This is a genomic window from Dyella thiooxydans (genome assembly GCF_001641285.1).
Classification (GTDB): domain Bacteria; phylum Pseudomonadota; class Gammaproteobacteria; order Xanthomonadales; family Rhodanobacteraceae; genus Dyella_A; species Dyella_A thiooxydans.
This window is the reverse complement of the sequence record NZ_CP014841.1, coordinates 675,179-788,546: the sequence shown is the minus strand read 5'-3', so window position 1 is coordinate 788,546 and position 113,368 is coordinate 675,179. Positions and strand designations below refer to the sequence as shown.

103 protein-coding genes and 7 tRNA genes (2 of these 110 cut by a window edge) are annotated in these 113,368 nt (G+C 66.4%); 71 read left to right on the top strand and 39 right to left on the bottom strand.

Going from position 1 to position 113,368, the window contains the following annotated elements; translation table 11 throughout:
• From ATSB10_RS03600 to ATSB10_RS03515, 18 genes are all read left to right on the top strand, one after another.
• Positions 1–1,181, top strand: partial view of an HlyD/EmrA/EmrK family protein gene (locus ATSB10_RS03600; RefSeq protein ID WP_063670550.1) — the 3' portion only. The gene continues 25 nt to the left of window position 1, outside the view; 1,181 of the gene's 1,206 nt are visible here — the last part of the coding sequence; its start codon lies beyond the left edge, outside the window; its stop codon occupies positions 1,179–1,181.
• A gap of 8 nt (positions 1,182–1,189) precedes the next feature.
• Positions 1,190–2,743, top strand: coding sequence for a DHA2 family efflux MFS transporter permease subunit (locus ATSB10_RS03595; protein WP_063670547.1), 1,554 nt, complete (start codon positions 1,190–1,192; stop codon positions 2,741–2,743).
• Between the two features lie 89 nt (positions 2,744–2,832).
• Complete coding sequence (gene phaR / locus ATSB10_RS03590) at positions 2,833–3,342, top strand: polyhydroxyalkanoate synthesis repressor PhaR (RefSeq protein WP_017461228.1); 510 nt, start codon at positions 2,833–2,835, stop codon at positions 3,340–3,342.
• Positions 3,343–3,442: 100 nt separating this feature from the next.
• Positions 3,443–4,189 (top strand): acetoacetyl-CoA reductase, encoded by a 747-nt coding sequence (gene phbB / locus ATSB10_RS03585; RefSeq protein ID WP_063670545.1) that lies wholly within the window; start codon positions 3,443–3,445, stop codon positions 4,187–4,189.
• 60 nt (positions 4,190–4,249) lie between these two features.
• Positions 4,250–5,629 carry an FAD-dependent oxidoreductase gene (locus ATSB10_RS03580; RefSeq protein WP_063670543.1) on the top strand — a complete coding sequence of 460 codons (1,380 nt, stop codon included), beginning with the start codon at positions 4,250–4,252 and terminating at the stop codon, positions 5,627–5,629.
• On the top strand, positions 5,622–6,059 hold the full coding sequence (locus ATSB10_RS03575) for a DUF3293 domain-containing protein (RefSeq protein WP_063670541.1): 438 nt from the start codon (positions 5,622–5,624) through the stop codon (positions 6,057–6,059). The genes ATSB10_RS03580 and ATSB10_RS03575 overlap by 8 nt, the downstream gene beginning before the upstream one ends.
• Before the next feature lie 42 nt (positions 6,060–6,101).
• Complete coding sequence (ccmA, locus tag ATSB10_RS03570) at positions 6,102–6,731, top strand: cytochrome c biogenesis heme-transporting ATPase CcmA (RefSeq protein WP_063670539.1); 630 nt, start codon at positions 6,102–6,104, stop codon at positions 6,729–6,731.
• Positions 6,728–7,414, top strand: a complete 687-nt coding sequence (ccmB, locus tag ATSB10_RS03565) for a heme exporter protein CcmB (protein WP_063670536.1) — start codon at positions 6,728–6,730, stop codon at positions 7,412–7,414. The genes ccmA and ccmB overlap by 4 nt, the downstream gene beginning before the upstream one ends.
• A gap of 4 nt (positions 7,415–7,418) precedes the next feature.
• On the top strand, positions 7,419–8,177 hold the full coding sequence (locus ATSB10_RS03560) for a heme ABC transporter permease (RefSeq protein WP_063670534.1): 759 nt from the start codon (positions 7,419–7,421) through the stop codon (positions 8,175–8,177).
• Positions 8,174–8,368, top strand: a complete 195-nt coding sequence (ccmD, locus tag ATSB10_RS03555) for a heme exporter protein CcmD (RefSeq protein ID WP_063670532.1) — start codon at positions 8,174–8,176, stop codon at positions 8,366–8,368. Before ATSB10_RS03560 ends, ccmD begins: the two co-directional genes overlap by 4 nt.
• Positions 8,369–8,386: 18 nt before the next feature.
• A complete protein-coding gene (gene ccmE / locus ATSB10_RS03550) occupies positions 8,387–8,863 on the top strand; it encodes a cytochrome c maturation protein CcmE (protein ID WP_063670530.1) in 477 nt (158 codons plus the stop codon).
• A gap of 34 nt (positions 8,864–8,897) precedes the next feature.
• Positions 8,898–10,898, top strand: a complete 2,001-nt coding sequence (locus tag ATSB10_RS03545) for a heme lyase CcmF/NrfE family subunit (RefSeq protein ID WP_063670528.1) — start codon at positions 8,898–8,900, stop codon at positions 10,896–10,898.
• Positions 10,895–11,437 carry a DsbE family thiol:disulfide interchange protein gene (locus ATSB10_RS03540; RefSeq protein WP_063670526.1) on the top strand — a complete coding sequence of 181 codons (543 nt, stop codon included), beginning with the start codon at positions 10,895–10,897 and terminating at the stop codon, positions 11,435–11,437. The genes ATSB10_RS03545 and ATSB10_RS03540 overlap by 4 nt, the downstream gene beginning before the upstream one ends.
• Positions 11,434–11,874, top strand: coding sequence for a cytochrome c-type biogenesis protein (locus ATSB10_RS03535; protein ID WP_205631088.1), 441 nt, complete (start codon positions 11,434–11,436; stop codon positions 11,872–11,874). The genes ATSB10_RS03540 and ATSB10_RS03535 overlap by 4 nt, the downstream gene beginning before the upstream one ends.
• On the top strand, positions 11,871–12,926 hold the full coding sequence (locus ATSB10_RS03530) for a tetratricopeptide repeat protein (protein ID WP_063670524.1): 1,056 nt from the start codon (positions 11,871–11,873) through the stop codon (positions 12,924–12,926). Before ATSB10_RS03535 ends, ATSB10_RS03530 begins: the two co-directional genes overlap by 4 nt.
• Complete coding sequence (metX, locus tag ATSB10_RS03525) at positions 12,923–14,044, top strand: homoserine O-acetyltransferase MetX (RefSeq protein ID WP_063670522.1); 1,122 nt, start codon at positions 12,923–12,925, stop codon at positions 14,042–14,044. Before ATSB10_RS03530 ends, metX begins: the two co-directional genes overlap by 4 nt.
• 70 nt (positions 14,045–14,114) lie before the next feature.
• A complete protein-coding gene (locus ATSB10_RS03520) occupies positions 14,115–14,696 on the top strand; it encodes a cysteine dioxygenase family protein (protein ID WP_063670520.1) in 582 nt (193 codons plus the stop codon).
• A 28-nt stretch (positions 14,697–14,724) separates the two neighbouring features.
• Positions 14,725–14,810, top strand: a tRNA-Leu gene (locus tag ATSB10_RS03515).
• 62 nt (positions 14,811–14,872) lie between these two features.
• On the opposite strand, the gene ATSB10_RS03510 is transcribed toward ATSB10_RS03515, so the two are convergent.
• Together ATSB10_RS03510 and ATSB10_RS03505 are read right to left on the bottom strand one after the other, a co-directional pair.
• Entirely contained in the window at positions 14,873–15,109 is a 237-nt protein-coding gene (locus tag ATSB10_RS03510) for a hypothetical protein (protein ID WP_063670518.1), read from the bottom strand.
• A 192-nt stretch (positions 15,110–15,301) separates the two neighbouring features.
• Entirely contained in the window at positions 15,302–17,245 is a 1,944-nt protein-coding gene (locus tag ATSB10_RS03505) for a formylglycine-generating enzyme family protein (RefSeq protein WP_063670516.1), read from the bottom strand.
• Positions 17,246–17,363: 118 nt separating this feature from the next.
• Between ATSB10_RS03505 and ATSB10_RS03500 the strand changes: the two genes are divergently transcribed.
• Positions 17,364–18,482 carry a ribonuclease D gene (locus ATSB10_RS03500; protein WP_063670514.1) on the top strand — a complete coding sequence of 373 codons (1,119 nt, stop codon included), beginning with the start codon at positions 17,364–17,366 and terminating at the stop codon, positions 18,480–18,482.
• Between the two features lie 17 nt (positions 18,483–18,499).
• On the opposite strand, the gene ATSB10_RS03495 is transcribed toward ATSB10_RS03500, so the two are convergent.
• Positions 18,500–20,122 (bottom strand): MASE1 domain-containing protein, encoded by a 1,623-nt coding sequence (locus tag ATSB10_RS03495; protein WP_169816699.1) that lies wholly within the window; start codon positions 20,120–20,122, stop codon positions 18,500–18,502.
• A 325-nt stretch (positions 20,123–20,447) separates the two neighbouring features.
• On the opposite strand from ATSB10_RS03495, the gene ATSB10_RS03490 reads away from it, so the two are divergent.
• The 11 genes from ATSB10_RS03490 (at position 20,448) to ATSB10_RS19210 (ending at position 28,284) form a co-directional block, all read left to right on the top strand.
• Positions 20,448–20,523, top strand: a tRNA-Ala gene (locus ATSB10_RS03490).
• Positions 20,524–20,688: 165 nt separating this feature from the next.
• Positions 20,689–21,906: a tyrosine-type recombinase/integrase gene (locus tag ATSB10_RS03485; RefSeq protein WP_063670510.1), complete on the top strand. Its 1,218-nt coding sequence runs from the start codon at positions 20,689–20,691 to the stop codon at positions 21,904–21,906.
• A gap of 155 nt (positions 21,907–22,061) precedes the next feature.
• Complete coding sequence (locus tag ATSB10_RS19225) at positions 22,062–22,712, top strand: hypothetical protein (protein ID WP_157469040.1); 651 nt, start codon at positions 22,062–22,064, stop codon at positions 22,710–22,712.
• Between the two features lie 123 nt (positions 22,713–22,835).
• Positions 22,836–23,102: a helix-turn-helix transcriptional regulator gene (locus ATSB10_RS03480; RefSeq protein WP_236886486.1), complete on the top strand. Its 267-nt coding sequence runs from the start codon at positions 22,836–22,838 to the stop codon at positions 23,100–23,102.
• Between the two features lie 29 nt (positions 23,103–23,131).
• Complete coding sequence (locus ATSB10_RS03475; RefSeq protein ID WP_169816698.1) at positions 23,132–24,301, top strand: DNA-primase RepB domain-containing protein; 1,170 nt, start codon at positions 23,132–23,134, stop codon at positions 24,299–24,301.
• 38 nt (positions 24,302–24,339) lie between these two features.
• Complete coding sequence (locus tag ATSB10_RS19220) at positions 24,340–24,558, top strand: hypothetical protein (RefSeq protein ID WP_157469037.1); 219 nt, start codon at positions 24,340–24,342, stop codon at positions 24,556–24,558.
• Positions 24,555–25,169, top strand: a complete 615-nt coding sequence (locus ATSB10_RS03470) for a hypothetical protein (RefSeq protein ID WP_063670507.1) — start codon at positions 24,555–24,557, stop codon at positions 25,167–25,169. The genes ATSB10_RS19220 and ATSB10_RS03470 overlap by 4 nt, the downstream gene beginning before the upstream one ends.
• A 127-nt stretch (positions 25,170–25,296) precedes the next feature.
• Positions 25,297–26,334, top strand: coding sequence for a hypothetical protein (locus tag ATSB10_RS19215; RefSeq protein WP_157469034.1), 1,038 nt, complete (start codon positions 25,297–25,299; stop codon positions 26,332–26,334).
• Between the two features lie 634 nt (positions 26,335–26,968).
• A complete protein-coding gene (locus tag ATSB10_RS03465) occupies positions 26,969–27,202 on the top strand; it encodes a hypothetical protein (protein WP_063670505.1) in 234 nt (77 codons plus the stop codon).
• 57 nt (positions 27,203–27,259) lie between these two features.
• Positions 27,260–27,565, top strand: a complete 306-nt coding sequence (locus ATSB10_RS03460; protein WP_063670503.1) for a hypothetical protein — start codon at positions 27,260–27,262, stop codon at positions 27,563–27,565.
• A 74-nt stretch (positions 27,566–27,639) separates the two neighbouring features.
• The gene (locus ATSB10_RS19210) at positions 27,640–28,284 is read left to right on the top strand and encodes a hypothetical protein (RefSeq protein ID WP_157469031.1); all 645 of its coding nucleotides are present in this window, start codon (positions 27,640–27,642) and stop codon (positions 28,282–28,284) included.
• A 265-nt stretch (positions 28,285–28,549) separates the two neighbouring features.
• Here ATSB10_RS19210 and ATSB10_RS03455 read toward each other — a convergent pair whose 3' ends face one another.
• Genes ATSB10_RS03455 through ATSB10_RS03440 form a run of 4 tightly spaced genes read right to left on the bottom strand, consistent with a single transcriptional unit; the run spans position 28,550 to position 31,357 of the window.
• Complete coding sequence (locus ATSB10_RS03455; protein WP_205631087.1) at positions 28,550–29,449, bottom strand: alpha/beta hydrolase; 900 nt, start codon at positions 29,447–29,449, stop codon at positions 28,550–28,552.
• The gene (locus tag ATSB10_RS03450; RefSeq protein WP_063670501.1) at positions 29,449–30,264 is read right to left on the bottom strand and encodes a sterol desaturase family protein; all 816 of its coding nucleotides are present in this window, start codon (positions 30,262–30,264) and stop codon (positions 29,449–29,451) included. Before ATSB10_RS03450 ends, ATSB10_RS03455 begins: the two co-directional genes overlap by 1 nt.
• A complete protein-coding gene (locus ATSB10_RS03445; RefSeq protein WP_063670498.1) occupies positions 30,264–30,710 on the bottom strand; it encodes an EF-hand domain-containing protein in 447 nt (148 codons plus the stop codon). Before ATSB10_RS03445 ends, ATSB10_RS03450 begins: the two co-directional genes overlap by 1 nt.
• Positions 30,711–30,736: 26 nt before the next feature.
• Entirely contained in the window at positions 30,737–31,357 is a 621-nt protein-coding gene (locus tag ATSB10_RS03440) for a hypothetical protein (protein WP_063670496.1), read from the bottom strand.
• A 197-nt stretch (positions 31,358–31,554) separates the two neighbouring features.
• Between ATSB10_RS03440 and ompR the strand changes: the two genes are divergently transcribed.
• The 3 genes from ompR to ATSB10_RS03425 are packed head-to-tail and all read left to right on the top strand — an operon-like array spanning position 31,555 to position 34,492.
• The gene (gene ompR, locus ATSB10_RS03435) at positions 31,555–32,271 is read left to right on the top strand and encodes an osmolarity response regulator transcription factor OmpR (protein ID WP_063670494.1); all 717 of its coding nucleotides are present in this window, start codon (positions 31,555–31,557) and stop codon (positions 32,269–32,271) included.
• Positions 32,268–33,569, top strand: coding sequence for an ATP-binding protein (locus ATSB10_RS03430; protein ID WP_063670492.1), 1,302 nt, complete (start codon positions 32,268–32,270; stop codon positions 33,567–33,569). Before ompR ends, ATSB10_RS03430 begins: the two co-directional genes overlap by 4 nt.
• Positions 33,566–34,492 (top strand): extracellular catalytic domain type 1 short-chain-length polyhydroxyalkanoate depolymerase, encoded by a 927-nt coding sequence (locus ATSB10_RS03425; protein ID WP_063670489.1) that lies wholly within the window; start codon positions 33,566–33,568, stop codon positions 34,490–34,492. Before ATSB10_RS03430 ends, ATSB10_RS03425 begins: the two co-directional genes overlap by 4 nt.
• 3 nt (positions 34,493–34,495) lie before the next feature.
• Here the strand turns inward: ATSB10_RS03425 and ATSB10_RS03420 are convergent, their stop codons facing one another.
• The gene (locus ATSB10_RS03420) at positions 34,496–36,691 is read right to left on the bottom strand and encodes an alpha-N-acetylglucosaminidase (RefSeq protein WP_063670487.1); all 2,196 of its coding nucleotides are present in this window, start codon (positions 36,689–36,691) and stop codon (positions 34,496–34,498) included.
• A gap of 381 nt (positions 36,692–37,072) precedes the next feature.
• Positions 37,073–37,149: transfer RNA gene (locus tag ATSB10_RS03415), tRNA-Arg, on the bottom strand.
• Between the two features lie 25 nt (positions 37,150–37,174).
• Between ATSB10_RS03415 and ATSB10_RS03410 the strand changes: the two genes are divergently transcribed.
• The 4 genes from ATSB10_RS03410 to ATSB10_RS03400 all read left to right on the top strand — a co-directional run bounded on the left by ATSB10_RS03410 (position 37,175) and on the right by ATSB10_RS03400 (position 42,174).
• The gene (locus ATSB10_RS03410; RefSeq protein ID WP_063670484.1) at positions 37,175–38,575 is read left to right on the top strand and encodes a tyrosine-type recombinase/integrase; all 1,401 of its coding nucleotides are present in this window, start codon (positions 37,175–37,177) and stop codon (positions 38,573–38,575) included.
• A gap of 70 nt (positions 38,576–38,645) precedes the next feature.
• The gene (locus ATSB10_RS18850) at positions 38,646–39,575 is read left to right on the top strand and encodes a DNA methyltransferase (RefSeq protein WP_083966060.1); all 930 of its coding nucleotides are present in this window, start codon (positions 38,646–38,648) and stop codon (positions 39,573–39,575) included.
• Positions 39,535–40,761: an IS256 family transposase gene (locus ATSB10_RS03405; RefSeq protein ID WP_063670059.1), complete on the top strand. Its 1,227-nt coding sequence runs from the start codon at positions 39,535–39,537 to the stop codon at positions 40,759–40,761. The genes ATSB10_RS18850 and ATSB10_RS03405 overlap by 41 nt, the downstream gene beginning before the upstream one ends.
• Positions 40,762–41,064: 303 nt before the next feature.
• Positions 41,065–42,174, top strand: coding sequence for an ATP-dependent nuclease (locus tag ATSB10_RS03400; protein WP_484488883.1), 1,110 nt, complete (start codon positions 41,065–41,067; stop codon positions 42,172–42,174).
• Positions 42,175–42,875: 701 nt separating this feature from the next.
• Here ATSB10_RS03400 and ATSB10_RS03395 read toward each other — a convergent pair.
• Complete coding sequence (locus ATSB10_RS03395; RefSeq protein ID WP_063670480.1) at positions 42,876–44,042, bottom strand: helix-turn-helix transcriptional regulator; 1,167 nt, start codon at positions 44,040–44,042, stop codon at positions 42,876–42,878.
• A gap of 128 nt (positions 44,043–44,170) precedes the next feature.
• On the opposite strand from ATSB10_RS03395, the gene ATSB10_RS03390 reads away from it, so the two are divergent.
• Positions 44,171–44,524 carry an outer membrane protein assembly factor BamE gene (locus ATSB10_RS03390; RefSeq protein WP_157469028.1) on the top strand — a complete coding sequence of 118 codons (354 nt, stop codon included), beginning with the start codon at positions 44,171–44,173 and terminating at the stop codon, positions 44,522–44,524.
• 27 nt (positions 44,525–44,551) lie between these two features.
• Positions 44,552–45,196 carry a hypothetical protein gene (locus ATSB10_RS19205; RefSeq protein ID WP_157469025.1) on the top strand — a complete coding sequence of 215 codons (645 nt, stop codon included), beginning with the start codon at positions 44,552–44,554 and terminating at the stop codon, positions 45,194–45,196.
• Between the two features lie 19 nt (positions 45,197–45,215).
• Here the strand turns inward: ATSB10_RS19205 and ATSB10_RS19200 are convergent, their stop codons facing one another.
• On the bottom strand, positions 45,216–46,058 hold the full coding sequence (locus tag ATSB10_RS19200; protein ID WP_157469022.1) for a hypothetical protein: 843 nt from the start codon (positions 46,056–46,058) through the stop codon (positions 45,216–45,218).
• Between the two features lie 565 nt (positions 46,059–46,623).
• Between ATSB10_RS19200 and ATSB10_RS03380 the strand changes: the two genes are divergently transcribed.
• The gene (locus ATSB10_RS03380; RefSeq protein WP_063670474.1) at positions 46,624–46,944 is read left to right on the top strand and encodes a hypothetical protein; all 321 of its coding nucleotides are present in this window, start codon (positions 46,624–46,626) and stop codon (positions 46,942–46,944) included.
• Positions 46,945–47,291: 347 nt separating this feature from the next.
• Here ATSB10_RS03380 and ATSB10_RS03375 read toward each other — a convergent pair whose 3' ends face one another.
• On the bottom strand, positions 47,292–48,161 hold the full coding sequence (locus ATSB10_RS03375) for a hypothetical protein (RefSeq protein WP_063670472.1): 870 nt from the start codon (positions 48,159–48,161) through the stop codon (positions 47,292–47,294).
• 202 nt (positions 48,162–48,363) lie between these two features.
• Here ATSB10_RS03375 and ATSB10_RS03370 point away from each other — a divergent pair, with 202 nt between their 5' ends.
• The gene (locus ATSB10_RS03370; protein ID WP_157469019.1) at positions 48,364–49,392 is read left to right on the top strand and encodes a hypothetical protein; all 1,029 of its coding nucleotides are present in this window, start codon (positions 48,364–48,366) and stop codon (positions 49,390–49,392) included.
• Between the two features lie 39 nt (positions 49,393–49,431).
• Here ATSB10_RS03370 and ATSB10_RS19195 read toward each other — a convergent pair whose 3' ends face one another.
• Together ATSB10_RS19195 and ATSB10_RS03355 are read right to left on the bottom strand one after the other, a co-directional pair.
• Positions 49,432–49,944 carry a hypothetical protein gene (locus ATSB10_RS19195; RefSeq protein WP_157469016.1) on the bottom strand — a complete coding sequence of 171 codons (513 nt, stop codon included), beginning with the start codon at positions 49,942–49,944 and terminating at the stop codon, positions 49,432–49,434.
• Positions 49,945–50,419: 475 nt separating this feature from the next.
• A complete protein-coding gene (locus ATSB10_RS03355; protein WP_063670464.1) occupies positions 50,420–51,358 on the bottom strand; it encodes an SOS response-associated peptidase family protein in 939 nt (312 codons plus the stop codon).
• A gap of 128 nt (positions 51,359–51,486) precedes the next feature.
• Here ATSB10_RS03355 and ATSB10_RS03350 point away from each other — a divergent pair, with 128 nt between their 5' ends.
• A complete protein-coding gene (locus tag ATSB10_RS03350; protein WP_157469013.1) occupies positions 51,487–52,332 on the top strand; it encodes a GIY-YIG nuclease family protein in 846 nt (281 codons plus the stop codon).
• A gap of 100 nt (positions 52,333–52,432) precedes the next feature.
• Here ATSB10_RS03350 and ATSB10_RS03345 read toward each other — a convergent pair whose 3' ends face one another.
• Positions 52,433–53,536, bottom strand: a complete 1,104-nt coding sequence (locus ATSB10_RS03345) for a hypothetical protein (protein ID WP_063670460.1) — start codon at positions 53,534–53,536, stop codon at positions 52,433–52,435.
• A gap of 476 nt (positions 53,537–54,012) precedes the next feature.
• On the opposite strand from ATSB10_RS03345, the gene amaB reads away from it, so the two are divergent.
• The 12 genes from amaB (at position 54,013) to ATSB10_RS03285 (ending at position 67,842) form a co-directional block, all read left to right on the top strand.
• Positions 54,013–55,548 (top strand): L-piperidine-6-carboxylate dehydrogenase, encoded by a 1,536-nt coding sequence (amaB, locus tag ATSB10_RS03340; RefSeq protein WP_063670458.1) that lies wholly within the window; start codon positions 54,013–54,015, stop codon positions 55,546–55,548.
• A gap of 95 nt (positions 55,549–55,643) precedes the next feature.
• Positions 55,644–55,940 (top strand): DUF4190 domain-containing protein, encoded by a 297-nt coding sequence (locus tag ATSB10_RS03335; RefSeq protein ID WP_063670456.1) that lies wholly within the window; start codon positions 55,644–55,646, stop codon positions 55,938–55,940.
• Positions 55,937–56,713, top strand: a complete 777-nt coding sequence (locus tag ATSB10_RS03330; RefSeq protein ID WP_063670453.1) for an SDR family NAD(P)-dependent oxidoreductase — start codon at positions 55,937–55,939, stop codon at positions 56,711–56,713. Before ATSB10_RS03335 ends, ATSB10_RS03330 begins: the two co-directional genes overlap by 4 nt.
• Before the next feature lie 5 nt (positions 56,714–56,718).
• Positions 56,719–57,486 carry a class I SAM-dependent methyltransferase gene (locus ATSB10_RS03325; RefSeq protein ID WP_063670451.1) on the top strand — a complete coding sequence of 256 codons (768 nt, stop codon included), beginning with the start codon at positions 56,719–56,721 and terminating at the stop codon, positions 57,484–57,486.
• 4 nt (positions 57,487–57,490) lie between these two features.
• On the top strand, positions 57,491–58,528 hold the full coding sequence (locus ATSB10_RS03320) for a quinone-dependent dihydroorotate dehydrogenase (protein WP_063670449.1): 1,038 nt from the start codon (positions 57,491–57,493) through the stop codon (positions 58,526–58,528).
• Positions 58,518–59,564 (top strand): UDP-N-acetylmuramate dehydrogenase, encoded by a 1,047-nt coding sequence (gene murB / locus ATSB10_RS03315; protein ID WP_236886485.1) that lies wholly within the window; start codon positions 58,518–58,520, stop codon positions 59,562–59,564. The genes ATSB10_RS03320 and murB overlap by 11 nt, the downstream gene beginning before the upstream one ends.
• 241 nt (positions 59,565–59,805) lie before the next feature.
• Entirely contained in the window at positions 59,806–59,898 is a 93-nt protein-coding gene (gene kdpF, locus ATSB10_RS03310) for a K(+)-transporting ATPase subunit F (RefSeq protein WP_063670447.1), read from the top strand.
• Positions 59,895–61,670 carry a potassium-transporting ATPase subunit KdpA gene (kdpA, locus tag ATSB10_RS03305; RefSeq protein WP_063670445.1) on the top strand — a complete coding sequence of 592 codons (1,776 nt, stop codon included), beginning with the start codon at positions 59,895–59,897 and terminating at the stop codon, positions 61,668–61,670. Before kdpF ends, kdpA begins: the two co-directional genes overlap by 4 nt.
• A 3-nt stretch (positions 61,671–61,673) precedes the next feature.
• Positions 61,674–63,746: a potassium-transporting ATPase subunit KdpB gene (kdpB, locus tag ATSB10_RS03300; protein ID WP_063670443.1), complete on the top strand. Its 2,073-nt coding sequence runs from the start codon at positions 61,674–61,676 to the stop codon at positions 63,744–63,746.
• A 26-nt stretch (positions 63,747–63,772) separates the two neighbouring features.
• On the top strand, positions 63,773–64,573 hold the full coding sequence (locus ATSB10_RS03295; protein ID WP_063670441.1) for a TorF family putative porin: 801 nt from the start codon (positions 63,773–63,775) through the stop codon (positions 64,571–64,573).
• A gap of 13 nt (positions 64,574–64,586) precedes the next feature.
• Positions 64,587–65,162, top strand: a complete 576-nt coding sequence (gene kdpC, locus ATSB10_RS03290) for a potassium-transporting ATPase subunit KdpC (protein ID WP_063670439.1) — start codon at positions 64,587–64,589, stop codon at positions 65,160–65,162.
• Positions 65,163–65,172: 10 nt separating this feature from the next.
• Entirely contained in the window at positions 65,173–67,842 is a 2,670-nt protein-coding gene (locus ATSB10_RS03285; RefSeq protein WP_063670437.1) for a sensor histidine kinase, read from the top strand.
• A 27-nt stretch (positions 67,843–67,869) separates the two neighbouring features.
• Here the strand turns inward: ATSB10_RS03285 and ATSB10_RS03280 are convergent, their stop codons facing one another.
• On the bottom strand, positions 67,870–69,120 hold the full coding sequence (locus ATSB10_RS03280; protein ID WP_063670435.1) for an MFS transporter: 1,251 nt from the start codon (positions 69,118–69,120) through the stop codon (positions 67,870–67,872).
• A gap of 119 nt (positions 69,121–69,239) precedes the next feature.
• On the opposite strand from ATSB10_RS03280, the gene ATSB10_RS03275 reads away from it, so the two are divergent.
• Both ATSB10_RS03275 and ppk1 read left to right on the top strand, forming a co-directional pair.
• Complete coding sequence (locus ATSB10_RS03275; RefSeq protein ID WP_063670433.1) at positions 69,240–70,085, top strand: AraC family transcriptional regulator; 846 nt, start codon at positions 69,240–69,242, stop codon at positions 70,083–70,085.
• Positions 70,086–70,101: 16 nt separating this feature from the next.
• Entirely contained in the window at positions 70,102–72,261 is a 2,160-nt protein-coding gene (gene ppk1 / locus ATSB10_RS03270) for a polyphosphate kinase 1 (RefSeq protein WP_063670431.1), read from the top strand.
• A gap of 7 nt (positions 72,262–72,268) precedes the next feature.
• Here the strand turns inward: ppk1 and ATSB10_RS03265 are convergent, their stop codons facing one another.
• On the bottom strand, positions 72,269–72,826 hold the full coding sequence (locus ATSB10_RS03265; RefSeq protein ID WP_063670429.1) for an NADPH-dependent FMN reductase: 558 nt from the start codon (positions 72,824–72,826) through the stop codon (positions 72,269–72,271).
• A gap of 304 nt (positions 72,827–73,130) precedes the next feature.
• Between ATSB10_RS03265 and ATSB10_RS03260 the strand changes: the two genes are divergently transcribed.
• The gene (locus tag ATSB10_RS03260; protein ID WP_236886484.1) at positions 73,131–74,810 is read left to right on the top strand and encodes a sensor domain-containing diguanylate cyclase; all 1,680 of its coding nucleotides are present in this window, start codon (positions 73,131–73,133) and stop codon (positions 74,808–74,810) included.
• A gap of 24 nt (positions 74,811–74,834) precedes the next feature.
• Here ATSB10_RS03260 and ATSB10_RS03255 read toward each other — a convergent pair whose 3' ends face one another.
• The 4 genes from ATSB10_RS03255 to ATSB10_RS03240 form a co-directional block, all read right to left on the bottom strand.
• Positions 74,835–77,102, bottom strand: coding sequence for a thiamine pyrophosphate-dependent enzyme (locus ATSB10_RS03255; protein WP_063670425.1), 2,268 nt, complete (start codon positions 77,100–77,102; stop codon positions 74,835–74,837).
• Between the two features lie 43 nt (positions 77,103–77,145).
• Positions 77,146–77,652 (bottom strand): nucleotidyltransferase family protein, encoded by a 507-nt coding sequence (locus tag ATSB10_RS03250; protein ID WP_063670423.1) that lies wholly within the window; start codon positions 77,650–77,652, stop codon positions 77,146–77,148.
• Positions 77,649–78,191, bottom strand: coding sequence for a GNAT family N-acetyltransferase (locus tag ATSB10_RS03245; RefSeq protein ID WP_063670421.1), 543 nt, complete (start codon positions 78,189–78,191; stop codon positions 77,649–77,651). Before ATSB10_RS03245 ends, ATSB10_RS03250 begins: the two co-directional genes overlap by 4 nt.
• A gap of 148 nt (positions 78,192–78,339) precedes the next feature.
• Positions 78,340–79,509 (bottom strand): acyl-CoA dehydrogenase family protein, encoded by a 1,170-nt coding sequence (locus ATSB10_RS03240; protein ID WP_063670419.1) that lies wholly within the window; start codon positions 79,507–79,509, stop codon positions 78,340–78,342.
• Positions 79,510–79,676: 167 nt separating this feature from the next.
• Here ATSB10_RS03240 and lexA point away from each other — a divergent pair, with 167 nt between their 5' ends.
• From lexA to ATSB10_RS03220, 4 genes are read left to right on the top strand one after another with little or no spacing between them, the layout of a single operon-like run.
• A complete protein-coding gene (lexA, locus tag ATSB10_RS03235; protein ID WP_236886483.1) occupies positions 79,677–80,291 on the top strand; it encodes a transcriptional repressor LexA in 615 nt (204 codons plus the stop codon).
• A gap of 3 nt (positions 80,292–80,294) precedes the next feature.
• On the top strand, positions 80,295–80,918 hold the full coding sequence (gene imuA, locus ATSB10_RS03230) for a translesion DNA synthesis-associated protein ImuA (RefSeq protein ID WP_063670414.1): 624 nt from the start codon (positions 80,295–80,297) through the stop codon (positions 80,916–80,918).
• 9 nt (positions 80,919–80,927) lie between these two features.
• The gene (locus ATSB10_RS03225; protein WP_063670412.1) at positions 80,928–82,358 is read left to right on the top strand and encodes a Y-family DNA polymerase; all 1,431 of its coding nucleotides are present in this window, start codon (positions 80,928–80,930) and stop codon (positions 82,356–82,358) included.
• Positions 82,355–85,573 carry an error-prone DNA polymerase gene (locus ATSB10_RS03220; RefSeq protein WP_236886482.1) on the top strand — a complete coding sequence of 1,073 codons (3,219 nt, stop codon included), beginning with the start codon at positions 82,355–82,357 and terminating at the stop codon, positions 85,571–85,573. Before ATSB10_RS03225 ends, ATSB10_RS03220 begins: the two co-directional genes overlap by 4 nt.
• 41 nt (positions 85,574–85,614) lie before the next feature.
• Here ATSB10_RS03220 and ATSB10_RS03215 read toward each other — a convergent pair.
• The 12 genes from ATSB10_RS03215 to ATSB10_RS03160 form a co-directional block, all read right to left on the bottom strand.
• Positions 85,615–85,698, bottom strand: a tRNA-Leu gene (locus ATSB10_RS03215).
• Positions 85,699–85,836: 138 nt separating this feature from the next.
• Positions 85,837–85,910, bottom strand: a tRNA-Cys gene (locus ATSB10_RS03210).
• Positions 85,911–85,957: 47 nt separating this feature from the next.
• Positions 85,958–86,033, bottom strand: a tRNA-Gly gene (locus ATSB10_RS03205).
• Positions 86,034–86,184: 151 nt separating this feature from the next.
• Positions 86,185–86,260 (bottom strand) — tRNA-Gly (locus ATSB10_RS03200).
• 51 nt (positions 86,261–86,311) lie between these two features.
• Entirely contained in the window at positions 86,312–86,953 is a 642-nt protein-coding gene (locus tag ATSB10_RS03195) for a CDP-alcohol phosphatidyltransferase family protein (protein WP_063670410.1), read from the bottom strand.
• Between the two features lie 76 nt (positions 86,954–87,029).
• On the bottom strand, positions 87,030–88,856 hold the full coding sequence (gene uvrC, locus ATSB10_RS03190) for an excinuclease ABC subunit UvrC (protein WP_063670408.1): 1,827 nt from the start codon (positions 88,854–88,856) through the stop codon (positions 87,030–87,032).
• Between the two features lie 54 nt (positions 88,857–88,910).
• Positions 88,911–89,381 carry a low molecular weight protein-tyrosine-phosphatase gene (locus ATSB10_RS03185; RefSeq protein ID WP_063670405.1) on the bottom strand — a complete coding sequence of 157 codons (471 nt, stop codon included), beginning with the start codon at positions 89,379–89,381 and terminating at the stop codon, positions 88,911–88,913.
• Complete coding sequence (kdsB, locus tag ATSB10_RS03180; protein WP_063674313.1) at positions 89,378–90,148, bottom strand: 3-deoxy-manno-octulosonate cytidylyltransferase; 771 nt, start codon at positions 90,146–90,148, stop codon at positions 89,378–89,380. Before kdsB ends, ATSB10_RS03185 begins: the two co-directional genes overlap by 4 nt.
• A 110-nt stretch (positions 90,149–90,258) precedes the next feature.
• Positions 90,259–91,575, bottom strand: a complete 1,317-nt coding sequence (aroA, locus tag ATSB10_RS03175) for a 3-phosphoshikimate 1-carboxyvinyltransferase (RefSeq protein WP_063670403.1) — start codon at positions 91,573–91,575, stop codon at positions 90,259–90,261.
• Entirely contained in the window at positions 91,572–92,660 is a 1,089-nt protein-coding gene (pheA, locus tag ATSB10_RS03170; RefSeq protein ID WP_063670401.1) for a prephenate dehydratase, read from the bottom strand. The genes aroA and pheA overlap by 4 nt, the downstream gene beginning before the upstream one ends.
• A gap of 78 nt (positions 92,661–92,738) precedes the next feature.
• Entirely contained in the window at positions 92,739–93,824 is a 1,086-nt protein-coding gene (gene serC / locus ATSB10_RS03165) for a 3-phosphoserine/phosphohydroxythreonine transaminase (RefSeq protein WP_063670400.1), read from the bottom strand.
• A 68-nt stretch (positions 93,825–93,892) separates the two neighbouring features.
• Positions 93,893–94,660, bottom strand: a complete 768-nt coding sequence (locus ATSB10_RS03160) for an FHA domain-containing protein (protein ID WP_063670399.1) — start codon at positions 94,658–94,660, stop codon at positions 93,893–93,895.
• Positions 94,661–94,771: 111 nt separating this feature from the next.
• On the opposite strand from ATSB10_RS03160, the gene ATSB10_RS03155 reads away from it, so the two are divergent.
• Both ATSB10_RS03155 and infA read left to right on the top strand, forming a co-directional pair.
• Complete coding sequence (locus ATSB10_RS03155) at positions 94,772–95,047, top strand: polyhydroxyalkanoic acid system family protein (RefSeq protein ID WP_063670398.1); 276 nt, start codon at positions 94,772–94,774, stop codon at positions 95,045–95,047.
• Between the two features lie 82 nt (positions 95,048–95,129).
• The gene (infA, locus tag ATSB10_RS03150) at positions 95,130–95,348 is read left to right on the top strand and encodes a translation initiation factor IF-1 (RefSeq protein WP_014402653.1); all 219 of its coding nucleotides are present in this window, start codon (positions 95,130–95,132) and stop codon (positions 95,346–95,348) included.
• A 115-nt stretch (positions 95,349–95,463) separates the two neighbouring features.
• Here infA and clpA read toward each other — a convergent pair whose 3' ends face one another.
• A complete protein-coding gene (gene clpA / locus ATSB10_RS03145; protein WP_063670397.1) occupies positions 95,464–97,734 on the bottom strand; it encodes an ATP-dependent Clp protease ATP-binding subunit ClpA in 2,271 nt (756 codons plus the stop codon).
• A 66-nt stretch (positions 97,735–97,800) separates the two neighbouring features.
• Positions 97,801–98,127, bottom strand: a complete 327-nt coding sequence (clpS, locus tag ATSB10_RS03140; protein WP_026107461.1) for an ATP-dependent Clp protease adapter ClpS — start codon at positions 98,125–98,127, stop codon at positions 97,801–97,803.
• Positions 98,128–98,249: 122 nt separating this feature from the next.
• On the opposite strand from clpS, the gene ATSB10_RS03135 reads away from it, so the two are divergent.
• From ATSB10_RS03135 to hflD, 3 genes are read left to right on the top strand one after another with little or no spacing between them, the layout of a single operon-like run.
• Complete coding sequence (locus ATSB10_RS03135; RefSeq protein ID WP_063670395.1) at positions 98,250–98,735, top strand: NUDIX hydrolase; 486 nt, start codon at positions 98,250–98,252, stop codon at positions 98,733–98,735.
• Positions 98,732–99,844, top strand: coding sequence for a tRNA 2-thiouridine(34) synthase MnmA (gene mnmA, locus ATSB10_RS03130; protein ID WP_063670393.1), 1,113 nt, complete (start codon positions 98,732–98,734; stop codon positions 99,842–99,844). The genes ATSB10_RS03135 and mnmA overlap by 4 nt, the downstream gene beginning before the upstream one ends.
• Positions 99,845–99,868: 24 nt before the next feature.
• Entirely contained in the window at positions 99,869–100,492 is a 624-nt protein-coding gene (hflD, locus tag ATSB10_RS03125) for a high frequency lysogenization protein HflD (protein ID WP_063670392.1), read from the top strand.
• A gap of 17 nt (positions 100,493–100,509) precedes the next feature.
• Here hflD and ATSB10_RS03120 read toward each other — a convergent pair whose 3' ends face one another.
• Together ATSB10_RS03120 and acnB are read right to left on the bottom strand one after the other, a co-directional pair.
• Positions 100,510–101,415, bottom strand: a complete 906-nt coding sequence (locus tag ATSB10_RS03120; RefSeq protein ID WP_063670391.1) for a LysR family transcriptional regulator — start codon at positions 101,413–101,415, stop codon at positions 100,510–100,512.
• Between the two features lie 116 nt (positions 101,416–101,531).
• Positions 101,532–104,123, bottom strand: coding sequence for a bifunctional aconitate hydratase 2/2-methylisocitrate dehydratase (acnB, locus tag ATSB10_RS03115; RefSeq protein ID WP_063670390.1), 2,592 nt, complete (start codon positions 104,121–104,123; stop codon positions 101,532–101,534).
• A 438-nt stretch (positions 104,124–104,561) separates the two neighbouring features.
• Between acnB and acnA the strand changes: the two genes are divergently transcribed.
• Complete coding sequence (gene acnA, locus ATSB10_RS03110) at positions 104,562–107,312, top strand: aconitate hydratase AcnA (protein ID WP_063670389.1); 2,751 nt, start codon at positions 104,562–104,564, stop codon at positions 107,310–107,312.
• 60 nt (positions 107,313–107,372) lie between these two features.
• Here the strand turns inward: acnA and ATSB10_RS03105 are convergent, their stop codons facing one another.
• A complete protein-coding gene (locus ATSB10_RS03105; protein ID WP_236886481.1) occupies positions 107,373–107,876 on the bottom strand; it encodes a hypothetical protein in 504 nt (167 codons plus the stop codon).
• Between the two features lie 66 nt (positions 107,877–107,942).
• Here ATSB10_RS03105 and ATSB10_RS03100 point away from each other — a divergent pair, with 66 nt between their 5' ends.
• On the top strand, positions 107,943–109,631 hold the full coding sequence (locus ATSB10_RS03100) for an AMP-binding protein (RefSeq protein ID WP_063670386.1): 1,689 nt from the start codon (positions 107,943–107,945) through the stop codon (positions 109,629–109,631).
• A 78-nt stretch (positions 109,632–109,709) separates the two neighbouring features.
• Here the strand turns inward: ATSB10_RS03100 and ATSB10_RS03095 are convergent, their stop codons facing one another.
• Positions 109,710–110,075, bottom strand: coding sequence for a PilZ domain-containing protein (locus tag ATSB10_RS03095; RefSeq protein WP_017463169.1), 366 nt, complete (start codon positions 110,073–110,075; stop codon positions 109,710–109,712).
• A gap of 734 nt (positions 110,076–110,809) precedes the next feature.
• Between ATSB10_RS03095 and ATSB10_RS03090 the strand changes: the two genes are divergently transcribed.
• The 3 genes in view from ATSB10_RS03090 to ATSB10_RS03080 are tightly spaced (at most 12 nt apart) and all read left to right on the top strand, a layout consistent with a single transcriptional unit that may run on beyond the window.
• Positions 110,810–111,733: a segregation and condensation protein A gene (locus ATSB10_RS03090; RefSeq protein ID WP_063670384.1), complete on the top strand. Its 924-nt coding sequence runs from the start codon at positions 110,810–110,812 to the stop codon at positions 111,731–111,733.
• Positions 111,726–112,730 (top strand): SMC-Scp complex subunit ScpB, encoded by a 1,005-nt coding sequence (scpB, locus tag ATSB10_RS03085; protein ID WP_236886480.1) that lies wholly within the window; start codon positions 111,726–111,728, stop codon positions 112,728–112,730. Before ATSB10_RS03090 ends, scpB begins: the two co-directional genes overlap by 8 nt.
• A 12-nt stretch (positions 112,731–112,742) precedes the next feature.
• A protein-coding gene (locus tag ATSB10_RS03080) for a pseudouridine synthase (RefSeq protein ID WP_063670382.1) crosses the window boundary here: on the top strand, positions 112,743–113,368 show its beginning. Its footprint extends 772 nt past the window's final position; the window shows 626 of its 1,398 coding nt (coding positions 1–626); its start codon is at positions 112,743–112,745; the stop codon falls past the right edge of the window.

The following is a 113,368-nucleotide window of genomic DNA, read 5'->3' as shown; positions in this document are numbered from 1 at the left end:
CCGACACTCCCAAGGAAGCCAACGAAAGCGGCATGGCCGCAAAGGACCCGGCCAAGCGTCGGCGGGCACTCGCCATCGTCGCAACCGTGTTCGTACTGGCTGCGCTGGGCTGGTTCCTGCTGTGGCTGCTGGTGCTGTCCAGGCGCGAAAAGACCGACAACGCCTATGTCGGCGGCAACCAGGTGGCGATCTCCGCCCAGGTGCCCGGCACGGTCGTGGCGATCATGGCCGACGATACGCAGAAGGTCGATGCCGGACAGGTGCTCGTGAAGTTGGACAGCACCGATGCCGACGTCCGCCTGCAGCAGGCCCGGGCCGCGCTGGCACAAGCCGTACGGGGCGTCCGCCAGCAGACCGAAAACGTCAGCGGCGCCGAAGCCCAGGTGGCAGCGAGAAAGCTCGAGCTGGAAAAGGCCCGGGCCGACCTCAAGCGCCGCCTGCCGCTGATCGCGGCCAGGGCCGAGTCCCCCGAAATCATCCAGCATCTGCGCGACGGCGTGGCGCAGGCGCAGGCCGCGCTCGATGCCGCCCAGGCCCAGGCCGCCGCCGCCCGCGCCGCCGTCGAGGGTACGGACGTGGCGCACAACCCCGCAGTCATGCAGGCGCGCGCCAATTTCCGTGCCGCCTGGATCGCCCGGCAGCGCAACGCGATCTATGCCCCCGTATCCGGCTACGTGGCTCAGCGCAGCGTCCAGCTGGGCAACAGTGTGCAGCCCGGGCAGCAGCTGATGACCGTCGTGCCGCTGCACAACCTGTGGATCGACGCCAACTTCAAGGAGGGCCAGCTGCGGCATATCCGCATCGGCCAGCCGGTGAAGATCGAAGCGGACATCTACGGCAGCAGCGTCGAATACCACGGCAAGGTCGAGGGCATCGGCGCGGGCACCGGCAGCGTGTTCTCGCTGCTGCCTGCCCAGAATGCGACCGGCAACTGGATCAAGGTCGTGCAGCGCGTGCCGGTGCGGATCAGCCTGGACAACGCCGAGCTGGACAAGCATCCGCTGCGCATCGGCCTTTCCACCGATGTGACCGTGGATATCAGCGACGATCACGGCAAGGTGCTGGCCCAGGCACCGGTATCCCAACCGATGGCAAGCACCGACGTGTACGACCGGATGGGCGCGCAGGCCGATGCCGAGGCCGACCGCATCATCCAGGCCAATCTCCCCGCCCACCGCTGAGTCGAGCCATGGCCGCCACGTCCGACGCCGCCGCGCCGCTGAAGCCGTTGCACGGCGGCGCACTGGTACTTCTCACCGCCGCCGTCGCGTTGAGCACCTTCATGGAGGTGCTGGACATGACCATCGTGAACGTCGCGGTACCGCACATCGCGGGCAGCCTCGGCGTGAGCCCCAGCGAAGGCACCTGGACGATCAGCTCGTACGCCCTGGCCAGCGCGATCATGCAGCCGCTGACCGGATGGCTCGCAAAACGCTTCGGCGAAGTCCGCACCTTCGTCGCCTCGGTACTGCTGTTCGTCGTGTTTTCGATGATGTGCGGTTTGGCGACTTCCATGCCGATGCTGGTGATCGCCCGCCTGATGCAGGGTGCCGGCTCCGGCCCGATGGTGGCGTTGTCGATGACACTGCTGTTGTCGAGCTATCCGAAGGAACGGCAGGGCATTGCGCTGGCGCTGTGGGCCATGACCGTGGTGGTGGCGCCCATCTTCGGACCGATCCTCGGCGGCTACCTCACTGACAACTTCTCCTGGCCGTGGATCTTCTACATCAACCTGCCGGTGGGTCTGGCGGCCGCGATAATCACCTGGGCGCTGCTGCACAAGCGGGAGACGAAGACCTTCAACATGCCGATCGACGTGATCGGCCTGGTGTTGCTGGTGGTCGGCGTCGGAGCGTTGCAGTTCATGCTCGACAACGGCAACGACCACGACTGGTTCTCCTCGCCGATGATCACCACGCTCGGCATCATCGCACTGGTCTGCCTCACCTTCCTGATCGTCTGGGAACTGCATGCCAAACACCCGGTGGTGGACCTGTCGCTGTTCCGCCAGCGCAATTTCACGGTCGGAGTCACCGGGCTGTCGCTCGGCATGATGGCCTTCTTCGGCATCAACGTGGTCTTCCCGCTATGGCTGCAGACCACGCTGGGCTATACCGCCACCTGGGCCGGACTGGCTACCGCGCCGGTCGGCATCCTGGCGTTCCTGGTCGCCCCGATCCTCGGGCGCAACCTGCATCGGCTGGATCTGCGTGCCGTGGTGACCTTCGCCTTCGTGATGTTCGCCACCACCTCGTACTGGTTCTCCACCTTCGACAGTGGGGCGTCGTTCTCCGCGCTGGTGCTACCGCGGTTCGTGATGGGCATCGCCATCCCCTGCTTCTTCATCCCGCTGAACCAGGTCTACCTGTCCGGGCTGCCCGCCTCCGAGATCGCCAGTGCCTCCGGACTGGCCAATTTCTGCCGCACGCTGGGCTCGAGCGTATCGACTGCGGTCAGCGTGACGCTTTGGCAGCACCGCGGGGAGTTCCATCACGCCACGCTGACCGAATCGATCACGCCCGACCATCCGGCCGCCACGCATTTCCTGGGGCAGCTCTCCCATGCCGGCTTCGCGCACAGGGAAGGGCTTGGACTGGTGGACCGTATCCTCACGCGCGAGGCGCTGACCCTGGCGGTGAATGACGTGTTCCTCGCCTGCGCGGTGTTGTTCGTGCTGCTGATCCCGGTGCTGTGGCTGGCCAGGCCGCCGTTCGGAAGCGCCGGCGGTGCCGTAGGCCATTGATCGGCCAGCCCATTAGCAGATTTCTGCTGCACTCCGAAGTGCAGCAAGGTGACTGGTGCGGCGCAATACCTTCTGCTAGCGTTCGCCGCATGGCACAAACAATCCGCATCATCAAGAAGTATCCGAACCGTCGGCTCTACGACACGGAGATCTCCAGCTACATCACGCTGGAAGAGATCCGTCAGCTGGTGCTGGACGGCGAAACCTTTGAAGTGCGCGACGCCAAGTCGGGTGAAGACCTCACCCGTTCGGTGCTGCTGCAGATCATCTCCGAGCACGAGGAGAAGGGGCAGCCCATGCTCTCTCCGCAGCTGCTGAGCCAGATCATCCGGTTCTACGGGGATTCGCTGCAGGGCTTCATGGGCCCTTATCTGGAGCGCAGCCTGCAGGTCTTCCTGGACCAGCAGCAGCAATTCCGCAACCAGCTCAACAACCTGATGGGCCAGACGCCCTGGTCGATGCTCAACGAGCTGACCGAGCGCAACATGGACGCCTGGAAGTCCATGCAGCGAGGCTTCCTCGACGCCGCCTCCCAGTCGCGCCCCGCCGCCAGTCCCGCTGGCACCAGCGGCACAGGCCGCGGCGGCAAGAAGTCCTGACCGATCCCATCCGGGGCAGCCTAAGGCTGCCCCGTTCGTTTTGAGCCTTTGACCGCTGCAGCACAGCACGTGCTGCCGTGCGGCAATATGAGTAGCGCGCATGAGCAAGCGATTGGCCGTCGTCACCGGCGGCATAGGCGGCCTCGGCACCGAGATCTGCCGCCACCTCGCCCGTGATGGGCGTCAAGTCATCGCCATCGACCTCCCGACCCGGCAGGAGCGAATCGAAGCCTTCCGCGAAGAGGTCGCGCCCTTCGATGGCGCGATCGACTTCGAACCTGCCGACGTCAGCGATTTCGACAGTTGCCGCGCCCTGGTCGAAGGCATCGAAGCTGCGCATGGCGCCGTTGACGTGCTGGTCAATGCCGCCGGCATCACCCGCGACACCAGTTTGCGCAAGATGACGCCGGAGCAATGGCACCAGCTGATGCGGGTGAACCTCGACGGCGTCTTCAATACCTGCCGCCAGGTCGTCGAGGGCATGTGCGAGCGCGGTTTCGGTCGCATCGTCAACCTCAGCTCGGTCAACGGCCAGACCGGGCAATTCGGCCAGACCAACTACTCCGCCGCCAAGGCCGGCGTGCACGGCTTCACCATGGCGCTTGCCCGTGAGACCGCGCGCAAGGGGGTGACGGTGAACACCGTCTCCCCCGGCTACTGCGATACACCGATGGTGGCCGCGGTGGCGCCTGCAGTGCGCGAGCAGATCATCGCCGGCATTCCTGTGGGCCGCCTCGGCTCGCCGGCCGACATCGCCCGCGCCGTGGCATTCCTGGCAGCGGACGACGCCGGCTACATCACCGGTGCCAACCTGCCGGTGAACGGCGGATACTTCATGAGCTTCTGACCGATGCATACGCGACCTCACGGTCGCGTATGCATCGATCCCGCACCACCGGAACCGGCCTTGCCCCTGCCAAACATCACCCTCGCCGGCGGCGGTCCGGTCGGCGCCCTGCTCGCGCACCTGCTCGCCCTGCGCGGCTTCACGGTGGACGTGTTCGAAAAGCGGCCGGATCCGCGCACCGCCGGCTACGAGGCCGGGCGCTCGATCAACCTGGCGCTGGCCGAACGTGGCCTGCATGCCTTGCGCACCGCCGGCCTGGCCGAACGCGTGCTGTCGCTGGCGGTGATGATGCGCGGCCGGATGGTGCATGCCGGTTCGGCGCCCCCGGTATTGCAGCGTTACGGCGTCGACGATCGCGAGGTGATCTGGTCGGTCTCGCGGGGTGAACTGAACAAGCTGATGCTCGACGCGGCCGAGATGGCCGGCGTGCGTTTCCACTTCGGGCACATGGTCGAGCGCATCGACTTCGACGCCCGACGGTTGTGCCTGCGCGACGTCGCGGGTGTGCAACGGGAACATCGCTTCGAGTTGATGCTGGGTGCCGATGGCGCCGGCTCGGCCGTGCGAGCGGCGATGCACCACGTGGATCCCCTCGGCGAACGGGTCGAGGCACTGGGCCACGCCTACAAGGAGCTGGAGATCCCCCCCCGCCCGGAGAACGGCGAGGCGCGCTTCGCCATCGAACCGCATGCCCTGCACATCTGGCCGCGCGGCGGTTACATGTGCATCGCGCTACCGAATCCGGAAGGCAGCTTCACGGTCACGTTGTTCCTGCCGGGCGTAGGCCCCTACCCCAGCTTCGCCACCCTGCCGGACGCGGAGCACGCGGCAGATTTCTTCGACACCCAGTTCCCGGACCTGCTGCCGTTGATGCCGCGCTTCGCGGAAGATTTCCAGGCGCATCCGGCGCCGAGCCTGTACACGCTCTATCTCGACCGCTGGCACCTGGACGGTCGCGCCGTGCTGCTGGGCGACGCCGCGCACGCCATGGTGCCGTTCCACGGCCAGGGCATGAACTGCGGGCTGGAGGACGCCGTGGAACTGGCCGCACTGCTGGCCGGGAGTCCGACCGACCCTGCAGGGGTGTTCGCCGAGTTCCAGCGCCGGCGCAAACCGAACGCCGATGCGATCGCTGCGATGGCGCTGGAGAACTACGTGGAGATGCGCGACTCGGTCGCCGACCCGCGTTACCTAGCCAAGCGGGCGCTCGGCCTGCGCCTGGCCGAAGCCGTGCCGTCGCACTTCATGGCGCGCTACCGCATGGTCACCTTCACCCGCCTGCCCTATGCCTTCGCGTACCAGCGTGGCAAGGCGCAGGATGCCCTGCTCGACGAATTGCTCGCCACGACCGGCGGCGACCCACAGGCGGTGGTGCTGGACGAAGCTGTCGCCCTGTTCCGCAACCGGCTGGAGCCACTACCCGACCTGCCGCATGGATGAGCGCCTGCTCGTTGCCTACCGGCGTACCGACTACAGGGTGCGCCTGCCGGGCGGCGGCACGACCAGCCTGCACGTCGATACCCCGGTGCCGGCCACGCTGCATGCACTGGTCGGCACCTCGCCCTGGGGCTTCATCACCGCGTGGCACCCCGGCTCGCGTCGCGCACCGCGAGACACCAACCGCCAGGCGCAACGGCGGCTGCTCGCCGAACTGCTCGCGGACCCAGCCACCCGGGCGATCCTCGCCGCCGTCGGCGTGGGCGCGGATGGCTGGCGCGAACCCAGCCTGTTCGCGATCGGCACACCACACGTCGTGCTGGAGCGGTTGGCCGCGGCGTTCGGCCAACGAGCGTTTCTCGCCGGCAGCGGGCAAGGTCTGGCGCGACTGGTCTGGACGCCGCAGCTGACCTGGGTCAACGGCGACAGCTGACCACATGGACAAGCCCCGCGGGCATTGCGGACAATCCCGAGGATGACCGTCGCACCCCCGCCCCTGCTCGCGGCCTCTGCCTTGAGCTTTTACCGCCAGGACGAACCCGTGTTCGGCCCGCTGCAGTTCGAGCTGCATCCCGGCCAGCTCGCGCTGGTGGAGGGGGACAACGGCAGCGGCAAGACCACGCTGCTGCGCGTGCTCGCCGGCCTGCTGCACGTGGACGAAGGCCATCTGAGCTGGCGCGGCGAGCCGCTGCGGCGCGATCACTGTGCCGCCGAAATCGTCTTTCTCGGCCACCAGCTCGGACTCAAGGGCGACCTCAGTCCGCGCGAGAACCTGCACATCGCCGCCGGTCTTCATGGCGCACGCGATGGCATGGATCCGGCCCGCGCGCTGCTCGACGTCGGACTGGCCGGCTACGAGGACGAGCCGGTGCGGCGGCTTTCCGCCGGGCAGAAGAAGCGGGCGGCGCTGGCACGCCTGCTGCTGGTGCCCGCCGCGCTGTGGCTGCTCGACGAGCCTTACGCCAATCTCGACCGCCACGGCATCGCGCTGGTCAACCGCCTGCTCGAGGGCCACGTCGCCGCGGGCGGTGCCGCGCTGGTCACCAGCCATGGCGCCGTAAGTTTCCACGGCGGCGAGCCTCAGCGCATCCGGATGCATGCATGAACCAGGCTCCGCTCGGACGCGCCTGCGCCGCCGTCCTCCGACGTGATCTCACCCTCGCCTGGCGCCGCCGTGGCGACATCGCCATGCCGGTGCTCTACGCGCTGATCGTCACCACCCTGTTCCCCTTCGCGCTGGGTCCGGAGAACGCACTGCTGCAGCGCATCGCCGGCGGCGCGGTGCTGGTCACCGTGCTGCTGGCGATGCTGCTGGCGCTGGACGGCATGTTCCGAAGCGACATCGAGGATGGTTCGCTGGAGCAACTGGTGCTGGCGCCGCAACCTCTTGCGCTGATGCTGGGCATGAAGATCCTCGCCCACTGGCTCACCACCGCGCTGCCGCTGATCGTGATCGCGCCGATGCTGGCCAGCATGCTGCAGTTGCCGGTGGCGGTCATGCCCGTACTGCTGCTGGCGCTGGCGCTGGCCACGCCGATGCTGAGCCTGCTCGGCGCGGTGCTCGTGGCGCTGACAGCCGGCACCCGACGCTCTGGTATGCTGCTCGCCCTGATGCTGTTGCCGCTGTGCGTTCCCGTGGTGATCTTCGCCGCCGGTGCGTTGGCCGCAGCCCAGCAGGGCCTGCCGTGGATTGCCCCGATCGCATGGCTGGGCGCCGCCCTGGCGCTGGCCCTGGTGCTGGCCCCACTGGCCTGCGCCGCCGCCCTCCGCATTGCCTTGGACGCCTGAACCCATGTCCAGCTGGATTCCGCTCTGGTTGCACAAGCTCGGCTCGCCGCCGACCTTCTACCGCTTCGCCGGCAAGCTGCGCCCCTGGATGCTCGCTCTTGCCATCGTGCTGGGGCTCGTCGCGCTCTACGGCGGCCTGGTGCTCGCCCCGCCGGATTACCAGCAGGGTGACGACTACCGCATCATCTTCGTGCACGTGCCCAGCGCCTGGATGGGGCTGTTCATCTACGGCGTGATGGCCGTATCGGCGTTCATCGCACTGGTCTGGCGGATCAAGCTGGCCGAGGTGGTGGCGATGGAGTCCGCCCCGATCGGCGCGGCGTTCACCCTGATCACCCTGACCACCGGCTCGCTGTGGGGCGAGCGCATGTGGGGCACGTGGTGGACCTGGGATGCACGGCTCACCTCCGAGCTGGTGCTGCTGTTCCTGTACCTGGGTGTGATCGGCCTGTACCACGCGTTCGAGGACCGTCGCCAGGGCGCGCGTGCCGCCGCCTTCCTCGCCCTGATCGGCATCATCAACGTGCCGATCGTGCATTTCTCGGTGAACTGGTGGAACACGCTTCACCAGGGCTCGACCATCCGCCTGTTCGGCCCTTCCACCATGAGCGGCTCGATGATCTGGCCGCTGCTGACCATGATGGTCGCGACCAAGTGCTACTACGTGTTCAGCCTTTGCTCGCGCGTGCGCGCCGACCTGCTGGCGCTGGAAAGCGGCAAGGACTGGGTCCGCCAGATCGCCGCGGGGGAAACCGCCCGATGAACCAGTTCCTCGCCATGGGCGGTTATGCCGTCTATGTGTGGCCGGCGTACGCGATCTTCCTCGTCGTGCTGCTTGCCGATGCACTGGCGCCGGTATTGCGCCGACGCCGCGTGCTGCGCGAACTGCGCGGCCGCCTCGCCCGCCAGAGCGCGCGCCAGCAGCGCCGCGCCGACACCGCCACCGACGCCTGATCGCCACGGAATCCCCGCATGAACCCCACCCGCAAGCGCCGGCTCATCATCGTCGTCATGGTCCTGATCGCCGCGGCGATCGCCGGCGGCCTGACCGTGTTCGCCCTGCAGCAGAACATGAACTACCTGTTCACTCCCAGCCAGGTGCAGGAAGGCCAGGCGCGCGACTACAAGACCTTCCGCCTCGGCGGCATGGTCAAGGAGGGCTCGATCCAGCGCTCCAGCGACTCGCTGAAAGTGACCTTCACGGTGGTCGACGCCGACGGCGCCATGCCGGTGGAATACACCGGCATCCTCCCCGACCTGTTCCGCGACAACCAGTCGGTGATCACCACCGGCCACATGGAAAACGGGCACTTCGTGGCGACCGAGGTCCTGGCCAAGCACGACGAGACCTACATGCCGAAGGAACTGAAGGACGCCATGGCCAAGGCGCACAAGGGTCGCAAAGTCGCCGAGACCGGCGACCAGCCACCTGCCGCAACCCAACCCTGAGCGACCCAACGCGCCCGCCACGACGGAACACGCCATGACTCCTGAACTCGGCCAGCTCGCCCTCGTCCTCGCCCTGCTGCTGGCGCTGGCGCAAAGCATCCTCCCGCTGATCGGCGCCTGGCGCGGCAATCGCGCCCTAATCGCTACCGCTCGACCGGCCGCGGCCGGGCAGGCCGCTTTCGTGATCGTCGCCTTCGCCCTGCTGGTCTGGGCGTTCCTGCGCTTCGACTTCTCGGTCGCCTACGTCGCGGACAACTCCAACCTGGCACTGCCCTGGTACTACCGCATCGCCGCGGTGTGGGGCGCACACGAAGGCTCGATGCTGCTGTGGGTGCTGATCCTCAACCTGTGGACGCTCGCCGTCGCCACCTTCAGCCGCAACCTGCCGGACGACTTCGTGGCGCGGGTGCTGGGCGTACTGGGGATGATCTCGGTGGGTTTCCTCGCCTTCATCCTGTTCACCTCCAACCCGTTCGCCCGCCTGCTGCCGATGCCGCCGGACGGCGGCGACCTGAACCCGGTGCTGCAGGATCCGGGCATGACCTTCCATCCGCCCGTGATCTACATGGGCTATGTCGGCTTCTCGGTGGCGTTCGCCTTCTCCATCGCCGCCCTGCTCGGCGGCGGCATGGAACAGGCGTGGGTGCGCTGGGCGCGCTCGTGGACCAACGTGGCATGGGCCTTCCTCACCGCGGGCATCGTTGCCGGCAGCTGGTGGGCCTACGCCGAGCTGGGCTGGGGCGGCTGGTGGTTCTGGGATCCGGTGGAGAACGCTAGTTTCATGCCCTGGCTGGTCGGCACCGCGCTGATCCACGCGCAGGCGGTCACCGAGAAGCGCGGCTCGCTGCGCGCCTGGACCATCCTGCTGTCGATCTTCGCCTTCTCGCTGTCGCTGCTCGGCACCTTCCTGGTGCGCTCGGGCGTGCTGACCTCGGTGCATGCCTTCGCCTCAGACCCGCGCCGCGGCCTGTTCATCCTGGGCTTCCTGGCAGTGGTCGTGGGCGGCTCGCTGCTGCTGTACGCGCTACGCGCGCCGAAGGTGGCCGGTGGCAAGTCGTTCGCGGTGGTCTCGCGCGAGACGGCGGTGCTGGTCGGCAACCTGATGTTCACCGTGGCCGCGGCGATGGTACTGCTGGGCACGCTGTTCCCGCTGATCGGCGACGCGTTCAACCTGGGCCGGATCTCGGTGGGTCCGCCCTACTTCGGCTTCCTGTTCCCGCTGCTGATGGCGCCGGTGGTGCTGCTGCTGCCGTTCGGACCGTTCCTGCGCTGGGGCCGCGGCGAACCGGGTGTGATCGGCTCGATCGCACTGCGCGCCGGCATCGCCGCGGTGGCCTGCGCGATCGTGGCGGCGTTCTTCGTCGACGGCCGTGCCCGCGCCCTGGTCGGCGTGGCGTCCGCCGTCTGGTGCGTGGTCGGCACCCTGCTCTACGTCTACAAGCGCTACCGCGAGGCACCGGCCGGCCGGCGCTATCCGGCCGAGATGGCCGGCATGCTGCTGGCGCACTTCGGCGTCGGCATCTTCCTGGCCGGCGTGCTGCTGTCCGAGTCGCTCAGCGTCACCCGCGACGTGCGCATGGCGCCGGGAGACACCCAGACCATCGGCAGCTACAGCTTCCGCTTCGACGGCGTGAAGCAGACCAGCGGCCCGAACTGGAAAGGCAGCCAGGGCGCGATCACCGTCTCGAAGGACGGCTCGGTGGTCGGCGTGATGCACCCGCAGAAGCGCACCTATACCCGCGAACAGGTGCAGACCGAGTCGGCGATCGATCCGGGCGTCACCCGAGACCTCTACGTGGCACTGGGCGAACCGATGAACCCGAACGACCTCGGTGGCGCATGGGCCATGCGCCTCTACGTCAAGCCGTTCATCCGCTGGCTGTGGACCGGCGGCCTGTTCATGATGCTCGGCGGTTTCGTCGCCGCGGCGGATCGCCGCTTCCGCGCCAGACGCGTGGCGGAGCGTGAACGCGTCGCTCCGACGGGGGCGACCGCCGGCGAGCGGCTGGCCACCGCGCGGGAGTCGCATGCATGAGCCGGTTGATCCCGTTCTTCGCCTTCCTGGCCCTGTGCGGCCTGTTCGGCTTCGGCATCTGGTGGAACAGCCACCACGACCAGACCGCGATCCCCTCCCCGTTGATCAACAAGCCGGCGCCGGAGTTCGCCCTGCCCGAGCTGTACGACCCGGCCAAGATGGTCACCAAGAAGGATCTGCTGGGCAAGCCCTACCTGCTCAACGTGTTCGCCAGCTGGTGCGTGGAGTGCGCGGTGGAACATCCGCTGCTCGAGGCCGAAGGACCGACCCTGGGCGTCGAACTGGTGGGCTACAACTACAAGGACCAGCCCGACGACGCCAAGGCCTGGCTGGCCCGCCACGGCAATCCGTACCAGGTGCTGATGGCCGACGTCAGCGGCCAGACCGCGATCGACTTCGGCGTCTACGCGGCCCCGGAGACCTTCCTCGTCGATGCCAAGGGCGTGATCCGCTACAAGCGCATCGGGCCGTTCACCCCCGAGGTGATCGAGAAGGAGCTCAAACCGGCGATTGCCGCGCTGGCCAAGGAGTCGCGATGAGGCGCCTGGTCGTACTGCTGGCCATCGGCCTGCTGTTGTTCGCCGGACTCGCCGGCGCGCAGGCGATCGAGCCGATGCCGTTCAAGGACCATGCGCAGGAGCTGCGCTTCCAGCACCTGACCGCGCAACTGCGTTGCCCGATGTGCCAGAACGAGACGCTGGCCGACTCCAACGCACCGATCGCCCGCGACCTGCGCCATGAGGTGTTCCGCTTGATGCAGGAGGGCCGCACCGACGACCAGATCAAGCAATACCTGGTCGCCCGCTATTCGGACTACGTGCTCTACGACCCGCCGGTGAATCCCACCACCTGGGTGCTGTGGTTCGGACCGCTGCTGATCCTGCTGGCCGGCGCCGTCGTCGTGGTGGTGACCATCCGCAAACGCTCTCGCTCCGGCGCGCCGCCGCCGACCATCGACCACGGGGACGACTGGTGAAGATCCTGTTCTACATCATCGCCGCGATCATGATCGCGGCGAGCCTGCTGTTGCTGCTGTGGCCGCTGATCAGGCACGGGCGCGCCCAGGGGCGTTCGCGCGGGGTCTTCGTCCTCGCACTCGGCATCGCCTTCGCGCTGCCTCTGGCTGCGGCCAGCCTTTACCTCACGGTGGGCACCCCGGTCGCGCTCGACGGCGTGGCGAAGCAGGCCCCACCCATGGACGTGAACCAGGCGCTGACCCAGCTGCGCGCCCACCTCAAGGAAGCGCCGGACGACAGCCAGGGCTGGATGCTGCTGGCGCAGACCACGGCGACGCTGGGCCAGAACGCCGAGGCGCGCGACGCCTATGGCCAGCTGCTGCGACTGCTGCCGAACGATCCGCTGCCGATGATCGGCTGGGCCGAGGCCGATTCCATGGCGCGCCCAGACCACCGCATCGACGGTCGCGCGCGCGAGCTGCTGCTGCAGGCGGTGAAGCTCGCCCCGGACAACCAGCGCGCACTGTGGCTGCTCGGCATCAGCGACTTCCAGCTCGAGCATTTCGCCGAGGCCGCTGCCACCTGGCGCCAGCTGCAGCCGCTGCTCACCCCGGGGTCCAGCGTGGCCAAGGCGGTGGCCCAGCAGATCGCGGTGGCCGACGCGCGCGCCGGCGGTGCGCCCGCCCCCGCGGCAAGCAGCAACGCACAGGCGGCCAACGCCAGCGCGCCGAAGCTGACCGTGCAGGTGAGCCTGGCCCCGGCGCTGCGCGACAAGGTCCGCCCCGGCGACACCCTGTTCGTCTATGCCCGCGCCGAGCACGGCCCGCCGATGCCGCTGGCGGTGGCGCGTCTGGACGCCTCCCGGCTGCCGGCCACGGTGGAGCTCACCGACGCGATGGCGATGGCGCCGTCGGTGGACCTGTCCTCGGCGTCGTCCGTGGTCGTCGGTGCACGCATCAGCCATAGCGGCCAGGCGATCGGCCAGCCGGGCGACCTGGAAGGCACCGCCGGCGTGGTGCCGACCCGCCGCCACGAGCCGGTCGCGGTGGTCATCGACAAGGTGCATCCGTGAGCGACGCGCGTCGCTACGCCGACCTGCCCTCGCCATTCCCGATGAAGCGCGGAGGCGCGCTGGCGGGTGCCCGCGTCGCCTACGAAACCTGGGGCGCGCTCGCGCCGGCGCGGGACAACGCGCTGCTGATCCTCACCGGTCTGTCGCCCAGCGCCCATGCCGCGTCCAGCCCCGACGACCCCTCGCCGGGCTGGTGGGAAGCGATGATCGGCCCCGGCAAGGCGATCGACACCGACCGCTGGTTCGTCATCTGCGTCAATTCGCTGGGCAGCGACAAGGGCTCCACCTGCCCGGCCTCGACCAACCCCGCCACCGGCGAGCCGTACCGGCTGGATTTCCCCGAGCTGTCGCTGGAAGACGTGGCCAACGCCGCCCACGTCGCGGTGAGCCAGCTCGGCATCGACCGGCTGGCCTGCCTCGTCGGCTGCTCGATGGGCGGCATGAGTGCGCTCGCCTACATGCTGCTGCACCCGGGTTCGGTGCGCGCCCACATCAGCGTCGACACGGCGCCGCAGGCCCAGCCATTCGCCATCGCGATCCGCTCGCTGCAGCGCGAGGCGATCAGGCTCGATCCGGGCTGGGCCAGGGGGACGTACGACCTGCACCCGGGCGACCGCGCCGACGCCACCTATCCGGACGCCGGCATGAGCATCGCCCGCAAGCTGGGCGTGATCACCTATCGCTCGGCGATGGAGTGGAACGGGCGCTTCGCCCGCATCCGGCTGGACTCCGACCAGCGCGAGGAGCACCCGTTCGGCGTCGAGTTCCAGGTCGAGTCCTACCTGCAGGCGCACGCCGAGCGCTTCGTGCGCACCTTCGACCCGAACAGCTACCTCTACCTGTCCCGCGCCAGCGACTGGTTCGACGTGGCCGAATACGGCCACGGCTCGGTCCGCGAGGGCCTGCGCCGGATCTGCATCGAGCAGGCGCTGGTGATCGGCGTCAGCACCGACATCCTGTTCCCGCTGGAGCAGCAGGAGCAGATCGCCGAAGGGCTGCGCGAGGCCGGGGCCGACGTCGAATTCGTCGCGCTGGACTCGCCGCAGGGCCACGACGCCTTCCTGGTCGACATCGAAAGCTACAGCCGCGCCATCGGCGGCTTCCTGGGGCGGCTCTGAGCCCCCATCCGCTGTCGCCACCCGATGGCGCTGCTAAGATGGGGTAGTTAAGCGCCGTACCGAGACCACCATGCTTGCCCAGGAATTTCCCGGCTGTCGCCAGCTGATCGATGCCATCGATGAAGCTGTCAGCCAACCGTCCACCCAGGCCATCACCGATTCGCTGAGGCACAGCCTCTGCCGGCTGATCCGCGCCCGCGAAGTGCAGCTCCCCGATTGCGTTTACGAGACGGCCAAGGGGCGCTATGCCCGTCGTGAGCTCTACTGCAGCGAGGAACACGGCTACTGCGTGGTCGCGATGACCTGGGGCCCGGGTCAAGGCACGCCGATCCACGACCACTGCGGCATGTGGTGCGTCGAAGGCGTCTGGAGCGGCGAGCTGGAAGTCACCCAGTACGAGCGCCTGGCCGACGATCAGGGCCAGTGCCGTTTCCAGCCGGTCGGCTCGATCCAGGCCGGCCCCGGCTCCGCCGGCAGCCTGATCCCGCCGCACGAGTACCACACCATCCGCAATCCCAGCGAGGACGTGGTCGCGGTCAGCCTGCACATCTACTCGGGCCAGATGACCCACTGCGCGATCTTCCAGCCCGCCGCCGAGGCGCAGTGTTACGAGCGCCACGACCGTCAGCTGGGACTCGACCCCCTGCACTGAAGCCGGCATAATTGCGTCCTTGTCTTAAGCCGGTGTGGCGGAATGGTAGACGCGGCGGACTCAAAATCCGCTGGCAGCGATGTCGTGTAGGTTCGAGTCCTATCACCGGTACCAGACATGAAAAACCCCGCCTCGGCGGGGTTTTCCTTTTGGCGCGTCCGTCATCGACGGCCGGCTCAGCCGAACAGCGGCTCCTCGTCTTCCACGTCGTGCCAGCTGCCATCGCATTCCTGCACCTGCACCGGCGGGTGCGACACGCCCCAGGCGCGCGCGAGCTTGGCCCGCATGGCCATCGCGGCCCGCACGGCATCGGCACGGCTGCCAAAGGTTCCGACGCGCGCGACCTCGCCGCGCACGATCCAGGGGGTATCGTCGGTATAGGGGACAAACAGGCGGACCGGTTGCGGTTCCATGGCGTGCTCCTCGACGTGAGGTGGAGGTGGCCAAGGGCCCGGGGCCTCCCAACGCGCCGGAGGCATCCCGAAATAAGCACTAACGGAGCGTTTGTCTCGGGGCGCGGCCGAGGGCGGCAGCGCCGGAGTGGTCAAGATAGCGCGATCACCCGGGGGGTGCGCAAGAACCTGTCGATGGCAGTCAGGACCCGCTCAGAGTTCCCGGGCCACCCGGAATCCGACCCGGGCACTGCGCACGTCGGCATCGACGCCCTGCCGGTAGGCCGAACGGTCCTGGTCCGGCGCGCTGCCCCAGGAGCCGCCGCGGACCACGTGGGCGCTGCAGCCCGGATTGATCCAGGCGCTGCCGTCGCGGGGCGCGCGCAGGTAGCTGTCGTGCCAGCAATCGGCGACCCACTCGGACACGTTGCCGTTGATGTCGTACAGCCCGAAAGGATTCGGCAGGAAGCTCATCACCGGCGCCGGGCCCCAGTAACCATCGCGATAACCCCGGAAAGCATTGCTCCAGCGCCGGCCGTTGCGGGAGCGGTCCAGCGCCCCGGTGAGGTTTTCCACCCGCTTGTCGGGCGTGCCGTCGCCCCACCAGTAACGGGTGGTGGTGCCGCCACGCAGTGCGTACTCGAACTCGGCTTCGCTGGGCAGGCGGTAGGACTTGCCGGTGTGCTTGGCCAGCCAGTCCACATAAGCCTTGGCATCGTTCCAGGAGACGTTGACCACCGGCATGTCGTCGTCGGCGGGATGCCCGGCATAGTCGTCCTCCCAGGTCGCCTGGGGATCGTCGCGCACCACGCCGCCGCGCTCGTCGTAGATGCTGGAGCCGCCCTTGGTCACCGAATCCGGCTGGTAGCCACTGGCACGGACGAATTCACGGAACTGCCCCACCGTCACCTCGGTCCGCCCGATCGCCACGCCGCTGGCGATGGTCACCTTGTGCTGCGGAGTCTCGGTGTCGCTGTGGCCCGGCTCGGCATCGGCGGCCCCCATCATGAAGCTGCCGGTGGGGATCACCACCATCGACGGCGCCTTGCCCGGCAGATCGACGTAGCTGTCGGTGAAGACCTGCCCCGGCCGGTAGCTGGCATACAGGCGGGCGTTGACCAGCCGCTCGTGGAATTCGTCCAGCCCGGCCAGGTCCGGTTTCACCGCGGCTGCCTGTGCGGCGAATTTCTGCGCCAGCGCGAGGTTGCCCGCATCAAGCGCGGTGCGGGCCTGGGCCAGCAGGCCGCTGGCGCGCTGGTCGCGCATGCCGGCCACACGCGCGGTCGCGTCCCGCATGGCCGGGGAATCCGGCTGAATGGCCTGGGCCTCGCCGAGCGCCTTGTCCGCCGCGTCGAAGTCGTTCTGCGCCACCGCCGCCAGCGCCCGGTCCAGCACCGCGCGCTGCACCTGCAACAGCCCCTGCTGCGCCACCGCGTTCTGCGGATCGATGGCCAATACCTGCCGATAGCCGGCCAGCGCATTGTCCTCGCCCGGGCCGTCGACCTTGCCCGCGCCAAGCAGCGCAGCGGCCTTGGCCAGCATCGGTCGCACCTTCAACAGGGTGCCGAGGCTGGTGTCGAGTGTCTTGACGTCGGCCTCGCTGCCCGGAAGCGTGCGCAGCGACTCGATCAGGTCACCGGCCGCATCGGCGTCGCCCAGTGCGATGTCCTGGCCGATCGCCGCCACCAGCCGTGCACGCGCCTCGTCGAGCCCCTGCAGGGCGCGGTGGCTGTCCGGAGTGATCTTGAGCGCCTGCTGGTAGAGCGAGGCGGCACTGTCGGGGGCACCCGCCACCTGCCCGGCATGCAGGGCCTTGTCCGCGCGATCCAGCAGGGCCACCACTTCCGGCGGGTCCTCTCCCTTCTGCGCAGGCAAGGCGGCATCGACGCGATGCGTCCGCGCGGCGATCACCGCGGCCGGCGCCAGCGTCAGCGGCGGGCCGGCATCGATCTCGCCGCGGTCCACCACCATCGGCGCGCTGGCCGTTCGCGCCGGCTGCGCCACGCCGAGCGACATCGAACGGCGCGGCGCCACGTCCTCGGGATTGACGTGGAATACCCTCGGAAAGAAGTGGTAAGTCAGCGCAAAGCCCAGCACGACCACGCCGAGCGCGCCGCCAAGCGCGCGCTGTCGGTCGATGTTCGATCCTTTGGGCATCTTGGGGCGTCCTCGTAGGGGCTGCTATCGTGCCATGCCGACCGCAGGCAATCGACCTTCCTGCGCTCCCTTGCGCGGCCTCCAGGAGCCGCCGTTCACGACCCGAGGATCCCTCCGCATGCCGTTGCCCGCCCTGCCCTCCGACGCTGTCTGGATCGATCGCCGCGATGCGCTCGACCGATGGCTCGCCGACCTGCCCGCCGACGCGCGGGTGGGACTGGATACGGAGTTCATGCGGCGCAACACCTTCCATCCGCAACTGGCGCTGCTGCAACTGGGCTGGGACGGCCGCTACGCGCTGGTCGATCCGCTGGCGTTCGACATCGGCGATGCGCTCAAGCCGCAGCTGCATGGCGGCGATGCGGTCACCGTCATGCACAGCGCCGGCGAGGACCTGGAGACCCTGGCCCCGTTCCTGCCGGGTGGACCGCGCGCGCTGTTCGACACCCAGATCGCCGCCGCCTTCGTCGGCATGGGCCTGGGCATCAGCTATCGCGCACTGGTGGCCGAGTTGTGCCAGGTGGAGCTGGACAAGGGCGAGACACGATCGGACTGGATGCAGCGACCGCTGACCGACTCGCAGCGGCTCTACGCCGCGCTCGACGTGGTCTACCTGGAGAGCATCCACGACCAGTTGGCCAGCCGCCTCGAACAGCGCGGCCGTGCGAACTGGCACGCGGAGGATTGCGAACGCCTGAAGCATCGCGCTGCCGCCGCCGAGGGCGACACGCAGCCCCAGCGCGGCCTGCGCGGCGCCGCCGATTGGCCGCGCGCGAAGCAGGCTCTCCTGCGTCGCCTGCTGCGCTGGCGCGATCGCACAGCGCGCGCGCTGGACAAACCCCGTCCGTGGCTGCTCGAAGATGCCCTGGCGATGAGTCTGGTGCAGCAGCCGCCATCCACCCAGGCCGAGCTGGACCAGCGCAGCCGCGGCCAGCGTGCACTGCGCAGCGCGCAACGCGGGGAACTGTTCGATCTGCTGCGCGATCCCGTCGACGAGGCGGAGATCGCGGCCACCGCACCGGTGGCTCATCCGCTTCAGGGCGAGGCGAAGAAGGCCCTCGGCGCAATGAAGGATTGCGTCGATGCCCTCGCCACCGAACTCGATCTGCCCAGCGGCCTGCTGTGTCCCCGCAAGGTGCTGGAGGAATACGTGAGCTCCGGCGAGTGGCCGGATTTCCTCGACGGCTGGCGCGGCGAACTGCTGGGCGGCCCGCTACCGGCCCTGCTTCCCGGCTGAGACCGCCGCGGCGCGACTCAGGCCTGGCGAAGCTTCGAGGCCTGGTCGTCGAGCTCGCCGGCAAGCAGCGAAGCCGACTGCAGCAGCCCCACGGTGACCCGCTGGCCATGGGGTGTCGGCCGTTCGCGCACGGCGCCCTCGAACAGGGCGGCCTGGTCCTCGATCGCCCGGCGACCGAGCCCGCTGGCGCGAAGCTGCAGCCGGGGCACCAGCCGCCCCCAGTCGACCCGGGCGGCGCGCTCGGGGTCGCATTGGATATCGATCACCGCAACCGCCCAGGATCGCCGCTGCTCGCCACAGCGCAGGCGGATCCGCACGGCAGCCACGTCCCGTCGCGAACAGGCGTCGGCCAGGGCTTCCAGCACGATGCGATAGAGCGCGAGACTGGTCCCCTGCCGCAGCAGGCTGACCGGGCCGCGCAGGTCCCAGGCATAGTCCACTCCCGCGTCCTGCAGCAGCCGGGCAAGCCCCTCCTTGCCCAGCACACCCGGCAGTCCCGACCGCGCCAGCATGGACGGGTGCAGCGAATCGACCGTCGATTCCGGCAGTGCTGCCGGCAGGCTGTCCCGCAACGCGCTCCGCTGCAGGGCCCGAACGTCTGCGGCGCCACCGGCCCGCCCCAGCATCTGGTGCAGCACGCCCTGGAACGACTCCCGGAACTCCTCCAGTGCACGGGCCATGACGCGCAGCTCCGCCTCGTCCTCGACGATCTGCCGCTGGGTCTGGTTCAACACCGCGCGCATCTGCGACTGCTCGCGCTCGGCGCGGCCATTCAGGTAGGTGATGCGTGCACCGATCACCAGCATGGTGGCCATCGCGACGGCCATCATCGCCTCCGCATGCAGGGTGGTCGCGTCGTCGTGCACCGGCATCAGGGTCATGACCCCGCCCGTCGCCAGCATCCCCCCGATCGCGGCGCCGCGCCAACCGTGCCGCATGGCCAGGATCACCACCGGCACGAACATGGCCAGCTGGATCACGTCGCGCATCTCGCCGTGGCGTCCTCCCAGCCAGCACAGGGCGCCGATGAACGGCACCACGGCAAAGCCCGATTCGATGGCCAGGCGGCTCTCGGTGCACTGGCGCATCCAGCTGAGCCAGCGCCAGCCGGTCGCAGCCAGGCCCTGCTGCCACACCAGCAGCACGGGTGTCACCGTGAGGACGCCCAGAAGGTTGCCGAGCACCAGCCGCGGAAGGGTTTCGTTGTAGTGCAGCGAGCTGCCCGTCGGCAGCGGCACCACCTGCAACTGGCCGATCGCGATCAGCGTGGCGATGCCGGACACGGCCACCGCGCAGACCATCAGCGTCGGCATGTGGGTGGAACCGCGGGCCGGGTCGAGCCCCCAGTGCTCGCGGAACATCAGCACCAGCGGGGCGTACCAGGCGATGGGAGGGATCAGGTTGACCAACGCCCACAGCGTGCCGAGCTGCGCGTAGGAAGTGAGGCTGAGGTAGCCCAGCCATGCCACGTCACCGGCGAACAGTGCCGGCCAGTAGCGGTAGTCCACCAGCAGCAGGGCCCCCAGGTGCAAGCCGGTCAGCACGATCCAGTGCGACATGGACAGGTGGTCGAGCAATGCCACCGATGCGCAATAGACCACTGCCACGCCGACCTGGCGCGACAGGGCAATGCTTCGCACGATGGGCTTCAGGCGCTCCACGAGCGCTGCAACCGACGCCAGTCCATATCCGAGACCACCTTGGGCACCCGCTGGCCTCGCCGACCCTGCGGGTCGACCGGAGTGATTCCACCCTGGGGGTACCAAGGAAATGCGCGTTTCCGCCAGCCGGAAACACCAGCGCCATTGCGGCATGCCGCGTGGCTCGATCGCTCCCCCGTCTCGCGTCGATGGTATCGCTTCGCGCGAAGCGGGGGCAACGTCGGATACCCCCGGCCACCTGCCCACCGGCACGCCCCGGGTATTGGCGAGCCGCCCGGCCGCTGCTAACATGCGCAGCTCACGTGGGGCGGTAGCTCAGCTGGGAGAGCGTCGCGTTCGCAATGCGAAGGTCGGGAGTTCGATCCTCCTCCGCTCCACCAAAAGTTAGTCCAGCGACATCCAAAGAAGGCCGGCAAAGCTTGTAACATCAAGGCTTCCGGCCTTTTTTGTGCCCGATAGCGTCCAACGACGTGCGTTGTAATCTGCCCCCAGCCGGGGGCATGATCGGGGGCATAGGCCACCGGCCGCACTGAGGATGCCCCCAAATGCCCCTCTCTGACTCGGCGATCCGCAGTGCCAAGCCATCCGGCAAGCCTCGCCGCTTGTTCGATGCGGGAGGGCTGTACCTGGAAGTGTCCCCAGCCGGGGGCAAGCTGTGGCGCCTCAAGTACCGGTTTGGGGGCAAGGAAAAGCGCCTGGCCCTGGGGGCATATCCGGTCATCGGACTGAAGGACGCGCGCGACAAGCGCGACAAGGCGCGCAAGCTGCTGGACGCGGGCGTGGACCCCAGCGAGCAGCGCAAGGCCGAGAAAGCGGCCGGGAGCGAGCGCGCGTCCAACGGCTTTGAGGCGGTCGCCCGCGAATGGTTCGCCAAGCAATCCACACAGTGGGCACCCAACCACGCCGGCAAGATCATTGCCCGCCTGGAGCGCGACCTGTTCCCTTGGCTTGGCGTCCGCCCTATTGCCGAAATCACTGCCCCGGAGCTGCTGAAGGTGCTGCGACGGATCGAGGATCGCGGCGCACTGGAAACCGCCCACCGTGCCGTGCAGAACTGCGGGCAGATATTCCGCTACGCCATCCAAACCGGTCGCGCCGAACGTGACCCCGCTGCCGACCTGCGCGGCGCCCTCACCCCCTGGAAGCCGGTCCACTTCGCCAGCATCACCGATCCGGTCAAGGTGGGCGAGCTACTGCGCGCCATGGATACCGTGCGCGCCGGCCTGATCGTCAAGTCCGCCCTGCGGCTGGCGCCACTGTTATTCGTGCGCCCCGGCGAACTGCGCGAGGCCAAATGGGCCGAAATCGACCTCGATGCCGCACAGTGGAACATCCCGGCCGAGCGGATGAAGATGCGCGAACCGCATTTGGTGCCCCTGTCCACGCAAGCCGTGGCGATCCTGCGCGATCTGCACGCCCTCACCGGCACCGGCCCCCACGTCTTCCCCGGCCGAACCCAGCGCACCGCAATGAGTAACAACGCCGTGCGCCTCGCCCTGCGGCGCATGGGCTACGAAAAGGACCAAATGAGCGGTCACGGCTTCCGCGCCATGGCCCGCACCATTCTGGACGAGGTGCTGCACGTCCGACCGGACTACATCGAGCACCAGCTAGCCCACGCCGTGCGCGACCCCAACGGCCGCGCCTACAACCGCACCGCACACTTGCCCGAACGTCGCGCCATGATGCAGCAATGGGCTGACTACCTAGACACCCTCAAGGAGGGCGGCAACGTGGTGCCGATGGGACGCGCGCGCGCCTGAGCCACCGTCCACCCCATCCAAAGTTGCACACCATGCGACGAGACTAGACGACACTGCATGGCACAAGATTTACGCCGCGCCTAGGCTGATCCCCGAAAGCCGGGCACCTTCCCCGGTTGGCGCGGCACCCCTTGGAGGGCGCAGAGGTGTGCGCAATGACGGATGACCCGCTCTTTGGCTGGACAGACGACGCGTTGCCGGAAATTGGGGCGCAGGGTCTCGACCACTGGAAGATTTGGAAAATTGTCGACCCGTTGGGCATTCGCGAAGCGGCGCGCCTTCTCGCCGGACTGAATCCCAAGCCCTCAACGAATCGCATTGATTCCGACAAAGCAAAAGCCGCCAGCGCGGACGCCTACGAGATTGCGCTGATCCGCGCCGTGCAGAGCGGCAGAGTGCGCGCAGCAAATCCGCTAGCCTGGGAAGCCAACGGTTACGATCAATGGACAGTGCCCTGCGATAGCGCGAGCGATGAGCTGTGTAGCGATACAACCGTTCATGTGGCCGACTTGGTGCAGTGGGCCACTGCCTGTGGAATCCCGCATGGCTGGCCTGCTGGTGCTAGCGAGCAGTCAGCGCGAAAGCCCGATTTGAGTCGATTCCCGGAAGAGTTACGCGCGGCAATTGAAGCGTTTGATGCCGTTCGCAACGATCCAAAGGCCACGGCTGGCAAGAGTGCCAAGCAGGCGCTGGAAACATGGCTCGAAGCAAACAAACCTGAGCTAACTGGAAATGCGCGGGAGCGGATAGCCAGCGTTGCGAATTGGCAACGTGCCGGTGGCGCACCAAAGACCCCTGGCGAGTAAGCGCTCCGGCTGGGTGGGGTAAGTTCGCGCCTTGGGGTGGTGTAGGTTCGGAAATTTGGGGGTGGGGGTTATTTGAACCTGCCCCACTATTCAACGGGCCGCTCATGACAATGATAGGTAGCCATGTTCAACAACGGCCGCACAGGGCCGAAGGAAAGCAACATGGCAGCACCACTCCCCGAAACCGGCTACTTGCGGTTGCCGCAGATTCTCGGCAAGCCTGCCACTAACAAAGATCCGGCGATTCCCGCCCTGTTCCCCGTCTGCCGATCTACCTGGTGGGCCGGCGTGAAGTCAGGCCGCTATCCGCAACCCGTCAAGCTGGGCGAACGCATCACCGCCTGGCGGGTGGAGGACATCCGCGCACTGATCGAGCAGGTGGCCGCATGAACGCCGCTGAGTGCATCAGGGAGCCTACGGTGGACCTGGCCCAGGCGCGGGCCTTCCTGGAGCGGCTGGGCACGTTCCACACGTTCCAGACGTTCGGCGACGGGCAAAAGCATAGACGCCACCGAGCCAGAATCCTCCACGGTAACCTGGCTAAGTACGGCGATATGCTGGCGCGCTTGAACGCCGCGGGCGCGGGCGTCTTCGTCATGGTGAACGCCGGGGACTGCAAAGGCAGGAGGGCCGACAACGTGCAGAAGGTGCGCGCGTGCTTTGCCGACCTAGACGGAGCGCCATTGGAACCAGTGTCTGCCTTTCACTTACCCCCGCACATAGTGGTGGAGTCATCCCCCGGTCGTTGGCATGCCTACTGGCTGGTGGCGGACGTGCCTCTAGAAAACTTCAGGCAGATACAACAGGCCATCGCCCAACGGTTCAACGCTGACCCAAAGGTGTGCGACCTTCCGCGCGTGATGCGTGTGCCGGGCTTTTTTCACAACAAGCGCGAGCCGTTCCGGTCCCGCATCGTGAGTCACCACGAGAGGCCGCCATATCTCCGCGACGAGCTGGCCGACGCTCTGGGGCTAAGCACCGCCACAAACGCATCCTCGCCGGCGCCCAGAAGCCTTTCCGGGGCGATTCCGGAGGGCCAACGCAACGACACCCTTTTCAGGCTTGCAAGGGGTCTAGTCTACGAAGGCCTGTCACCTGCGGTGGTGGCCCAGCGACTGCAGAAGATCAACGCCGAGCGATGCACACCTCCGCTGTGTGCAAGCGAGGTCGACCACATCGCCGCGAGTGCGAGCGCTCGCGGCTCCCAAGGCTTCGCCATGCTTCCTCATGCCCTGCTGGACTCACCCGCCTGGAAGGCGCTGCCTACCCGCAGCCAGTCCATCGTGGTGGGTGCCTATCGGCAATTGAACCTAAACAACAACGGCAAGATCGCTTTGCCATGGTGCGACTTCAAAGACCAAAACGGGCTGGAGCGCCCAGCCACGTTCTATCGGTTTCGCGCGCTTGCCGTGGATGCGGGAGTGCTAATACAGACCGAGGCCGGCGAAATCACTCAGCAGGGCAAGAAGCCGGCGCGCTTCGCCATCGCAACGGAGCTCCTACCGGCTTGGCTAGATACGCGTAGTGCACCAAGCGCAAGCAACCCTGAGCGTGTACCTAAGAATATAAGCACGGTGAATGATTTTTGATGCCCTGCCCTTGCGCCACCTACCCGGAGCCAAGCCCGATGAAGCAAAAGCCCGGCCTATCTGACGACCTGCGCACGGCACTCGCCGCCGCCCGCCGCTCGCCGGGCTGGAACAGCCGACCACCAACGGTCAAACGCTTCGAACTAGAGGCCTGCACGCTTTACGTGGTGCCCTTCCGACGTTGGGCCTACCGACGCAGGGAAAAGCGCGCGGACGCCTGGTGGAACGAGCGAAACGGCATCGCGGGGCCAACATGAGCGGCGCGGGCGGCTGGCGTCCCCACATCGAATCGGCGTTGTCCCTGAGCGTGGGCAGCCTGTTCAAGGCCGGCGCCCTGCGAGCGAATGCCAATACATCAGGCGGCTGGCAATGGCACAGCGACGGCAAGAAGGTGGCGAGCATTCGCTACACAGCCACGCTGGAAGCCGAGAGTGGCGAGCTTCGCCTCGCCTATTCCTGGACACGCGACGGCGAACCGCGAGACGTAAAGTGCCTGATCCGACTGTCTTCGCTCCCCCTCCACTTCGGGGGGCGACGTTGGTACATGCACTGCCCCTACACCGGGCGACGCGTGCTGAAACTGTACAAGTTCGGCAGCGTGGAGAAGTTCTGCGCGCGCACCGCAATCCGCCCCCTGCCCACCTACTCCAGCCAGCGCAGCAGCGGGGCACACCGCATCATCGAGCAGCGTTGGGCAATCCGTCGCAAGCTGCGGGACACCTTCAGTGACTTATTTAGCGAACCATGTAAGCCATTGCGCATGCACTGGCGCACCTTTGAGCGTTACGCTCGACGCGATGCCGAACTTGCCGCGGCCGAAGATGCCTACCTATGCCGCTTCCTGAGACGTTTCCCGCTGTTGGACTAACCCAGTTATGCCTATGAATTTAGGCAACGAAAATTGTGTGAGGCGAACGCCCCTCGCCGCAAAGCGATATCCTCCTTAGAGACAGGCTGATAGACGACCTGGCCGGCATGAATGAGGAGCGGCGAACATGGATACGACTGGCAACCCTGAGCTTGCCCTTACAGTTGTCGAGGAGTACGGCTGTGAGGGCGTGGGTGCCTCTGAGGCTCACCAGCTCCAGTTGCTTTTGCTGCCTCTGTGCGAAGCAGAGGCGATACGCACAGGAAAGCCGCTTGATAATTTCGTCTTTACGGCATCGAACTTTGTGCAAGACCTGCATAATGTCCTGTCTCCAAGCTGGTATAAGCAGCGCTATCATGGAAATTGGTTTGAGGATATAGGCGAGCCACACGTAACGCCCTGGCTTTGGCGACACCGCGACCCAAAGGCATCCTTTCAACGTGGTTTGAATAGCAATGAATACATCCGCCTTGATCCTCAAGAACTAGTTCGCGTATCCGATCAATATTTGAATATCCCTTGGCTACGCCACGAATATTTGGATTGGGTTTTAGTTGACGCGATGATGGTCAATGAAGTTACAGAGTTTGGCGAAGAAATGAAGCGACAACTCTGGGTGAATTTTTCGTTCTTTTCAATTTGGGCAATAGAATCCTATAAGAAGCATCAAGGCGATCTAGATAAAATGCTTAAAGATCAGGCGCTTGCAAAGTTGCAGGCCTGGCTTACCAAGGCCGCAATTTTCATTGGCATACCGCTGGCGATTGGATTCTATGTAGCCAAGAATCCAGACACTCAGATTAGCCATCACCTTGCGATTGGGTTGCTGTGGTACGCCGGATTTTTCGCCTTGTCACGCATCTGGTGGCTGCTTCGATACATTGCCATGCGATTCAAAATGCGAGGTCAAGAGCGAAACGCGAAAGTCAAGGTTCTGCAATTGCTCGAAAAGATGTGGTCCGCGTGCAGCCTGATGAAAGGCGGCGCTATAAGCGCTCGCGAGCTTCGCGGAGCTTTAGAAAGAGCCGCCGATGCCGGCACGGTTTGGCCAATCCCGATTGCTCCTCTAGTAGATCGAGTCATCGAACAGGATGGTGCTGTGTGGACGCCTTTGCGCCGACTGAGCAGGCAGGAGATAAAAGGAAAAACTGCGCACGATTGGTGACGCGGAAAGCGGTCTAGCCTCAATGTTGCTCGGGCATGGCTGCCAATGTGGGACACACCCAACGGTCCACCCCGATGGCTTCGGGGGCATATTTGGGGGCATTTCTTCAACGTAGCTTTCTTATACGTCGATATAACAAGAGTTGAGCGTAATTGTTCGATTGCCCTCCGCCCACCAAAACCAAGCGTTTACAGAAAGGCCAAGGATGCGAATCCTCGGCCTTTTTGCTTTCTTTGTCCCCGATTTGTCACAGCGCGTGACTAGGCGTTACAGGGCGCTGCAACGGGATTGCCCCCAATATGCCCCAGCCCGCTCCGCCCTCATCCCGGGTACGAATTCTGGACCGTCTGAACATCGGTTCCGGTATGCGCTGAACATCTCAGCTGGCACCGACCACCTGCTGCAAATTTCCAGCAGCCAGGCGTCCCATCGGCATCCTCGGCAGGCAGCTTCCGATCCTAAGCCGCCGTTCCAAGGCTGGGCCTATCTGTCCGGCGTTGCTCTCAGTTGTTAGCCGGACGTGGCAGAGATAAGCTTCCGAAAGAACAATGAGTTGCGCAAGGATTTCGTTGCGACGCTGGGGACGTATAACCGGGCCGGCGGGTCCGTATATTCAATAGTTAGAGGTGCAAGCATGTGGCCCTTCAAGTCTGCGCAGGAAGCTAAGACAACAGAGTTCCCGCCAAGCCCCGAGATGATCGAGGAGGCCGCGCGCAATCCCGGCGGTTGGGTCTACCAAATTGCTGGCAACTTCGGGCCACAAGACCGTGTTCCGCCTGAAGCGATAAAGGGTGCTTTCAAAGTGGACAGCAACGGCAAGCTCACCGGCGAGTTCAAGCCAAACCCCAACTATCGGGGCAACCTCTAACCAGTCGTCCAAGTGGACGCGCGTACCGCGCGCCGCTTAACTCCAGCGTTAGAACTCATGGCCAGCATCGGAATAATCGTTCGCACCACTCAAGAGCTTGCAGAACTGTCGCACGATTGGGTGCCGCAGCCGCTCGGCTCAAGAGCCGACGTTCTCGCGGCAATCCAGCGCTGCATTCCTGAGCACGACAATTCTTTGTCTCTCGCCCTCAAGGTGGAGGAGCCCGACGAGAATGAGGACCCGAGAGCAATTTCCGTATCAGGGGTTTGGGGGCCGCGCGAGTCCGCTGTGCTTCGGGAGCTATGCAGCGCACTAGATGCTCGCTTTTACGACGCCGAAGCGGCGGAGTTCATCGAGCTATGAGTTCTATCAATTCGTTCGAGGCGGACGGCTCCGCCGCCGCTCAACTCAAGCGTTAGCCCTTAGGAGGAAGCTTCATGGAGCAAGTCCCTGCACAAGCACTAGTTGCCATAGGTGCGATTTCAGCGGCCATCATTGCCGGAGCTTTCTCATACCTAAACTTGGTCATCTCAAAAGATCAGAAAATATCCGAATTTAGACAAGTTTGGATTGATGCTCTCCGGGAAGATATTTCACAGTTCGTGTCTGCAATTTCGTTCTTGTCGAACGCGAACTCAATGTTGGATGAAGAAGCGCGGAAGACACTTTCATGGCACGAGCATGCAAAAGCCATGGAGCCATCTTTTGAAAAGGCCTCCCGGGCTTATACAATGATCATGCTCCGTGTGAACCCAGACGACAAGAACAAGAATCTAAAAGAACTAAATAGAGATTTTCTGGCAACGCTAAGCACCGTTCGGCAGCACGTACGAGAGGATAAATATGACGAAGCCCGTGAATTGGCGGATCAATTGGAAATTAAGGCGCGGCCAATACTCAAATTAGAGTGGGATCGTGTTAAAGACGGCGAACCCGTTTTCAGGACTACTCGCTACATAGCAGCGAGCATCTTGATTGTGGCACTTGCTGTAGGCGGCTTATTCCTTATGAGTTCATTGTTTTCCACTCAAGGCGTTACGGCTAACAAGCCGGAGCAGCCGACCGCCAAAGGCGCCGGCTGACCGGCAATGTTGGACGTCCGCTTCTGGCCGGTTCCGGCCGGTAATCTCTAGCTGATTACCCTACCGGCGCGCTAGCGCTTGTTGAGCAGCGACGCCCCCCCAACTTTTGAGTAGCGCCGAGGTTTGGAATCCAATCCCCCTTCCGGGTTCTACCCCATCATCACAGGCACCCCAAAGAGGCCGGTGAGCTTCCCCAAATTCAGAGGCCGGGACGTTCGCGTCCCGGCCTCCGCTTTTTCAGGCATCGGCGACGCCCGGGCGATGCTCAGAACACCGAGCGCAGGAACGCATCCACCTGGGTGGTGTAGTCCGATGGCGCGCCCAGATCCTTGTTGATCTCGCTGTGCGAGAGGTCCTCTTCCAGCACCTCGCCGCGCCCGCCGAGCGAGCGGACCTTGCCGACGAAGGCATGCGCCTGCGGGCAGGAGTCCTGGCGGCGGCTGGAGCACACCGCCAGGAACGGCGCAGGGGCGGCATGCATCTGCTGCAGCGGCGAGGCGGCCAGCCAGTCGGCCGGGTTGCTGCCGAAGGCCTCGTCGTAGAGGCGGAAATGGCGGCCGTTCATGGTCTGCACCACGTCGAGGCTGGCGCTGTCGAGCGAGACGGTGCCGCGCCACGGGCGGGCGCCCTGCTCCCGGGCCAGCTGCGGCTCGGCAGCCAGCAGGCTGACTAGGTGTGCGCCGGCGGAATGTCCCATCAGCACGAAGCGATCCGGATCGCCGCCCCACTCCGCCGCGCGGCGCTGCGCGGCTGCAAGTGCCCGGGCCACGTCCTGTGCCTGCCCAAGCGGAGGGTTGTCAGGCAACATCCGGTAGTCGGTGGAAATCACCACCACGCCGCGCGGCACCCAGTAGGCCACCTTGTTCGCCACCACGTTCGACATGGCCTTGTCGCCACGCCGCCAGCCGCCCCCGTGCACCATGAAGATGACCGGTGCGTCGTGCGCCTGGGCCGGCGCATAGACATCGAAGCGCTGGTTCGGATCGCTGCCGTAGGCGATGTCGCGTATCACCCGAGTACCTGCCGGCAGCGGTGCGGCGGGGGTGGCGTCGGCCTGGCGCTCGCGCCAGCGCTGGAGCAGCCCGCCGCGCATCTGCGCACACGCGCTGCCGGTCATCGCCAGCACGCACACACCCAGCCACCAAATGACGATCCTGCGGTTCATCACGGCCTCCCCAGTGCCACTCGCAATGCGCCGCCGAGGCTGCCGGCAGCGCGCATGTCGGACATCAGCCTCAGCCACGGCAGGAACACCAGCTTGAGCGGGTTCTGCGTGCCCAGCGGGTGCGCCAGGCCGTAGCGTACGGGTTCATCGGCGCGTTCGGTGCGCAGCGTGCCGAACAGGCGGTCGAACACGATCAGCACACCGCCGTAGTTGCAATCCAGGTAGGCTGCGTTCGAGCCGTGGTGCACCCGATGGTGCGACGGCGTGTTCAGCACCCACTCCAACGGCCCCAGCCGCCCCACCGCCTCGGTGTGCAGGAAGAACTGGTAGTGCAGGTTGAAGGCCAGCAGGGCGAACACCATGCGCGGGTCGAAGCCGGCCAGCACCAGCGGCAGGTAACAGACCCAGCCGAACGAGAGCAGGCTGGTCCATCCCAGGCGGATCGACGACAGCAGAGTCATCTCCTCCGGTGTGTGGTGCACGGCGTGGGTGGTCCACAGCCAGCGCACTTCGTGGCTGATCCGGTGGAACGCGTAGTACGCCAGCTCCACCGCGAAGAACGCCGCCAGCCAGGTGCGCCAGTCACCTGCCGGCCAGTGCACCGGCGCCCAGCGCGCGGCCCAGGCGAACAGGCCGCCCAGTACCAGCGCCGGCAGCACGCCGGATACCAGATGCCCGGCCCCGACCGCCAGGGAAGCCAGCGCTCCCCGGCTGTCGTAGCCGGTCCCGGCCGAGCGGCGGCGCCAGAGCCACTCGGCCAGCACCAGTGCCACCATCACCAGCGCAAGCAGTGGCGAGCGGGCGGCATGTCGCATCACGGCGCGCTCCGCTGTGCCGCGAGCGACTGCATGCGCTGGGCGATCTGCTTCATCTCGCTGGCATCCACCACACCGTCATGGTTGGCATCGGCCAGCGCGAACAGGTGATTGCCGGCGGCGTCGAACTCCTCGCGGGTCACGCGGCCATCGCCATCCGTGTCTGCGGCCTGCTGCAACGCATGGATCTTCGCCAGCATCGCCGGATTGTTGCGGGCAAAGCGCGGCAGGTCGTCGTCGCTGAGCACACCGTCGCCGTTGCGGTCGGCCTTGGCGAAGCGCGCGGCACGCGCCGCCTGGAACTCGGCCAGGCTGACCTGGCCGTCATGGTTGGTGTCCGCCTCGGCAAAGCGCTGGGCGGGATCGGGGCGGCCCATCTGGGCCCGGGCGCCGGTCGCGGTGACGGCCAGCGTTCCCAGTACGAACAGGCAGATCAGGTGTCGCATGATCGGACTCCAGGTTGTCGCAGAGGTCAGTGGCCGCAGGCGATCACGTTGCCGGAGGCGTCGGTGCAGCTGCCGCTGTGCGAGACGCCCTGCCCCTTGGTGTAGGTGGTCTGGCCGTTGTAGCTGTCGCCCGCGGCATTGGTCGCCGAGGTGGTGTGCTGGGTCACGCCGTTGGCGGTGGTGGTGCCGGCGTCGTAGCTGCCGCGCGGACCGCTGGCGCTGGTCTGCGAGCTGCCACTGACGCTGCCGTCGGCGCCGCGCGAATACGCGCCGCTGGTGCTTACCGTGCCGCCGGCGGCGGTGGTGCCCGAACCGTTGTGCCAGCGGCTGGCCGAGCCGTCGGCGTTGCGCGTGTATCCGTTGCTGCCGGTGTAGCTGCCGCCGTTGGCGCCCTGGACGGCACGGCCTGCGCGGTGCTGCACGCTGCCGTCGGCGCCGGTGGCGGTGTAGCCGCCGCGTACCACCGAGCCGCGGGCGCCGGAGGCCGCCGTGCCGCGCACGTGGGTGATGCCGCCCTGGCCGTTGGCGAAGGTGCCGCGGGCGTGGAAGCGGCCGGTGCGCTGGGCGTCGGCCGGGGAGGCGAAGGAGGCAGCGGTCGCGCAGGCCAGCGCCAGGGAAGCGATGCGGAGGGAGGTGGACAGGCTCATGACAGGCTCCAGTCGGGAAGAGGTCGACCGCGTTGCCGCTGCGGTGGGGCCACTCTCACGCCGACGCCGGTGCGCAGGTGTGTCCGAAATCCGCCGGATGTGAGCGGATGTTGCCGCTTCTCCGGCCGGAAACATTTGCTTGCAATTGACCGCGCCGGGCGCTTGTGAGGCCCCCGGGCGCACGACATAGTCGCCCCATGGACACCCCCCACATCCTCGTCGTCGACGACGACCTCCGCCTGCGCGACCTGCTCGAGCGCTACCTCGACCAGCAGGGATTCCGCGTCCGCGGCGCCGCCCATGCCGCCGGCATGCGCCGCGAGCTGGCCGCGCACCACGTCGACCTGATCGTGCTCGACCTGATGCTGCCCGACGCCGATGGCCTGCAGCTGTGCCGCGAACTGCGCGCCGAGGGCGTGCAGACGCCGATCATCATGCTCACCGCCAAGGGCGACGACGTGGACCGCATCGTCGGCCTGGAGATCGGCGCGGACGACTACCTGGGCAAGCCCTGCAACCCGCGCGAACTGGTCGCCCGCATCCGCGCCGTGCTGCGCCGGCAGCCGAAGGCCGTGGTGGGCGCACCGCAGACCGAGCAGGCCAGCGTGCGCTTCGGCCGCTTCACCTTCGACCCGGCCACGCGCCAGCTGCTGGACGCGGACACGCCGGTCAAGCTCACCAGTGGCGAGTTCGCGGTGCTGGCCGCGCTGGTGGCCCATCCCTTCGAGACCCTGAGCCGCGAGCGGCTGATCGCGCTGGCCCGCGGCCGCGAGCACGACGCCTTCGACCGCAGCATCGACGTGATGATCTCGCGCCTGCGCCGCTGCATCGAGGAGGACCCGCGCCAGCCGCGCTGGCTGCAGACGGTATGGGGCGAAGGCTACGTGTTCGTACCGCAGGGAGACGGCGCATGAAGCGAGGACCGACCACCTTCTCGCTGGTGCTGGCGCTGCTGGTCGCCGCGCTGGTGCTGGCGCTCACCCTGGGTGGGTTCCTCTCCACCCGGGCCGGCCTGCGCGCCCTGGGCGACTCGTATGGACGGCTGGTGGTGGCCACCGCCACCTCGGTCGATGCGCTGGCGAGCAGGGACGATCCGGCCGCTCGGGCCACGCTCGCCCGACTGCAGCAGAGCGGCATCCGCATCACCACCGAACCGCCACCGCCGTCGCTGCGCCGGGTGGTGCCGGTGGTGGAGGAAGTCGGCCACGTCGCCGGCGAGTTGCTCGGCGATCCATCGCGCGTGGTGGTCGTGCAGCGGCCCGAAGCGCAGATCTGGGTGCGCAGCGAACGCCTGCCCGGGCATTGGATCGTGATGCAGGCGGTGAGCTTCCGCCGCCAGGTCATCCGCTCGATGCTGCTGGTGATGCTGTTCGCCGGGCTGGTCGCGGCGGCCGTGGCGGCACTGGCCGCGCGCCTGCTGACGCGACCGCTGGAGCGCCTGGCCGCACACGCGTCCGCGCTGCTCGGCGGGCAGTCGATCCAGCAGCACCTGCGCGGCAGCCCGCGCGAAGTGCGCGACCTCGCCGACGCCCTCGGCGCGGCCGGCGAAGAACTGCGCCAGAGCGCGCGCGAACGCGAGCTGATGCTGGCCGGCATCTCGCACGACCTGCGCACACCGCTGGCCCGCCTGCGGCTGGCGCTGGAACTGGGCGATGCGAACGATCCCGGCCGGCGCGACGCGATGGTCAACGACCTGGACGAGCTGGACAAGGCGCTGGCGCAGTGCCTGGCCTATGTCCGCGACGGCAGCGACGAGGCGGTAAGAGCAGTCGACGTCCCCACCCTGCTCGGCCAGTTGATGGCGCTGCGCAACGCGCCGGACGACTGGCATTACGAGGGTCACGACGACGCTGTCCTGCATGCACGGCCGAGCCTGCTGCGGCGGGCGCTGGGCAACCTGATGGACAACGCCGAACACTATGGCGCCGCCCCGTTCCGCGTCCGCCTGCAACGCGCCGAAAACGAGCTGTCGATCAGCGTGGAAGACCACGGCCCCGGCGTTCCGGACGACCTGCTGGCGCGGCTCGGACGCCCTTTCCTGCGCGGCAATGCGGCACGCACCGGCGCCTGCGGCACCGGCCTGGGCCTGAGCATCGTCAAGCGGGCGGCCGAGATCAGCGGTGGTCGCCTGCAACTGGCCAACCGCAGCGGCGGCGGCTTCAGCGCCACGCTGGTGCTGCCGCTGGCCGTCCGCGAACGGAGTTCGGCATGAACCTTGTGAGTCGCCTCGTGCTCGGCCTTGGCCTCGTCGCCGGCGCATGCCCGCTGCTGGCGCACGACCGCACCGAAACCCTCTCCATCGACGGCCAGGCACGTCGCTTCGTGGTCCACCTGCCGCCAGGCGGGGACGGCACGCCACGCCCCCTGCTGCTGGCCCTGCATGGCGGCGGTGGTCGAGCCGAAGGCATGGACCGGCTGACCTCGCTGGATGCCCAGGCCGACCGGGCCGGCGTGATCGTGGTCTATCCGCAGGGCCTGGACCGGCACTGGAACGACGGCCGCGCCACCATCAAGCGCAAGGTGGACGACGTGGCCTTCATCCGTGCCGAGCTGGACCGGGTCGAGCACGAATGGCCGGTGGACCCGCAGCGGGTCGGCGTCACCGGCATCTCCAACGGCGGCATCTTCGCCGAGCGGCTGGGCTGCGACCTGGCCGACCGCTTCAGCCTGATCGCCCCGGTGGCCGGCACGCTGGCACGCGACTACCGGCCCGATTGCCACCCTGCCCGCCCACTCGCCGTGCTGCAATTCGACGGCACGGACGACCCGATCGTGCCCTACGCCGGAGGCTCCGTGGCCAGCTTCGGCGGCCTCGGCGAAGGCGGGGTGGTGATGTCGGTGGATGACACCACCGCCTTCTGGGTGCAGGTCGATGGTTGCCACGCGGCGAGCCCGGAGCAACCGCTGCCCTCGACCACCAACGACGGTACGCAGGTGAGCCGGAGGGACTGGAGCGACTGCCGTACCGGCGGTGCCGTGGTGCGCTACCGCATCGACGGCGGCGGCCACACCTGGCCGGGCGGCTGGCAATACCTGCCGAAGCGCTTCATCGGTCGCACGACCCACCAGATCGACGCCAGCGCGATCGTGGTCGACTATCTGGTGAGTCATCCGCGACCGATGGGCACGCGCTGAGCCTCACGGCGCCGGAGCGATCCCCAACGCACGCGCCACCTCGGCCGCCAGCGCATGGCTGTCGCCCTCGGGCTCGGTGGCATAGTGCTGATGACCGTGGTTCCAGGCGTCGCCAAAGGCGAACCAGTCGATCGGCTGCGGCGGCTTGCCACTGGCGAGCGCGGCATCGAGCGAACGGAAATACCGCTGCCAGCGTGGCAGGTAGTAGTCGCGCGTGAGGCCGGCCCAGTCCTTGTTGCCGTAGTCGTGCAGCATCGCGCCCTCGCTGGCCTTGCGGTCGCCCCAGGTGGTCAGGATCGAGCGCGCGTCGTACTCCAGCCGGGTGCGTTCGTCGGCATCGGCCGCCCATGACGGCACCGCTGCGAGCCAGCGGCCGAGCAGGAAATGCGGGTTGCTGGCCAGCAGGCGATCCTGCAGGCGCATCAACGCCAGCCAGCGCCGGGTCTGCGCATCGAACGCGGCACGTTGATGTCCCTCGTAGGCAGCCTTGATCTCGGGCAGCAGCGCGCGGCTCTCATTGGCCAGCGCCTGGCGCGCGACGTCGACCAGGTCGTAGCGATACGTCGCGCTGGTCCGCAGCGCGGGAGCAACCTGCAGCAGTTCGGTCAGCGCCCGGCGGAACGCCGTCGCGTCGTAGCGCAGGCCTTCGGGCGACCAGTGCGAGGCGCGGTTCGCGTCGAGGTCGGGCTGGGCGTCGAACAAGGACTCCTGCGCGGCGTCGCGCTCGCTGTTGAAAGGCACCGCGTCGAGGCGGATGCCGTACGCCGTGTGCAGCAGGATCCGCCATGCCGCCTGCGCGTGCGGATCGTCCGCACCGTAGCGGCGACGCACGTACTGGCGGGTCCACGATGCCATGTCCACCGGTGCGTTGCGCCAGGCCATCTCGGTGAACAGGTCGAAGGCGAACGGGTTGGTGTCCAGTCCTTCCGGGAACACCGCGGTGCCGGCCATGTTGGCGTTGTCGCGGCCCATCCGCGGCAGGCGTTCGGCGTAGTTGTCGATGCGCGTGCCCAGCGTGGTGCGTCCGCCGAAGGCCCAGATGCCGCCGAACAGGAAAGGCGCGCCCTGGAAATCCTTCGCGCGGTCGTCGCGTGGCACGCGGTCGTGATCGATGTCGATCACCAGCAGGCGCTGGCGATCCACCCCGGACAGCAACGCCTGGGTGGGATTGCCCTGCCAGGCCAGCATCATCCACTTCGCGCCCGGATGCGCTTTCTCCAGCGCCGCCTGCACCCGGCGCGCGGCCTGCGGCACCGGCACGTCGCCGGCGTCGCCGCCTTCCTGGAACACCTCCATGTCGTAGATGGAGGTGTCGCCGAACAATTCGCGCTGATGCCGGTAGAAGTCCGCGGCGAGGCGGTCGAACAGCGGATCGCGCGGATCCAGCCAGCCCGGCCGGGTGAAACCCGCCCACTCGCCCTGCGGCACCACGTGCGCCTGCGGATAACGCCGCGGAAAGTCGGCCGGCACGATGCCGTAGAACCCCGGCAGCACCGGCGTGATACCCAGCTCGCGCAGGCGCGCGACGATGCGTTGCGCGGAACGCACGCGCCGCGAGAGCAGTTCATGGCTGACCGGTCCGCCGAAGCAGCACAGGTTGCCCATCAGCTGCCAGTTGAAATGCGCTGGCGCGGCCAGCCAGGCGCGGATATCGGCATCGGAATAGCCGGCGTCGCGGAAGGTGCGGTACAGCACCTCGTCCATGCCGCGCTCGACCAGCATGGCGTTGATGCCGGACAGCGCCAGCACGTCGATCTCGTGCTGCCAGCGCGGCCAGTCCCAATACGGGGCGCTGTAGCCGTCGACGTTTTCGTTCAGCGCATAGCGGTAGCGGTACGGCGTCGTCATCTCGATGACGGCGCCCGGCAGTGGCAGGGGACCGGCGTCCAGTCGCACGCCGTCGGTGGAGACCTGGCCGTGCGCGACGTATTTCAGATACCAGTTGGCGCCGAACAGCAGTGCGCTGGGCGTACTGCCCTGGATGCGGATGCGCCCGCCGTCGCGGGAAATCCGGAAACGCTCATGGCCGTCCTTCGCCGCGATGGTCCCCAGCTCGATCCGCGCCGCGCGCTCGTGCAGCAGGCGCTGCAGCACCCCCATCACCGGCGCGGTATCGAAATGCGGCTGGGCCGCATGCAGCGGCGCTGCCACCAGCAGCAGGATCGCCAGGACCAGGGAGATGCGGATGCTCGGGCGCATCGTCCGATCATAGTCCGGATGCCGCTTCCGGGCTGGGTCGGCGCCTTGCACGAGGCCATCGGAGCGCCCGGGATGCCCCGCGTGCCGGCAAGGCCGCATCCAGGCCCCCCGCCGCTTCCGCTCTCCCGGGAACGACGGTGCCGGAGGTCCCCGGATGCCGAGGAACGAGGTGCCGCGGAAGCGTGGGGCGGGCGCCGTGGTGGCTACCGGAGAGCCGCGACCCGCGGACGGCCCGGCGGAATGCTCGAAAATGGTGCCCTCGAGACGATTCGAACGTCCGACCTGCCCCTTAGGAGGGTTCTGATATCCCCCCTAAGACCTTGAAATCACTAGGCCTCGAAGAATACCTGGGACAAATCTGGGACAAATGCGCTAAAAAAGTGGTGACCCCGGCGCGATTCGAACGCGCGACCTGCCGCTTAGGAGGCGACCGCTCTATCCAGCTGAGCTACGGGGCCACGAGCCGAGAAGGATACCCGACCGATGGCAACGAAGGCAGCAGGCAAGACCAAGAAGACCACGGAAAGGCGCGAGCGTGGGGTGTATCTCCGCGAGGATGGAAGGCCTCGCTATGAGCTGAAAGTGCGTTGGACGCAAAAAGACGGCACCAGAGCCTATCTGCCGACCCGCGTGTTCCCGTTCGATCCGAACGCCAAGACTGGACCCACCACGCGCCAGAACGCGCTCGACAGTGCGAACAAGGCCGCGATTGAAGAGCGAGCAGCTCTGAGGCTTCACGACAAGCCAAGGTCACAGCTGGCCGAAGCCTGGACCTTCGGTGGTTTGCTCGAAAGGCTGATCGAGGAGCTGACTCCGACCATCGAAGCCATCGAAGCGGAAGGGGGCAACACCAAGCACCTACGCTTGAAGGTCAGCTACGCACGCATGCTCTTGGGTCGGGCCGACAGGAAACACACGGGCAACCCCGAAGGATTTCCTGACCTGTGCGCCAAGACGGTGACCAGCCTCAACCCTTCCCACTTCTCTGGCAAGGACGCGCCATGGAGCTTGGCGGCGCGCTTGAAAGGCAAGGATGGCAAGCCGGCACCCGCCGACAGTGTGCGCCGACTGATGAGCTTCCTGAGCTGGCTCTTTCAGCATGCGAAAAGCGCATGGGCCATTGATGTGGCCAACCCGATTGCCCGATGGAAAGAGCTGGACCTACCGCCCAGCAACAGAGGGCGTGAGCGCACCTTGAAAGACGATGAGTGGCGACGCGTTGAAGCAGCCTTGGGCTCCGCATGGCCCAGCACCCAGGTGGCCATCTACACCGCACGTTTCACGGCAGCTCGAAGGGCGGAAGTCGTCAAGCTCGATTGGGAAGACCTGAGCTTGGATGGCAAGCATGCCACTGCCCTCCTCCGAGACACGAAAAGCAAGCACAAGAACAAGCAAGGCGCCGAAGCAAAGAATCGTTCCATCCCCATTCCCGAGAGCGTGGCCAAGAAGCTTCGAGAGCTTCGGGACACCATGGGAGGCAAAGACGCGAAGGGGCCGGTCTTTGTGGGTCAACTTGGCACGAGGCTTGGAGCCGATACCCTCACACAAGCCTGGAATCGCGCCTGTGCGAAAGCCAAGGTCAAAGGTGCCCGGCTTCATGATCTAAGGCATACGCGCATCACGGAGTTGGGTCATACCCTCAACAACCCACTCCAAGTCGCGGCCATCTCAGGCCATGAAGACTTGGGCGTATTAAAGCGCTACTTCAACGCCAGCGCCGAAGACCTAGCCGCCCTGCTCCACAAGATTGAGTCTGAGAAGCGAGGAGAACGCGTCCATGATGGAGACTTAGGGCGTGCGATCGAAGCCTTGCTACCACTGTCGCCGGACAAGATGATTGAAGCCTTGGCCCGAGCGCAGGCATTGAAGCTTCAACACGCTTAACCTCCGAGAGAAAACCCCTTGGTAGGGTATGCTCCACCATCAATCCGAAATCGTAAGTGAAGGGGCACACATGCCTTGGTTGGAATGGAATGAACGGAACAAAGCATTGACGGAAGCCGCAAAGGCTCCCTACCGCTTGATGATTCCAAACAAGTCGATGAGCTACGGAGAAGATTCCGAGAACATGCTCATTGAAGGCGACAACCTCGAAGCATTGAAAGCCTTGCTTCCCTACTATGCGGGAAAGGTGAAGTGCGTCTATGGAGACCCGCCATTCAACACGAAGCAAGCCTTTAAGGACTTCGACGATAATGTTGAGCATTCGATATGGCTCTCCATGATATATCCCGCGCTCACACTCCAACGTGAGCTGTTAAGCGAAGACGGAACTCTTTTCCTTCACATTGATGACAACGAACTTGGCTACCTCATAGCCATAGCAGATGAAGTCATGGGAAGGAAAAATCGAATCGCGATTGTCACTTTCAAACAAGGGGCGGCAACGGGACACAAAAGCATCAACCCAGGAATGGTCAACACCACTAACTTCCTGCTTGTCTACTCAAAGAACAAGTCACAGTGGAAACCTAATCGACTATTCACTGGACGAGAAAGAGATAAACGCTATGGGAAATTCTTGACCAATCCCAATGAATCTCATGAAAAGTGGAAGTTCACCACCCTCTCTGCCGCAATCTCCAACACCACGGGAATGAAGACTGCCGAACTCAAGAAGGAGTATGGGGAGGGTCTCGAAAATTTCATCAATGATTTTGTGATTTCACACGCGAATCAAGTAGCTCAGTTTGTAAGACCTGATTACAACAGCGTCAGTGCCGACGCTCAACAAATGATTGATCAATCACTTAATGACCCAAATAAAATATTCCGCCGGGCGTGTCCTAGATTTTGTGTAACCGGGTCCCAGGCAGGACACTGCCGCCAGACCCGGAGAGACCATGAGTCCACGCAAACACGAGGTGCCCGACGAGCTGCTTAGCAGCCTGTTGGCGAACTACAAGAAGCCCGAAGACCTGATCGGCGAGAACGGCCTGCTCAAGCAGCTGACCAAGCTGCTGGTCGAGAAGGCGCTGGATGCGGAGATGACCGAGCACCTCGGTCACGATAAGCACGAGCCGGTGGCCAACCCGGCCGGCAACACCCGCAACGGCCGCAGCCGCAAGACGCTCAAGGGCGAGTTCGGCGAGCTGCCGATCGAGATCCCGCGCGACCGGCACGGCAGCTTCGAGCCGAAGCTGATTCCCAAGCACCAGACTCGCTGGAGCGGCTTCGACGACAAGATCCTGTCGCTCTACGCCCGCGGCATGACGGTGCGCGAGATCCAGGCGCACCTGGAAGAGATGTATGGCACGGAGGTCTCGCCGAGCCTGATCTCCTCGGTCACCGATGCAGTGATCGACGAGGTGAAGGCCTGGCAAGGCCGGCCGCTCGATCCGGTGTATCCGATCGTCTACCTGGACTGCATCCATGTGAAGGTGCGCGAGGGCGCGGTGCGGGTGAAGGCGGTCTACCTGGCCATTGGCATCACCATGGCCGGCGAGAAGGAGGTCCTTGGGCTGTGGCTGGCGCAGACCGAGGGCGCCAAGTTCTGGCTGCAGGTGGTGACCGAGCTGCGCAACCGCGGGGTGCAGGACATCTTCATCGCCTGCGTCGACGGCCTGAAGGGTTTCCCCGAAGCGATCGAGACCGTATTCCCGCACACGACGGTGCAGTTGTGCCTCGTACACATGGTGCGGCACAGCCTGAACTACGTGTCGTGGAAGCGACGGCCGGAGGTGGCCGCCGACCTCAAGCGCATCTACACCTGTGCCACCGCCGAGGAGGCCGAGCAGCGGCTCGCCGAGTTCGAGGCCCGCTGGGACAAGGAATACCTGCCGATCGGGCAGTCCTGGCGACGCAACTGGCCGCGCCTGATCCCGTTCTTCGACTACCCGCCAGAGATCCGCAAGGTGATCTACACGACCAACGCCATCGAGTCGGTGAACATGAGCCTGCGCAAGCTGACCAAGCACCGCGGGGCCTTCCCGAGCGACGAGGCACTGGTGAAGCTGTTCTATCTGGCCCTGCGCAACATCAGCAAGAAATGGACGCTGCCGATCCGTGATTGGAAGGCCGCGCTCAACCGCTTTACGATCCAGTTCGAGGAACGACTCCCTCAGCTGTAACTCGAATCCCGGTTACACAAAATTCTGCACACGCTCGTTGTCAACGAAGGGACGAAGGCGAAGTTCGAAAAATTTGCCGATGGGCAAGATGTCATCAAGGTAAGGCGGACCACGGCAGAGGACCCCTCGAAGCGTCAGCTATGGGACGAGAAGAAGGAACAATGGACTCAGAAAAACTTCGCAGGCTTCGACAAAGCCTTCAACGATTGTGTCCCACGCCTTCAATACGTATCGACACGGACTTCGCTCAACGAAGTCTCCAAGTGGGGGAAGAAGACACCCATCGGTGAGATGTTGTCAGGGGTGCTCAACGCCATCCTCGAGAAGAGCGAAAAATATCGCGAGTTCAAGGAGAAGTTCGACGAGCTGTTCACGCATGACAAGTCGGAAGTGAAGCAGGAGCTTGACCGCTTAGCAGGCAAGGTGCGTGAACACTTGGAGCAGCAGTTCCCCGAATGCAGCAAGGTGGGCTTCGGGGTGAAGCCGCCGATGTTCGATGAGCTTTTGAAGTCCTTTGAGACGTCGGTGAACGATGGAATCGAGACGTCGGCCGAGGAAAAAGGCGACGGCATGCAGCGAGCCCTTATGCTTGCCATCTTGAAGGCCTACTCGGACCATCGACGTGAGAGTGATGATGGCGGCAAGTGCTTCCTCTTCCTCATCGATGAAGCAGAACTCCACCTCCACCCCACTGCCCAGCGACAGCTCAAACAGGCACTCATGGAGCTTGTGGCCAACGGCGACCAGGTGTTCATCAACACGCACTCTTCCGTCTTGGTGACCGACGACCACAACCAACAGACGCTCTGGCGTGTCGAGAAGAAGGATGGAGCCACACAGATTCGCCCCATCACCGAGCAAGACAAGCCGGATCTCGTATACGAGCTGCTGGGTGGATCTCCTGCCGACCTCCTCTTCCCGCAGAATTTCATTATCGTTGAAGGTGCCTCCGAGGACCTGTTCCTTGGTTTGGTCATGCGCCGCTTCTATGCCGACAAGCCCCACGTCAAACTCATTCGTTCCGAGGGCGACCACAAGACCCAGGGACGCTCGATGGAGGCCATCAATCGTGTGTTCGTCCCTCTCGCCCACACCCCGGTATACCGCAACCAGCTCGTGGTGCTCTGCGATAAGCCATCGCCAGAAAAGCAAGCAGACTTCGAAGTCTTCAAGCGCAACTACCAGGATTTTTTTCAGCGAGGGCAATTCGTAGAGAGCCCGTTCGGGTCTCTCGAAGAGTGCTACCCCGAACCCTGGCGGAAGACAGCGGAACAGGTGAAGACCATGAAGAGTGGCGAGAAGACTGCACTTGCTAAGGAAGTCGGAGCCAACATTTCGAAGGAGCAGTTCGAAGGTGAGATGGCGCACGTGTTCGCTTCGCTGACCAAGGCGTGGACGAACGCTCACAAGTAGAGATGGCCCAAGGCCTCCTAACCACTAATGGGGATGGGAAAATGGAACAGGTGATTCGGCGCTCTTTGATCGTTCTGACTGTGATACTCGTCCTCGCAGGGGGCTGGGCAACTTTACTTGGGACCCTCGGCGCCAAAGGTGATGAGGGATTCCGTGACGCGACGGTTGCCAAACACAATCAAGACTTGCAGGCGTGCCAAGCAGACCCACAACGCTACTTCCGCACTATCTCATGCGAGGATCAGTTCGAACTAAATCCCTTTCAGCTGAGGTCGATGCAAGAAAGCATTGACAACGACTATCGGACCCAGGGACTTGGGGTCCTTTTGCTTCTGGTAGCTCTCGCCGTTTGGCCGCTCTTCTTTGTCCTTCGATGGATCTCGACAGGTCGTTGGCGCACACGAACAGTCGAAGAAGAGACGTGACATTACAGTCCAAACCTCGGTCACGCTGACGGCGTATCTACCGCCAAACCGCTGAGCTTCTCCTTGGTTCGTCACCCACGCCCTAGTCAGCACTTACCGACGCAAGAACGACGAGTGTCCTGGTGACATCCAGCAGCGCCATCTCGTAGTCTGACCCTGCCCCATCGTCTGGCCCGAACCGACGGATTGTCTGGCGTTAGTGAGCCGACATGTAAGTCAGGTGGAACCGACGTTGGGGTTTTTCTTGTCCGCCATTCGGGACGACTTCGCCCTCGGCTAAGAGAAGCTCGCAAGCAAACGAACAAGGTCACGGAGTGACCGAGCACCTGTCTTATGGAGTAGTGCTCGGACTTGGGTGCGAACGGTGTTGATGCTTACCTGGTGCTGCTCTGCGAATGACTTTGGCTCTTGACCATCGCATAGAGCGAAGGCTAGGCGAGCTTCCGAGCGGGTGAGACCAAAAATCTCGCGGAGCTGAGCTTCTCCGATGGGACTGGCCTGCTCCGTGCTTCGAATGAGCACCACCAGGCTCGGCCGGCGTACCGCATGAAAGAGCGACTCCCCCGTAGTTGCGATTTCGCTGCCCCCCAATCCTTGAAGCCCAACTGGTGTGTTGTGACCGTCCCCTGACGTTTCCACCGGTACTGCAAAGGCAGTGACTGCTAGAGAGGTAACCCCTCGCTTACTTTGAGCAAGGAACGTCTTCGACTGCCGGGATGAGTTGGCTTCCCTCAGAAAATCACTGCCATCCCTACCCAAAGGATGAGTCGCGGTAAGCCCAAGTCCAGGCCGCATAAGGCCGGCACCAAGGACTCTCTGGGCCACAGGGTTCGCGTAGAGCACCCTTAGCCTTCCATCAAGCGCAACCACTCCTTGGGTGAGTTGTTCCAGGGCATGGAATCCCGTAGCCAAGGCCATTCTGAGCGATGACGCCTGCTGCATCATCATCGTCCACTGGTGAAGGTGGGGGAGGATACGCTCCGCGATTCGCCTCTGGCGCGTCGAGAACTGGGGCCGCCCTACCAGGTGGTTGAAGGCGATGACAATATCCCGGTGGTCATCGTGAAAGATGTTTCCACCGAGCACGTAACGCGCCCCACCCGGAATCAGAAGGTCTTGGTAGAACTCGCTTTTCGCCACATAAGCGTCGTCGAAGAAATCGTGACACGCCAGTGCCACACCCGGCGATTTGGCCAAGGTCAGGGCAGTTCTAGGATCGATACGCTGGTAGTGGGGTGACGAGCGATAGCGCTCCTCCACAGAGCGAAGATGGTCGCCCACCAGCATGCTCACAATCATCTGATTGGCGTGACGGTCCCAGCCTACAACGTGGACACCGTCGCAATCCAAGTGCTGGTTGATGTCCGACAACGTCGGAAGGAACGATCCCGGCTCCAAGACAGATCCGTAAACCTTTGCGATGAGTGCATCAACTGCTTCCATGCCATCTCCGTGCCGTTCTTTCATCACTTTTGATGATGCGCGCTGAGGCGCCTATACCCCATCTTTCTCTAAAGCTGCCGCCGCCATCAAGAGGGCTGGGAGCTTAGGCATACCAACAGGGGAACAGCATGAGAAAGATGATCTTTGGCGCTCTCGCAACCTGCGTCTTGGCCGCATGCGCAACGGCAGGCAAGCCCATCGACGTCGCCCAAGTCAAGCAGCTCAGGCCTGGCGTGAGCACGATCACGGATGCAGAACGGATCTTCGGGCAGCCGATGAGCACCACGCATAACACCGACGGCACAACCCAACTTTTCTACGAATATTCAAGTGAAAAGATGGACCCCAAGTCGTTCATTCCGATTGTAGGCACCTTCGTCGGTCATGGTCCGAAAAGCCATACCCAGTACCTGGCCCTGATCTTCGATTCCAACGGGCACTATCTCAACCATACGGACAATGAACAGAACATTCAGTTCTGACGGGATCAGCTTGAACAGGTAAAGCATATGAATCAAATCGATGTTGCCAATACCACCCGCCAGCCACATAGCACGATCAAGATTGAAGAAAATTCGACGCGAACGGTCGTCACGCTCGTACCCGCCCAAAAGGAGCCACACAGGGTTGGCCCAATCCTCACCGGACTGGTCTTTGGTGGAATTGGAGGATTTATCGGCCTAGCTTTTACTTCGGCCACCCACAACCCAATCTATTTGCTTGGCGGCCTTGGGTTCGGTGTAGGCATGGGCATGCTCAGCAACAAACAGCTTAATACCGACCCCAGGGGACGAGTATTCGCAACTCGCATTGAAGCCACGCAAGATCGAATTGAAGCTCAAGATGAGAATGGCGCGGCTCATATATACAACGCAAAGGACATTGCGCGATTGCTCTGCCGCCAAACGTACAACGTAGTTGTCGGACGGACACAAATGTTCGGACGCCCCACGGTTGCGACCATCATGGGGAACGCCATTGAGAATGCAGGGGCGAATTCCCGCCAAAAGCGAGCAGACTGGTACGCCGAACGCTCATTCGTCGTCGAACTAGAAGCGAAAGGGAAACGCGTTGTCCTTGCCAACGGGCTTGATGAACCAACCGCCTTTGCCGCTTATCAGGCCATCTCCCGTCAAGTTGCCATCCCGAAATAAGCAAACTAGTAAGTGGAGATCATTTTCTACTTGGCTTCGCCCGCCAAGAAGCCCTGAACTGTGCAAGCGACTCGCCAGTCATGGACCACCAGGCAAGGATGCCACTTCTAACTTCCGCCGGCTTCCAGCTCTCCAAGCCGAAGCGAGAGAGCAACACGTTCGTGTCGATAAGCGCATGAAGAGCTGCTTCATGGTGTGAGCTTTCCCACGCCAGGATGTCGAAGCCTTGAACCAGGTGGTGTTCGGTTTCCACCTTCATGAGCCGTAAGCGTTGACGCAACAACGCGAGCCATTCGTCGTCGTGTTCGCGCATATCGAAGGCCACGATTCCGCAGTGCTCCCCGACGAAGCAGCTTCCCTTCGCACGCGGATATGCCCAGCGTTCGACCAGGTGAGCCCTCAGTTCTCCCTCCCCCCTCGCTTTAACCTTGCTCGGCACCCACACGTGGTTGGCCGACCGTTCGAGCGCGTCTAGCCTTCGCTTCATCGACCCTTCCCTGTTCGAAAAGCCAGGGACCAAGAGCGGGTCACGGTGCCGAACCGATTCGACGCACCCACCACACACGAGCCAATCGTTGACCGTTTCCTTCGATCCCCCAAGGCGATGAGGGATGACATTCATGAGCCGACCGGGTGCGGAATCATCGAGCGCCGTCCCACAGACCGCGCAGACTTTCCCATAGACATTGCCCGTGAAGTGTTTCTGCCAGGCCTTCCGTTTGAGTCCCCTCGGCTGTTCGTCTTTGCTCAGCTCCACGATGAAGCGAAGCACCGAACGCGACAGAGGAAGCGTGGGTTCTCCCCACACCTGTTGATCCAAATTTGAGCTTTCTGATTCATCGCTTCGCGTTGAAGTGTTCATGCGTTCCCCCGAAAAAGTTTGGTCTTCATTTCAGACTAACGAAGGAATGCGAACGCGCAAGAGGTTGAAAAACGTCGCCCAGGTAAATCCAAAAATGATGGGCCACGCCATGCGTTTTGAATGCCGCACCCCTCACAGCGGAAGGCCGACTTGCGTCAAAGCAAGAGCGGTCGCCTTTATCGCATGAAAAGCCAAAGCGTTTGGGGGTGGCAGAAAAATAACATACACAAAACGCATTCACTGAGGTGTCTGAGAAATGCCAAAAATCCCTTGTAAAGCCCGATGTGAAGCCATTTAAGCCGGCGTCACATTTTCAAAAGCTTGACATCTGACACCGCCTTTTTGACCCAAGAAAGTCTTAACCACGCCATTTAACCCGGCGTCAAGCTTCAAAATCTGACATCACCCCATTGACAAACCGCAAATCCTCGCCAATGTGAATCATATAGGGATCACATTGGAGACATTCATAATGAACAATGAAGACAAACATCGACTCACCATCAGGCTTCCACAATCCATAAAGGAGTCTCTTCAATCGATGTCGAAGCACACAGGATTACCCATGACCGAGCTGGTGGTCTCGGGAACTTTATTGCTCTTAGGACATGAGGAAGCGATGAGAGTCTACGAGAACAGAATCGATGACTTCTTGGACAAAGCAGCCGACCGACTCGACCACTTGCTCACCGAACACCAGGCAGTAGTCGATGATTTGATGGAGAAGATGGCGGACATCATCGAAGCCGACCGCTCCATCATCGAATACAACAAATCCATCCTTGAAGACTTCATTCGTCAGCTCAAAGGCGTGAACACCACCCGACCAGCTTCGGGAGGTTCGTCGCCTCGCGTTGGCCCAACAGGCGCGCCCATATTGGGTTGAGGGAGACATGAACATGAACTTCAAAAGCATTCGAATAGTGAGTCCTGCGACCGCCCGCATCACGTGGGCGGCCTTTCATATGAAGCCGGCCCGTTGTTCTCCCAGCCCAAAGTCATAGCCAAATCGAAGCGGATTGGGGCAACGCCCCTCTTCCTGTGCGCCTCGCTCCCACACCCAAGCCCGTGCCTGAGCCAATCGTCTATCACGGCCCCTATCAAGGTGAGCCCCTGAATCCATGGCAGCAGAATGCGATGGACGTTTTTCAAGACCTGAGAACGAGCCAAGCGGCGAAGGTAGACGACGCCTTAGCCAAGCTGAGGCGTGGACGATGAAACACGTTTAGACGTCTAAGCGTTCGCGATGTCTTTGAGATACTTGGGTTCAGAGAAGCACTTGCGGTGACGCTTGACCCATCGAGCAAACCGCGTGTCATCGGGGTCAGACAATCCGAAGCTCACGTCGGACCCAGGGATATCCACGTTCCTCATGAACCAGTCCGAGCGACCATAGTCGGTGGTCTTCACCGCCGTCATGGTCCGACCTTTGAGAACCAGTGATGTCCCAAGCCTTTCCGCAGTCCCGCCATCTAAGCGATGGGGCTGACCATAGGTAGGGTTGAACACAGGTGTGGGGGTGCCTTGGACTCGCCCAGTCAAGTCGGTGACAGGGTTTGTGATGATTTGGTCCGCTTCCTTGTAGTCATAGATGAGCGTGGACTTGTCACGCTTGCGTGAGACCGCGAGCTTGCCAATCGGAGCGGTGATGGATGACGCCTTCCGTTGGATGAAGACCATACCCTTCGCTCTATCGATGGTGGCTTTGATGGCCTCGCTCTCATAGAAGTCACGCCCATCACGAATGCGATACGCCTTGCTCTTCACCACATACGGCGTTCGAAGCATGGTCAGGAGCAGAACACCGCCGAGAACAACACCTGGGAGGCTCACCACGAGGTGGAACTCATCCACGAAGATAGCTTCCACCAACAGAGCTGGGATGGTGAGGGTGACCAACACGCGCTCGAACCAAGTCAGAAGCTTCCACCGACGCACGAGAAGCCACAATGAATAGACGGCCAAAAGAACGAAGACGAAGTGATAGTTGTCGCCCACCGCACGGGCCATGGGAACGATCAGGCGAAACAAGAATGGAAGCTGGAACAGCAGCGCCACCGCCACAAACATCAGCTTCCAACGAAGAAACAACCGCTCTTTCATCCCTATCCCCTTAGTCCATGCAAAGCGTGCTCACGCACCCATATCGTAGAGAACCCGACCAAAAAAGCACCCCCTTGTCGGAGGTGGGGGATGGTCTCGGCACGTCGACGCGGGTCTAGAGTTGCGAAAGGAAGATCGCTGACAGCTTGCGCAGCGCTCTTGGGCGTTAGACGCTAAGCGAACAATGGATGGGGGACGCAACATGTTGCGATGGGCACTGATGGGGAGTCTCTTGGCCCTGGTGGGTTGTTCTCAGTCCACATCGAGCGAAGGGCAAGCGAACACTGATTCACCAACACTTACTGCCCCTCAGAACATCTCGGGCATCTATGTGTCTCCCTACCTTGGAGCCAACCATGCCATCACGCTTCAAGCCCTGACGCTTACCCAAGTGGGCCAGCAGCTCACAGGAACCTTGGACACCACAGTCGCGGATACGAGTCACCACATCACCTCCCACTCAGACAACGTGACCGGTGCGATTGATGGGACACATGCGACGCTGTCCATCGAAGGATTCATTGGACACTCGAACATCTCGGCCACCGTCAAACCTAGGGTCATCACCCTTTCTTGGACGGACAAGGGCGAGCTTTCCACCGAAGTGTTTCAGGCCACCACCAACGCCAACTATGCGGACATGCTCCATAGTCTGACGAGCAGCACACAGGAAGCGATGGCCGCAGAGCAGAGGGCAGCAGCGGAGCACAAGCAGGACGAAGCGAACGAGAGCCTCGAAAAAAGCCTGTCGGCTTTCCTCGAACGAGAGCAGACCTGGAACCTCGACTTGGTTCACAAGAGGCGAGAAAAGGTGCGGAGCTACACCCAGCGAGCCGAGCACCAGATAGACGTCCTTTTGGCGAGGCACACGGGGATGGCCGATGTCCAGGCCAACTCGGTGACCGTGGAGATGAACGGTTCTCAGATTCAACTGAGCAACGACATTGGAAGCATGAAGTCCAACATCGACCAGGCCCGAGAGAACCTGAGAAAGTTTGACGCTGCGATTTCACAGAGCCCCTGCCTCACGCCTGACCACACCCTCAGTGAAGGTGCGCGGCCATCATGTGCCGGCTTACCTGATGTGGTGCGGCGGTATTTGGCCATCCATCCCAAAGCGGAAGGGATCTTGGATGAGGCAGAGCGCTACGACGCTCAGACACTTGCCGGCTATGAGGCCGCGCTTGCCTCCGCAAACCAGCGTGTCGAGCAGCAACAACAACGCGACTGAAAAAAACATCCCCGTTCGTCAAGTGCCCCCATCCATGATTTAGATGGGATTGGGTTTATCGGGCTCTCTAAGCGTGGCCTCTCGAACCAAAGTCATCAATCGGTCCCTCACCGCTTCATTGGCCAGCCGCTCACCCTCCATCCGAGCATCCTGGATGAGGCGGTCGAGCAGACCCGCTTCCTCATCCCAGCCCATCGCCTCGCAGACCTGTTCCCAGAACATCGCCTGGCGCATGAAGGTGAGTCGAGGACCATGAGCCGCCCTCCTCCTTCCCGTGCGTCCTGAGGCCTGACCTGAGACGACAGGAATGGATGGTGCGTGGGGTGCCTTGGGGGTCGGTTCGAGGATCTCCGCGAAGTCCTCTACGGGCAGCACAAGGCGACCTCCTCGCTTCGTCGCCCCAGGGAAACCGCCGTGCTTCATCTGGTCCCGAATCTTCTGCTTCGCACCCCTCGAAGTGCGTCCCAGAACCATGGCCACCTGGTCCACATCCAGAGCCCACACCTCACGACCGAAGACCTCTCGAAGGTGTTTGAGGGTGCGCTCACTCATTGGTGCAACTCGGAGGACTTGGAATGCAAGTGATTCGACTGACGAACGAACTCGACGCATGTGCCAAGGAACCGGTCGAGCACCCTCTGGTCAATCGGCCACTGCCATAGGGTCTGAGATTGCATCCGTCCCTCAATACGAGCCTCACTCGCCCCAAATGGCTCAGCCTGATGAGGCCGAAGCGTTGAGTAGGCCCTGAGCATTGGCCCTCTCTTCAAGATGCGAAAGCGCACTACCACGGGATCTAGGTCACCATCTGGTGCCACGCGAAGGCCAATCCGAGCCTCAGGGAAAGGCATAGGGACTGTTTTGTAAGCCAAAGCGTGCTTATCGGCATAGGCCTTACAGCATGCGATGAGTTCCAGTTCTTCCGGCGTTGGGGGACGAGCCGTGGTCCCTCTTCCCTTCTTCATACCCGCAATGCTCCAAGCTCTAACGGTCGAGTGTATTGATGAAACAGCGTAAGCCTTCGAACTTACGCTGCAAGCTCATGCTCGTAGTATGGATGTCGCTTGTCATCAAAGATCGCGTAAAGCGCCGCCAGGTTCGCCGGGTCAGGTGACAACCAAGCATCCAAGTGCTCGGGCCTGATGTTGATGATCGTTCTGTCGTGGCCAGCGGCTGCGACCTCAGGCTCAGGCTCATCAGTGATCGCCGCAAAGCTGTCTAGGTCCGGCAGCACACCCTTCGGGTCTGTCCACCTGGACCACAAGCAGGCAACCAACATGGGCTCACGGTCGCGGGGCGTGAACTGCAAGACTTGGTTTTTCCCGTCTGGCCCCTCCACGTTCTCATAGAACGTATCGACGACAAGGAGGGCATGAGAGCGGCCAAACAGCCCTTTCCAGAAGCCTTCGAGGCTGTCCCTGCGCGCGTTGTAAGTACCTGGGAACTTGGTATCAAAGAAGGCGGGTGTGCCAGCGGGGCGACATTGATACCGCATGGGTTTGATGACTCGCCGTCCCTCTTCAACCACAAGTACCGGAGCATAGTTGCCGGGGTAGATTCTGCTGTCCCTATCGAGCAAATCCCTGCGCACGAGGTCATCAAGGTCACGGCGCGCCCGACTCACCTTGTCGGTCGCAATCCGCCGGTCGTTGGCGGCCTTTTTGGTTGGCTTAGGGCCAGCAAGCACGACCTCTGCGGCAGCCAGGCGCTCAGACTGGGCACGAAGCTCATGGCGAAGCATGCCTTCGGCGGTGACGTTCGCCTCTCGCACAGTCTTGGCCAAAGCCATCCCCTCTTCGGAACGAACATCCAGAAGGGAGTCACGTGTGCGTTTGGGGACACGCCGAATCCAGCCGGCTGAACCACCCATTTCGTCAATCAGTCGAGCGAATGCGTGGATGTCGAGATCACCGCCAAGTTTTCGGTAGCGGTTCCAATCCGCCCATACCTGCGCTGAGTAACACATGCCAGCATTCCCTCCACGAGCCCATCTGAGAAGGTGCACCTGCCTTGGTCTCCTAGCCTGAGACCCGCACCACCGAACATCCAGCCATGGGTTATGTTCGCTGGACAGCGACCACAAGGAAACTGCTCGTGCTCACCTTCAATCAGCTTCTCGATTCTGTCGGGATTCCGCCAAAACAGACCCACATGGCTCGCCACCAATCTAAACGCGGACCACTAGGCAAGTCTCCGGCTGACTTGTGGCGCGCCGGGGACGGCTCTTTCGAACGGTACCAGTGCATCCAAAGTGACCCTGAGTTCGCGGTCGGCCATTGGCTAGCTTCATTTGTACCAGGACCAAACGGCGAGACGTTATTTGTCGGCCTGTACCGCGTGCTTACGATGGTGATGAATAAAGACCCGTCGATGACCTGTCCGATTGGCGGCCATAGTGTCCTAGACCACCACTTCTACACGATGGAACGCCTTGATGTGCTCGACGCCTATGTGGGTCGCCTAGTTATCGAGTGGGGGAAGGCCAAGATCGCCTGGGTACAGTGGGCCGGTCGGCAGCCCAAGGCCATCCTTGAAATCCGTGCGAACGTCACCGAAGCCCCCTTTCCTGGCCACATTCACTTCATCAGCACCATCCAGGCCTTGGCCGATGTGCCGGCCACGTGGAAGTCGAACTTGACGAACTCGCGAGGCGTCTATCTCTTAGTCTCTAAGAAGACAGGCCAGCAATACGTCGGAAGCGCCACAGGTAGCGAAGGATTCTGGGGGCGATGGCAGGCCTATGTCAGGGATGGGCACGGCGGGAACGAACTCATGAAAGACACCGCCGACGAGGACTATCAGGTATCAATCCTCGAGGTCGCCTCCTCGAGCGCTTCGGAACCCGAAATCCTTCGACTCGAAGCGCTCTGGATGAAGAAGCTCACTACCACGATAAACGGATTGAACAGCAGGCCAGGGAAGCGACAGACGAAGGCTTGAGGGGTTGTTTAGGTGTGTTGTAGGGGACCCATCGCATCTGAGCAGCCGCGCCGTCCAAAGTAGAAACCTTCGAAAACGGATTTTGCTTGGCCTCGCGCGCTTAGTCCGTCTTCGGAGTCAGCCGAAACTTGATGGGGGCAAGCGAAAACTTCTTCTTCATCTGCTCGACGGTCAGGAAGTCCACGCTTACAGCCTTGATCCCATCAAAACGGACGAAGACGAACTCACCCGCCTCGCCGTATTCCTCAATAGTTTGAAGCTGATAGATCGAGAGGAAGGTGTTGCCGCCAAGCTCGTTCACTCGACTCGACTTCACCTCCAAGAAGTGATCTCGGACCTTTCCTCCGACCTTGCGGATAGTCTTGATGTCGAAGGGGGATTGAGGCGCTTGTTTCGAAGTCCAATCAACACGGGAAGGGCTGACACCAATCGACTTGGCGTAGGCTACTTCACGCTCGTAGACCACCTTCTCGCCCAGCTCGCCTAGTTCCTTGTCAGGAAGCGAGAACTTGCCAGCCCCTGCTTTCTTCTGTCGCTCCGTGCGCTGGTCTGTCTTCAACGTCATTGCGTAGCGGTCTGCAAGACGCAAGATCACGTCAATCTCTCGCTCGACCACGACCCGCTCAGCAACATTGGCATGTTCTAGGCGCTGCCTTGCGCCCCTGAGTGCATCGGAGAGGATGTTGGCCGCGTGTCTCTTGTCTAGGTAGCGTCTGCCATTTCCCCAGTTCTCCAAGACCGGCATATGGCGCCCCTTAGCCGAGTCATAGGGGATAGAAGGCACAAGGAGAGTGGCCAGCTCTTCCGGGGCAGTTGCCTGGTAGACCCATTTGTAGCGACCTGAGAGGTGCGCCACGTCCTTGCGAATCACATCTTGGATGGGGCTTGTGACAAACACTGCGCCGCCATGGACCCCCACGATTTGGGCCGACTTCTCTCTGTCCGCCTTGTAGGTGAACCAAAAAATGACGAACTCGTCGCCCGCCTTATCGCTTCCTGGGATTGCCGTTGGAGGCAGATAGAGTTTGACGTCCTCGTCCTCCCTGAGCATGAAGTTCATGCACTCGTGGAACCCCTCCCCGCCGCGAATTACTGGCGCGTTGTATTCATCGTATTCGTTGGCACTTGCCGGCCTTGAATACTTGTTGTGGGCAGGAAGCCCCCTGTGGTCGTAGTGAATCTTGACTGCGAGGAAGCGGACCATGGCATTCCCTTAGCTGCACGGTTATCCCTGCATTTTGTGCTCATCCCCACCTCAGCGATAGCCACCATGAAGCATGGTTGCTTCCGTCGTAGCAGCAAGAAGCATGGACCCCGGGGCATGCGCGACAAGTAGCGCCGCCCCTTCTCACCTGGGACAAATCTGGGACAAATGGGGGGTGTTTTTGGGTGTTTCGGGGTGTTTTTCGAAGCTTGGCCTCATCGCCCGGAAACCGCTTGGAAGCGAGGTTTTTCAAGGCCTGAGGCCACTTTTCGGGGGTGTCCAAAAAGGCCCGTTGTCCCCTTAGGAGGGGGCCGCTCTATCCAACTGAGCTACGAGGGCAACGGCGGGATTTTGGCATGGATCGGCACTCCGGGGCGACGGGGCGGGGTCGGCCCGCAGGCATCGGCCTGCTAGACTTGCGGTTTTGACCGCTACGCCACATCTCGGTGGCGCAGTCAGCCATCGAAGGAGTCCGCATGTCCCACGAAATCCTCAAGGCGCTTGGCCTTTCCGCCGAGCTGTCCGGCACGTATCTCGGCCAGGGCGAATGGTCCACGACCTCCGATGCGGGCACGCTGCAGCCGGTGAACCCGGCGACCGGCGAGGTGATCGCCCGCGTGCACGCCTCCAGCCAGGCCGACTACGAAACCATCGTTTCCCGCGCCCAGGCCGCGTTCAAGGTGTGGCGCACCACCCCGGCGCCGCAGCGCGGTGAAGCCGTGCGGCTGTGCGGCGAAGCCCTGCGCAAGCACAAGGACGCGCTGGGTTCGCTGGTCGCGCTGGAGATGGGCAAGATCAAGCCCGAGGGCGACGGCGAAGTGCAGGAGATGATCGACATCGCCGACTTCGCGGTGGGCCAGAGCCGCATGCTCTATGGCTACACCATGCATTCGGAGCGCCCCGGCCACCGCATGTACGAGCAGTACCAGCCGCTGGGCCTGGTCGGCATCATCTCGGCGTTCAACTTCCCGGTCGCGGTGTGGGCGTGGAACGCCATGCTGGCCGCCATCGCCGGCGATATCTGCATCTGGAAGCCGTCGCCGAAGGTGCCGCTGTCGGCGATCGCCACGATGAAGATCTGCAACGAGGCGCTGAAGGACGGCGGCTTCCCGGACATCTTCTTCCTGTTCAACGACGGCGGCACCGAGCTGGCGCAGACCTTCGTCGACGACAAGCGCATCCCGCTGATCAGCTTCACCGGCTCGACCAAGGTCGGCCGCATGGTCGGCGAGCGCGTGGCCCACCGCATGGGCCGCTCGCTGCTGGAGCTGGGCGGCAACAACGCGATCATCCTGGACCAGAGCGCCGACCTGAAGCTGGCGATCCCGGGCATCGTGTTCGGCGCCGTCGGCACCGCCGGCCAGCGCTGCACCACCACCCGCCGCCTGTTCGTGCACACCTCGATCTACGACACCGTGCTGGAGACCCTGGTCAAGGCGTACAAGCAGGTCGAGGGCAAGATCGGCGACCCCACCCTGTCGACCACCCTGATGGGTCCGCTGAACAGCCCGGAGAGCGTGCAGGCCTACCTGGCGGCCGTCGAGAAGGCCAAGGCCTCGGGCGGCACCATCGCCACCGGCGGCGCCGCGCTGACCGACCGCAAGGGCAACTTCGTGCTGCCGACCATCGTCACCGGCCTGAAGAACTCCGACGAGGTGGTGCAGTCGGAAACCTTCGCGCCGATCCTCTACGTGATGCCGTTCGACAGCATCGACGAGGCGATCGAGATGCAGAACGACGTGCCGCAGGGCCTGTCCTCGGCGATCTTCACGCAGAACCTGAAGGTGGCCGAGCAGTTCCTGTCGGCGGCCGGCAGCGACTGCGGCATCGCCAACGTCAACATCGGCACCTCGGGTGCGGAGATCGGTGGCGCCTTCGGCGGCGAGAAGGAAACCGGCGGCGGCCGCGAGTCCGGCTCGGATGCGTGGAAGGTCTACATGCGCCGCCAGACCAACACCATCAACTACTCCGACGCACTGCCGCTGGCCCAGGGCATCAAGTTCCACGTGTAAGCCGTCGGTCCGGCACGCACGGGCCCCGGCCCGCGCGTGCTTCCGGGCGGGAGGCCACATGGCTTTCCCGCCCGCCTCCCAAGGGGATTTCCGAGATGAGCACGACGTCCGCCCCCCGCTCCACCTGCACGCTGGCCGTGGTCAGCCTGTGCTTCGGCATCGCGGCCTGGACCGTGCTGCCCTTCATCGGCGCCATCGTCGCCGTGATCTGCGGCCACCTGGCGCGCCGCGACATCCGCCAGACGATCTCCGAGCCGCTCGACGGCGACGGTTTGGCCGTCACCGGCCTGGTGCTCGGCTACGCGCAGCTGGCCCTGTCCCTGCTCACCGCCATCGCCCTGCTGTTCTTCGGCTCGGTGCTGCTCGGCTTCCTGGTGCACGCCTGGTCATGAATGTCCCGCCGTCCGACGCCCCGTTCCGCCTGGAGGGCTACCGCGTCGTGGTGGCCGGCGGCAGCCGCGGCATCGGGCGCGCAATAGCGTTGGCCTTCGCGCGATCCGGTGCGGCCGTGTCGGTGTGTGCGCGCGGCGAGGCGGCGCTGGCGGAGGTCCGCGACACGATCCACGCCGGGGGTGGCAAGGCGCATACCCAGTCCTGCGATCTCGCCGACCCGCAGGCGATCTCGCGTTACATCGATGCGGCGGCCGAAGCACTGGGCGGCATCGACGTGCTGGTGAACAACGCCACCGGCTACGGCTTCGCCGAGGACGACGAAGGCTGGACTGCCAACTTCCAGATCGACCTGATGGCGGCGGTGCGTGCCTCGCGCCACGCCCTGCCCCACCTCCGGCAGAGCAGTCGCGCCAGCATCCTGCACACCAGCTCGATCGCCGCGCTGCGTCCGCGTGCCGGCGGCGCGCCGTACGCGGCGATCAAGGCCGCGCTGAGCCACTACACCGGCTCGCAGGCGCTGGCGCTGGCGCCCGACCGCATCCGGGTGAACGCGATCGCGCCCGGCTCGATCAGTTTCCCCGATGGCCTGTGGGAACGCCGGCGCGTGGAGGAGCCCGCGCTGCACGCGGCGACGCTGGCGAAGATCCCGTTCGGTCGTTTCGGCACGCCCGAGGACGTGGCCCACGTCGCCCTGTTCCTCGCCTCCCCCTGGGCCGGATGGATCACCGGCCAGACCCTCGCCGTGGACGGCGGCCAGATGCTCAACGGCTGAGTCCCATGTCCGACCTGCGCAGCACCGAGCGCTTCAGCGACCGCGTCGCCGACTACGTGCGCTATCGCCCCGACTATCCGGTCGCGCTGGTCGACTGGCTGCGCCGCGAACATGGCGTGGACGCCTCCTGGGACGTGGCCGACATCGGCGCCGGCACCGGTATCTCGGCCCGGCTGTTCCTCGATGCAGGCCACCGGGTGACCGCGGTCGAGCCGAATGCACCGATGCGCGCGGCCGCCGAGCAGTGGCTGGGCGACAACCCGCGCTTTCGCGCCGTCGACGGCCGTGCCGACGCGACCGGCCTGCCCGCTGCCAGCGTCGCGCTGATCGTGGTGGCGCAGGCCTTCCACTGGTTCGACGAAGCGGCGGCACGTCGCGAGTTCGCGCGCATCCTGCGCCCGGGCGGCCTGGCGGCGATCATGTGGAACTCGCGCCGCCTCGCCGGCACGCCGTTCCTGGAAGGCTACGAGGCGCTGCTCCAGCGCTACGGCACCGACTACACCAGCGTGGCCGAGCGCTACGCCGACGAATCGCGCATGCGCGCCTGGTTCGGCAATGGCTTCCGCGGCACGGGACGTTTCGACCATGGCCAGAAGCTGGACTTCGACGCGCTCAAAGGCCGCCTGATGTCCTCCTCCTACGCGCCGCAGGCGGGCCATCCGCAGCACGCGCCGATGCTCGATGCCCTGCGTAAGCTGTTCGACGCCACCGCGGTCGACGGCCGCATCGATTTCACCTACGACACCCGCGTCTACGTGGGCACTTTGAGCTGACCGCATGTACCGAACCCTGCGCCCCCTGCTGTTCGCGCTTGCTCCCGAAACCGCCCACGGGCTGACCCTGTACGGGCTCGATGTCGCGCATCGCAGCGAGCTGTTGCGCTTCGTCGCCACGCCGCCGGCAGACTTCCCGGTCGACGCCTTCGGCATCCGCTTTCCCAATCCGATCGGCCTAGCCGCCGGCCTGGACAAGAACGCCGACCACCTGGATGCGCTCGGCGCGCTGGGCTTCGGCTTCGTCGAGGTCGGCACCACCACGCCGCGCCCGCAGCCGGGCAACCCGAAGCCGCGGATGTTCCGCCTGCCCGCGCACGAGGCGATCATCAACCGCCTCGGCTTCAACAACGCCGGCGTCGATGCGCTGGTGCGCAATGCCGAGAAATCCAGCTATGCCGGCGTGCTCGGTATCAACATCGGCAAGAACAAGGACACGCCGAACGAGAAGGCGGTCGACGACTACCTGTTCTGCCTGGAGCGCGTCTACGCCCGCGCCAGCTACGTCACGGTGAACATCTCCTCGCCCAACACCCAGGGCCTGCGCGACCTGCAGGAAGAAGAGACCCTGCGTCGCTTCATCGGCACCCTGCGCGAGGCACAGGAGCGGCTGGGCGCGCAGCACGGCACGCGCAAACCGATGCTGCTGAAGATCGCCCCGGACCTCGCCGAAGCCGAACTGGACGCCATCGCCGAGGTGCTGCTGGCCAGCGCGGTGGATGGCGTGATCTGCACCAACACCACCATCGACCACAGCGCCGTGGCCTCCGACCCGCAGTCGCAGGAGACCGGCGGCCTCTCCGGCCGCCCGCTGATGGCGCGCGCCACCGCGGTACAGCGCGGCATGGCCGAGCGGCTGAAGGGCAAGGTCGGCATCATCGGCGTCGGCGGCATCCTCGACGGCGACGACGCGGTCGCCAAGCTCGACGCCGGCGCCTCGCTGGTGCAGGTCTATTCCGGCCTGATCTACCGTGGCCCGGCACTGATCGCCGAGTGCGTCGACGAGATCCGCCGCCAGCGCGGAGGCGCCGATGGCCGCTGAGCGCATCGACATGGGCGGCTACACGCTGATCGAGAACGCCCCGCTGGGCCGCCGCAACACGCTGCGTGTGGCGGCGAGGGCGCGACTGCTGGCGGAGATCCGCGACGCCAGCAAGCTGCCCGAACTGCTCGACTTCCCGGCCGTGAAGCAGGGTCCGCTGCTGGTGCTCGGCGAAGGCAGCAACGTGCTGTTCGCCGGCGACTTCGACGGCACCGTGCTGGCGATGGCCACCCAGGGCGTGCAGGTGGAGGACGACGGCCGCATCGTGCGGCTGGCGGTGGCCGCCGGCGAGCGCTGGGACGATTTCGTGCGCTGGACCCTGGGCCAGGGTATCGCCGGGCTGGAGAACCTGATCCTGATCCCCGGCACGGTCGGCGCCGCGCCGATCCAGAACATCGGCGCCTACGGCACCGAAGTGGCCGAGTTCATCGACAGCGTGGAGGCGTGGGACACCCACGCACACCAGGTGGTGACGCTGGACCACGCCGCCTGCGCCTTCGGCTACCGCGACTCGCTGTTCAAGCGCGAGCCCGGTCGCTACGTGGTCACCGCGGTGCGCTTCGCGCTGCCGCGCACCCGCGAGCTGCGCCTGGACTACGCCGGCATCCGCGAGGAGCTGGCACGCATGGGCGTGGACAAGCCGGCGCCGTTCCACGTGGCCGAGGCGATCATCCACCTGCGCACGCGCAAGCTGCCCGACCCGGCGGTGATCGGCAATGCCGGCAGCTTCTTCAAGAACCCGATCGTCGATGCCACCACCGGCGAGGCGCTGAAACGCGAACACCCCGAGCTGGTTGCCTGGCCCACCGCCGACGGCCGCTGCAAGCTGTCCGCCGCCTGGCTGATCGAGGCGGCCGGACTGAAGGGCTATCGCGAGGGCGACGCCGGGATCTCCTCGCGCCACGCCCTGGTGCTGGTCAACCACGGCCAGGCGACCGGCCGCGAATTGTGGGCGCTGGCCTGCCAGGTGATCGCCAGCGTGGAAGCCACCTTCGGCGTGAAGCTGGAGCCCGAGCCGCTGGTGATCGGCGCCTGACCGCGCGCGGCCGTCGGGCCGCGCGACTTTTTACGCGATCTATATGGGGTAGCGATTTTTCGCTACCCCTTTCTTATGCGCCGGTTTCGAGAATGCGCGCCGTCACCTCGACGGAGCCCTCTCCCGTGGACATCCCCTATCTCCTGCTGATCGCCGCGCTGGCCGCCCTCACCGGCGGACTGCTGCGCCTGTGCGACCGGCTCGGCCGCCGCTGAGCCGTCGCGCACCGAAGGAACCTGCCATGACCGCCTTCTACATCCTCGCCGCCGTGCTCGCAGTGGCCGTCACCGGCTACCTGTGCGTGGCCCTGCTCAAACCGGAGTGGTTCGAATGACCGCCAACGACTGGCTCCAGATGGGCCTGTTCCTGGGCCTGCTCCTGCTGCTCGCGATGCCGCTGGGCAGCTACATGGCGCGCGTGTTCGCCGATACGCCGAATCGCGTCACCCGCTTCGGCGGTGGCGTCGAACGCGCGATCTATCGGCTGTGCGGCATCCGCGCCGACGAGGACATGGGCTGGCAGCGCTACGCGCTGGCCATGCTGGTGTTCAACCTGGTCGGCCTGCTCGCCGTCTATGCGCTGCAGCGCTGCCAGGCGTGGCTGCCGCTCAATCCGGCGCACCTGCCGGCGGTCTCCGCCGACTCGTCGATGAACACCGCGATCAGCTTCGCCAGCAACACCAACTGGCAGGGCTACGGCGGCGAGTCGACGATGAGCTACCTGACCCAGATGCTCGGCCTGGCGGTGCAGAACTTCCTCTCCGCGGCCACCGGCATCGCGGTGCTGGTGGCGGTGATCCGCGGCTTCGTCCGGCGTTCTTCGCAGGGCATCGGCAACTTCTGGGTCGACCTGACCCGCAGCACGCTGTACGTGCTGCTGCCGCTGTCGCTGCTGCTCGCGCTGGCGCTGGTTTCGCAGGGCGTGGTGCAGAACTTCCACCCCTACGCCGAAGCCACGCTGGTCCAGCCCACGCATGTCGCCGAGACGGTCAAGGACGCTGCGGGAGTGACGCATGCGCACGACGTGGTCGTCACCACCCAGACCCTGCCGATGGGCCCAGCCGCGTCGCAGATCGCGATCAAGCAGCTCGGTACCAACGGTGGCGGCTTCTTCGGCGTCAACTCGGCGCACCCGTACGAGAACCCGACGCCGCTGAGCGACCTGCTGGAGGTGTTGTCGATCCTGCTGATCCCGGCGGCGCTGTGCCTGACCTTCGGCCGCATGGTTGGCGACCGCCGCCAGGGCTGGGCACTGCTGGCGACGATGCTGGCGATCTTCGTGCCGCTGCTGATCGCCTGCACCGCCGCCGAACAGGCCGGCACGCCGCTGCTCGCGCACCTGGGTGTCGACCAGCACGCGAGCGCGCTGCAGGCCGGCGGCAACATGGAAGGCAAGGAGACGCGCTTCGGCATCGTCGGCTCGACGATCTGGGCCACCGCCACCGCCGCCGCCTCGAACGGCTCGGTGAACGCGATGCACGATTCGTTCACCTCGCTCGGCGGGCTGGTGCCGATGTGGCTGATCCAGCTGGGCGAGGTGATCTTCGGCGGCGTCGGCTCCGGCCTGTACGGCCTGCTGGCCTTCGCCGTGGTCGCGGTGTTCATCGCCGGCCTGATGGTGGGACGCACGCCGGAGTACCTCGGCAAGAAGATCGAGGCGCACGAGATGAAGATGGCCTCGATCGCCGTGCTGATTCCCTGCGCCCTGGTGGTGATCGGCACCGCCATCGCGGTGATGGCGCCGGCCGGCGTGGCCGGGGTCGCCAACCCGGGCGCGCACGGCTTCAGCGAGATCCTCTACGCGCTCAGTTCGGCCTCCAACAACAACGGCAGCGCGTTCGCCGGGCTCTCCGCCGACACGCCGTTCTGGAACGTGCTGCTCGGCATCTGCATGTTCCTGGCGCGCTACCCGCTGATCGTGGCGATGCTGGCCATGGCCGGCTCGCTGGCCGCCAAGCGCCACGTGCCGCCGTCGGCCGGCACCCTGCCCACGCATACGCCGCTGTTCGTCGTGCTGCTGGCCTGCGTGGTGATCGTGGTGGGCGCGCTCACCTTCCTGCCCGCGCTGGCGCTCGGGCCGATCGTCGAATCTCTTTCGGGGCACTGATCCATGACTTCGCATACCCAGGCGAGCGTGCGTTTCGACCGCGAGCTGGTGCTCGACGCCGCCGTCGACGCTTTCCGGAAACTGTCGCCGCGGCTGCAGTTCCGCAATCCGGTGATGTTCGTGGTGTTCCTGTGCAGCCTGCTGACCACCGGACTGTGGCTGCAGGCGCTGACCGGCCACGGCGAGGCGCCGACCGGCTTCATCTTCTGGGTGAGCCTGTGGCTGTGGTTCACCCTGTTGTTCGCCAACTTCGCCGAGGCGCTGGCCGAAGGCCGCGGGAAGGCGCAGGCAAATGCGCTGCGCAGCACGCGCCGCGCGGTGCCGGCGAAGAAGCTCGCCGCGCCCCAGCGCGACGCCGCGGTGACGGTGATGTCCTCGGCCGACCTGCGCGCCGGCGACGTGGTGCTGGTGGAGGCCGGCGACATCCTGCCGGGCGACGGCGAGGCGATCGCCGGCGCGGCCAGCGTCAACGAGGCGGCGATCACCGGCGAATCCGCGCCGGTGATCCGCGAGGCCGGCGGGGACCGCAGCGCGGTCACCGGCGGCACCGAGCTGCTGTCGGACTGGCTGGTGGTGCGGATCACCCGCAACCCGGGCGAGAGCTTTCTCGACCGCATGATCGCGATGGTCGAAGGCGCCGCGCGGCGCAAGACGCCGAACGAGATCGCGCTGACCATCCTGCTGGCCAAGTTCACCCTGATCTTCCTGCTCGCCTGCGCCACGCTGCTGCCGTACTCCCTCTACAGCGTGCAGGCGGCCGGCAGCGGCAGCCCGATCACCCTTACCGTGCTGGTGGCGCTGCTGGTGTGCCTGATCCCGACCACGATCGGCGCGCTGCTGTCGGCGATCGGCATCGCCGGCATGGACCGGATGATCCGCGCCAACGTGATCGCCACCTCCGGCCGCGCGGTGGAGGCAGCCGGCGACGTCGACGTGCTGCTGCTGGACAAGACCGGCACGATCACCCTGGGCAACCGCCAGGCGGTCGCCTTCCTGCCCGCGCCGGGCATCGACGAACGCGTGCTGGCCGAAGCGGCGCAGCTGGCCTCGCTGGCCGACGGGACGCCGGAAGGTCGCAGCGTGGTGATGCTGGCGCGCGAGCGGCATGGCCTGGCGGCGCCCGAGCGCGAGGAAAGCCTCGGCGAGTTCGTGCCGTTCACCGCGCAGACCCGCATGAGCGGCATCGACCTGCCCGACCGCGCGATCCGCAAGGGCGCCGTCGACGCGGTGGAGCGCTATCTCGCCGCCGCGGGCGACACGCTGCCGGCGGCGGTGAAGCGCGCCGCCGAGGAAGTGGCCCGCCGCGGCGCCACGCCGCTGGTGGTCGCCGACCGGCAGCGCGCGCTCGGCGTGATCGAGCTGAAGGACATCGTCAAGGGCGGTATCAAGGAACGCTTCGCCGAGATGCGCGCGATGGGCATCAAGACGGTGATGATCACCGGCGACAACCCGCTCACCGCCGCGGCGATCGCCGCCGAGGCCGGCGTCGACGACTTCCTCGCCGAGGCCACGCCGGAAGCCAAGCTCGCGCTGATCCGCGAGATCCAGGCCGAGAACCGACTGGTCGCGATGTGCGGCGACGGCACCAACGATGCGCCCGCGCTGGCGCAGGCCGACGTCGCGGTGGCGATGAACAGCGGCACGCAGGCGGCCAAGGAGGCCGGCAACATGGTCGACCTCGATTCCAACCCGACCAAGCTGATCGAGATCGTGGCGATCGGCAAGCAGATGCTGATCACCCGCGGCGCGCTGACCACGTTCTCGATCGCCAACGACATCGCCAAGTACTTCGCAATCATCCCGGCCGCCTTCGCCAGCACCTACCCGGCGCTCGACGCGCTCAACGTGATGCACCTGGCCACGCCGCGCAGCGCGATCCTGTCGGCGGTGATCTTCAACGCGCTGATCATCGTCTTCCTGATCCCGCTGGCATTGAAAGGCGTGGCGTACCGCGCGCTCGGCGCCGGTGCGCTGCTGCGGCGGAACCTGCTGGTGTACGGGCTGGGCGGCATCGTCGTGCCCTTCCTCGGCATCAAGCTGATCGACCTTTTGCTGGTGCTGCTCGGCCTGTCCTGAGCGTCCCTTTTCCCCGGAGCCTTTGCATGTCCCGATTTTGTGCCGCCGCGGCGGCCCTCCTCACCAGCGTTGCCGCCGCCCATGCCGGCGACGCGACGCCACCGGTCACCGGCAATCTCGCGGTGACCTCCGACTATGTGTTCCGCGGTCTTACCCAGAGCTGGGGCCGTCCAGCCATCCAGGGCGGTGCCGACTACGCCGCCCCGAACGGCTTCGCCGCCGGCGTCTGGGGCTCGAGCATCAGCGAACGCAGCTATCCCGGCGGCGCGATGGAATTGGATCTGTATGCCAGTTATGGCCGCGCCATCGACGCCGACTGGTCGTGGCGCGTGGGCCTGTACGGCTACGTCTATCCTGGGGCCAACCTCGATCACGCCGGCCTGCCGCGGCGCTCGCTCGATACCGCGGAGATCAACGCCGCGCTGGGCTGGAAGCAGTTCACGCTGAAGTACAACCGCGCGCTCACCGACTACTTCGGCGTCGATACCGAACAGGGCTATGCCGGCGACTCCCGGGGCACCAGCTACCTGCAGCTCGATGCCACGTTCCCGCTGGCCGATGCCTGGAGCCTCGCCCTGCACGCCGGCCACACGCACATCACCACCGCGCTCGCCGTGCCACTGGCGAACGGGGCACGCGATCCGGGCTACAGCGATGTCGGCGCCACGCTCAAGGTCCAGCTCGATCCGCACTGGTCGCTCAGCGGCGGCGTCACCCACGCCACCAACGCGGCGTTCTATCGCCGCACCAGCAGCTTTCTCGACGCCGGCGACACCCGCAACGTGGGCGGCACGCGCGGCTTCGCGATGCTGCAGGGCACGTTCTGACCGGAGGTCTCCCATGTTCAAGCTGCTGCGCCCTTCCCTGCTCATGCTGCTGGTGATGACCGTCATCACCGGCGTGCTCTATCCGCTCGCCGTCACCGGCGTGGCGCACGTGATGTTTCCGCGCCAGGCCGACGGCAGCCTGATCGTGCGCGACGGGCACGTCGTCGGTTCGCGGCTGATCGGCCAGCCGTTCGACGATCCGCGCTACTTCTGGGGTCGCCCCTCGGCCACCTCGCCGCAGCCGTACAACGGCGCGTCGTCGGCCGGCTCCAACCTCGGCCCGACCAACCCCGCACTGGCCGCGGCGGTGCGCCAGCGCATTGCAGCGCTGCGCGCCGCCGATCCCGGCAACACACAGCCGGTGCCGGTGGATCTGGTCACCGCGTCGGGCAGCGGCCTGGACCCGGAGATCAGCCCGGCGGCGGCGCAGTACCAGCTGGCGCGCGTGGCGCGCGTCCGTCATCTCGACGTGGCGCAGGTCCGGCAGCTGATCGCGGCGCATACGCAGGGCCGCTGGCTCGGCCTGTTCGGCGAACCGCGGGTCAACGTGCTGGCGCTGAACCTGGCGCTGGACGCGCCCTCGCACTGAGCCGACTACCATGACCGACGCGCCCCGCGACGCCCGCGCCGACGCCCTGCTGCAGGCGGTGCAGGAGGATGCGCGCGAAGCCGGGCTGAAGATCTTCCTCGGCGCCGCGCCCGGCGTCGGCAAGACCTTCGCCATGCTCTCGGCCGCGCGCGAGCTGCGGCGCCAGGGTGTCGACGTGGTGGTGGGACTGGTGGAAACCCACGGCCGTGCGGAAACCGCCGCCCTGCTGGATGGCCTGGAACTGCTGCCGCGGCGGCCGGGCGAGCCGCGCGGCGGCCGCGCGATGGAGGAGTTCGATCTGGACGCCGCGCTCGCGCGGCGCCCCGCCGTGCTGCTGGTCGACGAACTGGCCCATACCAACCTGGCCGGCGGTCGGCACACCAAGCGCTGGCAGGACGTGGCCGAGCTGCTCGACGCCGGCATCGCCGTCTACACCACGCTCAATGTGCAGCACCTGGAAAGCCGCAACGACCAGGTGCGGCGCATCACCGGCGTCGCCGTGCGCGAGACCGTGCCGGACGCCTTCCTCGACCGCGCGCGCGACATCGTGCTGGTCGACCTGCCGCCGCGCGAGCTGATCGGCCGGCTCAAGCAGGGCAAGGTCTACGTGCCGGAGACCGCCGCCGCCGCGCTCAATGCGTTCTTCTCGCCGGGCAACCTGGCCGCGCTGCGCGAGCTGGCGCTGGAGACCATCGCCCATCACGTCGACAGCGACCTGCGCGACCAGATGCTGGCACGCGGCAGCGCGATGACCGTGCGACGGCGGGTGATGGCGGCGATCGACGGCTACGGCCAGAGCGAATACCTGGTGCGCGTGACGCGGCGCATCGCCGAACGACGCGGCGCGCCGTGGAGCGTGGTGTTCGTCGATACCGGCGTACCGCTGGACCCGGAGCGTCGCGAACGGCTGGACGCCGCCATGCGCCTGGCCCAGCGGCTCGGCGGCGAGCCGGTGACGCTGCGCGGCCAGGCCGTCGCCGACGAGTTGCTGGCGCATGCCGACCGCGAGGGGGTCGGCCAGATCCTGATCGGACGCACGCGCGAACGTCCGCTCGCGCGGCTGCTCGGCATCTCGCTGACCCAGCGCCTGATGCGCCGCGGCGCACACATGGAACTGACCATCATCGCCACGCCGGCCGAGCGGGTGCAGGCGCGCCGGCGGGCGCGGCAGCCGGTACGCACCGCATCGGGCGGCGCCTACGGCTATGCCACTGCGGTGATCGCGGTCGCCTTCGCGCTCGCCTTCGCCGCCAACACCTGGCTGGGCGTCGGCAACCTGTCGCTGATCTTCCTCACCGCGGTACTGGTGGTCGCGGTGCGCTCGCGCATGGCGGTGGCCGTGTATGCCGCGCTGCTGTGCTTCCTGGGGTACAACTTCTTCTTCACCGAGCCGCGCTACACGCTGCGCATCAGCCACCCGGACGATGTGCTGGCGGTGGGCCTGTTCCTGCTCGCCGCGCTGGTCTGCAGCCGCCTGGCGACGCGCCTGGCGACCCAGGTCCGCTCGCTGCGTATCGCGCAGGTGCATGCGCGTGCCCTGCTGGGCCTGGGCCAGCAGCTGACCGCCAGCGCCGATGCGGGCGGCGCGCGCCAGGCCGGTGCACGCGCCATGGCCACCGCGCTGGACGCCGAGGTGGCCATCCTGGCGCGCAGCGCCGACGGGCAACTGCAGGTCGCCCACGCGGCGCCCCGTGCGATCCAGCTGTCGCCCCAGGACATGGCGGCAGCGGACTGGAGCGAACGCCATTGCGAGCCGGCTGGTCGCTTCACCGACACCCTGCACGGCGCCAGCGGCTGGGCGCTGCCGCTGGCGGTGGACGAGCACCGGCTCGGCGTCGCCTTCGTACGCCTGCTGGCGAACGGGAAGCTGGACGCGGAGCGCCGGCGCCTGGCGCTGGCCATGGCGCAGGATCTCGCCCGCGCGCTCGAGCGCGCCCGACTCGCCGACGAACTGGAGGGCGCCCGCGTGCAGGGCGAGACCGAACGCCTGCGCAACGCCCTGCTGTCGTCGGTCTCGCACGACCTGCGCTCGCCGCTGGCGGCGATGATCGGCGCTGCCGGCACGCTGGTGTCGTATCGTCACCAGTTGCCGGAGCAGGAACTCGACCAGTTGCTGCAGTCGATCCTCGGCGAAGGGCAACGGCTGGACCGCTATATCCAGAACCTGCTCGACATGACCCGCCTCGGCCACGGCACGCTGACCTTGAATCGCGACTGGATCGCCGCCGACGACATCGTCGCCTCGGCCAGCGCGCGGGTGCGCAAGCTGTTTCCCGAGCTGCGCCTGCAGGTGCACGGCACGCCCGGGCCGGTGCTGCTGCACGTGCATCCGGCGCTGATCGAGCAGGCGCTGTTCAACATCCTGGAGAACGCCGCGCGGTTCTCGCCGCCCGGAGAAGCGGTGCGCGTAGACAGCCGCCTGGCCAACGGGCAGTTGATGATCGACGTGGCCGATCGCGGCCCCGGCATCCCCGAGGAGGAGCGCGCGCGGATCTTCGACATGTTCTATTCGGTGGCGCGCGGCGACCGCACCCCGCAGAGCACCGGCATGGGCCTGGCGATCTGCCGCGGCATGATCGGCGCCCATGGCGGCAGCGTCGAGGCGCTGCCCGGCGACGGCCGCGGCACCACCATCCGCATCACCCTGCCGGTGCCGCCGGCACCGGCAGCGGACGGCTGATTTTTTGCTGGTGAGACACCCGACCGCTCATGCCAATGCCTGACGGCCGCGGATCGACTGCCCGGGTTCGGGCAACAGCACGGTGATCAGGCCCATCAGCGGCAACCACGCACACAGGCGGTAGACGTAGTCGATGCCGTGCGTGTCGGCCAGCCGCCCCAGCACGGCGGCGCCGATGCCGCCCATGCCGAAGGCCAGCCCGAAGAACAGCCCCGAGACCATGCCCACGCGGCCGGGGATCAGCTCCTGCGCATAGACCAGGATCGCGGAGAACGCCGAGGACAGCACCAGGCCGATCGCCACGCTGAGCACGCCGGTCCAGAACAGGCTGGCATGCGGCAGCAGCAGGGTGAACGGCGCCACGCCGAGGATCGACACCCAGATCACCCGCTTGCGACCGATGCGGTCGCCCACCGGTCCGCCGATCAGCGAACCGGCCGCCACCGCGAACAGGAACACGAACAGGTGGGTCTGCGCGTTCTGCACCGACACGCCGAACGTGTGGATCAGGTAGAAGGTGTAGTAGCTGCTGATGCTGGCCAGGTAGAAGTACTTGGAGAACACCAGCAGCACCAGCACCGCGATCGCCCCGGCCACCTTGCCCCGCGGCAACCCGGCAACCGGCGCTGCCGCGAGCACGCGGCGCGTGATCTGGTGATCGCGATACCAGCGCCCCACCCGCACCAGCACCGCCAGCGCCAGCAGGGCTGCCAGCGCGAACCAGGCGACGCTGCCGCGTCCGTGCGGAACGATGATCCAGGCGGCCAGCAACGGCCCCAGCGAGGCGCCGGCGTTGCCGCCCACCTGGAACAGCGACTGCGCCAGCCCGAGCCGCCCGCCGGAAGCGGCCCGCGCCACCCGCGAGGATTCCGGATGGAAGACCGAGGAGCCGGTGCCCACCAGCGCGGCCGCCAGCAGCAGCGTGGAGAACTCGGACGCGTCGGCCAGCAGCAGCAGGCCGCACAGGGTGAAGCCCATGCCGACCGGCAAGGAGTAAGGCATCGGACGACGGTCAGCCGCCATCCCGACCATCGGCTGCAACAGCGATGCGGTCAGCTGGTAGGTCAGCGTGATCAGGCCGATCTGGCCGAAACTCAAGCCGAACCCGCTCTTGAGCAATGGGTAGATCGCCAGGATCAACGACTGGATCATGTCGTTGAGCAGGTGCGCGAAGCTGATCGCGCCGAGCACGGCGAACACCGGCCGGGATGGATCGGGAACGGCCACCGGAGGTGCTGCGGAGGCCACCTCGGCGGCAGGGACGACGCGGGTATCCATGGGGTGGGTGCGGTAGGAGCGACAGTGGGGGAAGGCGGCCACTCTAGTGATGCGGGCGGCGGCCCGTGTACGCTTTCGGGTCATCTGCTGTCGAATCCGGGCCAGGCCGGAGGCCCACCATGCGCAATACCCGCGTCACCGCCTACGAAGACACCCCGCGCGACGTGGTGGCCACCGGCAACGACTACCTGCCACATCGGGTCCTGCCCAGCCATTCGCACAAGCGCGGCCAGCTGCTGTACGCCGCCACCGGCGTGCTCACCGTGATCACCCAGGCGGGCGGCTGGGTGGTCCCGCCGCATCGGGCGTTGTGGATCCCGCCGGGCGTCGCGCACGAGGTGCGCATGAGCGGCGGCGTGTCCACCCGCAGCGCCTACGTGCACCGCGACGCGGTGCAGCGGCTCGGCCTGCCCGACCGCTGCCGGGTCATCCACGTCTCGCCCCTGCTGCACGCGCTGCTGATGGAGGCGGTGGACCTGCCGCCAGAATACGCGCTGGACGGCCGCGACGGCCGGGTCATGGCACTGCTGCTCGACGAGGTGGTGGCGGCACCGGAACTGCCGCTCACCACGCCGCTCCCCGGCGATCCACGGCTGGCCCGCCTGTGCCGCGCCCTGCTCGAGGCCCCTGCGCTGGAAGTCGACATCGATGCCATGGCGTACAAGGCCGGCATGAGCCGACGCAGCTTCACCCGGCTTTTCCGCGCACAGACCGGCATGAGCTTCGCGCTCTGGCGGCAGCAGGCCTGCCTGCTCGCCGCCCTGGCGCTGCTCGGGCAGGGAATGCCGATCACGCGGGTCGCCACCGAGATCGGCTACGCCAGCGCGAGCGCCTTCACCGCGGCATTTCGCCGGGTACTGGGCGCGCCCCCCAGCCGCTACCTTCAGGCGGACGGGCGGATGGACGCCGAAACCGCTACCGTCATGGCCCTGTCAATCAATCGAAGCAACATGTCCGGACGATGACGATGCAGGTACGCCCATGACCCGACGCGACGCCCCCAAGCCCCGCCAGAAAGCGGCTCCCGCCGCGGCTGCGGAGGTCGCGCCGGCGACGACGACGACGGACCTGTCCGATCCGTCGCTGTACATCCATCGCGAGCTGTCGCAGCTGCAGTTCAACATCCGCGTGCTGGAACAGGCGCTGGACGAGCAGACCCCGCTGCAGGAGCGGTTGAAGTTCCTGCTGATCTTTTCCAGCAACATGGACGAGTTCTTCGAGATCCGCGTCGCCGGCCTGATGGACCAGGTCGCGTTCGAGCACGAGCGGGTCGGGCCCGACGGCATCGCGCCGAAGCAGGCACTGGCGATGATCAGTACCGCTGCCCACCAGCAGATCGAGCGGCAGTACGCGATCCTCAACGAGCGCGTCCTGCCGGCGCTGGCCGAGGCCGGTATCCGCATCGTGCGTCGCCACGAGTGGACCACGAAGCAGAAGGCCTGGGTGCGCAAGTACTTCCGACATGAGGTCGCGCCGCTGGTCACCCCGATCGGCCTGGACCCGACCCACCCGTTCCCGCTGCTGGTCAACAAGAGCCTCAACTTCATCGTGCAGCTGGAGGGCGTGGATGCGTTCGGCCGCGACTCGGGCCTGGCGATCGTGCCGGCGCCCCGCGTGCTGCCGCGACTGATCCGCCTGCCGGACGATATCTGCGAGGGCGGCGAGAACCAGGTGATGCTGTCCTCGGTGATCCACGCCCACGTGGACGAACTGTTCCCCGGCATGCAGGTGCACGGCTGCTACCAGTTCCGGCTGACCCGCAACGCCGACCTGGACATCGACGCGGAAGACGTCGACGACCTCGCCCGCGCCCTGCGCGGCGGACTGTATACCCGGCGCTTCGGCGATGCGGTGCGGCTGGAGGTGGCGGACAACTGCCCGCGGACCTTGGTCGAGTACCTGCTCAAGCAGTTCGGGCTGGCCGAGCAGGACGTGTACGAGGTGAACGGCCCGGTCAACCTGTCGCGGCTGTTCAGCGTGGCCAGCCAGCCCGGCTTCCCGCAGCTGCAGTACCGCCCGTTCACCCCGGCCATCCCGAAGGCGCTGAAGAAATCCGAGGACATCTTCGTCATCCTGGCGAAGCAGGACGTGCTGCTGCTGCATCCGTACGAGTCGTTCACCCCGGTGGTGGACATGCTGCGCCAGGCGGCGAAGGATCCGGCCGTACTGGCGATCAAGCAGACGCTGTACCGCAGCGGCGCCAACTCCGAGATCGTCGACGCGCTGGTCGACGCCGCACGCGCGGGCAAGGAAGTCACCGCGGTGATCGAGCTGCGCGCGCGCTTCGATGAGGAATCCAACCTCACCCTCGCCGCCCGCCTGCAGCAGGCCGGCGCGGTGGTGATCTACGGCGTGGTCGGCGTGAAGACCCACGCCAAGCTGATGCTGATCCAGCGCCGCGAAGGCAGCGAACTGGTGCGCTACGCTCACCTCGGCACCGGCAACTACCACACCGGCAACGCACGCATCTACACCGACTACAGCCTGCTCACCTCCGACCCGGCGCTGTGCGAGGACGTGCACAAGCTGTTCGGCCAGCTCACCGGCATGGGCAAGGTGCAGGCGATGAAGAAGCTGCTGCACGCGCCGTTCACGCTGAAGAAGACCCTGCTCGACCTGATCGCCCGCGAGACCGCCCACGCCGAGGCCGGTCAGCCGGCGCAGATCATCATCAAGGTCAACGCGGTGACCGATGCCAAGGTGATCCGCGCGCTCTACAAGGCCAGCATGGCCGGCGTGAAGATCGACCTGATCGTGCGCGGCATGTGCTGCCTGCGCCCCGGCGTGCCCGGGGTGTCGCACAACATCCGCGTGCGCTCGATCATCGGCCGCTTCCTCGAACACAGCCGGGTGTACTGGTTCGCCAACGGTGGCGACGAAGTGCTCTACCTGGCCAGCGCCGACCTGATGGAGCGCAACCTCGACCACCGCGTCGAGACCGGCTTTCCGATCGAGAGCAAGAAGCTGTTGCACCGCGTGCGCCGCGAGCTGGACCTGTACCTCGCCGACAACTGCAGCGCCTCGCTGCTGCAGGCCGACGGCGGCTACCTTCGCGCCCAGCCCGCCAATTGCCAGGCCCCGCGCAACGTGCAGCAACTACTGCTGGAAAAGCTCTGCGGCACCGGGGCCGCGGCAGGCTGAGCGACGCTCAGCGGACGTGCCGCGCCACCCATTCCGCGTAGCGGTCGACGAACTGCTGCAGGAACTTCCGCGTGTCCTCGCTGGCGATGCGTCCCTCGCCGTCGATCAGGTCGTCGCTGCGGAACTGCACGAACACTTCCGGCTGCGCCAGCACCGGCACATCCAGGTAGGCCAGCACGTTGCGCAGGTGCTGCTGGGCCAGCGCGCTGCCGGTGCTGCCGATCGAGGCGCCGATCACCGCGGCGGGCTTGCCGGCGAACGAATTGGTGCCCCACGGACGCGAGGCAATATCGATGGCATTCTTCAGCACGCCCGGGGTCGAGCGGTTGTACTCCGGCGTGACGAACAGCAGCGCGTCGGCCTGCTCGACCTGCTTCTTCAATGCCTGGCATGCGGCCGGATAGCCGTCGTCGAAGTCCTGGTTGTAGAGCGGCAGGCCGTCGATCGGCACGAAGACGAAGCGCATGTCCTCCGGCGCCAGCCGCTGCACGGCCAGCGCCAGCCGGCGGTTGATGGACGCTTTGCGGAGGCTGCCGACGAATACGGCGATCGAATGGGTGGTCATGGGGGACTTCCGGTCTCTGGCTGGGGAACGATCAACCTTTCAAGCATCCTGCTTGCGCGGCAAAGGCCGCGTGACGGCGGATCGCCCACCGAAACCAGCCCCGTGATCGTAAAAAATGTGACGCATGGCACGCTTCATGCTTTTCCTGTCCCGTGTCAGCTTTTCGGGTCAGTCATCGCGACGACCGGCAAAGGACTGACACAGCCGCCGCCGCGCCATCTCCTGGCGCGGGGCAGACCGTTGGGACAGCGACATGCCGCGCACGCAGGCCAAATCCGGGCTCCACGGTCGCCGACAGCGGCTGATGGCGCTCGTCCTTTGCCTGATCGGCCTGCTGCTTGCCGGGAGCGCCTCGGCAACATCGTCGCTGGCCGGCAGTTGGCGGGATGTGCGCGAGGGCGACACGCCGGCCAAGCTGCTGGCCGAGTACCGCGATGGCGAGCTGCAGCGATTCGACCCCAACCTGCTGTTCCGTCTGCCCAAAGGCCCCCTGGGCACCTGGGTGGTCCTGGACCCGGGAACCTCCCCGGCGCAGGAGCAGCAAGTCCTCAGCATCTACCCGCCGCCCCTGGGCATGGTGACCCTTTACGACCAGAACGGACACAACGTTTCACTGACAGTGGATGATTTCGGCCAGGGGCCGCACGGCCACGGACGCCTGGCCTTCGTGCTCGGGCGCGATGTCCCCGTCACCGCGCCGCTGCTGCTGAAATTCGAACCCTCGGCACGGATCGCCGCCCCGGTGAGCTTCCGCCTGCAGGACTGGAACCACTACCTCGGGGACGATGCGCACTGGCTGGTGTTCGCCAGTTCCTCCCTGGCGGTAATGCTGGCGATGGCGCTGATGGCGCTGTGCTTCGGCCTGATCCTGCGCGATCTCACCTTCGTCTGGTACGCGGCCTACCTGGTCTGCTACGCGGCGATCCAGGGCATCCAGACCGGCTTCGTCTACCACCCGATGGGCATGGATTGGCTGGCCGGGTTGTCGATCACCGTCGGTTCGGCCGCGGTGGCGCTGTCGGTGGCCTTCGCCTCGCTGTTCATGACCCGCTTCTGCGAGCTGCAGCGATTCGCGCCGCTGCTGCGCATACCGGTGCTGTCGCTGGCCGTGGGCATGGTCGCCGTGGTGCTGATGCGTTGCAGCCAGATCCCGTCGCTGGAAGGTATCGGGCAACTGCTGGTCAATCCGCTGCTCACACTGGGGGCTGCCCTGCTGCTGCTCGCCTCGGTGATCGCTGCCGTGCGCGGTTCGCGCCATGCCTGGTTCTTCCTGGCCGGCTGGACGCCGCTGCTGGTGCTCACCGCGATGACCAGTGCGCAGGTCAACGGCGCCCTGCCCGCCCTGCCCTGGCTCAACGACGCCGGTCTGGCGGCGGGCGCCTTCGAGGCCATCGTGCTGTCGTTCGGCCTGGCCGACCGCGCGCTGCTGATCCGCCGCGACCGCGACCAGGTCCGCGTGCTGGCGGATCGCGACTCGCTGACCCAGTTGCTCAACCGGCGCGCCTGGCACGAGGCGGCGATCGTGGCGATGAGCGATCTGGGCGGGAGACCTCAGGCCCTGCTGTTCCTGGACCTGGATCACTTCAAGAAGCTCAATGACAAGCGCGGCCATGCCGCCGGCGATGAGGCACTGGCCGCGGTGGCCGAGGCGTTGCGCCAGGAACTGCGCCCGGGCGACCTGCTCGGCCGCTATGGCGGTGAGGAATTCGTCGCGCTGATCGACGGCGCGAACGCGGAAGAGGCCCTGCTGGTGGCCACCCGCATGTGCCGTCGCGTGCACCGGCTGGAGATTCCGGTCGACGGCAACCAGCTTGCCCTCACGGTGAGCATCGGCGTGGCCATCCGGCGCGCCACCGACTCGATCGACAGCCTGGTGGCGCGCGCCGACCAGGCGATGTACGACGCCAAGATGGCCGGCCGCAACCGCGCCTGCCTGCAGCGGCGACCGGAGGAGCCGAACGTGCCACGCCGGATGGCCGGCTGAGCCGGGCCATCCGACAAACCGGCGTCAGGCCAGCGTGCGCGCCGCGGCCACCACGTCGGCCTCGCCCGGCAGCACCAGGAAGGCGGCGCCGGCCAGCGGGGTGAAGGTGTCGGCACCGACCACGCGGGTCAGCGGCGTGGCACCGAAGCCGGCCTCGACGATCGCGGTGATCACACCCTCGCCCACGCCCGCGCTCTTGCGGCCCTCGTCCAGCACCAGGATGCGCTTGGCGTTCTTCGCCTGTGCCGCGATGAAGGCGTCGTTGAGCGGCGCCAGCCAGCGCAGGTCGACCACGCGCACCTTCCACTTCAGCTCGGCCTCGATGGTGCGTGCGGCGCGCAGCGCCATCGGCACGCCATTGCCGAAGGTGAACACCACCAGGTCGTCGGCATCCTCGTGGTACACGCGGCCTTCGCCCAGGGTCATCGCCTCGCCCGGCGCGGGATAGGCAAACTGCCACTGGCCGTCGCCGGCCTCGTACAGGTCCTTGGTCATGTACAGCGCGATCGGCTCGAGGAAGGCGCAGACACGACCGTCGACCCTGGCCAGCGCGGTCAACGTGCGCAGCATCGTCGCCGCGTCGTCGCCGCGACTGGGGCAACCCACCACCAGGCCCGGGATGTCGCGCAGCGCGGTGATCGAGTTGTCGTTGTGGAAATGCCCGCCGAAGCCGCGCTGGTACCCCAGCGAGGCGATGCGCATCACCATCGGGTTGCGGAACTGGTCGTTGGAGAAGAACTGCAGGCTCGACGCCTCGCCGCGGATCTGGTCGCCGGCGTTGTGGAAGTAGGCCAGATACTGGATTTCCGGCAGCGGCAGCATGCCCATGTTGGCGTAGCCCTGGGCCAGGCCGAGGATGATCGTCTCGTCCAGCAGGGTGTTGAACACGCGGGTGTTCTTGAACGCCTTGTGCAGCCCCTTGGTGACCGTGTAGACGCCGCCCTTCTGCGCCACGTCCTCGCCGAACAGCAGCGACTCGGGGTACTTGGCCATGATGTCGTGCAGCGCCTGACCGATCTGGATCGCCAGGTGCCGCGGCGGCTGGTTCTCCGGCAGCTTCGCCTCGCTGCCGAACGCCTTCAGGCGGGACTCGGCGTAGTCGGCGCGCTCGGCCTCGGCCTTCACCTTGGCCGGCGAGTACGGCGCCAGCGGGGCCATCACGTCGTCCAGGCGTTCCAGCTTGGGCCGGCGTTCGGCTTCCTCGGCGGCGGCGAAGCAGCGCTTGCGGGTCGCTTCGTACAGGTTGAGCAGGTCGTCCTTCGAGTAAAGGCCCGACTCCAGCGCGATCGCCGCCGAGCGCAGCAGCGGATCGGTGGATTCCACCGCCACCAGTTCCTCGATCGAGCGCCACTCGATCTCGAAGTCGGTGCCGGCGTGGCCCATCACGCGGGTGGTCTTCAGGTGCAGGAAGGTTGGCCGGCGGGTGCGGCGGCAGTGCTCCACCGCGCGCTGCACCTGGGCGTAGCCCTCGGCCAGGTCCAGGCCGTCGGCGAAGAAATAGTCGAGGTTGGAGCGCGACTGGTAGTTGCTGGCGACCCAGCCGGTCGGCGTCTTCACCGAGATGCCGATGCCGTTGTCCTCGCACACGAACAGCACCGGCGCGGGCAGCTTCTGATACGCCGTCCAGCCGGCCGCGTTGAAGGCGGTCTGCGCGGTGGCGTGGTTGCTGGACGCATCGCCGAACGAGCAGATCGCGATGGAGTCGTCCGGGATCGGCAAGGTGTGGCCGATGCGGCGGGCGTGATCAATGGCCACCGCGGTGCCGAGCGCCTTGGGCAGATGCGAGGCGATGGTCGAGGTCTGCGGCAGCACCCACAACGGCTTGGAACCCCACACCTTGTGGCGGCCGCCGGAAGCCGGATCATCCTTGCTGGCGGCGAATGAGAGCGCCGAATCCATCACCGGATCCATCCCTGGCAATTTGCGGAAGCGCTCGGCCATGAAGCCGCCGGATCGGTAGTGCAGGAACGCCGGATCGGTATGACGCGTGAGCCGCGCCACCATCGCGTTGCCCTCGTGACCGGACGAACCGATCGTGTAGAACACCTTGTTCTGCACGCGCAGCACGCGCGCCATCAGGTCCAGGTGGCGGCTGATCAACTGCGACTCGAACAGTTCGCGGAAGCCACGCGCATCGAGCGCGCTGCCCGGCAGTACCGGCTGGTCGTCGCGCGGTGCGGCGTGAACCTCGCCCTGCCACAACTGCACGAACTCGGTGAAGTTCTGGTCGACGATCTCGGCGCGGTTGAAGCCCTTGTGGCGGGCGGTGATGGCGAACGGAATGGCGGTCATGGCGGAGTGCGTCCTGGAGACGGGAGATGGCTGCGGGCAGCCGTCAGGAAGAAGAAACGATCGGCAACACGGACGGCGGCTGGCGCAGCTTGCGCAGGGCAGCGGCGCGCGCGCGGTCCTTGTCGCGACCGAAGGATTCGAAGATGCGGATCTGTTCGTCCAGCGCAGGCACCGGCACCGCCAGGCCCTGCAGGCCGACCAGCACCAGCTTGCCCGGCGAGACCGGCTGCCAGCCCTCGCCGGCATCCAGCTCCAGGCCGCCCATCACCTCCACCGGCAGGCCGGGGAAACGGAAACGGGCGAAGTGCGAGCGGAAGCGGTCGCCATCGGCGGGCGCGTGGCTGGCGTCGCGGCGATCGGCCCACCGCGTCATCAGCACATCGGCATCGGCACGCGAAACCAGCACGTCGACATCGGCCACGCCCACGTCGGCACCGAGCAGCAACGCGCCGGCGCTGCCGATCAGGCACCACGGCTCGGCGCAGTGCACGTGCAGCTCGGGCACCAGCTCGGTGAGCGCGACGAACAGCGCGGGCGGCACGTGGCTCATGCGCGGCGGCGACGCCAGGCTTCGCGGCTCTGGCCCCACGCTTCCATGACCAGATCCTGGAACGGCTCCGGCAAGCGCGCCGGTCCGAGCACGGTGGAGCCCAGCCGCCGGGCCACCTGCTGCGAGGCGAGATTGTCCGGCGCGATGGTATGGATCACTTCGGTCCAGCCGAGATGGTCGAACGCCCAGTCGATCGCGGCGGCCGAACCCTCGGTGGCGTAACCCTTGCCCCAGGCCTCGCGCAGCAGGCCCCAACCGACCTCGGTGCCGGGCCAGCCCTCGGGCTGCCACGGTCCGAGCCGGCCGATCCACTGCCCGCTGGCCTTCTCGATCACCGAGAACATCGCGTAGCCCTGGATCGCCCAGGCCCCAGCCATCGAGAGAAACCCGCGCCAGGCGACCGGCCGCGGCTGCGGACCGCCGATGTGGTGCGAGCTTTCCTCGTCGCCCATCAGCTGCGCCCAGCCCTCGAAATCCTCCGGCCGGGTCGGACGCAGGATCAGGCGGTCGGTTTCGATGCGAAGGTCTTGCCAGCTCATGCTAGGGACACTCTGGCCCGGAATATCTGTCCGCCCTCACCGTCATTCCGGCACAGGCCGGAACCCAGCGTCTCTCTGCCGTGACAGCAAAGGCACTGGATCCCAGCTTGCGCTGGGATGACGGCGCGGGTGTTCCTTGCACCAACCGTCAGAACGCGTTGATGCCCGTCAGCTCGCGGCCCACCACCAGCTGGTGCACCGTCTCGGTGCCTTCGTAGGTGATCACCGATTCCAGGTTCAGCGCGTGGCGGATCGCGGTGTGCTCGGTGGTGATGCCGGCGCCGCCGAGGATGTCGCGACACTCGCGCGCGATATCGATGGCCATGCGGCAGTTGTTCCACTTGGCCAGCGAGACCTGGGTCGGCTGCATCTTGCCGGCATCCTTCAGGCGGCCGAGCTGCAGCGACAGCAGCTGCGCCGAGGTGATGCGACGGGCCATGTCGGCCATCTTGATCTGCACCGCCTGGTTGGCGGACAGCGGACGGCCGAACAGCACGCGCTCGGCGGTGTAGTCGAGCACTTCCTTCAGGCAGGCCTGGGCGGCGCCGATCGGGCCCCAGGTGATGCCGTAGCGCGCCTGGGTCAGGCAGCCCAGCGGACCTTTGAGGCCCTTAACGTTGGGCAGGCGGTTGGCCTCCGGCACGCGCACGTTGTCGAAGAACAGCGCGCTGGTGACCGAGGCGCGCAGGCTCATCTTCTTGTGCACTTCCTGCGCGGTGAAACCGGCCGTGTCGGTCGGCACGATGAAGCCCTGGATGCCGTCCTCGGTCTGCGCCCAGATGATCGCGATATGCGCCAGGTTGCCGTTGGTGATCCACATCTTGGCGCCGTTGATGACCCAGTCGCCGCCGTCCTTCTTCGCATTCGTCTTCATGTTGGCCGGATCGGAGCCGCCGTGCGGCTCGGTCAGGCCGAAGCAGCCGATGATCTCGCCCGCCGCCATCTTCGGCAGGTACTGCATCTTCTGCTCTTCGGTGCCGTAGGCGTAGATCGGGTACATGCATAGCGAGCTCTGCACCGAAGCGAAGCTGCGCAGGCCCGAGTCGCCGCGCTCCAGCTCCTGGCAGATCAGGCCGTAGCTGACACCGTTCATGCCGGCGCAGCCGTACTGTTCCGGAATCGTCGCGCCGAGCAGGCCCAGCGAGGCGATCTCCGGGATCAGTTCCTTCGGAAAGCGTCCCTGGTCGAAGCAGTCGCCGATGATCGGCAGCACCTTCTCGTCGACGAAGCGGCCCACTGCATCCTGCACCATGCGCTCCTCGTCGGTGAGCAGCGAGCGGACGTCGTACAGGTCGAGCGGGTCAAGACGGACAGCCATGCAGCCTCCAGCGGGTCGATGAATCCCGCCATTCTAGCTTGCGCCGCCGGCTTCCGGCGATGACGCGCCGCCGCATCGAGGCCGGCGTCGCAGCCCCTGAGAGCACCGCCGGTTCCACTGCCGGCACCGGCTTGGCAAGTTGCCCGACAGGTGGAATGATTTACACCATGACACTCACCCCCCGCCAGGCCGAGATCCTCGCCGTCCTGCACCGCCACGCGGCCGCCGAGGGCATGCCGCCGACACTGCAGGAAATCGCTGTGGCGGTCGGCATCGAACACGTGAACGCGGTGGCCAAGCACCTTCGCGCGCTGGAGGCCAAGGGCCACATCGCCCTGCTGCCGAACCGCGCCCGCGGTATCCGCCTGCTGGATGCGCCCGTGCCTGCACCGGCCGACGACCTGCTCGCCCTGCCCCTGCTCGGCCGCGTCGCTGCCGGCCGGCCGATCGACTCGAGCGCGGCTGCCGAGCGGGTACTGCGGCTGGACCCGGCCCTGTTCCGGCTGCGCCCGGACTACCTGCTGCGCGTGCAGGGCGACTCGATGCGTGACGACGGCATCCTCGACGGCGACCTGATCGGCGTGCACGCCACGCCCGAGGCGCGGCACGGCCAGACCGTGGTGGCGCGCGTCGGCGACGGCTTCACGGTGAAGCGGCTGCATCGCAAGGGTCGCCAACTGCGCCTGCTGCCGCGCAATGCCGAGCATGAGCCGATCGATCCCGACCCCAGCGAGGACTTCGCCATCGAGGGCCTGTTCGCCGGCCTGATCCGGCAGGGCTGAGCGATGGCCGAGCCGCTGTCGTTGACGCCCCTGCTGGAGAGCCGCCAGGTCTGGCACGGCCGCGAGCGTCCGGCGCCGGCCGGCGGCATTCCCAGCGGCTGGCCGGCACTGGACGCCGCCCTGCCGCAGGGCGGTTGGCCAGCCCATGCCTTGAGCGAGCTGCTGCTGCCGGCCGACGGCGTGGGCGAGCTGGCCCTGGTGCTGCCGGCGCTGGGTCGGCTGGCCACGCGCGAGCGCCCCGCCCTGGTGGTGGCGCCACCCTACCTGCCCGGCGTGGCCGGCTGGTCGGCCCGCGGCGTGGACATGCGCCACGTGCTGGTGGTGCGCGCCGCCGGCAGCGAGATCCTGTGGGCAATGGAGCAGGGCCTGCGCAGCGCCGCCTGCGGCGCGGTGCTGGGCTGGCCCGGCGAGGCCGACGACCGCGCGCTGCGCCGGCTGCAGGTCGCCGCCGACACCGGCCGCACGCCGGCCTTCCTGTTCCGCGACCGTCGCCATGCCGCGCAGGCCTCGCCGGCGGCGTTACGCATCGAACTGGAAACCCGGCCGCAGCCGCAGTGGCGGGTGCGCAAATGCCGCGGCGGCCAACCGCCGGCGCAGGCGTTTGCGCTGTCGCGCGCAGGCGCATGAGGGCGCGCCATGCTGTGGGCCTGCATCGTGCTGCCGCACCTGGCGCTGGATACGCTCCTCCGCCGCCGACTGCCGGACGCCGAAGCGCCGCCGCTGGTGCTGATCGACGGGCCACTGCAGACACGCCACGTCCTCGACGCCGATGAGGCCGCGCGGGCGGGCGGCATCGCGCCCGGCCAGCCGCTGACCACCGCCCACGCCCTGCTCGCCCGCTTCGACGCGGTGGCCCACGACGTGGCACTCACCGCGCGCCAGCACGACCTGCTCGCCGCCTGGGCCTACCGCTACAGCGCCGAGGTGCTGCGCCTGCCCGGTGCGCTGGCGCTGGAGGTGCAGCGCAGCCAGCGGCTGTTCGGCCACTGGCCCGGCTTCGAAAAGAAGCTGCGCGACGACCTCGCCGCGATGGGCTTCCGCCATCGCCTGGCGCTGGCGCCCACGCCGCTGGCTGCACGCGCGCTGGCCGATGCCGCCGACGGTGCCGCGCTGACCGAACCCGGCCAGCTCCGCGCGCAGCTGGCGAAGCTGCCGCTGGTCCACGCCCAGCTCCCCGACGACCTGCACGAAGCCTTCGCCCGCATGGGCGTGCATCGCCTCGGCGCCCTGCTCGCGCTGCCGCGCGCCGGCCTGCGCCGCCGCTTCGGCGCCGCCCTGCTGGAGCACCTGGACGACCTGCTCGGCGAGCGCCCGATTCCGCGGCCGCGCTACCTGCCGCCAGACCGTTTCGACGCACGCATCGCCTTCAACTTCGACGTGGAGAACCTCGCCGCACTGGCTTTCCCGCTGCGCCGTCTCACCGGCGACCTGGCCACGTTCCTGGCCGGCCGCGATGGCGGCGTGCAGCGTTTCGTGCTCAGCCTGGGCCATCGTGGCCAGGCACCGACGCGGGTAGTGATCGGCCTGCTGCAGCCCGAGCGCGAAGCCGGAGCGCTGTTCGAATCGGCACGCAGCCGGCTGGAGCGCATCGTGCTGGCGCGCCCGGTGGAATGGCTGCGCCTGCGCGCCGACGAGCTGCCACCGTTCGTGCCCGGTGGCCGCGACCTGTTCGACTTGCGTCCCGAACACGCCCTGCCGCTGGCGCAATTGCAGGAACGGCTGCGCGCCCGCCTCGGCGACGACGCCGTGTACCGGCTGGAGGCCACTCCCGATCCGCGCCCGGAACACGCCCAGCGCATCGCTGACGACGCCGGCCGCGCCGCTGTGCCGACCACGCTGCCGCGCCCGACCTGGCTGCTGCCGCAGCCGGTGCCGCTACGCACCCACGGCCTGCGCGTGCTCGCCGGCCCCGAGCGCATCGAGAGCGGCTGGTGGGACGGCGGCGACCTGCGCCGCGACTACTACGTGCTGGAAACCGCCGAAGGCCAGCGCGCCTGGGCGTTCTGCCCCGCCGGCGAACGACCGGATGCGCTCGCCGGCTGGATGCTGCACGGGTGGTTCGCATGAACCAGAGCGAGCGGCCACAACTGCGCGTCGTCGCGACGGGCGACGATCCTGCTGCCGAGCCGGCTCAACCGGAAACACCCGCCGCGCCCGAGCCCCCCGGCTACGCCGAGCTGCACTGCCTGTCGCCCTACTCCTTCCAGCGCGGCGCCTCGCACGCGGAGGAACTGTTCGCCCGCGCGCAGGCGCTGGGCTACACCGCGCTGGCGATCACCGACGAATGCTCGATGGCCGGCATCGTCCAGGCGCTGCGCGCGCAGGACGCCACCCGCCCCACCGAGGATGACCCGCCCGCCGTGCGGTTGATCGTCGGCGCCGAATTCCGCCTCGCCGACGGCCCCAAGCTGGTGCTGCTGTGCGAGGACCACGCCGGCTACACCCGGCTGTGCCGGCTGATCACCCTGGGCCGGCGCCGCGCCGGCAAGGGCGCCTACCACCTCGTGCGCGAGGATCTGGCCGACGGCCTGCCCGGCACCCTGGCGCTGTGGCTTCCGGATGCCACCCCCGATGCCGACCACGGTCGGTGGATGGCCGACACCTTCGCCGACCACTGCTGGCTGGCGGTGGAACTGCACCACGGCCCGGACGACGCCGAGCGCCTGCAGACGCTCACCGCACTGGCCGACACGCTGAGCCTGCCACTGGTCGCCAGCGGCGACGTGCACATGCACGTGCGCAGCCGCCGCGCCCTGCAGGACACGCTCACCGCGATCCGCCACCGCAGCAGCGTGGCCGAAGTCGGCGACAAGCTGTTCCCCAACGGCGAGCGCCACCTGCGCCGGCGCGAGGTGCTGGCGGCGAACTACCCCGCCGCACTGATGATCGAGAGCCTGCACATCGCCGCGCGCTGCACTTTCGACCTGCGCAGCCTCCATTACCGCTACCCGAAGGAACTGGTGCCCGAAGGCCACACCGCCGCCTCGTGGCTGCGCCAGCTCACCGAGCAGGGCATCCGCTGGCGCTGGCCGGGCGGCGAGACGCCGGCGGTACGCGCGCGCATCGAGCACGAGCTCAAGCTGATCCGCCAGCTCGACTACGAGGCCTACTTCCTCACCGTGGCGGACATCGTCCGCTTCGCCCGCAGCCGGGACATCCTCTGCCAGGGCCGCGGCTCGGCGGCCAACTCGGCGGTGTGCTTCGCGCTCGGCGTCACCGAGGTCAATCCCGACAAGATCGATCTGCTGACCGAGCGCTTCATCTCGGTCGAGCGCCGCGAGCCGCCCGACATCGACGTCGACTTCGAGCACGAACGCCGCGAGGAGGTGATCCAGTACATCTATCGCAAATACGGCCGCGAACGCGCCGCGCTGGCCGCCACGGTGATCCGCTACCGCGGCAAGAGCGCGGTGCGCGACGTGGCCCGCGCGCTGGGCCTGCCGATGGACCAGGTGAACGCGCTCAGCCGGATCTTCGGTCGCGGCCTCGGCGACACGCCGCTGCCGGTGCTGCTGCGCGAGGGCGGCTTCGATCCGGACAGCCCGCTGATCCGCCGCGTGATGCACCTGACCCGCCTGCTGGTCGACTTCCCGCGGCATCTCTCGCAGCACGTCGGCGGCTTCGTCATCAGCGACGCCGCGCTGGACAGCCTGGTGCCGGTGGAGAACGCGGCGATGGAAAACCGCACCGTGATCCAGTGGGAGAAGGATGATCTGGAATACATGCGCATGCTCAAGGTCGACTGCCTCGCGCTGGGCATGCTCACCTGCCTGCACAAGTGCCTGGACCTGCTGCGCGCGCATCGCAACCAGTGCGGCGACCGCGATTTCGCCACCCTCGCCTCGCTGCCGCAGGAGGACGAGGCCACGTATGAAATGATCCGCCGTGCCGAGACCGTCGGCGTGTTCCAGATCGAGAGCCGCGCGCAGATGGCGATGCTGCCGCGACTGCGTCCGCGCACCTTCTACGACCTGGTGATCCAGGTGGCGATCGTCCGGCCCGGACCGATCCAGGGCAACATGGTGCACCCCTATCTGGAACGCCGGCACGGCCGCGGCCCGAAGATGCCGCACCACCCCAGCGTGGCATCGATCTTCACCAAGACCGAGGGCGTGCCGCTGTTCCAGGAACAGGTGATGAAGCTGGCCATTGTCGCGGCCGACTACACCCCGGGCGAAGCCGACCAGTTGCGCCGCTCGATGGCCGCCTGGAAACGCCACGGCGGCATGGAGCCGCACCGCCTGCGCATCACCGCCGGCCTGCTGAAGCTGGGCTACACGGACGAGTTCGCCGCGCAGCTGTTCGAGCAGATCAAGGGCTTCGGCTCCTACGGCTTTCCCGAATCGCACGCGGCCAGCTTCGCCAACCTGGTCTACGTGAGCTGCTGGCTGAAAAGGCACGAACCGGCCGCCTTCGCCTGCGCCCTGCTGAACTCGCAGCCGATGGGCTTCTACGGACCCAGCCAGATCGTGCAGGAGCTGCGCCGCGTCGGTCGGGTCACCGTGCATCCGGTCGACGTGCGCCACAGCGACTGGGACTGCACGCTGGAGGACGATCCGCACGCCCCACGCAGGCAGCCGGCGCTGAGGCTGGGCCTGCGCATGATCGCCGGCTTCAGTGAGGCGGCGGCGAAAGCCCTGGTGGCCGCACGCGACCAGCACCCCTTCCGCGATGCCGAAGACCTGTGCCTGCGCGCCGACCTCAGCCGTCCGCAACGCGAAGCGCTGGCCGAAGCCGGCGCGCTGCGTGGACTGGCCGGGCATCGTCACCGCGCCCGCTGGGCGGTCACCGGCATCCAGGCCCAGCTGCCGCTGTTCGAAGGCCAGGCCAGCGGCGAGGACGCCATCGTGCTGCCCCCGCCTACCCGCGCCGAGGACACCGCGGCCGACTACGCCCGCACCGGCCTCACACTGGGTGCGCACCCGCTGCGGCAACTGCGCGCGCAACTGCGCGCCCGCCGCTGCCGCGACTCGCGCGAGCTGGAACAGGCTCGCCACGGCAGCGCCGTGCGCACCGCAGGCCTGGTCACCACCCGGCAACAACCCGGCACCGCCAGCGGCGTCATCTTCGTCACCATGGAAGACGAGCACGGGCCGATCAACGTGATCGTCTGGCGGCACATCGCCGAACAGCAGCGCCGTGCGCTGATCGGCTCGCGCCTGCTGATGGTCGACGGCCAGTGGCAGCATGTCGATGGCGTCCGCCACCTGCTGGCCCACCGCCTGACCGACCTCAGCGAAGTGCTCGGCGCACTGGCAACAAGCTCGCGCGACTTCCACTGACGGTCGGCGGCACGACCGGGAAAAGCGCGCCGGATGAGGTGTGCCCGGAGCGGGGATCGAACCCGCATGGCCTTGCGGCCGAGGGATTTTAAGTCCCTTGCGTATACCAGTTTCGCCATCCGGGCCCGGAGGCTGGCATCGCGGCAATGCGCGACGAGGCCGGATCGTAGCACGCGGGTCCGGCGCGGCCCGCGTGCCGGCCGGGCACAAAAAAGCCCGCGCGGAGCGGGCCTGGAGGGACAGCGGATCGTCCCGAAAAACGATGGAGGCCTGGGTCGGAATCGAACCGGCGTACGCGGATTTGCAGTCCGCTGCATGACCACTCTGCCACCAGGCCATCGCTTCAAAAAACAAAACCCCGGAAGCCCGAGGTTTTGCCGAAGATGGAGCGGGAAACGAGACTCGAACTCGCGACCCCGACCTTGGCAAGGTCGTGCTCTACCAACTGAGCTATTCCCGCGTCTGAGCCCGAAATGATAGCAGAAGGATGACAGATGGGAAGAGGTTTCTTTACGGCGTTCGCCACATCCCGGCGGACACCGTCGCTTCCATCCGCCAGGCCCGGAAACGACGAAGCCCCGGTCGGGACCGGGGCTTCGCACGATGCAATCTGGAGCGGGAAACGAGACTCGAACTCGCGACCCCGACCTTGGCAAGGTCGTGCTCTACCAACTGAGCTATTCCCGCATTGGAGTCGCGCATTCTAGCGTGAGATCGCGACCCGTCAACCCCTCTTCTTCATGAATCGTCACCGGAGGACGGTGGGCGCGACAGGTCGCCGCTCAGGGCCGGCCAGGCGGCGCGCACGTAGTACAGGCCCGACCAGATGGTGAGCACGCCCGCGGCCACCAGCAGGAACTCGCCGACGTGGTACAGGCGTAGCGTCTCGGCATCGTGCTGCACGATCAGCACGGTGAGCGCGACCATCTGCATCGCCGTCTTCAGCTTGCCGATGAAGGCCACCTTCACCGCCGCGCGCATGCCGATCTCGGCCATCCACTCGCGCAGCGCGGAAATGCTGATCTCGCGCCCGACGATGATCGCCGCGGTCACCGCCATCACCACGCCGAACCAGTCGTGGTTGGGAACCGCCGCACCGTAGTGCGATTCCACCACGCGATGGTGCGACTCCACCAGGAGGAACAGCGTGATCGCCACCATCAGCTTGTCCGCCACCGGGTCGAGGAATGCGCCGAAGGCCGAAGTCATGTTCAGGCGGCGGGCCAGGTAGCCGTCCAGCCAGTCTGTGACCGCCGCGAGCAGGAACACGACCGCCGCCACGATGTTGTGCCCCCGGAACGGCAGGTAGAACGCAACCACCATCACCGGCAACAGCGCGACACGGAACAGGGTGAGCCAGGTGGGCAGGTTGATACGCATCAGGTGCTCGGTTCCTCGGATGTGGCTTCGCCAAGTGTCGCACGTTGCCGGGTAGCGGCGCCCGGCCGATCGATGCTCAGGGATGCATGGCCGCGTAGATGCGCTCGGCCAGGCCTCGATCGATACCCTTGATCCGCATCAATTCCTCGACGCCGGCGGCCTCGACGCCGGCGAGCCCGCCGAAGGCCTTGAGCAACGCACTGCGTCGACGCGCGCCCACCCCCGGCACGTCCTCCAGGACACTGCGCTCGCGCGCCTTCTCGCGCCGCTTGCGATGACCGCTGATGGCGAAACGGTGCGCCTCGTCGCGCACGGCCGCAACCAGGTGCAGCGCCGGCGAAGCCGCTCCCGGGTGGATTTCGCGCCCCAGATCGGCCAGCACCAGGGTTTCCTCACCCGCGCGCCGACCCGGGCCCTTGGCCACGCCGACCACGGTGATACCGGCGACGCCCAGCTCGCGCAGCACATCCAGCGCCTGCGCCACCTGCCCGCCACCACCGTCGATCAGCAGCACGTCCGGTTTCGCCCCCTCGCCCTCGGCCACCTTGCGGAAGCGCCGGGTCAGCGCCTGGTGCATGGCGGCGTAGTCGTCGCCGGGAGTGATCCCGGTGATGTTGAAACGGCGGTAGTGCGACTTGTCCGGTCCTTCCGGCCCGAACACCACGCAGGAGGCCACGGTCAATTCGCCACGGGTGTGGCTGATGTCGAAGCACTCGATGCGTTTCGGTGGTTCGTCCAGTTCCAGCAGCTTCTGCAGGTCGTCGAAGCGCGTGCCCAGGGTCTGCCGGCTGGCCAGTCGCTGGGTCAACGAAGCCTGCGCGTTGCGCTGGGCCAGCTGAAGGAACTGGGCGCGGTCGCCGCGCACGCGATGTTTGATCTCCACCGCATGCCCGCTCTGCTCGGCCAGCACCTCGGCCAGCACGTCCTGGTCGGGCATCTCCTCGCCGACAATCAACTCGCGCGGCACAGGTCGATCCAGGTAGTACTGCGCCACGAACTGCGCCAGCAGGTCGCCCGGCTCGGCATCCAGCGGCAGGCGCGGGAAGAAATCGCGTGTGCCCAGGCTGATGCCGTTGCGGAAGAACAGCACGCTGACACAGGCCAGCCCCGATTCGATGCGGCAGGCGATCACGTCCATGTCCGCGCTGGCACCGTGCACGTGGTGCTGGGCCTGCAGCTTGCGCAACGCGGCGACCTGATCCCGCAGCACCGCCGCGCGCTCGAAGTTCAGCTGGGCGCTGGCCTGCTCCATCGAGGCGGCCAGTTCGTCGATCACCGCACTGGAGCGCCCCTCGAGGAACATCTCGGCGTGCCGTACGTCGGCACGGTAATCGTCGACGCTGATCAGTCCCACGCACGGCGCTGTGCAACGACCGATCTGGTGCTGCAGGCAGGGTCGCGACCGATTGCGGAAATAGCTGTCCTCGCACTGCCGTACCTGGAACAGCTTCTGCATCAGGCTGAGGCTCTCACGTACGGCGAACGCGCTGGGATACGGCCCGAAGAAGCGCCCCGGCAGGTTGCGCGCCCCGCGGTGGAAGGCCAGCCGCGGGTAATCCTCGCTCCCCGACAGGTAGACGTACGGATAACTCTTGTCGTCGCGCAACATGATGTTGTAGCGCGGCTTGAGCGACTTGATCAGCTGCGATTCCAGCAGCAGTGCCTCGCCCGCGGTACGGGTCACCGTGGTCTCGCAACGGGCGATCTGCGAGATCATCGAGGCGATCCGCGGCTCCATCCGCGGCTTGAGGAAATAGCTGCCGACCCGCTTCTTCAGGTTGGCGGCCTTGCCGACGTAGAGCAGCTCTCCGTCCGCGTCGAAATAGCGATAGACGCCGGGCGAAGTGGAAAGGGTGCGGACGAAGGCCTTGCCGTCGAAGGCCGGCTCGGAAGCGGGAGACATGGGTCGGGATTGTAGCGGCAGGCAGGTGAATTGCCGCCGCCCGGAACCGGCGTATCAGCCGCCCAGCCGGGCCAGCAGGCCGTCGGCGCCGCGCTCGGCCAGCGCGACCACGTAACGGAAATCCTCCGGCCCGCCGTAGTAGGGGTCGGGCACCTCGACCACGCCCTCAACCCCGGCGGTGGGCAGGAACAGGCCCAGCTTGTCGCGCAATGCCGGCGGGCAGCGCGCGGTGAGGTCGCGCAGGTTGGCCAGGTCCATCCCCAGCACGCGATCGAAGCGCTGGAAGTCGCCCGCCTCGATCTGCCGCGCGCGGTGACCGGACAGGTCGTAGCCGGCTTCGCGCGCCGCCTCGCGCATGCGCGCGTCGGCGCGATGCCCCACGTGCCAGCCGCCGGTACCGCAGGATTCGACCACCAACGATCGACCGGCCGCGGCGAAGCGGTGGCGCACCACCTCGGCCACCACCGGCGAGCGGCAGATATTGCCGAGGCAGACGATCAGCAGGCCGCCACGGTCGCCGCTCACGCCTGCTCCGCCAGCCAGCGCTCGGCGCGCTGAAGGTCCGCTTCGGTGTCGATGCCAGGCGGGAACGGCTCGGGGGTCAGACGTACCGCGATCGTATGGCCGTGTTCCAGCACGCGCAGCTGTTCCAGCGACTCGGCCTGCTCGAGCGGCGTGCGGGTCAGGCCGGTGTACTGGCGCAGGAAGCCCGCACGATAGGCGTAGATGCCGATATGGCGCAGGAACGGCACGTCGACCGGCAAGGCATCCCGGCTTGCCGCGAACGCATCGCGTGCCCACGGCAGCGGCGCCCGGCTGAAATACAGCGCGCGGCCGCGCGCGTCGCGCACCAGCTTCACCACATTGGGATCGAACAGCTCGTGTGCGTCGGTGACCGGCGCGGCCAGGGTCGCCATCGGTGCGTCGTCCTCGGCCAGCGCGCGCGCCACCTCACGAATGCCGGCCGCCGGCGCGAACGGCTCGTCGCCCTGCAGGTTCACCACGATGGCGTCGTCGGCCCAGCCATAGTGCGCGGCGCACTCGGCCAGCCGGTCGCTGCCGGACGCATGGTCGGCGCGGGTCATGCACACGTCCACGCCCTGCCCCTTGAGCGCCGAGGCGATGCGCTCGTCGTCCACCGCCACCACCACCTGGCCGGCCCCGGCCTGCAGCGCGCGCTGCGCCACGCGAACCACCATCGGCACGCCGGCAATGGCGCGCAACGGCTTGGCCGGCAGGCGGGTGGAGCCGTAGCGAGCCGGAATGGCGACGATGAAATCAGGACAGGACATGGCGACCTCGATCACGGGCCTGGAAGCCTAACCCGCAGGCCGCGCTCGTGTGTAGGAGCGCACCCTGTGCGCGATGTTTCTTGTCGCGTTGTCGCGCACAGGGTGCGCTCCTACGGGACCACGCCAAGGTCGAAACCGCACCCATTGGCCAGTTCCATGAAGCCGGGGAACGAGGTGGCCACGTTGGCGCAGTCGCCGATGCGGATCGGGCCGCCGGCAACCAGGCCGGCGACGGCAAAGCTCATCGCGATGCGGTGGTCACCGTGGCTGTCGATACTCCCGCCGCCGATCGGTCCGCCGTGGATGGTGGCTCCATCGGGCCGCTCCTCGATCCGCACACCCAGCGCCTGCAGGCCGGCGGCCATGCTGGCCAGGCGATCGGACTCCTTCACCCGCAGCTCGGCCGCGCCGCTTACCACGGTGACTCCCTCGGCCACGGCTGCGGCCACGAACAGTGCGGGGAATTCGTCGATCATGTCCGGCACCAGCGCCTCGGGCAGCTCGATGCCGTGCAGTGGTGCATACCGCACCACCAGGTCGCCGACCGGCTCGCCACCGCTCTCGCCCTTGTTCTCGACGCGGATGTCGGCGCCCATCAGGCGCAACGCCTGCAGCAGGCCGGTGCGTCGCGGGTTCAGGCCCACCGCCGGCAGGCGCAGCTCGGCGCCAGGCACGATGCTGGCGGCGACCAGGAAGAACGCCGCCGAGGAGAAATCGGCCGGCACGCGCACGTCGGTGGCGCGCAGGGCATGGCCGCCGCTCAACTTCGCACGCCCCGGCGAAAACTCGATCGGCCAGCCGAACGCGGCGAGCATCCGCTCGGTGTAGTCGCGGGTCGGATGCGGCTCGATCACCTCGGTCTCGCCTTCGGCATAAAGGCCGGCCAGCAACAGGGCCGACTTCACCTGGGCGCTGGCCACCGGCAAGGTGTACCGGATGCCGCGCAGCGGCTGGCCGCCATGGACGTGCAACGGCGGCAGGCCCTCCTGGCTGTCGATGCGGGCACCCATCTTGGCCAGCGGATCGGTGACCCGGCGCATCGGCCGCCGGGAAAGCGATTCGTCGCCGACCAGGGTGCTGTCGAAGGCCTGGCCGGCCAGCAGGCCGGTGAGCAGGCGCATGCCGGTGCCGGCGTTGCCGCAGTCCAGCGCAGCGGCGGCGGCACGCAGGCCGTGCAGGCCCACGCCGTGCACGACCCGCTCGCCATTGGCCAGCGCGTCGATGCGCACGCCGAGCTGCTGCATGACCGCGGCGGTGGCACGGGTGTCCTCGCCTTCGAGGAAGCCATGGATATGCGATACACCCTCGGCGAGGGCGCCGAGCATCATCGCGCGATGCGACACCGACTTGTCGCCGGGCACGCGCACGACACCATTCAACGGACCGGCCGGGCGGCTGGTCCAGTCCACACGCTGGCCCCCGCTCATGGCAGGGCGACCGGGTAGGAACCGAGCACCCGCAGGCTGGCCACACTCGGGCGGATCTCCGCCACGGCCTCCTTCAGGTTGCCCTCGTCGATATGGCCGGACACGTCGATGAAGAACGCGTACTGCCACTTGCCGGTATGGGCCGGGCGCGACTCGATGCGGTTGAGGCTCACACCGTGCTTGGCGAACGGACTCAGCACGTCGTAAAGCGCGCCGGGCTTGTCATTTACCGTGACCAGCAGCGAGGTGCGATCGTTGCCCGACGGCGGAAACAGCGAACGGCCGATCACCAGGAAGCGCGTGGTGTTGTCGGCGCGGTCCTCGATCGCCTTGGCGACGGTCTTCAATCCGTAGATCTTGCCGGCGCTCTCGCCGGCGATGGCCGCCGCCTGCTCGTCGGCGCGCGCCATCCGGGCGGCCTCGGCATTGCTGCTGACCGCGGTGCATTCCACTCCCGGCAGGTTCAGCCGCAACCAGGTCTTGCACTGCTGCAACGACTGCGCGTGGGCATAGACATGCTTCACATCGGCAAGATTGCCGCTGAGCGAGTGCAGGCACTGGTGCACGCGCAGCTCCACCTCGCCGCAGATGGTGGCTTCCGAAGTCAGGAACATGTCCAGGGTGACCTGGATCATGCCCTGCCCGGAGTTCTCCACCGGCACCACGCCGAAGTCGGCATGGCCCGCGGCCACCTCCTGGAACACCTCCTCGATGCTGCCCAGCGGCAAGGCGTAAGCGGCGTGGCCGAAGTGCTTGCGCACCGCCTGCTCGCTGAAAGTGCCTTCCGGGCCCAGAAAACCGATCTTCAGAGGGTCTTCCTGCGCCAGGCAGGACGACATGATCTCGCGGAACAGCCGCACCATCTCGGTGTCCGACAGCGGCCCGTTGTTGCGGTCCACCACCATGCGCAGCACGTGGGCCTCGCGTTCGGGGCGGTAATAGTCGATCGCCGACAGGCCTTCGCCCTTCACCCTGGCCACCTCGCGAGCGCGCTCGGCACGCTCGGCGATCAGCTCCTGGATCTGTCGGTCGATGCTGTCGATGCGCTCGCGCACCTCGCTCAGCGGGTTCTTCGAATCAGCCATGCAACACAACCTGGATGGATAGACGTCCAAACATCGGGACCGACATGGTGCCTGAAAGCGCGCCGGAGCGCCTTGGTTTCATCCGTGACGATCGGCGAAATCGCGCATGAAGGAAACCAGCGCCTGCGCCGCCTCCAGCGGCACCGCGTTGTACAGCGAGGCCCGCATGCCGCCGACCGCCTTGTGGCCCTTCAGCGCGATCAGCCCGGCGGCCTCCGATTCCTTCAGGAAATCCGCATCCAGCGCGCTGTCGTGCAGGGTGAACGGCACATTCATGCGCGAGCGGGCGGCCGGGTCGACCGGATTGGCGTAGAAGCCGCCCGAGCCGTCGATCGCCTGGTACAGCAGGCCCGCCTTGGCGCGGTTCTGTTCGGCCATCGCCGAGACACCGCCCTTCGCCTTGAGCCACTTGAAGGTGAGCCCGGCGAGATACCAGCCCCAGGTGTTGGGCGTGTTAAGCATCGAGTCCTGCGCGGCATGTTCGGCGTAGCGCAGGATCTTGGCCATCGGCCGGCCCTGCCGCGCCAGCAGGTCGCTGCGCACGACCATGACCACCAGGCCCGACGGCCCGATGTTCTTCTGTGCACCGGCATAGATCAGGCCGAAGCGCGAGACGTCGAGCGGCGCCGAAAGGATGTTCGAGGACATGTCCGCCACCAGCGGCACCTCGCCCACGTCAGGGACGTCGGTGAACTCCACGCCATGGATGGTTTCGTTCGGCGTGTAGTGCACATAGGACGCGCCCGGGTCGAGCTGCCAGGTTTTGCGCGGCGGAAGGCTGCGGAAATCATCACCCGCCCCGGTGGCGGCGATGTTCACCTTCACATAGGGCATCGCCTCGCGCACCGCCTTCTCACCCCAGTGGCCGGTGACCACATAGTCGGCGCGGTCGTTCGGGCCGGCGAAGTTCATCGGGATCTGTGCGAAGTGCTGGGTTGCTCCGCCCTGCATGAAAAGCACGGAGTAATCGACGGGAATCGCCATCAACGCGCGCAGGTCCGCTTCGGCTTCGGCCGCCATCGCAATGAATCGCTTGCCGCGATGGGATTGCTCCATCACCGACATGCCCGAGCCGTTCCAGTCCAGCAGCTCGCGCTGCGCCTGTTCGAGCACTTCGCGCGGCAACGCCGCCGGGCCCGCACTGAAATTCCACACTTGGCTCACTGACCGCTCTCTCCCGATGGACCACCGCATTATGGCGCGGCGCAACAAGCCGGCGTCAATGCATGGGGCTACAGGCGGACCAACAGCACCAGGGCGATACCGAGCGCGAGCACCGCTGCCGTAACGATCAGCCACCAGACCTCGCCGCGCGGGCCGGCCTGCTCTTCCGGCAGGAGGTCGCGGGGCCCGCCCGCCAAGGGCAATTCAGGCTCGGGCTGCATCCCCGGGGCATCGACGACGAAGCGGTGCGTCGCCAGCCCGAGCTGGTCGCCGGGCTGAAGCGCGAGGCCGGTTGTCTCGACCCCGTTGACGCGCAGTGGGTAGCGCGCCGAGCGCTGCTCCAACTGGAGTCGCAGCATGCCATCGGCCCAGGACAGGCTGACCGCAGCGGATTCCCCCTGGGGCAACTCCAGGGGGGGAGCCGACGTCGGCCCCAGTTCCAGACGATTGCGCAGCGGCAAGACACGTCCGGACAGCGGCCCCGCTACGGCGCGCAGGGCGACCGGACAACGGCTGGACTCGGGAACGCGCAGCGGCTCGCGCGAGGCCGGATCGCCGTTTTCCCGGATCAGCATCCGGCAGTCGCCCACGCTGAGGACGTCGCCAGCACGGAGCATTGCCCGTTCACGCACCGGTCGGGCATTCAGGTAGATGCGACTGGCCCCCGGCAGGACCTGCAGCAGGCAGCCGCGCTCGTCCCTGCGCAATTCCAGGTGATGAGGCGCGGCCTGGTGCGCGCCCAGTACGACCGTATTGTCAGGCGCGCTGCCGACCGTGAGGACGGGGGCCTCCCATGGAATGTCTTCGCGGGCCGCGTGGGGAAACTCGATGCGCATCTGTGAACCAGTCGACGAACGCCGGGACTCTAGCAGAAGCCGGAGCGCCCACCGCAGCGCCGCCAGCACGTGGGGCGTGACAGCACCTGCCCCCTGCCCGACAATCCCCCAATGCCTTCCATCGACTTGCGCCAACCCCACCAGCTCCCCATTGCCGAAGCCCGCGCCCGGGTCGACCGGGTCGCTGCCCGCATGCGGGAGAAATTCGATATGGACAGCCGCTGGGACGGCGACACCCTGCGCTTCTCGCGTTCCGGCGTGAAAGGCAGCATTGCGGTGGCCGCGAACGAGGTGACCGTGCACGCCGAGCTCGGGCTGATGCTGTCGCCGCTCAAGGGCATGGTCGAGGACGAGATCCGGCGCAAGCTGGCAGAGCATCTCGCCTGACGAATCTTTAACCAGGGACGCCGACGTGGCATACTCGTCGGCTTACGCGGCCACAACGGTCCGCGATCGAACGACGGAAAGCATGGCCAAAGACGACGTCATCGAGATGGAAGGCACGGTCCAGGAGACCCTGCCCAACACCATGTTCCGGGTGCAGCTGGAGAACGGGCACGTGATCATCGCCCACATCTCCGGCCGCATGCGCAAGCACTACATCCGCATCCTCACCGGCGACAAGGTGAAGGTGGAGATGACCCCGTACGACCTGACCAAGGGTCGTATCACCTACCGCATGAAGTAAGCCACTCCCGGCCGCGGCTGCACCGGCGCCGCGCGGGCAAGAAAAAGGCGACGCCGCGGCGTCGCCTTTTTTCGTGTCCGGAGCCCGGGCGGCCAGGGCCGCCCGGGCCTCGGACTCACTCCACCACGGCCGGCAGCTTCTCGGCCGACTCGGTATCCACGGTGAGCTCGCCGTCACGTACGCCCAGGCGCACCTTGCCGCCCTCGGCCAGCTTGCCGAACAGCAGCTCGTCGGCCAGCGCCCGCTTCACCCGCTCCTGGATCACCCGGGCCATCGGCCGGGCGCCCATCTGCGGGTCGAAACCGTGCTCGGCCAGCCAGCGGCGGGCATCGGCGTCCACATCCAGCGCGACGTGCTTCTCGGTGAGCTGTGCCTCCAGCTCGATCAGGAACTTGTCCACCACGCGCAGGATGTGGTCGAAGTCCAGCGAGTTGAACTGGATGATCGCGTCGAGGCGGTTGCGGAACTCCGGCGTGAACATGCGGCGGATCACCTCCATCGCATCGGTCGTGTGGTTCTGCTTGACGAAGCCGATGCCGCGACGCGACGCCTGCTGCGCGCCTGCGTTGGTGGTCATCACCACGATCACGTTCTTGAAGTTCGCCTCGCGCCCGTTGGTGTCGGTCAGCACGCCACGGTCCATCACCTGCAGCAGGATGTTGAACACGTCCGGGTGGGCTTTCTCGATCTCGTCCAGCAGCAACACGCAGTGCGGGTGCTTGGTGACCGCCTCGGTCAGCAGGCCGCCCTGGTCGAAGCCGACGTAGCCCGGAGGGGCGCCTACCAGCCGCGAGACCGAGTGCGCCTCCATGTATTCGGACATGTCGAAGCGGATCATCTCGATGCCGAGCTGCATGCCGAGCTGCTTGGTGACCTCGGTCTTGCCGACGCCGGTGGGGCCGGCCAGCAGGAAGCTGCCGATCGGCTTGGACGGGTCGGCCAGGCCGGAGCGCGCCATCTTGATCGACGCGGTGAGCGCCTCGATCGCCTGGTCCTGACCGAACACGACCATCTTCAGATTGCGTTCGAGGTTCTTCAGCACGTCGCGGTCGGAGGCCGAGACCTGCTTGGCCGGGATACGCGCCATCTTCGCCACGATGTACTCCACCTCGGAGACATCGATGGTGGCCTTGCGCTGCTCTTCCGGCAGCAGACGCTGGCGGGCACCGGCCTCGTCGATCACGTCGATCGCCTTGTCCGGCAGCAGCCGGTCCGGGATGTGCTTGACCGACAGGTCCACCGCGGCCTTCAGCGCCTCGTTGGTGTAGGCCACCGCATGGTGCTCCTCGAAGCGCGAGCGCAGGCCCTTGAGGATCTCGATGGAGTCGGCCACGGTGGGCTCGACCACGTCGATCTTCTGGAATCGGCGGGCCAGCGCGCGGTCCTTCTCGAAGATGCCGCGGAATTCCTGGAAGGTGGTCGAGCCGATACAGCGCAGCTCGCCCGAAGCCAGCATCGGCTTGATCAGGTTCGACGCGTCCATGGTGCCGCCCGAGGCCGAGCCGGCGCCGATGATGGTGTGGATCTCGTCGATGAACAGGATCGCGCCGGGCTGCTTCTTGAGTTGGCCGATCACGGCCTTCAGGCGCTTCTCGAAATCGCCGCGGTACTTGGTCCCGGCCACCAGTGCGCCGAGGTCGAGCGACCAGATGGTGGCGTCCTCGAGCACCTCCGGCACCTCGCCGTCGACGATGCGCTTGGCCAGGCCCTCGGCCAGCGCGGTCTTGCCCACGCCGGCTTCGCCGACGTAGAGCGGGTTGTTCTTGCGACGTCGGCACAGCACCTGGATGGTGCGTTCGATCTCGTCGGCCCGGCCGATCAGCGGATCGATCTTGCCCTCCAGCGCAAGCTCGTTGAGGTTGCTGGCGTACTCGGCCAGGGGGTTGCCCTTGCCCTCGCCCCCTTCCTCGCCCTCGCGCTCGCTGCCGGCGGGGCCGGCCGAAGGCTCTTCGCCGATCTTGGCGATGCCGTGCGAGATGTAGTTGACCACGTCCAGCCGGGTGATCTCCTGCTGGTGCAGGAAATAGACCGCGTGGGAATCCTTCTCGCCGAAGATCGCCACCAGTACGTTGGCACCGGTGACCTCTTTCCGGCCGGAGGACTGCACGTGGTAGACCGCCCGCTGCAGCACACGCTGGAAGCCCAGCGTCGGCTGGGTGTCGCGCTCGTCACCGTGCGGCAGCACGGGAACGGTCTCGGCAATGATCTTTTCGAGCTCGCTGGTAAGCCGCGGAATGTCGGCGCCGCAGGCACGCAAGGCGCCGGACGCGGACTGGTTGTCGGTAAGGGCAAGCAGCAGGTGCTCCACCGTCATGAATTCATGACGTTGTTCGCGCGCCTGCTTGTAGCACTGGCCGATGGTGACTTCGAGATCCTTGCTGAACATCCGGACCGTCTCCCGGTTATATGGCTGCGGCCTGAGGATGCCGCGATATCGCCAAAGTGGGGTCGCCTACAGCTTTTCCATAGTGCACAACAGCGGGTGCTGATGGGCACGTGAATATTCGTTCACCTGGGTGACTTTCGTCTCGGCCACCTCCCGGGTAAACACCCCGCACACACCCCGTCCGCGGGTGTGCACGTGGAGCATCACCTGCACCGCCTTCTCCTGGTCCATGGCGAAGAAACCGCGGAGCACCTCCACCACGAAGTCCATGGGAGTGAAATCGTCATTCATGAGCAGAACTTGATACAGCGGCGGCCGTGCCACCTCCGGACGTGAGGGTTCCAGCGCCAGCCCGTGTCCGGGGCTCTGCTCGTGTTCGGGTTGGTTTGCCATCAGGAAAATTGGGTCGCTTGCCGGTTGATACGGATTCTACGCCGCCGGGGATGCAGCTTTGGCGACGGGGACAGAGGTGATGGCACAATGAACGCTTTTCCAGTGCCGCAAGGCAAGCCGACATGTCCGCTTCCTCATCCTCGTCCGTGTGGTGCCCGCACGTCACCGTCGCCTGTGTGGTGGCGGACGGCGACCGCTACCTCATGGTGGAAGAGGAAGTCGGCGGCCGGCTGGCCTACAACCAGCCGGCCGGCCATCTCGACGACCACGAAAGCCTGCTCACCGCCGCGGCCCGCGAGACGCTGGAGGAGACCGGCTGGACAGTCGAGTTGCAGCACCTGATCGGCGTCCATCAATGGCGTAGCACCGAGCACGGTGATGGCGTGGTGCGATTCAGCTTCGCTGCGCGGCCGGTCGGTCACGATCCGGCCCGTCCGCTGGACACCGGCATCCGGCGCGCCTTGTGGCTGACCCGCGAGGAGATCGCAGCCCTCGGCGACCGCCTGCGCAGCCCGCTGGTGCTGCTGAGCATCGACGCCTGGCTGGCGGGCCAGCGCCTGCCACTGGCGACGGTGACCAGCCTGCTCGACGGGGATCGTTACCCGTGAAAGTGATGCTGGGCGTCTCCGGAGGGGTCGACTCGTCGGTCGCCGCCCTGGTACTGCAGCAGGCCGGCCACGCCGTCGAAGGCCTGTTCATGCAGAACTGGGAAGAGGACGAGCGCTCCGGGCCCTGCACCGCCGATGCCGACCGCAAGGACGCCCTGGGCGTATGCGGACGCCTCGGCATTCCGTTCCACACGCGCAACTTCGCCGCCGAGTACTGGGACGGCGTGTTCGAGCACTTCCTGGCCGAGTACCGCGCCGGCCGCACGCCGAATCCGGACGTGCTGTGCAACCGCGAGATCAAGTTCAAGACCTTTCTCGACGAGGCCCGCGCACTGGGCGCGGAGAAGATCGCCACCGGCCACTATGCACAGGTCGACCAGCGCGACGGCAGGTACCGGCTGCTCCGCGCCGCGGACCGGACCAAAGACCAGACCTACTTCCTGCATGCGATCGGCCAGGCCCAGCTCGCCGCCGCGCTGTTCCCGATCGGCCACCTGCCGAAAGAACAGGTGCGTGTCATGGCGCGGGAGGCCGGCCTGCCGACCCACGCCAAGAAGGACTCCACCGGCATCTGCTTCATCGGCGAACGCGATTTCCGCGAGTTCCTCGGCCAGTACATCCCGGCCCGGCCCGGCGCCATGCGCACTCCCGACGGAAGGGAGGTTGGAGAACACCAGGGGGTGATGTACTACACCCTCGGCCAGCGCCAGGGCCTGGGTATTGGCGGGCGCCACGGCGCCAGCGGCGAAGCCTGGTACGTGGTCGGCAAGGACGTGCCGGCAAACATCCTGTACGTGGCCCAAGGCGGCGAGAACCATTGGCTGCAGTCCACCCGGCTGATGGCCGACACCCCCCACTGGATCGCCGGCGAAGCGCCTGCCAGTCGCTTCCGCTGCACGGCCAAGACGCGCTACCGCCAAACCGACGTGGCCTGCGAGGTGCTGCTGCGGGACGAGCGGCTGGAGGTGCGTTTCGACGATCCCCAGCGCGCCGTCACGGCGGGGCAATCGGTGGTTTTCTATGACGGCGAGGCCTGCCTGGGGGGGGCGGTGATTGCCGTCACCGACGCTCCCTTTGGCGGCCTGCCCCCTGCCCTGTCGGAGTCGTGAGAAGTGGTCCCCAGCCTGTTTGCCATGAATGAAGAGCGCGTGCTCGCCCTTGCCGGTCTGTTCCAGGCCACCTCGCTCGCGCAGCAGCTGGCGAACCAGGGGCGCTGCGACGAGGCGGCATTCGAGACCAGCGTGGACAGCGTCTTCCGCATCGATGCCGATTCGGTCGTGGGCGTCTACGGTCGCACCTCGGCACTGCGGCTGGGGCTGCGCACCCTGATCGCCCAGCTGGAGGACAGCTCCAGCGACATGGCGGTGACCCGCATGGCGATCACCGTGATGCGACTGGAGCGCACCCTCGCCCGCCACGGCAATCTGCGCAACGACCTGCAGCAGGGACTGCTGGCCGCGCAGCGGCAGATCGACCACTTCGGCAGGTATTCGCCGCAGGTGATCGGCCGGCTGGCCGCGCTCTACGTATCCACGCTGTCCACGCTGAAGCCGCGCGTGATGGTCACCGGCAATCCCCAGATGCTGCGCCAGGAAGCCATCGTCGAGCGGGTGCGCACCAGCCTGCTGGCGGCCGTCCGCTCGGCGGTGCTGTGGCGGCAGGTCGGTGGCCGGCAGTGGCAGTTGCTACTGCATCGCAAGCAGTGCGCCATGCTCGCCCGCGGCCTGCTCACCGGCTCCACCCTGGACAACGGCTGAGACAGCGCTCCAATCGTTCAGTCCAACAGGCGCAGCCCGGGCCGGCGCCGGGCGATCTGCCGCAGCAGCTCGGCGAACGCGATCAGATCCTCGCCCCACGGCGAAGCCTCGCGTGAGTAAAGGGAGATATCCCGACCGGGCGCCGGCCCACGGATCTTGGCCAGGGTCACCGCCGCAATCGACGACAACCGGTCGCGCGCCAGCGCCGGTACCAGCGCATAGCCGCCGCGCAGCTCGACCAGTGCGGCAAGACTCTCCAGGCTCACGTCCTGTACCTGGCCGGCCTCGGCCACGCCGTCCTGGTGGTACTCGGCCATGACCGTGGCCTCGGCGGCGTCCAGCTGGTCGAGCGCCAGCGTCGACTTTCCGGCCAGCGGGTGATCAGCCCGCAGCATCACCTCCCATGGCTCGAAGAACAGCGGGCGACTCGCGATGCCGGCTGGCGACACCGCCGGCGGCGGCCCCAGCACGGCGTCCAGCTCACCCTCGTGCAGGCGCCGCAGCAACCCCTTCGGCTTGCCTTCGGACAGGCTGAGTCGGGTGCCGGGGAAATGCTGGGGGAACGGGGCAATCAGGTGCGGCAGCAGGTAGGGACCGAGCGACGCCGGCACGCCCAGCCGGAGCTCGCCACCGAAAGCCACCTCACCCGCACGGGCCGCCTGCTGCAGGTGTTCGGCGGCCGCCAGCACCGCATCGATCTGCTCCAGCAGGCGACGACCGCCCGCCGTGGGCACGATGCGCCGCCCCCCTCGTTCGAACAGCGGCGCCCCCAGCGCCTGCTCGACCTTCTGCACCTGGTGCGACAACCCCGACGGGCTGATGTGCATGGCACGTGCCGCGCTGTTGAAGCTGCCGTGGCGGCTGACCGCCTGGACCAGGGAGAGATCGCGCAACGAGACGACCGACAAGAGGCTGGAAATCATCCGGGTTCAGGGTTCCTCAGCGCCCGGGAGCAGGGCCTGCCCCCTTTGCGTGGCGGGAAGCATAACGACAAAGCCCGGCACGGGGCCGGGCTTTGTCGTGTTCATCGCTGCACGGTTCAGGCGCTGACGGTATCGGCGACTTCCTTGAAGTCCTCGATCTGGTCGAAGTTCATGTACTTGTAGATCGCCTTGCCGCTGGCGTTGATCACGCCCATGGCTTCCATGTACTCGTCCTTGCCCGGGATGCGCCCCAGCCGCGAGCACACCGCCGCCAGCTCGGCCGAGCCGAGGTAGACGTTGGAGTTCTTGCCGAGGCGGTTGGGGAAGTTGCGGGTGGAGGTGGAGAACACCGTCGCGCCCTCCTTCACCTGCGCCTGGTTGCCCATGCACAGCGAGCAGCCCGGCATCTCCATACGCGCGCCGGCGGTGCCGAAGGTGCCGTAGTGGCCTTCCTTGGTCAGCTCCTGCGCGTCCATCTTGGTCGGCGGGGCCACCCACAGCTTGGTCGGGATGTCGCGCTTGCCTTCCAGCAGCTTCGACGCGGCGCGGAAATGACCAATATTCGTCATGCACGAACCGATGAACACCTCGTCGATGACTGCGCCGGCCACCTCGGACAGGGTCTTCACGTCGTCCGGATCGTTCGGGCAGGCCACGATCGGCTCGTGCACGTCGGCCAGGTCGATCTCGATGACCGCAGCGTACTCGGCGTCGGCGTCCGGCTCGAGCAGCTGCGGGTTGGCCAGCCACTCCTCCATCCTGGCGATGCGGCGCTGCAGGCTGCGGGCGTCCTTGTAGCCCTGGGCGATCATGTACTTCAGCAGCGTGATGTTGCTGTTGAGGTACTCGATGATCGGTTCCTTGTTCAGGCGCACCGTGCAACCGGCGGCCGAACGCTCGGCCGAGGCATCGGACAGCTCGAACGCCTGCTCCACCTTCAGGTCCGGCAGGCCCTCGATCTCCAGGATGCGGCCGGAGAACACGTTCTTCTTGCCCTGCTTGGCAACGGTGAGCAGACCCTGCTTGATCGCGTAGTACGGGATCGCGTTGACCAGGTCACGCAGGGTGACGCCCGGCTGCAGCTCGCCCTTGAAGCGCACCAGCACGGATTCCGGCATGTCCAGCGGCATCACGCCGGTTGCCGCGGCGAACGCGACCAGGCCGGAGCCGGCCGGGAACGAGATGCCGATCGGGAAGCGGGTGTGGCTGTCGCCGCCGGTGCCGACGGTGTCGGGCAGCAGCATGCGGTTGAGCCAGCTGTGGATCACGCCGTCGCCCGGGCGCAGCGAGATGCCGCCGCGGGTGGAGATGAATTCCGGCAGGGTGTGGTGGGTCTTCACGTCCACCGGCTTCGGGTAGGCGGCGGTGTGGCAGAACGACTGCATCACCAGGTCGGCCGAGAAGCCCAGGCAGGCCAGGTCCTTCAGCTCGTCGCGGGTCATCGGGCCGGTGGTGTCCTGCGAACCGACCGAGGTCATCTTCGGCTCGCAGTAGGTACCCGGGCGCACGCCCTGGCCTTCCGGCAGCCCGCAGGCGCGGCCGACCATCTTCTGCGCCAGCGAGTAGCCCTTGCCGGTATCGGCCGGCTGCTGCGGCTGGCGGAACAGGGTCGAGGCCGGCAGACCCAGCGCCTCGCGCGCCTTGGCGGTGAGGCCGCGGCCGATGATCAGCGGGATGCGGCCACCGGCGCGCACCTCGTCGAACAGCACGTCGGACTTCACCTGGAACTCGGCGATCACCTCGCCGTTCTTCAGCGCCTTGCCCTCGTACGGGCGCAGCTCGACGACGTCGCCCATCTCCATCTTCGAGACGTCCAGCTCGATCGGCAGCGCGCCGGCGTCTTCCATCGTGTTGTAGAAGATCGGGGCAATCTTGCCGCCCAGGCAGACGCCGCCGAAGCGCTTGTTCGGGATGAACGGGATGTCCTCGCCGGTCCACCACAGCACCGAGTTGGTGGCGCTCTTGCGGCTGGAGCCGGTGCCGACCACGTCGCCGACGTAGGCAACCATGTGGCCCTTGTTCTTCAGGTCGGCGATCAGCTGGATCGGACCGCGCTTGCCGTCTTCCTCCGGCTGGAACGGCGCACCGTCGCGCTTGTTCTTCAGCATCGCCAGCGCGTGCAGCGGGATGTCCGGGCGCGTGGTGGCGTCGGGCGCCGGCGACAGGTCGTCGGTGTTGGTCTCGCCCGGCACCTTGAACACGGTGACGGTCAGCGACTCCGGCACCTCGGGACGCGAGGTGAACCACTCGGCCTCGGCCCAGCTCTTCAGCACGGCCTGGGCATGGGCGTTGCCGGCGTCGGCCTTTTCCTTCACGTCGTGGAAGGAGTCGAACATCAGCAGGGTCTTCTTCAGCGCCTCGGCGGCGATGCCGCCCAGCTGCGCGTCGTCGAGCAGCTGGATCAGCGGATGGATGTTGTAGCCACCCAGCATGGTGCCGAGCAGCTCGGTCGCCTTCTCGCGACTGATCAGCGGGCAGACCTCGGTGCCGAACGCGACGGCCGCGAGATACGAGGCCTTCACCTTCGCCGCGTCGTCCACGCCGGCCGGCACGCGCTCGCTCAGCAGCTGGACCAGGAAGGCTTCCTCGCCAGCCGGGGGATTCTTCAGCAGTTCGATCAGTTCGGCCGTCTGCTGTGCGGTGAGCGGCAGCGGCGGAACGCCGAGGGCCTGGCGTTCGGCGGCGTGTTGGCGATAGGCGGTAAGCATGATCTCAAGTCCCTTGGGGTGGGTGCGCGCGGGTACCGGGTGGCCCTGCCTGTCGCCCTTCAACGGTGGATGCCACTCCGGGAAAACCTCTCCGGAAAGCGACCATCGATCGGCGCGAAAGCAAGGCCCGAAGCCGCCTCACGGCGGCACTTAGCCTCCGTATTTTGCCAGCCGCGCCAATCCAGCCGCAACGCAAGACACCGTTTCCGGGAGCGTTCGAAATCGTGCAAGAGGTGGCCTCACCACCGCGCTTGTCGTCACCGGCCGGCGACCCGACATCACGGTGCGCACGATTCGACACGATCGCATCCCGACGGGCCGGGAAGATCCGCCATGGCACGCCACCATCGCATCGCCACGTCGCCTTGACCACGACGCGCGTACCATGTCGCTGTTACGCCCTGCGTCCGCCAGCCTCAAGCAATAAAGGAGTTAGCCATGCTGGACACCTACGCCACCCGCGACACCCTAACGGCCAACGGCACCACCTACCGATTCGCCAGCCTGGCCAAACTGGGCCAGCAGTTCGACCTCAAGCGCCTGCCCTACTCGCTGAAGATCCTGCTGGAGAACCTGCTGCGCCACGAGGACGGCGTGACCGTGACCGCCAAGGAGATCGAGGCGGTGGCCAGGTGGAAGGCCAAGGCCGAGCCGGACACCGAGATCGCCTTCATGCCCGCGCGCGTAGTGCTGCAGGACTTCACCGGCGTGCCGTGCGTGGTCGACCTCGCCGCGATGCGCGATGCCGTGGTCAGGCTCGGCGGCGACGCCACCCAGATCAACCCGCTGGCGCCGGCCGAGCTGGTGATCGACCACTCGGTGCAGGTGGATGCCTATGGCTCCGAGTCGGCGCTGGAGAAGAACGTCGAGATCGAATTCGAGCGCAACCAGGAGCGCTACTCGTTCCTGCGCTGGGGCCAGAAGGCCTTCAACAATTTCAAGGTGGTGCCGCCGCGCACCGGCATCGTGCACCAGGTGAACCTGGAACACCTGGCCCGCGTGGTGTTTGCCGGTGAGGTCGACGGCGAGCGCTGGGCCTACCCGGACACCGTGTTCGGCACCGATTCCCACACCACCATGATCAACGGCCTCGGCGTGCTGGGCTGGGGCGTCGGCGGCATCGAGGCCGAGGCGGCCATGCTGGGCCAGCCTTCGTCGATGCTGATCCCGCAGGTGGTGGGCTTCAAGCTGACCGGCAAACTGGCCGAAGGTGTGACCGCCACCGACCTGGTGCTGACCGTCACCCAGATGCTGCGCAAGCTCGGCGTGGTGGGCAAGTTCGTCGAGTTCTTCGGCCCGGGCCTGAAGCACCTCGCACTGGCCGACCGCGCCACCATCGCCAACATGGCCCCGGAGTACGGCGCCACCTGCGGCATTTTCCCGGTCGACCAGGAGGCGCTGAACTACCTGCGCCTGTCCGGCCGGAGCGAAGAGCAGATCGCCCTGGTCGAGGCCTATGCCAAGGCGCAGGGCATGTGGCACGACGAGCATGCGGTGGAGCCGGAGTTCACCACCACGCTGGAACTGGACCTGGCTGACGTGAAGCCCTCGCTGGCCGGCCCCAAGCGTCCGCAGGACCGCGTGCTGCTGGAAGGCGTGCAGAAAAGCTTCCACGACGCGGTGGGCGGGCTCACTGCCAGTCGCCGGAAGAAGAACGGCGACGCCGCCGGCTTCCAGAACGAGGGTGGCTCGGCGGCCATCGGCAACGAGGCCAATAGCCTGGGCGAAGGCAGCGTGCGCGTAAGCAAGGGCGGCGACACCTTCGACCTGAAGGACGGCTCGGTGGTGATCGCCGCGATCACCTCGTGCACCAACACCTCCAACCCGGCCGTGATGCTCGGCGCCGGCTTGGTCGCGAAGAAGGCCGCCGCCAGGGGCTTGACCGCCAAGCCGTGGGTGAAGACGTCGATCGGCCCGGGATCCAAGGTGGTCACCGACTACCTCGAGAAGACCGGCTTGCTGAAAGAGCTGGAGAAGGTCGGCTTCTACATCGTCGGCTATGGCTGCACCACCTGCATCGGCAACTCCGGCCCACTGCCGGCCGAGATCAGCAAGGGCGTGGGCGAAGGCGACCTGGCCGTCGCTTCGGTGCTGTCGGGCAACCGCAACTTCGAAGGCCGCGTGCATCCGGAAGTGAAGATGAACTACCTGGCGTCGCCGCCGCTGGTGGTTGCCTACGCGCTGGCCGGCACGCTCGACATCGACCTGACGCGCCAGCCGATCGGCCAGGATCGGGACGGCAAGGATGTGTTCCTCAAGGACATCTGGCCGAGCAACCAGGAGATCTCCGACACCATCGCGGGCGCGATCAACCCGGCCATGTTCGAGAAGAACTACGCCGACGTGTTCAAGGGCGACAGCCGCTGGAACCAGATCGCCTCGCCCGACGGCGCGGTCTACCAGTGGAACGATTCCACCTACATCAAGAATCCGCCGTACTTCGACGGCATGACGATGGAACTCGATGCAGTCGAGGACATCAACGGCGCACGCGCGCTGGGCCTGTTCGGGGATTCGATCACCACCGACCACATCTCGCCGGCCGGTTCGATCAAGAAGGACAGCCCGGCGGGCCGCTTCCTCATCTCGAAGGGCGTCGACCCGAAGGACTTCAACTCCTACGGCTCCCGTCGCGGCAATGACGACGTGATGGTGCGCGGCACCTTCGCCAACATCCGCATCAAGAACCTGATGCTGGACGGGGTCGAGGGCGGCTACACCCTGCACGTGCCCTCGGGCGAGCAGATGGCGATCTATGACGCGGCGATGAAGTACAAGGAAGAGAAGACGCCGCTGATCGTGCTGGCCGGCAAGGAGTACGGCACAGGCTCCTCGCGCGACTGGGCGGCCAAGGGCACCCTGCTGCTGGGCGTGAAGGCGGTGATCGCCGAGAGTTTCGAGCGCATCCATCGCTCCAACCTGGTCGGCATGGGCGTGCTGCCGTGCACCTTCAAGGCGGGTGAGAACGCGCAGTCACTGGGCCTCAGCGGCAAGGAGCGCTTCGACATCACCGGCCTGGACGGTGGCGATGCAAAGGAAGCCACCGTGGTTGCAACGGCCGACGACGGCAGCAAGAAGACGTTCAAGGTCAACGTGATGTTGCTGACGCCGAAGGAGCGCGAGTTCTTCCGCCACGGCGGCATCCTGCAGTATGTGCTGCGCCAGCTCGCCGGCAGAAAGGCGGCCTGAACACCCGCCCATGATGGAAGAGCGCCGCCTCCGGGCGGCGCTCTCTTTTTCAGCGTGGCGCTACGGCGAAGGCTGCGACCAGGTGGCCGAATAGCAGACCCAGTCGCCGCCCTCCTGACGCCAGGCGCTCTCGACCCGGTAGACCCCCATGTCGGAGGGCAACAGGCGCCCCCCGCTGGTGAGTGTCACGGTGAACGTCGCCACGAAACGATCGCCATGCGGCTCGACCGACACCGGCCCCATCAGCACATGGATGGTCTCGCCCCGCAGCCGTGCCAGGCGCAGCAGATCGACCAGTTGCCGGCGATCGAACTGCCCCCGGTTGCCGGTGAAATCCTCACTCAGCCGATCCCGGAAAGCCCCCGCGTCGACCGCCTCGGCGGCATGCTCCGCCGCCGTCACCGCGTGCCGCACCGCTTCCTCGGCGGGGACTCGATGACACCCGCCGAGCACTCCGGAAACGACCGCGGCAAACATCAGTAAAAGGCATCGGTGCAGGCGCATGCGGAGGGCTTCCGGGTCGTTGCGGCGCGGCTTGCCGCTATACGCGAGCGTATGCTCCAATGCCGCGTCATGTCGATGACCGGCCGCGGCAGGCGGCCATCCGTTTCCAGGAGCGCAAGGATCACCATGAGCAAAGAGCGTCCGTGGCTTGACCACTATCCGGAGGGTGTCCCCGCCGAGATCGACCTGGGTGCCTACGCATCTGTCGTCGCGGTGCTCGAGGAGGCCTTCGGCAAGTTCAAGGAGCGGCCGGCTTTCGCCAGCTTCGGCAAGCAGCTCACTTACGGCGAGATCGATGCGATGAGCGCGAAGTTCGCCGGTTATCTCTCCGGCGAGCTCAAGCTGGTCAAGGGCGATCGCATCGCGATCATGATGCCCAACGTCCTGCAGTACCCGATCGCCCTGTTCGGCGCACTGCGTGCGGGATTGGTGGTGGTCAACACCAACCCGCTCTATACCGCCCGCGAGCTCAGGCATCAGCTGGAGGACTCCGGCGCCAAGGCGATCGTGGTGCTGGACAATTTCGCCTCGACGGTCCAGCAGGTGGTGGCCGACACCCATGTCGAGCACATCGTCACCACGGGCGTGGGCGACCTGCTCGGCGGCCTCAAGGGCATGCTGGTCAACACGGTGGCCAAGCACGTAAAGAAAATGGTGCCGGATTACCACCTGCCACAGGCCGTGCGCTTCAACGATGCCCTGGCGCGCGGGGCTCATCACCCGCTGCCGAAAGTCATGCTGAGCCACGATGACCTGGCTTTCCTGCAGTACACCGGTGGCACCACCGGCGTGGCCAAGGGCGCGATGCTCAGCCACGGCAACATGGTGGCCAACATGCTGCAGGCCGGCAGCTGGATCGGCCGGAATGCGAAGGAGGGCGAGGAGGTCATCATCACCGCCCTGCCGCTCTATCACATCTTCTCGCTGACGGCGAACGGCCTGGTGTTCATGCGCCTGGGCGGCCTGAACTGGCTGATCACCAATCCGCGCGACATGCCCGGGTTCGTCAAGGAGCTGCAGAAGTCGCGCTTCACCGCGCTCACCGGCGTCAATACGCTGTTCAACGGCCTGCTCAACACGCCCGGCTTCGCCGAGGTGGATTTCTCGCGCCTGCACCTGACGCTGGGTGGCGGCATGGCGGTGCAGCGTGCCGTGGCCGAACGCTGGAAGAAGGTCACCGGCTGCACCCTGGCCGAAGCCTACGGCCTCACCGAGACATCGCCTGCCGCCTGCATCAACCCGCTCGACCTGAAGGAATACAACGGCTCGATCGGCCTGCCGATCCCGTCCACCAACGTGGCGATCTGGTCGGAAGAGAACCAGCCGCTGCCGGTCGGTGAAGTGGGGGAACTGATGGTGCAGGGCCCGCAGGTGATGAAGGGCTACTGGCAGCGCCCGGAGGAGACCGCCAAGGTGCTCGGCGAGGATGGCTGGCTGCACACCGGTGACATCGCCCGGATGGATGAGAACGGTTACTTCTACATCGTCGACCGCAAGAAGGACATGATCCTGGTGTCCGGCTTCAACGTGTATCCGAACGAGGTCGAAGACACGGTGATGCAGCACCCTGGCGTGTCGGAAGTCGCGGCCGTGGGCATCCCGGACGAACACTCTGGCGAGGTGGTGAAGCTGTTCGTGGTGCGCAAGGACCCGAACCTCACCGCCGAGGCCCTGAAGGAGTTCTGCCGCGAGAACCTCACCGGCTACAAGCGGCCGAAGCTCATCGAGTTCCGCGACGACCTGCCCAAGAGCAACGTCGGCAAGATCCTCAGGCGCGAGCTGCGGGACGAGAAGAAGCCGGCCGCCACCCACTGACCGGCCAGGTGCCTGCGGATGCAAGAACGCCCGCGTAACGCGGGCGTTTTCCTGTGCGGGGCTGCGGAACGGTCGCGCTCAGTTGTTCCACTGCTCCAGGATGTCGGCGTAACCACCGAGCAGGTTCCACAGCGGCACCTGCTTGTCCTCGGGAATCCGGGAATACGCGTATCCGACGTGATGGTCGGAGATCCTTGCCACCGTCGCCTCCAGATGGATGTGCAGGTCGCTGCCGAAGATCATGTCCAGCACCCACGGCTCCCCCAGCTCGCCGGACCAGCCCAGGGGCCGACGCACCAGCAGGCCAGTGGCCGAAATATCCACCAGCTCGCTCGGATGCGACTGGTCTCCACGACTCATCAGCACCGTCGTCTCGATGCGCATCCTGGCCGGGCGCAGATGTTCCTCGCCGAAGCCCGTCGCATTCTTGTCTACTGCCATCATGCTCCCTCGCTTGCCCCGTCCCCCGGAGGCCTGATTCCCTCGCACCGAAGAGCCCGGGAGGACCTGCCGGTGAAGAATGTTCCCGACGCGTGCGGGCTCCGATCCGGCAGAACCGTATTGGGGCACGAAGTCCACGCAGGGACAAGCGGGTGAAGCAAACGATGTGCCAGAACCGAAATCAGATCCGCCATTCGCACCAAATGGCCATCGAGGCAGCACCGGCGACCATGACGAACCGGATCGCAGTGCCAAGGATGGACGATCAGCGGCACATTGCGCCCCGATGACGTGATGCCCGCCCGGCTGCTGGACTTGCGACAAACCAGCCATTACGCTGTGGGCCATTCGTGGGGTTAATACAGGGCGCCATCCTGCCGGCGAGGCAGTGGAGAGCGCCCCGAGAGCCACGTTCGATGCTCTCCGCCGACCGACTGATATGCCCGTAGCGTTTTCGACGCCCACCGGCACGCGCGCCTCGACCGTGGCTCATATCCCGGACCGGACGCCCAGCGGTTGGTCGCGACCCGCCCGATGATTCCCCAGGGGTATCGCCGGGCAATCGCGACCAAGGCACCAGCCAGGCCGGGCATCTGCAGCAAGGAGCGTTTCCACACAGCGCGGCTACGTCGGCGCGTGCAAGCCCCGTATCCCTCGGCGCGAGCCGGATGGACGGGTCCGGTTCCAATCGTGTGCAATCCCCGTCCTTCCGGGCGGTGGCCCAACGACATGCATTGATGAGCACTGAGCCAAGCGAGCCTCAGACAACCAGTCCAGCGGACGTATTCGCGTCGATGCCGCAGCAGCAGGAGATGCCGCTGGCGATCGTGCGCGGCGAACCGATGCTGCAGATGCCGCAGGACCTGTACATTCCGCCGGACGCGCTGGAAGTCATCCTGGAGGCGTTCGAGGGTCCGCTGGACCTGCTGCTTTACCTGATCCGCCGGCAGAACCTGGACATCCTGGACATCCCGGTCGCCGAGATCACCCGCCAATACATGGCCTACATCGAGCTGATGCGCGATGTGATGCGGCTGGAGCTGGCGGCCGAATACCTGCTGATGGCCGCGATCCTGGCCGAGATCAAATCGCGGCTGCTGCTGCCGCGACCGCCCGCCGAGGAAGGGGTGGAAGAGGATCCCCGCGCCGACCTGGTCCGCCGGCTGCAGGAGTACGAGCGGTTCAAGAAGGCCGCCGAGGACATCGACGCCCTGCCCCGCGTGGAACGCGACACGGTGCCGGTACAGGTCGACGCGGGCGAGCGCACGGTGATCCGCCTGCCGCCCCCGCTGGACCTGAAGGAAATGCTGCTGGCGCTCAAGGACGTGATGCATCGCGCCGAGCTGTTCGGCCACCACGCCATCAAGCGCGAGGCCCTCAGCGTACGCCAGCGTATGGGCGAGCTGCTGGGCAAGCTGGAAAGCGTCAGTTTCCAACGCTTCGAGACGCTGTTCGATCCGACCGAGGGCCGGCTCGGCGTGGTGGTGACCTTCCTGGCCATGCTCGAGCTGGCCAAGGAAATGTTGATCGAGATCGTGCAGGAGGCGCCACTGGCGCCGATCTATCTCAAGGCCAAGGCCGACGCGGGCGACTACCAAGACGCCACCGACGCCGATGAGCCCCATGACGAATCCGCCGGAGAAGCCTCCGCCTATGAGTGACAACCAGGAACTCGCCGGTCCGGTCCGCGACGAACCGCTCGGTATCGAACAGCTCAAGCCGATCGTCGAAGCCGCCCTGCTCGCCTCCAGCAACCCGCTGACGATGGCGCAGCTGGTCGAGCTGTTCGGCGAAGAACACGAAGTGACCCGCGAGCTGGTCGCGCGCACGCTCGAGTCACTGGCTGACGACTGCGAGGGGCGCGGCGTGGAGCTGAAGGAGGTCGCCTCCGGTTTCCGCTACCAGGTGAAACAGGCCGTGCACCCCTGGCTGTCGCGGATGTGGACCGAGCGGCCCAGTCGCTACTCCCGCGCCCTGCTGGAGACGCTGGCGCTGATCGCCTACCGCCAGCCGATCACCCGTCCGGAGATCGAGCAGATCCGGGGCGTGGTGGTGTCCTCCAACATCATCAAGACGCTGGAGGAGCGCGACTGGATCCGCGTGGTCGGCCACCGCGACGTGCCGGGCCGACCGGCGCTGTTCGGCACCACCCGCGCATTCCTGGACTACTTCAACCTGAAGTCGCTGGACCAGCTCCCGCCGCTGTCCGAGATCCGCGACATGGAAGACCCGCAGCTGCGCTTCGAGCCCGAGCCGCTGCCGGCACGCGTGGTGAAGGACCTGCCGATCGATCCCGAGGCGGAAGCGGAAGCCGCCGCCGAAGCCGCTGCGGAAGCCGGCGAAAGCGAGCCATCCGCCGACATGGACGAGACAGCGCAGATCTCGGTAGTTTCCGAGCCGGTCGAAACCATCGACATCATCGAAACTGTCGAAGTCATCGAAACCATCGAAGTCGTCGAGGCCGTCGAAGTTGTCGACGAACCCGCGGCGGAAACCACCGCCGAAGCAGACGACACCCACGAAACATCCCCCGCCGACGCGGCCACGCCGCACGACGACACCGAGGCGCCCGACGCGCCGACCATCGAACCCAACACTGCCGACGAGGCAGCGATCCCCGCGGACGCCGGCGACGGCGACACCGACAAGCATTCCTGAGGAGTCACGCGCATGACTGCGCCGCAGAAATCCCTACTTACCCTCAAGCGCCCCGCACGGGCCGAAAACGAACCCGCGCTGGAAGAGCGCCTGCACAAGGTGCTGGCCAACGCCGGACTCGGCTCGCGCCGGATGCTCGAACAACGCATCCATGCGGGCGAAGTCGAGCTCAACGGCCAGCCGGCCGCCATCGGCGCCAGCGTGCATGCCGGCGACCGCGTGGTCATCGACGGCAAGCAGTTCGTCGTCGCCACCGACAACCGCGACGAAACCGAGGTGCTGGTCTATCACAAGCCGGAAGGCGTGATGACCACCCGGGACGATCCGGAAGGTCGCCCCACCGTGTTCGAGGAGCTGCCCCGCCTGAAGGGCGCGCGCTGGGTCGCCGTGGGCCGGCTGGACATCAACACCACCGGCCTGCTGCTGCTCACCACCGACGGCGAGCTCGCCAACGCGCTGATGCATCCCAAGAGCGGGCTGGAGCGCGAGTACCTGTGCCGTGTCCATGGCGAAGTGCCCGACGAGATCATCGAGAAGCTCAAGTCCGGCGTCGAGCTGGAGGATGGCCCCGCCCGCTTCGACGACATCGCGGTGATCAGCCGCGGCGGCAGCCACAGCTGGTTCCGCGTGGTGATCCG

Coding starts and splice junctions, on each gene's coding strand:
- ATSB10_RS19195 (WP_157469016.1), bottom strand. CDS start 49,944: ATGAGTGAGCGCACCCTCAAACACCTTCGAGAGGTCTTCGGTCGTGAG.
- pheA (WP_063670401.1), bottom strand. CDS start 92,660: ATGGCTGATTCGAAGAACCCGCTGAGCGAGGTGCGCGAGCGCATCGAC.
- ATSB10_RS03425 (WP_063670489.1), top strand. CDS start 33,566: ATGAACCTTGTGAGTCGCCTCGTGCTCGGCCTTGGCCTCGTCGCCGGC.
- kdsB (WP_063674313.1), bottom strand. CDS start 90,148: ATGTCCTGTCCTGATTTCATCGTCGCCATTCCGGCTCGCTACGGCTCC.
- ATSB10_RS03430 (WP_063670492.1), top strand. CDS start 32,268: ATGAAGCGAGGACCGACCACCTTCTCGCTGGTGCTGGCGCTGCTGGTC.
- ATSB10_RS03460 (WP_063670503.1), top strand. CDS start 27,260: ATGGCCAGCATCGGAATAATCGTTCGCACCACTCAAGAGCTTGCAGAA.
- ATSB10_RS03095 (WP_017463169.1), bottom strand. CDS start 110,075: ATGATGGCAGTAGACAAGAATGCGACGGGCTTCGGCGAGGAACATCTG.
- ATSB10_RS03395 (WP_063670480.1), bottom strand. CDS start 44,042: ATGGAAGCAGTTGATGCACTCATCGCAAAGGTTTACGGATCTGTCTTG.
- ATSB10_RS03120 (WP_063670391.1), bottom strand. CDS start 101,415: ATGATTTCCAGCCTCTTGTCGGTCGTCTCGTTGCGCGATCTCTCCCTG.
- murB (WP_236886485.1), top strand. CDS start 58,518: ATGGCCGCTGAGCGCATCGACATGGGCGGCTACACGCTGATCGAGAAC.
- ATSB10_RS03325 (WP_063670451.1), top strand. CDS start 56,719: ATGTCCGACCTGCGCAGCACCGAGCGCTTCAGCGACCGCGTCGCCGAC.
- ATSB10_RS03500 (WP_063670514.1), top strand. CDS start 17,364: ATGCCGTTGCCCGCCCTGCCCTCCGACGCTGTCTGGATCGATCGCCGC.
- ATSB10_RS03420 (WP_063670487.1), bottom strand. CDS start 36,691: ATGCGCCCGAGCATCCGCATCTCCCTGGTCCTGGCGATCCTGCTGCTG.
- ATSB10_RS03480 (WP_236886486.1), top strand. CDS start 22,836: ATGTTCAACAACGGCCGCACAGGGCCGAAGGAAAGCAACATGGCAGCA.
- imuA (WP_063670414.1), top strand. CDS start 80,295: ATGGCCGAGCCGCTGTCGTTGACGCCCCTGCTGGAGAGCCGCCAGGTC.
- ATSB10_RS03440 (WP_063670496.1), bottom strand. CDS start 31,357: ATGAGCCTGTCCACCTCCCTCCGCATCGCTTCCCTGGCGCTGGCCTGC.
- ATSB10_RS03090 (WP_063670384.1), top strand. CDS start 110,810: ATGAGCACTGAGCCAAGCGAGCCTCAGACAACCAGTCCAGCGGACGTA.
- ATSB10_RS03345 (WP_063670460.1), bottom strand. CDS start 53,536: ATGGTCCGCTTCCTCGCAGTCAAGATTCACTACGACCACAGGGGGCTT.
- phaR (WP_017461228.1), top strand. CDS start 2,833: ATGGCACAAACAATCCGCATCATCAAGAAGTATCCGAACCGTCGGCTC.
- lexA (WP_236886483.1), top strand. CDS start 79,677: ATGACACTCACCCCCCGCCAGGCCGAGATCCTCGCCGTCCTGCACCGC.
- ATSB10_RS03295 (WP_063670441.1), top strand. CDS start 63,773: ATGTCCCGATTTTGTGCCGCCGCGGCGGCCCTCCTCACCAGCGTTGCC.
- ATSB10_RS03245 (WP_063670421.1), bottom strand. CDS start 78,191: ATGAGCTGGCAAGACCTTCGCATCGAAACCGACCGCCTGATCCTGCGT.
- ATSB10_RS19210 (WP_157469031.1), top strand. CDS start 27,640: ATGGAGCAAGTCCCTGCACAAGCACTAGTTGCCATAGGTGCGATTTCA.
- ATSB10_RS03465 (WP_063670505.1), top strand. CDS start 26,969: ATGTGGCCCTTCAAGTCTGCGCAGGAAGCTAAGACAACAGAGTTCCCG.
- uvrC (WP_063670408.1), bottom strand. CDS start 88,856: ATGTCTCCCGCTTCCGAGCCGGCCTTCGACGGCAAGGCCTTCGTCCGC.
- ATSB10_RS03285 (WP_063670437.1), top strand. CDS start 65,173: ATGACCGACGCGCCCCGCGACGCCCGCGCCGACGCCCTGCTGCAGGCG.
- ATSB10_RS03280 (WP_063670435.1), bottom strand. CDS start 69,120: ATGGATACCCGCGTCGTCCCTGCCGCCGAGGTGGCCTCCGCAGCACCT.
- ATSB10_RS19200 (WP_157469022.1), bottom strand. CDS start 46,058: ATGAACACTTCAACGCGAAGCGATGAATCAGAAAGCTCAAATTTGGAT.
- ccmE (WP_063670530.1), top strand. CDS start 8,387: ATGAACCCCACCCGCAAGCGCCGGCTCATCATCGTCGTCATGGTCCTG.
- ATSB10_RS03455 (WP_205631087.1), bottom strand. CDS start 29,449: ATGAACCGCAGGATCGTCATTTGGTGGCTGGGTGTGTGCGTGCTGGCG.
- ATSB10_RS03575 (WP_063670541.1), top strand. CDS start 5,622: ATGGATGAGCGCCTGCTCGTTGCCTACCGGCGTACCGACTACAGGGTG.
- ccmD (WP_063670532.1), top strand. CDS start 8,174: ATGAACCAGTTCCTCGCCATGGGCGGTTATGCCGTCTATGTGTGGCCG.
- kdpF (WP_063670447.1), top strand. CDS start 59,806: ATGACCGCCTTCTACATCCTCGCCGCCGTGCTCGCAGTGGCCGTCACC.
- ATSB10_RS19225 (WP_157469040.1), top strand. CDS start 22,062: ATGACGGATGACCCGCTCTTTGGCTGGACAGACGACGCGTTGCCGGAA.
- ccmB (WP_063670536.1), top strand. CDS start 6,728: ATGAACCAGGCTCCGCTCGGACGCGCCTGCGCCGCCGTCCTCCGACGT.
- kdpB (WP_063670443.1), top strand. CDS start 61,674: ATGACTTCGCATACCCAGGCGAGCGTGCGTTTCGACCGCGAGCTGGTG.
- ATSB10_RS03265 (WP_063670429.1), bottom strand. CDS start 72,826: ATGACCACCCATTCGATCGCCGTATTCGTCGGCAGCCTCCGCAAAGCG.
- ATSB10_RS19205 (WP_157469025.1), top strand. CDS start 44,552: ATGAATCAAATCGATGTTGCCAATACCACCCGCCAGCCACATAGCACG.
- ppk1 (WP_063670431.1), top strand. CDS start 70,102: ATGACCCGACGCGACGCCCCCAAGCCCCGCCAGAAAGCGGCTCCCGCC.
- ATSB10_RS03260 (WP_236886484.1), top strand. CDS start 73,131: ATGGCGCTCGTCCTTTGCCTGATCGGCCTGCTGCTTGCCGGGAGCGCC.
- ATSB10_RS03100 (WP_063670386.1), top strand. CDS start 107,943: ATGAGCAAAGAGCGTCCGTGGCTTGACCACTATCCGGAGGGTGTCCCC.
- kdpA (WP_063670445.1), top strand. CDS start 59,895: ATGACCGCCAACGACTGGCTCCAGATGGGCCTGTTCCTGGGCCTGCTC.
- kdpC (WP_063670439.1), top strand. CDS start 64,587: ATGTTCAAGCTGCTGCGCCCTTCCCTGCTCATGCTGCTGGTGATGACC.
- ATSB10_RS03540 (WP_063670526.1), top strand. CDS start 10,895: ATGAGCCGGTTGATCCCGTTCTTCGCCTTCCTGGCCCTGTGCGGCCTG.
- ATSB10_RS03510 (WP_063670518.1), bottom strand. CDS start 15,109: ATGGAACCGCAACCGGTCCGCCTGTTTGTCCCCTATACCGACGATACC.
- ATSB10_RS03160 (WP_063670399.1), bottom strand. CDS start 94,660: ATGCGCATCGAGTTTCCCCACGCGGCCCGCGAAGACATTCCATGGGAG.
- ATSB10_RS03470 (WP_063670507.1), top strand. CDS start 24,555: ATGAGCGGCGCGGGCGGCTGGCGTCCCCACATCGAATCGGCGTTGTCC.
- ATSB10_RS03560 (WP_063670534.1), top strand. CDS start 7,419: ATGTCCAGCTGGATTCCGCTCTGGTTGCACAAGCTCGGCTCGCCGCCG.
- ATSB10_RS03595 (WP_063670547.1), top strand. CDS start 1,190: ATGGCCGCCACGTCCGACGCCGCCGCGCCGCTGAAGCCGTTGCACGGC.
- ATSB10_RS03220 (WP_236886482.1), top strand. CDS start 82,355: ATGAACCAGAGCGAGCGGCCACAACTGCGCGTCGTCGCGACGGGCGAC.
- ATSB10_RS03450 (WP_063670501.1), bottom strand. CDS start 30,264: ATGCGACATGCCGCCCGCTCGCCACTGCTTGCGCTGGTGATGGTGGCA.
- ATSB10_RS03405 (WP_063670059.1), top strand. CDS start 39,535: ATGAGTCCACGCAAACACGAGGTGCCCGACGAGCTGCTTAGCAGCCTG.
- ATSB10_RS03275 (WP_063670433.1), top strand. CDS start 69,240: ATGCGCAATACCCGCGTCACCGCCTACGAAGACACCCCGCGCGACGTG.
- aroA (WP_063670403.1), bottom strand. CDS start 91,575: ATGAGCGGGGGCCAGCGTGTGGACTGGACCAGCCGCCCGGCCGGTCCG.
- ATSB10_RS03240 (WP_063670419.1), bottom strand. CDS start 79,509: ATGGCTGTCCGTCTTGACCCGCTCGACCTGTACGACGTCCGCTCGCTG.
- infA (WP_014402653.1), top strand. CDS start 95,130: ATGGCCAAAGACGACGTCATCGAGATGGAAGGCACGGTCCAGGAGACC.
- ATSB10_RS19220 (WP_157469037.1), top strand. CDS start 24,340: ATGAAGCAAAAGCCCGGCCTATCTGACGACCTGCGCACGGCACTCGCC.
- ccmA (WP_063670539.1), top strand. CDS start 6,102: ATGACCGTCGCACCCCCGCCCCTGCTCGCGGCCTCTGCCTTGAGCTTT.
- ATSB10_RS03225 (WP_063670412.1), top strand. CDS start 80,928: ATGCTGTGGGCCTGCATCGTGCTGCCGCACCTGGCGCTGGATACGCTC.
- ATSB10_RS03445 (WP_063670498.1), bottom strand. CDS start 30,710: ATGCGACACCTGATCTGCCTGTTCGTACTGGGAACGCTGGCCGTCACC.
- ATSB10_RS03520 (WP_063670520.1), top strand. CDS start 14,115: ATGCTTGCCCAGGAATTTCCCGGCTGTCGCCAGCTGATCGATGCCATC.
- ATSB10_RS03410 (WP_063670484.1), top strand. CDS start 37,175: ATGGCAACGAAGGCAGCAGGCAAGACCAAGAAGACCACGGAAAGGCGC.
- ATSB10_RS03370 (WP_157469019.1), top strand. CDS start 48,364: ATGTTGCGATGGGCACTGATGGGGAGTCTCTTGGCCCTGGTGGGTTGT.
- ATSB10_RS03390 (WP_157469028.1), top strand. CDS start 44,171: ATGAGAAAGATGATCTTTGGCGCTCTCGCAACCTGCGTCTTGGCCGCA.
- ATSB10_RS03155 (WP_063670398.1), top strand. CDS start 94,772: ATGCCTTCCATCGACTTGCGCCAACCCCACCAGCTCCCCATTGCCGAA.
- ATSB10_RS03330 (WP_063670453.1), top strand. CDS start 55,937: ATGAATGTCCCGCCGTCCGACGCCCCGTTCCGCCTGGAGGGCTACCGC.
- ATSB10_RS03355 (WP_063670464.1), bottom strand. CDS start 51,358: ATGTGTTACTCAGCGCAGGTATGGGCGGATTGGAACCGCTACCGAAAA.
- ATSB10_RS19215 (WP_157469034.1), top strand. CDS start 25,297: ATGGATACGACTGGCAACCCTGAGCTTGCCCTTACAGTTGTCGAGGAG.
- clpA (WP_063670397.1), bottom strand. CDS start 97,734: ATGTTCAGCAAGGATCTCGAAGTCACCATCGGCCAGTGCTACAAGCAG.
- clpS (WP_026107461.1), bottom strand. CDS start 98,127: ATGGCAAACCAACCCGAACACGAGCAGAGCCCCGGACACGGGCTGGCG.
- ATSB10_RS03335 (WP_063670456.1), top strand. CDS start 55,644: ATGAGCACGACGTCCGCCCCCCGCTCCACCTGCACGCTGGCCGTGGTC.
- ATSB10_RS03505 (WP_063670516.1), bottom strand. CDS start 17,245: ATGCCCAAAGGATCGAACATCGACCGACAGCGCGCGCTTGGCGGCGCG.
- ATSB10_RS03375 (WP_063670472.1), bottom strand. CDS start 48,161: ATGAAAGAGCGGTTGTTTCTTCGTTGGAAGCTGATGTTTGTGGCGGTG.
- hflD (WP_063670392.1), top strand. CDS start 99,869: ATGAATGAAGAGCGCGTGCTCGCCCTTGCCGGTCTGTTCCAGGCCACC.
- ATSB10_RS03195 (WP_063670410.1), bottom strand. CDS start 86,953: ATGCGTATCAACCTGCCCACCTGGCTCACCCTGTTCCGTGTCGCGCTG.
- ATSB10_RS18850 (WP_083966060.1), top strand. CDS start 38,646: ATGCCTTGGTTGGAATGGAATGAACGGAACAAAGCATTGACGGAAGCC.
- ATSB10_RS03255 (WP_063670425.1), bottom strand. CDS start 77,102: ATGACCGCCATTCCGTTCGCCATCACCGCCCGCCACAAGGGCTTCAAC.
- acnA (WP_063670389.1), top strand. CDS start 104,562: ATGCTGGACACCTACGCCACCCGCGACACCCTAACGGCCAACGGCACC.
- ATSB10_RS03485 (WP_063670510.1), top strand. CDS start 20,689: ATGCCCCTCTCTGACTCGGCGATCCGCAGTGCCAAGCCATCCGGCAAG.
- ATSB10_RS03250 (WP_063670423.1), bottom strand. CDS start 77,652: ATGAGCCACGTGCCGCCCGCGCTGTTCGTCGCGCTCACCGAGCTGGTG.
- ATSB10_RS03535 (WP_205631088.1), top strand. CDS start 11,434: ATGAGGCGCCTGGTCGTACTGCTGGCCATCGGCCTGCTGTTGTTCGCC.
- ATSB10_RS03135 (WP_063670395.1), top strand. CDS start 98,250: ATGTCCGCTTCCTCATCCTCGTCCGTGTGGTGCCCGCACGTCACCGTC.
- ATSB10_RS03545 (WP_063670528.1), top strand. CDS start 8,898: ATGACTCCTGAACTCGGCCAGCTCGCCCTCGTCCTCGCCCTGCTGCTG.
- ATSB10_RS03320 (WP_063670449.1), top strand. CDS start 57,491: ATGTACCGAACCCTGCGCCCCCTGCTGTTCGCGCTTGCTCCCGAAACC.
- scpB (WP_236886480.1), top strand. CDS start 111,726: ATGAGTGACAACCAGGAACTCGCCGGTCCGGTCCGCGACGAACCGCTC.
- acnB (WP_063670390.1), bottom strand. CDS start 104,123: ATGCTTACCGCCTATCGCCAACACGCCGCCGAACGCCAGGCCCTCGGC.
- amaB (WP_063670458.1), top strand. CDS start 54,013: ATGTCCCACGAAATCCTCAAGGCGCTTGGCCTTTCCGCCGAGCTGTCC.
- ompR (WP_063670494.1), top strand. CDS start 31,555: ATGGACACCCCCCACATCCTCGTCGTCGACGACGACCTCCGCCTGCGC.
- phbB (WP_063670545.1), top strand. CDS start 3,443: ATGAGCAAGCGATTGGCCGTCGTCACCGGCGGCATAGGCGGCCTCGGC.
- ATSB10_RS03380 (WP_063670474.1), top strand. CDS start 46,624: ATGACCGAGCTGGTGGTCTCGGGAACTTTATTGCTCTTAGGACATGAG.